Below are 115,343 nucleotides of genomic sequence, written 5' to 3' on the forward strand. Positions count from 1 at the left end.
TCCCATAGCTCCTATGATTGTTTTCACGGAAACTTGAATGTCCGCTTTGGCCAGCGATTCACCCCAATGATCTTCTACTTTCTTGAATTGGCTGTATTCATGCGCCTGAGCGTAGAACCCAAGCCCAATTGGATCAATTTTATCCGCCTGTATTTTCTTTATGAGGCTGTCGAACTGCTGTTGTACTTGATCTGTAATCTTATTTTCCAACTCTCTTCCACGACTTCGTACGTCGTAAGGGAACAATCGCTCTGTAAGTCCAACTCGCATGGTTATGTGTATATCGAACTGAAATTTGTCATGAAGAAAAGAAGTCTTGATTTTCGCCTTGATTTTATCGGCGTTTAAACTTAATTTGTCCGTATGGAACGGTCCGATCTTCATTTCACCAGGAATAGGAATGGTCAGGCTGATGGACTTCTTCGTATTGTTTTGCAATATTCGTAGTAGAATACTTTCCTGCATGTTCAGTGAATCAGCAAATTTTCCTTTATGATCCAGCAGTGTCGTGCCCGTCAACGCAACCTGTTCATCTATCACTCGAGCTTCAGAGATAACGGGAGTTACGCCCTTCTCACGTATTTGCTGATGCAGCCCTTGTAAAGTCGTCTTGACCGTTTCCGATCTAATGTTCTTCGTTTCGACCATATCCCGCAGTAATAAAGGCAGCATCGGCTGGTCTTTCGGATTTAAGTAGATAATGTCAGAGAGAGGTCCATCGAAAGCAATGATCCTTGGAGTTAACGGATTTTTCGGATCGCGAAACCAGACATCCGTTAGTCGGAACCAGTTTTCTTGCTGCAGGATTCGCTTAGAGACCAGTATGACTTGAATAGTTCTGCCTTGGAAAACGCCCGGTGTATAACTGTCCTGTTTTTCTCTTGATTGACGATTTGTCAGTGGTTTTACCCGAAGTTCACGCGTTTTCTTCTCGATATTTTTGATAAAATTAGGAGATGTACTATACACAATGAACTCGTTTTTTTTATCGAGATCAAAGCCTATTAATAAGGGAAATGTAGCATCTTCCATATCTAACCTATCACTGCAGCCCGGAATAATGACGAGAAACATGGCGATGAGCATACCGTGAAGCAGCCATTTTTTCATAAGCGCTTCCTCCACTGAAAACGATCATGCATCCATAAATAAAGAAGTAAGCAACACGGAAAAACGTATTCAATTCCAAAACCAACCTGACTAAGAAAATCATTCATGCGATCGCTCTGATTAAAAGTTGGCATGAAGAAAAATGCACCCACAGCAATGAATAACCATAATACCCGCAAATGATTGCGGTGATCCTGCTTTCCTAACAGCCAGCATGTGCAAAAAACACCCATGTACATAGCGGGTATCCAAGCTAATGAAAAAATAAGCAAAAAAAACGCAATAAACAGCATTTCCATCCGTTCTAAAAATTTAAACTCGATGGATTCTAACATATTAATCACGGGTTGGTTGTACTTCTGAATTTCATCCGGGCTGTAATAGACAAAACAGATAATCGTAATGAACAAATACCCAAGCATGGTTAGGGTATCGGAGATCACAATATCCCTAGAAGCCTTTAGTTTATTCTTCAAAAACGGATACAAAATAAACGTAGTTGCAAATCCAATATAAGAAAAGAACGTTGTAGGTACCGTTGAGAATACGGGCTTCCATCCTTCCTTTAATACGGGAAGCATATTGAGCCAGTGTACGTCCTTGAGCAGAAGTAAATATACCAATGGAATCCACGAGGAGATCATAAAAACAAGTTCCGCATATCTGCCTAAGATGCGAAGTCCATTACGTGCAATCACATATGTGGGTATGAGCAATAAAAACATGACAATAGATGCCGAAGTTAGCGGCAAGAGCCATGACTTCGTGATCAAAACCGCTTGAACGAGCCCCGTGTATGCGTAATAAAAGAGATAAAGGGAAAATAAGATGGCAGCCACTCTGCCTGTCCAATTACCCAAATATCTTGTTAGCAGGTCAAACAATGTTCCTTCGGGATGCTTTTTCATTACCTGAATAACAATCAAGCTTGCTGCTACCGTAACAGCCCATCCGATGATGAGTGCGATCCAGCCATCCGTGCCTGCCTTTTCGGCTAACTTTCGCGGCATTGACAAAAAGAACACACTCACCTGAATGCCGCTATTAAGAAAAATATATTGCATAGAGGTGATCTCATTGAATGCATATTTCTTCATTTCCCATCACCTTTTGGACGATTTGATCCTTGCCTCTGCGATTGAGTCGCTCTTGTGCCTAGAGGTCGCTTGTCCATTTTCCAAAGAGGCAAACGTACAAACGTATCTTTCCAGTCAGCCAACCGGACCGGCGCAAAAGGGGTGCCGTATGGTGTTCCAAGTGATTCGAGCGCAATCAGATGCCCGATCATCGTCATCAAACCAATAATGATGCCAACAATGCCGAACATAGAGGCAGCAATCATCATACCGAAGCGGATAAGCCGGACGGCTGCGACCATATCATAGTTGGGCAGGATGAACGAGCAAATGGCTGTAAAAGCAACGACAATCACCATGATATTACTGATGAGTCCCGCCTGTACGATCGCCTGCCCGATGACAATCCCCCCAACAATACCAATGGTTTGCCCAACTGGAGCAGGCAGGCGCACACCTGCTTCCCGCATCATTTCTAATGTGACCTCCATGAGGATCGCTTCTACAAATGGCGGAAATGGTACTCTTCCCCTGAACTCACCAATCGTCAGAAGTAATTTAACGGGGATGATCTCGAAATTATAGGAGATGACAGCAATATAGAATGCCGGCAAAAATACGGCGACAAAAAATGCCAAAATCCTCAGCAGCCGTATAAAAGTAGCAATCGACCAGCGTGTGCTGTAGTCGTCGATGTTCTGAAAAAATGACATAAAGGCCGCTGGCGCAATCAATACGCTTGGCGAACGATCAACGACAACAGCGAATCTTCCTTGCAATATTTGTGATGCGGCAGCATCCGGTCTTTCCGTCGTAATAAATTGCGGGAATGGGGAAAATGGATTGTCCTCGATCAGCTCTGCCAACTCACCGGTGTTGATGATAACATCAACATCTAGCTGCTCAATTCGGTCTTGCAGTTCTTTCAGCACCTCAGGATGCGCGACATCTGCCAAATATAGGATAGAAACTAAACTGTTCGCTCTTCGTCCAACCGTCAGCTCGATAATTTTCAATTCACGGTTTTGAATGTAGCGTCGGATTAAAGCAATATTCTGACTGCCCGTTTCAACAAAGCCTTGATGTGCTCCTTTTAAAGAAGCCTCCATCTGTGGATCTTCAATCGCCCGCTGCGGCCAACCTTGTGTTCCTAAGGCGGAGACTTCTGCTCGTCCGTTAACAAAAAGTATACTAAATCCTTGAAAGATGGCAGTCTCGACAAGCGGCCACGTGTACAAGGTTTGAACTCGGCCTACATTTACCGATATATCGTCAACTGCATCACCGCTTCCCGCTTCAAATTGCAACGGGCGAAGCACATTATTATTAATCGCATTCATATCTACAAGTCCACATAAATAGACTAGCGCTGCTTGCTGCCCAGACTGTTTGATGATAAAATGCCGCACTACCAGATCGGGAGTTTGATTGAACTGGCTATGTAAATAAGTCATGTTTTGTACTAATGACGTGCTTATGGTATCGTTTGGCTGCTGATTAATTTGCTCTGGAACCGAACGATACTTCTTCCTTCCGAACCAGTTTGAAAATAGCATCGATCTTCACCACGCTCATCCATATTCTTTCTTTTATTATCCAAGATTTTGGAAATTTTATTCATGACTACGACCATGCGAGCTGGATCTCGAGAAGTAACAGGTCGTTACCATTGCAAAATATATAGCAATAAAAAAAAGCAGCCACCGCTAATCGGTGTGCTGCTTCTGATTTACAAGATTGAGCCTATTCCATACTTCCACACTATACGCTAACTTTTACCCTTGCAGCTCAAACGCCTTGGCTAACAAACGATAAGAATGAATGCGCGCATCCACATTATGAATCGGAGAAACGACCATAATCTCGTCAGCTTTATAAGCTTCGTTCAGCTTGAGAATCTCCGCTTTTACTTGCTGAGGAGTACCCACAATACGCTTGTGTTGGCGACCTCGTATTAGGGCCAAATCAGCTTCTGTATACGGATAATTCATAGCCGTTTCAACGGAAGGGAATGAGGGCAACAGCGTGCCGCGGCCAAGGGAGAGGAAGAACAAATCCGTACTTGTCGCCAGTCGATGCGCCTCTTCTTCCGTATCGGCACAGACAACTAAAACCGCTGCAAGCGAATGTGGCTTATCGTTCAAAATAGACGGTTTGAATTCCTCGCGATAAATCTGCAGCGCTTGTTCACAATCGGCATTGCCAAAAAACTGTGCAAAACCAAATGCTGCTCCTTGTTTAGCAGCAATGCTGGCACTGTCATAGGAAGAACCGAGCAGCCAAATTTCCGGTGCTGTCGGAATAATTGGAGACGCGTGCAGCGCAGCAAAGCGATGGTTCGCAGGCAGCGAATCATATAAATACCCAGTCAAGTCAGCAACTTGCTGCGGGTATTGATCTACGCTCGTGTATTTCCCCTCTTGCAGCGCTCGCGTTGAGATTGGCATGCCGCCTGGCGCACGTCCAAGACCAACGTCAATCCTTCCCGGATGCAGCGCCTCCAACAAACGGAAATTTTCTGCTACTTTGTATGCACTGTAATGCGGCATCATGATACCGCCTGACCCTAAGCGGATCCGATTCGTTTTTGCAGCTAAATGAGCGATAAGTACTTCTGGGCTTGAGTGAGCAAGCGCCTCAGAAGCATGATGTTCCGACACCCAGTAACGCGTATAGCCAAGTTTATCTGCATCTTGCGCCAGCTCGGTCGTTTCAACCAGCGTTTGCGCGGCGTTGCGACCTTCTCCTATTTGTGATTGGTCCAAAATCCCCAATTTTAACATGCACGATCACCTCCTTTTAACTGTAACATATTTAAGCACAGAATAGCAAAAAACAGTCAGAATGACTCCCGACTGTCTTTAAGCATCTACTTATTGGGCAAGTTGAACTTGCTGAAATAAAGTCTTTTTCAGAAAAACCAGCGTATCCGTTTCTCCTAGCGGCCTTTCGTGAAAGGCTTGATAGCCTTTACGTTCATACATCGGAAGTAGCCAAGGATGATTCTTCGACGTTGCAAGGACAACACCGGATGACAACAAGGTGTCTCTAACGATGACCTCTTCCACATAAGTCAGAACCCGATTGCCGACACCTTGATTTTTGAATTCAGGTAAGACAGCAAACCAATACAAAAAAGGCAGCTCGGTCAGTTCCGGCAAATTTTTCAATAAAATGGTGGCTGCAATAGAGCCGTCAATTTCCAAGACATAGCTTGTAAGTTCTAAAAGGTTCTCCCGAATCAAGTCGATATCCCCATTCGCGGCTCTAAATGTAATACCTAATTCACGAATCGACTCATAGGCGCCATCAATGACTTTGAATTGTTCTTCTGCATCTTCGATCGTCGCCAACCGATAAATCTCACTCATATAGGTCACCTTCCTAGTTGATATGGGCTTCAAGGTTTGTTCTGGCAGAGAATCTGGATAAGGCAAAAGGAGAGATATCTTGCTCGGTTATGCCTTCCCTTGAAAGATCTGATAATATCTCACCAACTACGCTTGCGAACTTAAAGCCATGGCCTGAGAAACCGCCAGCCACTAGGACATGAGCATGTTCCGGATGGCGATCTATAATAAAATGTTCATCAGGAGTTAGTTCGTATTTACAAACGGCTCCCCAAAGGCGAATCGGATCTTCATAAAACCCCGCACAATCAACATGCAGATGCGTCACATTTCGCACAAATCCGATATCTAATTCTTTATTCAGCAGCTTCTCCAGAATCGTTTCGGTGGGAGCTGTCGTTAATTTAATTTGCAGGTTACGGTACTTCTTTTTGATGATGGGGAGAATGTCAGGAATGACATAATTGGAGACAGAAACCGTGCACCCTATTCTTAGTTCATTAGGAGTTGTGTTTAAATTCTGATGCTGTTGTTTTCCCTTCTTATAAGTTTGAAGGATTTGCTGAGCATAAGGTAGGAACTGCTTCCCTTTCTCTGTCAGCGTAAAATTCCTCCCTTCTCGATCAAACTGCAATGTATTCAGTTTTCGTTCTAACGATTGAATTCGGGCCGTCACGGATGGCTGAGATAAGAACAATGCATCCGCTGCCTTGTTGAAACTATTGAAATGTATGACATAGACGAAAGCTTCAATATTTTCAATATTCATGACAATAAACTTCCTCTCTAACTTGCAAGCGACTAGGAACTATGCGAAAAGGCCTTTTGTATACTGTGATCCGCGCTTTGTAAGTACACAGACACTTTTTCAAATGCTTCCTGAGCATCAACGCCATCTAATTGCAGCACAATAACTGACTGATTGCCCAGTGATAGACTGAGGGAAACAATGCCCAGTAAACCCTTTGTATTCAGCATTTTTCCGCTTACACCCACATAAATATTGCACGAATACCGATTAGCTATGGTCACAAAATCCAACACAAGATCAATCGTCCAAGGTTTGTTCCTCGCAAAAGTCCATTCAATTTTCATACCTATTCCTCCTAGATAGTGTTATAAAATAACTTGCATCGTAAGCTATAGATAGCATTTGGTGATTATGAATGAAAAAAGGAGACGCATTCATCCCTTAGGGACGAAGCATCTCCAGCTGTCTGGTCGATCCATATAATTCCGATAAAATTACTTGTATTAAATTATAGTGAATCGAACTAGATTCTGTCAACGTTTAAAATTGAAATACCTAACATACATGTAAATGGTATTTCCGGCTAAGCGGAAACCTGTGTAGAGAACATTTCACGCCGTATGGGCAACAGAAAAGAAGCAATTAACCATATTTACATGAAATTAGTCAGGAATAGACAATTTCTATCAATTTACACCTCTACCAAAATTACTCGTTTGATGATAGTTTAAGATATACATCAAAGCGAGGGAGAGATCAGAATGAGAACCATTTATGAGAATTACCGAGGCTTTAAAATTAGCAAACAAGAAAGCACCTATAATGCGATTTCTTCAGATCATATTATTTTTAGCCGTTGGCAGCTAAGCCAAGTTCTAGATACGGTCGATAATTATGTGGAAATTACGGATAACAACTCGAGTGAGGACGCGGAGTCCGGAATGCCGCAAAATTAATCGTATATATGTTGAATTAAGAAATGTTCGTTAACCTAATTTCTCCGATTTACCAGGCTACTTTCCGTTAAAATAGTGGAGTGTTGTTCCCTGAAGTAGGTGAAGGTCAATGCTTCCTTCATCTATGGACCTAGTTGTTGTAATTTGTACAACATTACACTAACGAATTCGCGTTTTCCTTGTTAATGTTGCAGAAAATACAACACTTCCTCCCAAAAACGGCTATATAGCATAATATCAGTCAGAATTGTTGTACTACCTACAACTTCGACGACTTGCTGATAAGAAATCAACGAAATTGTTGTACGCGGTACAACATAGCATGTTTATCAGGAGTGAAGAGACGAAGATCAAGTATCAAACTTGATGCTTGATTTAAAAAGTCCGCCAATGGCAGGCTTTTTAAGCTTTAACAGCTTCAACAACTTTAACAGCAATAACAGCTTTATAAAATCACATGGTTCATCTTCATCAGCTCTGCGACCTTCTGGAACATGGAAGCGTTATGACCAATGGACATCGCGCAGTGATGCGTCGGCGCCTCGGCGAACCAGCGCGTCATGTACGCGTCTGGATGATCGCGGAACTTCACCGGCGTCTGGGTGTTGCCGATCTTCATGATCGGCCCGCTCGTGGACTCGCCTTCGCTGGAGATCAGCTTCAGCCGTCCGTCGCCAGTCTGCGTCACGTTCAGCGTCGTGATCGCCCCCGTCTTCACCTTCGCCTCGACGGATACGCCTGTGCCCTGCTTCCCGTGATAAAGCCCCATGCCGCGCAGAATCGGCTTTCCTTCGGAAATCGCGATATGGAACGGTCCGTCATGGCCCAGCAAAATCGTCTCGTCGATATAATCCACGACGACGATTTCCGAGAAGCTGCCGCCGACGCCAAGGATGTCGCTGATTTTCATCGCGACGGCCGTCTTGAGGTCCCCTTCGCCTGAGCACGGAATACCACGTGCGGTTAGCAGCGAATGGCCAACGATGAAGCCGCCCTGCAGCTTCTCATAGTCGCCACCCGGCGCACCGTGGTAGTAGTAGGACAAGGCGTCCAGATCGTACGCCCTGACAAGCTTCTCTTGCGCTGCCGCCACTTTGCATGACCATTCCAGCTGCTCATCCGTAGGCTTCTTCGCGATCGGGTCAGACGGCGAGTCGCCACTGATCTGGAACATCTCGTGAACCTCAGCCAGCTTCGCTTTCACCTCCTGCGGTGTCACTTCCCGCAGCATGCGATCCAAATCACACATTTCGAGGACTTCCACGTGCAGCCCTGTCTGCGCCGAAATCATCGTAAAGTCGCTGTACATATCGAGCATGCCGCTGTACGTATTACCAAGAAAGCCGAACCGGCTATGCTGAAGCGTCCGAGGCACGCCGGCTGCCTTTACCCATTCCTCGATCTCCCTCCATGCTCGAACAGCTTCTGGGCGCTTATGTGTCACTTCATTCGTTAACGAAATCGCCGGTGTACAATCGAGTCCCAGCACCCCATTTACAACACGGAACGGGATTCCCGCTCTGTTAAACACATTGGCAAACTCAGGCACAGGACAAGCCCCGCAATGCGCCAACCACTCCCCTGTCGTTGATTGATCATAATCAAGCCGCAAGGTTGGCTGCAAGTTCAGAAACACAGCCGGCGCTTTGCAAATTTGGTGAACGGGAAGTACTGTCGAGCTAGTCGAATATGTCGCTGCGTGACAGAATACGAGATCCACATGGCGCTCATTCAACCATTCTCCGGCCTTCCGCCCTTCCTCTTCCGTATCTACCAACCCATAATAATAGACGTCAGCCCATTCCGAGATTCGCTTCTCAATAAATCGGCCGTAATCCTCAAGTCGTTCTTTCAAGCCAGGGAACTGTTCCCAATAGGCACGGAGCCCCACCGAGTAAAGTCCGATACGCGGTTTTTTGCTTGCTTTTATAGCTGGGTATATAGTCATCCCTACCACTCCATTCGTTTATAAGATAAAAATAATACCTTTATAAACTCATTGTAATGGCTTACAATGCAGATAACATCCAATAATCTTGTTTAATAATAATAGAATCTTGTGCAGGTGATGCGACATGACAACTCATAAAGAAAATTTTACAACAGCTTGGTCAGAAGACTCGATACGATTCATATCCAGCCCCTCTGTATTCGCCAAATCCACCCTCTATTATGTGCAAGAAATTGGCCATTTCCGTACGTTACCCGGTTATTTTACAGAACGCGAACAGCTGGACTCCTACCTTATCGTCTATACGATTAAAGGCAAAGGCCGTTTGAAATATCAAGGAAAGAGCTTTATCCTTCAGCCTCAACAGGTATTCTTCATTCATTGTGAAGATTATCATTTCTATGAAACAGATCCACTCGAGCCTTGGGAATTACTATGGGTGCATATCCATGGTAGCTCGACATCTGGTTACTATAAGCAGTTTGCTGCTAATAATGAGCCTTTCCTACAACTGAGCCCTGAATCCTCCATCCCCGCTGTACTGCGACAAATTTTACATTTCCAGCAGCAAAGAAGTGCCCGTACCGAACTCATTTCGTCCAAACTTCTTGTAGATCTCCTGACCGAGCTCATGCTGGCAGCGCAAAATCTGGCAGTGTCCGAAACAGACAAACCCAGCTATATCGAAGACATTTGCCAAACGTTGGAACATAGGTTCAATGAATCGATTTCTCTGGATCAGCTTGCCCATGAGCATGCCGTTAGCAAGTACCATTTGGCCAAACAGTTCAAACGTTATACAGGCTATGCGCCCCATGAATTTCTCATATCAATACGTATGACACACGCCAAAGAACGGTTAAAATATTCCAATATACCCATATCCGAAATAGCCACCAGTGTCGGTATTGACAATGTCAGTCATTTCATCAATTTGTTCAAAGACCGCGCTGGATATACGCCTCTAGCTTATCGTAAGAAATGGCAGCGCCCCAGATGATGGGGCTATTTCAATTCATTCTCGTCAAGTACAGCAGGGAGCTCGATCCAAGCTCGTACACCTTGATCTTCTCTAAGACTGTAATGTAAACCGTAGTTTTCGCCGAAATGCAGCTGAATCCGCTTCTGAACATTAATAATTCCGAAGCCTCGATTATTTTCCTTCCCCTGCAGGATACCATTCATCACCTCGATATCCACCTGGCGATAACCGTTATCTTCTACACTGATGATGACATTATCATCCGCGCTTTTTACCGAAATCCATAATTCCCCATCCTGGCTCATGTTCTTAATCCCGTGCAGAATCGCATTCTCAATAATCGGCTGAAGAACGACCTTCGGCATGACAAATCGCTTCGCTCCCTCTTCAATATCCCAATGGACTTGAAAGGCATATTCATAGCGGAATAGCTGCAAGCGAACATAAGCCTCCGCGTGATTGATTTCCTCCATAACCGGAATTAAAAGCTTCCCTTTGCTAAGCCCAATTCGCATAATTAGCGATAAATCCTTGATCATTTCAGCAGACTCTGCTGCCCCTTCCATTAGCGTATGCCAATATACAGATTCCAAGGTATTGTAGAGCAAGTGCGGATTAATTTGTGTATGAAGAATAGATAATTCAATCTCCTTATGCCTCAGTTCGAGTTCATATTGGTCATAAATCGTTTGATTCAAGCGATCAGTCATGCGTATAAAATGATTATTGAGTAAAACAATCTCATTTTTGCTATCCGAGTGTAAGGAAATAGCTAAGGGTCTACCTGGATGATAAGAATTCGTGATGCGGGCTAATCGAGAGATCGGTTTCAAGATCGACTGGATAAAGTATATACTCGCCAAAATCAAGATAAAGAAATAAATAACCATGATCCAATCAACCAATCGCTGCACACTAATATGATCGATAATAATCGACTGAACAGGAACTCGCATGAGCAATTTCGTTTTCGAATATTCACTTGTATGAATAACGCACATGAACTCAAGATCAGCCTCTTTCAGCTTATAAACACCTTCTACTTGATTAGCCGGAACATGTACCGAGGATCCGATCTCAAAATTGGTTGTATTCGTCGCGAGCACCGTATTGTCTTGGTTTAACAACATCAATTCCGCATCCGCATACTTGTCAAAAGGTGAAAAATCCAACTGAAGAGGTGTCTCAATGCCAGATACAACCAAATAACCAATCACACTTTCCCCGTTATAAATGCTATTTAATTGGCGCATATAGGCAACGGTTTGTAAATTATTAGGGTTGTATCCGAATTTATCAATAACACGAATAACCCCTTTCCCCTTGGCCTGACTTACTTCCTTATACCAAGAGAGCGCATTCAAGTCTGTTGAATAAAAAATACCATTGTTCAGAAGATCCGGATTGGGGACGAACGAATACTGCTTATCTGTATCCGAAAAAAACAGCGAATATCGCACCGCACTCGTCGAATAGTTGTTCAAATATTTATCAAGGGCTTTAAAGATTTCAAATCGTTCATACTCCGATGAGGACGGGATGCTTGCAAGCTGTTGGATTTCCTGAGATATCATGATTTTCTCTGTCTTTTCCTCGAAATCACTGCTCTCTCTGTCTAGTGTCAAATGACTTCCTCTCACTAACTGGAGCAGCGCGTTCCCTACTTGCTCTTCTGTAATGGACTCCAGCTTCTTGGCTACAAACAAATCCAATACCAATATCGGGATGACGACGAATAAGATGAGCAATACGATCAACTTTTTCATCAAATTCATATTACGCAGCATTTTTCGCATGCCGACATTCCTTCCTTTCAAGCCGTATCCTCGGAGATTATTACTCCTAGCCGTCTCATTGCACACTTAGCTTCGCTATAACGGCCGCAATCTCCTTTAAGCAAAAGAAAACGCCTTCAGAATAAGCATTCTGAGGGGCGTTCTTTGACCTAACCTTTGACACTGGAAACGGTTAACCCACGTATGATAAATTTTTGGAAAATGAGAAAAAAAACAACCGGCGGCAGCATCGCCATTGTCAAGATAGCAAACCGTACACTCCACGGAATAACCGATGTTGAGTACACCACATACCGATAAATCCCTGTGGCAAGCGGGTACATCTCCTTTTCTGTCATCACAATACTAGGCCAGTAGAACTCGTTCCATGTTGTCGAAAAGGACAGAATCAGCAGAGTCCCAATAATGGGAGTTGAAAGTGGAACAGCAATTTTAATGAATGAATTGAATTCACTCGCCCCATCGATTCTCGCTGCCTCCAGAATTTCTTTGTGAATGCCATCGAAGAAGTTTTTGAGCAGAAGCATGAAATAAGCATTCGCTGCAGCCGGCAGCCAGAAGGCCCAGTACGTATTGATCATGCCCAAGCTTTTCAGGTTCATAAAGTTAGGAACGATATAGGTGGCTGGCGGTATCAACAGAGTCGCTAAGAAAAAGAGCGTCACCCATCTCTTGAACGGTACCCTCAAATGTGACAACGCGTAGGCAGCTAAACCAATTAGGAGCAGCGAGCATACGACATTTCCCATGTAGATGAATATCGTATTCTTCAAGAAAGTCAGTAATGGCAAATCGAACCCGTTCCATGCATCATTGTAATTGGTCCAAATCCAGCTTTTCGGAAAAAAGGTTGGTGGAAAGGCAAAGAATTCCTCACGTGTTTTAAGTGAACCAAAAAAGGTATTGAAAAACGGGTATAACGTCGTAATGCCAATGATGATCATCAGCAGCACCATGAGGGTGTAACCGGCTTTCACAGCGCCTTTTTTCATATCAAATGGCGAAATAATGCCGCGTTCATCTCGTTTCATGCCTTCTCACCTCTACGCTGCAACAGATTGTATAGCACGGACAGTAGGATTAAAACGAAAAACATTAAGCTGCCCATTGCACTCGCTTTCCCAAAATCAAGATCACGGAACGCCGTATGATTCATCCACAGCAGGTACGTAAGCGTCGCATTATTCGGGCCACCGTCGGTCATCGATAATTGCGCTTGAAAGCCCTGTGAAGTTGTGATCAACTGCAAGAGAAGCAGAAGCAGCATCAATGTCTTGATACTTGGCAAGGTAATATGGCGGATACGCTGCCAGACACTGGCGCCATCGATCTCAGCCGCTTCGTATATGTCCCTCGGAATACCCACGACTGCAGCGATATAGATGAGAGTGGCTGCGCCAAAGCTTTGCCACGTTTCTAGCAGAACAATCGAACCCATGGCCATCTTCGGACTGAAGAACTCCACTTTTGGGATACCGAACGTTTGTAACAGGCTGTTAATTGGGCCCACGGCATCAAAAAACCACTGCCACATCCCATAGAGCACGATGGCTGGAACAGCGCTTGGCAAATAGCCAATTATACGGGCCCCCCCCTGAAACCATTTTAATTCAGAGACGACAATTGCGATAAGCGGCGGTACCCAGAAACCGAGTAAGACGCCTAAGCCCATATAGTACAGCGTATTTTTAATCGAGGTGAGCAGCAGTCCATCTTGAAAAATACTTACATAGTTAGCCAAGCTAATGAAATGATTGCCATCGACAAAATCAATATTGTAAAAGCTGTAGAAAATCCCTTTAAAAATCGGCACCCATAAAAATACAATAAATAACACGATTTCTGGAAGGACAAACAGCGTCCCCCATAAATACCAGTTGATTTTCTTCTTCACCGTACTACTCGCTACGACAGGTCGTACACTCAATTCTGCTTCCATGTTGAACACTCCTTAAAGTTTTCGTTAGAAAACTTACTTCGAAAGCATAAACTTATAAAATCGGACCTAAACCGCTAAACGGCTTAGATCCGATGTTCCGGTGCTATTCGACTTTCACTTTGTCAAATACTTCCGTTTGCACTTTATTCGATGCATCAGCCAACGTCTTTTTCAAATCAACATCTTTGGTTGTGAATACTTTTTGGATCACATTGGCCATCTCGGTATAATATTTCTGTGCTTCATACTGCGCTTCAGGCTTGCCGTCCCATAGGCTTAATAATTGTGGATCGTATTTAAATACGTTGTCATATTTGGCCAGTAAATCGGTATACTTTTTACCGAAATCTGAGGATTCCTTCCAGTAGTTAATCGGTTGTGGAATGTAGACACGGTTTTTCCCTTTACGGTCTTCGATTTCTTTTTTCGTGGAATTTAAGAAATCGTCTGTGAAGTACTCATCCGTAATCCATTTGAAAGCAACTTGCTGTTGATCCTTATCACTCTTCGGATTGATAACACGATAGTTACCGCCAAGAACGCCCGTATGCTTGCCGCCTTTCGTGATCGAAGGCATTGGATATACGACCATATCCTCTTTGCTGATACCGCCTTCATTGATCGCTGCATCAGCCGCGTTGCCGCTTCCGCACATCACCATCGCACCGCGTCCTTGGGAGAAAGCGCTCAATGCGTCGCCATACCCTAAGGCCCAGTTCTGAGGAATTAAGTTCTCGTCTTTTAGCTTTTTATAAAATTCAAGCGCCTTCACACCAGCATCAGAATTGAACACGCTTACCACTTTCCCGTTATCGAGCTTCTGCACATCGCCGCCAGCTGCATAAAGGAAATTCGTCCAGTTCCAGCCTGCTTCCGGTCCTTTACCCATTGGAATAAAGCCCGCGATGCCTTTGGCCGGATCATTAATCTTTCTCGCTGCCGTTAACAGATCGTCCCACGTCCAATCCATTGGAGGCAGCTCGACACCTTTATCTTTGAAAAGCTTCTTGTTCAGCGTAATGGTCATCACGTAACCGTCGATGGGCACTCCATACGTTTTACCATTCACCACAAACGGTTTGGAAAGAAGATCATTCATGTCCTTAGCATGTTCCCAGGCATTGATCGAATCGGTAATATCAGCGACCCATTTCTTGTCGACGAGCACTTTACCTTCTGTTGCATACGTCGTATATTCGGTTGGCGCGCTATTCGAAGCCATTTTGATCCCAATTTCCAACGGGTTGTACTGCCAGTCGTCTTTCTTGAAATCAACATTCGGGGTTTTCGCCTTAAAGCGGCTGATCCGCTGGTCAAGCTGGTCATTCTTTTCCTTCTGGTCAGGCTTGAAGCCTTGGGCTGTAATTGTCACTTTTTTGGCTGCAGGCGTTGCTGTTGCTGCTGCTGTTTCCTTTGCTGAGGCGGGACTGCTTGTTGTGCTAGTCGTGGTACTGTTCGTACCACATCCTGCGAGTAAAACGGTCAGTGCAATCGCACTGATGGCTGAAGCCTTTTTAGCTTTCATGTTTGGTTCCCCTTTCGAATCGTTTCATCAAATGTTAGTTTCTACACTTTCGATTATAAAGGGAACCGCCAGGAGCGACGATGTGTCCTGTTACGCTAATCATGTCGCATGTTACGGACCCGTATATTTTAACTCCGAAATATTCAACCCGAAATGTTTTTTAAAAATTTTACTAAAATGCTCTGGTGATTCGTAACCGATTTCCTCCGAAATTTCGTACCTGCGTTTGTCCGTGGTCAGAATCAATTGCTTCCCTTTTTCCATACGAAGCTTGGTCACATAGTCCCAAATGTTAACTCCCATCACTTTTTTAAACAAATAACTCAAATAATTAGGGCTTAAATGCACAGCATCGGCGATATCTTGAAGCTTCAGGCCTTTATCACAGAAGTGTCCTTCAATATAGGTTTTTGTCTCATAAACAATTCGGTTATTAGCCTCGTCAACCTGCGTGTTTGTTAAATTCTGCTCGTTCGTCGTTTTGCCGATATCCTCAATGTAGAACATGTGATGCCCTTTGTGTGTTTCGCTCCAAGCCAAGCTCTCCAGTGCTTCTTGATAGATAACAGGCAGCTGTGTGATACCCTCCCGAATGCGGCTGATCCCAATCTGACATTTGACATTGACGTATTTCTGCAAATTCGCGTGAATCATCTGGGCGACCATCAACAATTGATTAATGCTCTGAGAACCCCTAATCTCCTCTTCAGGAATTTTCAGCAGCAAGGAGAAAGTAGAATTATGCGTATTAAAAACAAGATGACACCACTGATTCGCGGTCTCCTCAATAATATTCAAAGCGGCGTACTTCAGAAGACTACGGTCCTTCAGCGTCGATATTTCCTGATCATGAATGCCGCCTCGATCTAGGGATAATTTGATCACTAACATGCTGTAATGCGTACCCCTCATTCGGGTTCCAAGCTTCTCCATAATGGCAGGTACCTCGGACTCATGGACCGTTCCGGTGACAAGCTCATTCAAGTAATAATTCATCTCGAGCGACGTATGCTCTGACAGGGTTCGGCTGCTCTCCCAATTCGAGAAATGCCGCTGCTTCTCTTCCTTCTCTCCCAGCAACTTAGCTGCTACCGAAATGAGATGAGGCGGCGTTATCGGCTTGACCAAATATTCCTTGGCTCCGAAACGAATCGCCTTCTGTGCGTACTCAAACTCGCCATGGGCGGATAAAATGACGATTGGAATCGTAGGATCTTCCATGAATATATTTTCAATTAATTCAATACCGTTCATCTTTTCCATCTGTATATCCGTAAAAACAAGATCGATTTTCTCCAAATGTATAAAATCCAACGCTTCAAAACCGTTATATGCGATAAACACCTCAGCGATGTCCAGATTCGACTGTTTCAATATGGTAGCCACGCCTTTACAAATCATCGGCTCATCATCTACAACCAAAATATTAACCATGCGGCCACCTCACTGTCCTTATGCATCAATACCATTTTATTGTACAACAAATGGCATTAACATGTGTTTTATTACGGTTATTGTGTCTTATGTTCCGAATTGTGAGGATAAACAATTTAAACAGCCTGAAACTGGATGTTATGAACTAAATCTTGCTAGGCACCAGAGGGTGTAGCTCCAAGGTTACAGACATTGTTGTATTTCGTACAATATTTGGTAAGCTAATCCGAGTTTTTCTTCATGATTGTTGCAGAAAATACAACATTTTCGCCCAAAAGTAGCTTTAGAAGGAAATAAGGCTGAATTGTTGTACAACATACAACAAAAACAACTTATTGAGAAGAAACTAACGAAATTGTTGTACCCTGTACAACTTTCGTTAATCAAACAAAAAAACCGCCCCCATCGATTGCGATGAGAACGGCCATACCTGATAATCCATTATTTCATTTGCTGTAATAAATTCACGCGGTAAGCTTCACTTTCTAAGCCTTGAATTTCTTTGTACTCTTCCTCAGTCAGCCTTCTCGGTTGACCTACGGACTTCGCAATGAGGTAAATCTTCGCGCTTTCTTCCATAACTTCCGTGCGGTAGTAGGCTTCACGCAAATTTTTACCCGTTGTGACGAGTCCATGATTGTTTAGCAAAATCGAGCTATAACGGTCAGCCTTCTCAGCCACTAGGTTGGCTAATTTATCCGTTGTTGGAACGACATAGGGAACGAAAGCTACGTCGCCGACAAGCGCGGCTTGGTCCGGAAACAGCATCGGAAGCTCATTATCTACGAGTGTTAATGCGATGCAATAAGCCGGATGCGTATGCACAATCGCCTTCATGATGGGATTCACGCGATAACAAAATAAATGCATAAGCACTTCGGAGGAAGGACGGTAGGTCGAGTCGAGAATGTTCCCCGTCGGGATATCGACCGGCACCCATTGCACAGGCTCAATATCTTCTAGTGCGAAACCGCTTGGAGAAAGGTACATCGTATCTTCAAATCTTGCACTAATATTCCCACCAGGACCTACAACAAGGCCTTTGGCTACACTTTTACGGGCATATTTCGTCAATTCTTCTCTTGTTTGCTGCTCGGACATCTAACCTTCAACTCCTTACTGATTTCTTAGCAATCACTTGCAAATAGGTTTGGTAAGCATCCTGCCATTTAGCTTCATCCTGGGATTCATACCGATCAGGCGGGAAGGAGTCCATGACGACTTGGCGGATCTGATCCAACGATTGGACCTCGCCGTGCGCTTTGACCTGCATCATAATATTGCCGATCGCCGTCGCTTCCACAGGACCAGCAATGACCGGTCTCCCTGTGGCGTTCGCCGTCAATTGGCAGAGCAGCCGATTTTGAATTCCTCCGCCTACCATATGAATGGTTGAAAGCTTTCTTGCAAGAAGCTGTTCAATTTCATCTAACGTTTGCTTGAATTTCATAGCCAGACTATCCACTACGCAGCGGATAAGCTCAGCTTTGGTTTGTGGTACGGTTTGGCCTGTTTCCACACAATAAAGGCGAATTCGTTCCGGCATATTTCCTGGAGCAAGAAACACAGGATCCTGCGGATCCACGTAACTTTGGAGCCCTGGCTCCAACTTCGCCATCTCTTGCATGTGAGCAAAGCTTATGGAATCTCCTTCGAGCTCCCATTGCCTTTTGCATGCTTGAAGGAGCCATAGTCCCATGATATTCTTCAGCATGCGAATCTTCTTTTCAGCGCCGCCCTCGTTTGTGAATCCCCAGCGAAGACTGTCTTCCGTCATGATGGGTTGATCGATTTCAACGCCCATTAAGGACCAGGTTCCACAAGAGATGAACGCATAGTCACCTTCGAGTGAAGGAATCGAAACGACCGCAGAAGCCGTATCATGTGAAGCTGCAGCCACAATTGGCATCGCGCCAACCTGCAGTTCCTCGGCTATTTCTTTGCGCAGAGTTCCTTCTTTCGTTCCGGGCATCACGATGTCTGTAAAGAGTCCAGACGGGATTCCAACTTTCTGCAAAAGTAAACGATCCCAGTCTCTCGCCACCGGATCCAGAAGCCCTGTTGTACTGGCGATCGTGTACTCCGTGGAACGAATCCCAGACAAATAGAAACGGAATAAGTCTGGCATGAGCAAGAGACGAACATCATCAGGCAGTGATAAACCTTGTTCTCTGCTCTCGGCATAAAGCTGAAAAATCGTATTAAAAGATAGCGGCTGAATACCTGAATGGCTGTATAATTCACGCTCCGTCGTTTGCTGCAGCAATTCGCTCATCGCTACTGCATTCCGCGCTTCCCTATAATGATAAGGATTGCCAAGCAGCTTGCCTTTGCCGTCAACAAAACCGTAGTCCACACCCCATGTATCAACTGCAATGGAAGCTGGACTACTAGGAGCATGCTGCTTATAAGCATGGATTCCTGCTTTTAACTCATGAAAAAGTCGCAAAAAGTCCCAGTACAAACTGCCGCCAAGCTCAACAGGATCATTTGAGAAGCGATGAATGTCCTCTACGGAAAGTGTTGAACCACTCCAACGCCCCAAAATGGTTCTGCCGCTGCTAGCTCCGAAATCTACGGCTAGCATATTCAAATGGTTAGTCCCCACCAGAGTCACCTCAATTCGTGCAATTGCTACTATTTATATAAGGGCCCGAAGCTGCTGCAAGCTCTGAAATCAGCGCCTCTGGATCCGATGTTCCGAAATTACTCCAAACCCGTGGACGGAAAATGTGCTCCTTCGCTACGTTGTGCATAGACACAGGAATTCTTAGAATAGCAGCAAGTGTGATTAAGTCAGCACCGATATGACCATAGCTGATCGATCCATGATTGGAGCCCCAGTTATCCATAACCGAATAAACATCGGTAAATGATCCTTCACCTGTTAAAATAGGAGCAAACCAAGTCGTCGGCCACGTTGAATCTGTGCGATCATCCAGCTGTTGATGCACATTCTCAGGCAGATCAACAGAGTAGCCTTCTGCTAACTGAAGCACGGGACCTAAGCCTCTTACTAAGTTGATGCGAGACATCGTTACCGGCATACCGCCTTTTGTAAGGAAATCGGTGGAATAGCCGCCTCCGCGGAAATATTCAACGGATGCAGGACGCCAAGAAGTTGCCTCTAGACACTTAGTCACTTCTTCATCCGTGATTTCCCAGTAAGGCTTCAAAACAGGTTTGCCATTGCGGCTTTGTTCCCCTGTGCCATCTAGTGCTGCTGGTCCAGAGTTAATCAAGTGAAGAATTCCGTCTTTGGCTGCACCGCTTAAAGTGTGTCCTGTTACGCGTTTCACCGCATCTGGGCTCCAGTACGTTCTTACATCGGCGAAAATTTGCGCTGTATTCGTCAACAGATTACCGAATAACATGGCAACACCATTCAGACTATCGTTCTCTGTGGCAACCAAATAAGGTGCGCGTTTGCCATTCCAGTCAAAGGAAGTGTTCAGGATGGCTTCCATGAAATCACCGTTCGGGAAGTGATCTGTCCAATGACGCTGTCCTTGGAAACCAGAGAGAATCGCATTGTGGCCAAGCGCTTCTTCCCCGAACTCGATGTCAGCCAGACGCGGGTTGCCTACCATTAAGTCCCTGACAATCAAGGACATTTTCACAACGGTTTCCCAATCTTGATCTTTCTTTTCACGGCTCGTTTGAATCTCAGAAGGATTCTTATCTGGGCCTTCTGTACAGTTCTCTTTTACCCAGTTCAGTGCCAATTGGTATTCTTCAGGATCGAAAATCTCTTCGTCAATACGACGCACTAATTCGGACATATCGACATATTCGTTACGCATGCCCAGGTAATTCTGGAACAGCTCCTCATTTACGATTGATCCAGCAATCCCCATAGATACAGAGCCGATAGAGAGGTATGATTTCCCTTTCATGTAAGCGGCAGCAAGCCCTGCCTTAGCAAAACGAATTAGCTTCTCATGAACGTCTTGCGGTATGTCTGTTGTACCTGCATCTTGTACATCTTTGCCGTAAATACCAAAGGCCGGAATGCCTTTCTGTGCATGACCCGATAAAACAGCGGCCAAGTAAACCGCGCCCGGACGCTCTGTACCATTAAAGCCCCAAATGGCTTTCGGTGTGGACGGGTCCATATCCATCGTTTCCGTTCCGTAGCACCAACAAGGGGTAACGGTAATGGATACACCTACTCCAGATTTCGTGAATTTATCCGCTGCTGCAGCAGCCTCGGCTACGCCTCCGATGCAGGTGTCAGCAATCACACACTCTACAGGCTCGCCGTTTGGATATTTCAGAGTTTCACTTAGTAAAGCTGCAACAGCCTTAGCCATGTTCATCGTTTGATCTTCAAGTGATTCACGAACACCTTTTCTTCTGCCATCAATCGTTGGTCGTATCCCAATCTTCGGGAATTCCTGGTTCCACCTGTAATCACTGTTTGCCATTTTAAATTCATCCTCCTCATGTGTATGGGGTGATACGAATTGTGCATTCAAACGGAATCAATTCATGAGTTATCGATAATTCAAATCACTCACTAATGACACCTTTTTTCAAAATAATATTGGCATATAAAGCTTTCTCACTCGTTGCCACGATCGCGTAGGCTTTCTTCGCTCGCTCATAAAACGGGAATCGATCTACATACTCAATTCGTGGCGGCGTGTGCTTACGAATGATTCCTTCGTATGTAGTCCATATCGGTGTTTCAACCGCATCTCCTGGAACTACCGCCATAAGAGCAATAGGATGTTCACTGTAAGAATCCAGTGGAAATAACGATAAAACCGCTTCCAATAATTCCGTTACACCATGGCCATCGCTGCGCAGCAAACGATTCGTATGACTGGCGGCAGGGAAATTGCCATCTGCTAGAATAATTTCATCCCCATGCCCCATTTCCATCAGCACCTTCAAAAGCTCCGGCGACAAGATGGAAGGAATACCTTTAAGCATATTCAAAACCTCCTCAAAAAATGAGTGTTACCGATAACTCAAAATTATCAATTTTAAGCCTTGCTGTCAATCCTTAATTTCTATACAATAGACGAATAGGATGAGATGAAAAGGTGACTCAACGTGATTACAATTTATGATATCGCTGAAAAAGCCGGTGTTTCGGCAATGACCGTTTCACGGGTTATCAATAATACAGGTCGTATCAGCGAAGCAACGCGCAAACGGGTAAAGAAAGTAATGGAAGATCTCCACTATATTCCGAACTCGATGGCACGCAGTCTGGTACTTCAGAAGACCAAAATTCTTTCCCTGCTCATTACGGATATTACGAATCCGTTCTATACTACGCTTGCACGCGGCGCAGAGGATGCAGCTAAACGGGCTGGATATCGACTGCTTTTTGCGAATAGCGATGAGGATTATGCGAAAGAGAAAGACTACGTTGATATGATTCTATCAACCCGTGTGGATGGCGTTCTATTCGCCCCAACGGGAGATCATTCTGTCGAGAATCTTGGTCAACTGCAAAAGCATAATATTCCCTTCGTTGTTTTAGACCGTGAAATTCCGGGAATTGAGGCGGATGTGGTACTCGGGGACAGCAAGGAAGGCGCGAGAAAGCTTGTTGAGCATTTAATTGGTCTTGGGCATCGCCGAATCGCTTTGATTAACGGTTCACAGGATGTCTCTACAGCCCGTTTGCGTTATACCGGGTATTGCGAGGCGCATTTGCTTAGCGGATTACCCATAGATGACTCGCTCGTCGCACATCTAAACTATCGTGATTTCCATGATGAATCCGCGTTAGATGAACTACTCAATCTTGCAGATCCACCGACAGCTATCTTCGCGGCTAACAACATGCTCGCCGTCGGCGTCATTCAATCATTGAGACAGCGCGGCTTGCAGGTGCCAGATGATCTATCGGTCGTCTGTTTTGACGATTTCGGCCCAGCAGGTGCGATTAACCCATTTCTAACCCTGGCTTCACAGCCTGCCTATCAATTCGGCTTATTAGGCATGCAGCTGTTAATCGAACGCATTGAAGGTGAAGCCGTTCATGAGAATCGGAAGATCATTCTGCCTTCGGAGATGATTATCCGAGCTTCCACACAGGCGTTGAAATGATGGCTGAGATGGCGGTTAACAGGAGAGCCTAAGTAGTTTCTACAACATTCGTTAGACAGATAAGCCCGCCCCCATTAAGCCCATTCTATTAAAAAGATGAGAAAGCACCCTATGAACCTTTAGGAGATTATAATGAACCCAACCGTAGAACTAGCCTTACAAACAACGCTAAAAAACTGGAATGCCATGTCGGCATCACGTGGTGATGAGCAGGAAGTTGTCGCCGATCAATTCCAATCATCTTTTTATTTATTTATCGATGCAGTCCGCGAATGGGTTTATCAGTTAGAACCGCGACCTCAAACCATCGATGAGTTATTAGACTTGGATATGATGCAGGAAATCCTAGATGTACTTCCAGCTCCGCTTCATTTAAACTTCGAGACGGAAGTTGAGCTTATCATGGATAATGTGGTTAGAATCGACGATGATAAATATGATTAAGATTTCCCACAATTACGAATCATCACTGCTCTAACAAGTCTAATCTCAAGTTGGCACATTACGCCCAAGTAGCAAAAAAAAGCCCAATGTCGAATTGGGCTTTTTCATCATTTATAAGCTTCACGTCGTGCTATCCGCACTTAAACCGTTTTATCCACAAAGGTAATCTGGTTCTGCTCAGCAAATTTTTTCAATCTAGCAGCCATGGCAGCTACGTCGAATCGATTCAGAGATTTGTTGTACACCCAACGAGGTGACTTCCCATTTAGGTCAATGACCACCTGACCAGGGGAGTATACGATTTCTTTAATTTTATCGGCATTAAGTACAAGCTCTCTGGCAAACCCTCTCTTCGAGATGCTCGTCTTACTAACCTTTAAATACGGACGGCGAATAAAATAAACGAACAGTCCAACCGCCATGTAACTGAGTGTCGTATACCAGTACATCTTGTCCCCGTCTGTTTTGGTCAAAGTAACCAATAATAAGATGGAAATTAGAACAAAAAATAAAGCTAACATAATGCTTCTACCCTTGAATACTTCCGATCGATCCGGATCTGAAGAAATCGGAGCAATCCCCTGTTTGGAGCGATTCTTATTTACTGTTTTTGTATTTTTACTTACCATTCTTTCCCACTTACGTGACATTCATTTCACTCCTTGGTTTATTCGTACTTACACAAGTACATCCTTCTTCATTTCAATAATCGATTCAAAACACCTTCATACCATCTCCATGGCAAAAGACTTTTCGCCCAGAGCCCCGCCCTCACACCGCGTCCCATTGGATAACGGAGCTTTGACCGCGGGTTGTCTACAATTCGTGCAATTTGGTCTGCTACTTCCTGCGGATCGGGTGCTGTCGCTGATACCTTCCTCGAGTAGTCAAGCATTTTGCTAAGCCGTTTCCAATAAGGAGACGCTTCCGTGGTATGGATCGCCTCGAAGCCTTTACGCCAAATCTCTGTCTTATAGGCACCTGGTTCTACAAGCACGACACGCACACCCAGGGGCATCATCTCTAAACGAAGCGATTCGCTGAAGCCCTCTAGGGCAAACTTCGAAGTGCTATATGGGGCATAGCCAGGAAAGGCGGATAACCCGCTCACACTGCTTACATTAACAATACAACCAGATTGCTGTGCGCGCATGTGCGGCAGGATGGCCCTCGTTGTTGCAATGACTCCGAATACATTCGTTTCCAGCTGAGATCTCCACGCTTCCAACGGTACATCTTCCACATACCCCCCGACAGCAAAGCCGGCATTGTTAATGAGAACATCGATTCTGCCATACTTGTCCATAATATCAGAAACGACTTGCTCAATCGAGTCATGAATCGTTACGTCAAGAGCCATGGTTTCGATGGCATTTGTTACACCAGCTTTTTCGGCATGCGCGAGCAAGGCTTCGCTTTTACCAAGGTCGCGCATAGTTGTGATAACGTGATACCCCTCTTGGGCCAGAGCTATTGAAGTCAATAAGCCAAATCCGCTAGAAGCGCCAGTCACCAATGCTGTCGGCTTTGTGAAACTCATTCAGGCTGCCCCCTATATCCAACTCACATTCCTTCATAATCCCATACAAAAGGCATAATGTCGATATGTAAAAGAGGACAATTGATTCGAGCAGGAGCTAACTTCCTAGTGAATGCCCATTTATGGCTGATTTTATCCAATCACATGAAAAAAAATGAGGCTTTGCCTCAGGTCGATCTTATCGATTAGTCTTCGTGCGCGGAGGTGGAATGAACTGTTGGTTTCCTTCCAACTATCCAAAATCACATAGGGCATAACGTCTATGCACCATCTTATTTAATTACGGCAATTCCAAAATGGCAAATTAACGCATCCACGTTCCCCTCAACGCTCAAATAGTCCGCTTTATCGATAAATAACGCATCGTAGTTCCTCTTCCTTCTTTCGAAACCGTCAGACGTTGCCTAGATAAGAGACTCTCGCCCCTCCCACCACTACTTTTGTACAAAAGCGCAAAAAAACCTGTATCCGGATGCTCTCCTCCAAGAGAACAATCACAGATACAGGCTGTCTGAGCTTCATTTATACTTTTGCCTTCTCGAGCAGCTTATCGGCTGGCTCTACATGTTCGGGAACCTCTTTACCCTCGGAGACGAGTTCCCGCGCAGAGTTTTTGAACTCGTGCAGCGTGCGTCCCACCGCGCGACCAAGCTCTGGAAGCTTGGATGGACCAAACAAAACTAAGACAACAACTAAGATTAACATGAGACCAGGAAAGCCAATATTTTGCAGCATAGGATCATCAACTCCGTTTCATTAGTTTTGATTATGATGTTTCGGATATACCGCTACTGCTTCGATCTCTATAAGCCAATCAGAGCTAACGAGTCCTGCCACACCGACCGTGGAGCGAGCTGGTTTAACCGGATTCGCTTCATTGCCAAAAAATTGCGCGTAGGCATCAAACCAGCCTTGATAGTCGAATTTGCCCTCTTTGGCCGCATCTGCTGTAAGATATACACGGAGATAAGTGACGTCAGCAAGGGTTAATCCCTTTTCCTTCAATTGCTTCTCGATTTCCTTCAAAATGCCGATGCCTTGCGTTTTGGTATCGCCATAGCGCTCATAAACCGTCTTACCCTCTTTATTAAGAACAGGCGGTACCGTTCCGCTTGTGAATAAGTAGGAAGAGCCTGCAGGTACGGACACTCCGGCAGAGATCGAGGACGCCGGATTGCCATAAAACTCCACTTCATTAATTGGCTCTGATGGGTATTTACTAGATTTTTCCGTTCCTGCTGCATAAGCGCTGACACATATGAGGCATGAACCTAATGTGACGGCTGCAATGGTTTTCACTTTCTTCGTTATCATCATCGTTCATCGCTCCTCATCATCTACTCTTTCATTACACGCTCATGAATTTCTGTAACCACTTTCCTCGCAGATTCAATCGCCCCTGCCTGCCAAGCGGTAATATAGCTGATATGCTCCCCTGCCAAATAAATGCGACCATCCGGTTTACACAATGTAGGGTAATATGTTTTGCGGTCGTCCGCCGTATACGAAGCCCATCCGCCTTGATTATATTTAATCTTCTTCCAATCTACGGAGAAAGAGGCTTCGAACTCTTTATAATATTGCGGATGAATCTTCGCCCCTTGGCTTAACGCGTAGTCCTCCCTTTGGGCAGGTGTCATTTTACCAATCTTATCAGCGTTACCCCCGAAGGCATAATAGCCTAAGAGGAGTCCCTTTTTGGCAAAATAATCAGTCGGTGGGTAATAAATACTGGAAATGTCCATATTCGTCAGCGAGCTTCCGCCAAAAATAAACTCATCTTCCTCCCAGAATCGACGTTTAAACTGAAGGCCAATTTTACCAGCGGATGCGTAGTTAATTTTAGAAATAGCTGTCGACATGTCGGCAGAGAAGTCTGCCTTAATATCCTTGAGGACAGAGAGTGGAATCGTACAAATACAAAAGTCTCCGGTAGCTTCCTTGCTTGCTCCGCTATTCAAGTCCTTATACAGGATACGAACACCATCGGATGATTGCTTAATTTCCTGTACCTCTGCATGGAATTCGATTCGGTCCCCCACTCGCTTCTCAAATGCTTTAGCAATTTGGTCCATCCCGCCTACCGGATGAAACATCATCATTTGTTGATCATAGCTGTATTCACTGCTAAAAAATTGCCCAAAACCGGAATTTATGATTGCTTTTAAACTGAATGGATCTCTGCGTACGCCCGCGTCGAATTTACCGCCTGGTTCCTCGTTATACCCTGCTCTCTCCGAACCTTTATAGAACAGATCTGCGTTTAAATCCCCTTCGGTCTTCAGATAAGTGACAAGATTAGCTTTTTCTTCTGTTGTTAAAGGGAGATCCAATGCCTTCTGATTTACCGCTTTTGCTAGCATTTCGGCGACATAGCCCCTAACATCAGCTTTCGCTTGGCGCTTTGGAATTTTCACACCTGATAACTCGCCTACATTTTCGTTATAATAGTAGCCGCTCTCGTTCACATTGTTGAAGGGTTCAATCGCGACGCCAAATTTGCGTGCATATTCCAACGTCACATGAAACTGGGGAATCCGCATCGGCCCCGCGTTGAAATACATCCCATTATCAAAGCGCGCAACCTGCTTGCTGCCTCCTAATTCCGTAACAGCTGTACCTCTGCGAACCGTCCAAGCTCTACCGCCGGAACGAGCTCTCGCTTCTAAAATTGTGCACTGATATCCTGCCATTCCCAGCTCATAGGCAGCCGTCATACCGGCTATCCCTGCGCCTAGAATGATCACTTTTTTCCCGTTACGGTTCGTTGAAGTGAGATCTCTACCTGAAGGAGGCGTGTAATCTGCCGCTTTCATCGTTTCTGGGGATAAGAGTCCCAGAGTCCCCATAACACTAAAAAGTGCGGCTGACCCTCCTATTTTGCCGACTGTAGTCAAAAATTGTCTACGTGTAATTTGATCTTCTTTGATCGGTGTCTTCTCCATGCTCCCATCTCCTCGTTCAAGTTTGGATAAACCGCACCTTAAACGTACCAGTAGGATATGTATTCGTCACTATTATGTGTAAGATTACATTACATAAATATTACTTATACCGGGATAAAAATAGATTATTTGATCAGGAATACGCATAATGATAGAGTTAACTTGTAATTAATGTCATGTAAACGTTAATTTATATAACATTAATAGGAGGTTGGATGATGTCGATGACGAAGAAGAAAGTGATTCAAATTGGTGTGGTAAGCGAATTAACCGGGTTATCGGAAAGGCAGATCCGTTATTACGAAGATCGCAAGCTTATTTTCCCAGAAAGAAGTAAAGGAGGCGTTCGTAAATATTCATTTGAGGATATTCAGACCATCATGGAGATCCACACGAAGCTGATGGACGGCTTCCACACCGTTGAACTTAAGCGTATGCTAGCTGGATCTTAAGACAATGACAACCATACATAGCTTTGGAGGTGCCTTCCATGCCAATAAAAGAAATGATGTCTCTCGTTGAACATCTGTCTGAACTGCGAACACGTATTATTCGCGTTCTAATCGTAATTGTCCTTACGATGATTGCTGGCTTTCTCGCTGCCCCAAAACTCCTGCTCTACTTGAAGCAAACACCCCCGGCCTCCAACATGACATGGCATGTATTTTCCCCCATGGATAGTATTCGCCTCTATATGATGATTGCGTTCGTGATATCCCTTACGGTTTCTTTGCCTTTTATCCTTTATCAGATCTGGGGATTCGTTAAACAAGGTCTGACGAAGGAGGAGCAGTCAGCCTCACTACGTTATATCCCTTATACGGTCCTGTGTTTCATCATCGGTTTAACTTTCGCTTACTTCGTTGTTTTCCCCATGTGTATGGCGTTCACTACCCAAATTTCCGATAACCTCGGATTAACGCCGACGTACGGCGTTGCCCAATATTTTAGTTTTATGCTGAACATTGTGCTGCCTTTGTCGATTGCCTTTGAACTTCCCATCGTCGTCATGTTTCTAACTAGACTAAAACTGCTGAATCCAAAGCTCCTGAACAAAATTCGCAGATATGCCTACATCGTGCTAGTCATCGTAGCTAGCCTTATTTCACCTCCAGATCTCATCTCACATCTGATGGTGGCCATCCCCTTATTCGCCTTATATGAAATCAGCGTCGTGCTATCACGTTTCGTCTTTAACGGACAAATGAAAGAGCTAAGCAAACTGAATGTTGAGTACGGAGCCTCTTAAAATAGGGCTTCCCTATCATTGCCTATGGTCCGCTTTTGGGATATATTTACGACATAAATCGCTTCCCAAAAAAGGAGAACTATGCGGATTGAACAACTTCTCTACATCATTGAAATCAATCAAACCGGTTCGATTTCCCTAGCTGCCGAAAAGCTTCATGTCTCTCAACCGAATATCAGCCAGGCCATTGTGAGTCTGGAAGAAGAGCTTGGGATTAAGCTTTTTAAGCGTTCGCGTTTCGGAGCCGTTCCTACGGAAGATGGGAAATTAATTATAAGTAAAGCGGAAGAAATTATTAACAAAGTAGAGGAACTTCGGGAGACGGCAGATTTTCAGTCCAATCAGCTCTCAGGGTTCCTTTCCATCGCTTCTGTGCCTAGCCTATGCTTAAGTGTATTACCCTCAACCTTGGCGATTTTCAAAGCAAAGCATGCTGGCGTAGAGCTTGAAATGTTGGAACTTGATTATCCACAAATTAAACAAGAAGTCCAAAGCGGTAAAGTAGATATTGGTCTAATCGCCGTATCTCGGAATTATGAAGAGCCGAACAAACAATTGATCACAGAGACGTTAATGGACAGCAGAGTGATGGCATGTGTGGGGAGAAACTCCCCACTGTCTCATCGCAAAAGCATCTCCTTAGAAGAACTTGTCCATCAGCCGATCCTCCTGAATTCTGAGTATCTGATTAGTAAATTAAAAAAGTATGGAGAGCCGAATATTTTATTTAAGTTAGGGAATTCAGAGGCTGCAAAACGAGTAATTGCGGAAGGCATTGCCATTGGATTTTATACGGAAATCGGTCTGAAATACGACCCCTATGTCCAAACAGGCAGCATTGTTGCGCTAGAAATCACCGGAGAGGATATGGATATTTCCTTCTGCTCCTTACGTCTAAAGAATCGTCATCAGTCCCTGCCCTGCAAAGAGTTTACAAAAGAACTGAAAATGATTATTGCAACAATTTGATATCGTGACTACTGCTCGAAACCGCGTTAGTAGCATGTTTATTTATTCGGCGTTTGCCGACAATCATTACATAAACGATGCTAGCTGCGACAAGCACTATGTTACCTATAATTAATAGAGCTGACAATCGGCTGAGAAGTAAATAACCTTGAAAGGCCAGTAAACCAACGGCTATGATGACAATGGTGTAAAGCAGGCTTGGCTTCATAGTGAAAGGTGCTTTGCGATAAAGCTCAGGGTACTTGCGTGGAAGCTGTACGGCAGAAAGTACGGGGAAAATACTCGAAAGAAGTAAGATGCCAACCCCTAACTGGGAAATCGTGGTCAACGATACTCCAGTTACAATGGGTATGACCCCAAGCAGATAGTAAAACGTGAGAAGCCAATGCGGTGTACCATACCTTCGATTAACGGCGCCGAACGATGCTGGGAGCCAACCATCGCGACATGCCGCCAGCATCCCCCTCGTCACCCAGGAAAACGTCACATTGAGTGTAGAAGCCAGAGCAAACATGGCCCCTCCTATGATAAAAAATAGGAACAATGGATTAGGCAATATCGTCCTTGCCACATCCGAAAGCGACTCGCCTGCAACTTCGGAAATCGGCAGAACTCCGGTTGCCACGATGCCAATGCCTATATAAAGCAAGGCAACTATACCACTGCTGATGAAAATTGTAAGCGGAATATCCCTTTGCGGCCGCTTCATTTCGCCTCCGAGCTCAACTACGGCATAAGCGCCTCCTGATGCAAAGGAAGTGATTCCAACCGCCGTAAGAAAACTCCCCGTTCCCTGAGGAAAAATCTCTGATGGATGAAACATCGAAAAGTCAACCTTCGAAATTCCCCATACGATGAAAACAAGAAGAGACAGCAGCTTAATCGCTACGAGCACCTTACCTAATGATGACATGAACTTGATGCCAAATAAATTAATCAAATAGAAGAAAGTCAGCACAATGAAAGCAACAAGCATAATCGGCGTACCAGGCATGATTCCCTGTAAATATTGAGCGAATGAAATGGCATACACAGCAATGGTCAAATGACCGAATGTAAACAGGATTAAATAGACAAACCCTGTATTCGGAGAGAGTAAACGACTCGTGTATGTATACATACCTCCAGTTGTAGGAAGAACTGAACCTAATACAGCAAGAGGAATCGTCATGATAAGCATAAAAATTGAGGAAAGCACGAAAGCAAGCGGTACGCCAGCCCCAGTTAAGGCAATAGCGATGCCAGTGATTGACATGATACCTGCTCCAATAATTTGTCCGAGGGCGATACCAATAGAATCTCGTAAGCCTAACACCTTCTTCAATTCCCCTTCTTCATTCACCATAATCAGCAGCGCCTCCCTCTCAACTCCACTCATACATATATACAATCATCTTCTGCATAAACCAAGTATTACCTTCTTCCTAATGAAAATAGAGCTAATTATTATTTATTAAAAACAGTCATAATCGATCTTTATCCCGCATAGAGTATATAGTTGCTTATTACTGAAAGCTATATGAAAGTTTACTGAAATCCAATTTTCACACTTGAAGGGATGCTGATTTCGTATTATTACATTAGAACAAGTTCATTTTATCGAAACTCGCTGTATTAATCCGCAAGATGCCATTATCGTTCGTTTACTCACAGAGGGTATTGCCTCTCACGAAATTGTTTATTTGAAAAAGAACTCATTAGATGCCAAAAATCAATTACTTACAGTCACTGACTCTTTGGGAGCAAAGAGGCAGGTACAAATTTCGCGAACATGTGCTGAACTGTATCAAAGTGCTCTTGGGCAAACGAAATACATAGTCAACTACGGAGACCTTCCCAATAAACAACTGATAACCGATCTTCGAGATAGCGAGTATCTCATCAAGGTGGGCATGCGAGATTTTATTGCAAATCGCAGTATGATCACAGAGATGGATTCCGTTATTTTGCGAACGATATATATGAGACTTCGGCGATTAGCTGACTTTTTCTCAACTCCTGAACTCACGTATTTAACGACAGGAAAACTTGAACTTAAGCTATTAGCACACGCGTAATAGTTAGATGCGGAGGCCTTTAAGGCCTCTTTTTTACGACATTTTCGGAAACTAAAGTTGAATTGAATAGAGGCTGTCCCTCCGGTAATCATCCTACCGTTGGTGACAGCCTCTTTTTATGTATTATTCCAGCAGCTCGTCAAATATCCCCCTGAACTGATCCGCTACAGAAGAAGAACCTTCCTCCAGCTCTTCCCTGTTGAAAAAGTAGCGATGACGGGACTCATCCGTATCCAACATATCCGATAGAAATCCGCTGAAACCACGCGTTTTGCGATCGAATTCTAGGATGATCTCAACACCGTCTTCATTCGGATAGAAAATGAGTTCAAGTTCATCCACCGTGCTGCGGTACTCGCCATTATGATAGGGAACAAATTCAAACTTTTGAATAAACGGTAAATGATAATCTCGTTGTAAATAATACTCATTCTCCGCTTGATGCAAATGAAATCCCAGTTCTTCCAGCGCTTCAAAAACAACCGCAGTATGCGGGTGTGCCCGAACTTCAATATCATCACGATCCGAGGGATCAACTGCATTATCAATGTCTAAGCATGTACGCACCCAGATCGGGCTGACACCGATTGAGATTGGCGTTTCATGCGGCAGAACGAATTGAAAAGGAATTTCAATCGTCTCATCCGGAGCAATCACGAGGTTTTCACCAAGTAACATATTTGCAACTACGACGGTTTCTTTCTGCATACGAGTTTCAGTTCGCCCATCGCGATTAGCATCTGTCTCCACAGGCTTCTTATATTCCGTCATGATTTGAAAGTAGATCTTGTCCACCTTCTGCTCCACTTTTCCGCCTTTAGCAATAACAACGCCCTCAACCAACTCTCCAGGAATAAAATCCTCCGTCTGAAACTGTGTGTCGATATCGATGTTCCCAATCCCTACGCGTGCTAAGATTTTCTTGAAAAATGCCATTTCTAGTTCCTCCAATTACATAATTGTTAATTGTCTTCCTCAAAATGCTCAGTATCTTCATACGCGGTAGGTCGATCGTCGTTTCAGAAAATTGCAGAATCTGCGCGTTTGGTTTTTTCATGCTTCTTGTCCTTCACGACTTTTCCTCATTGATAGTAAAAACCCGAGCATCCCCGAAAGGGCAATCCCAAAAACAAAGCTGTTTACATTGAAAAAAATGGTGTTCGTATACTGATTGAACCATCCCCACCTATAAATAATTGAATTCGGGTTGTCGGGACCTCCATTCAGTGTATCAAGATGCCATTTTACTTCGTTGATCTCGCCTACAACACAAAAGTTAGAAGAAAGCTTATAAAAAAGATGATCAAACCTTTTTTTATCTTTGATGATAATCGCGGGATTACCATCATGAAATTGCCGCCATCTGGCTTTGGTTTAAATGTCATTAGATCTATCAAATAAAAACCTGAAGCACTAATGATCAAAAAAGTAAGTAACCAAAAATAAAAAGAACTATGTCTCATCTTTTCTCTTGTAGATATCTCAGAATCTCTTGATTATCTTTAATAATAATCCTTTTTGCTGCATGTTCGGTGGTCAATTTCATAATTTGAGAAAACGCTTCCTATCAGTCCATTGGATGGCCGCACCGTTGTCAATAATTTGCCAGTGCTGACTCGTCCAGCCGCCGTCTGACCATTGCTCGATGACGACCCCATTTGCCATTGACCCGTTCTCAACTCCAACCAATTTAGAACTTTTCCAACTATTTCAAGTCAGCTTTCCACAAAAATAAGGTGAACCCCTAATCTCACGATTAGGAATCCACCTTATGAAAACAATCTTTACACTAAAGATCGAATCAAAATATCTCTGACTGTTTCCCGCGTCATCATTTTGTATTGCCCTACTTTGTCCTTCATGAATGATTTATGGACTAATTCCTCTATCCTAGAATCATCGATTCCATAATCCCCTAATCGATTCGGCGCACCAAGGGAATTCCAGAAACTTCGCAGTGCGTCAATCCCTTCGAGTGCAATTTCATGATCTGTTTTATCCGATGGATCGATGCCGAAAACAGCAATCGCCAATTTCTTCATCCGTGAAGGATCTTCCTCCGCACAATGCTTCATCCAGTTCGGGAATACAATCCCAAGCCCTCCGCCATGCGGAATGTCATAAACGGCGGATAGGCCATGTTCGATCTGATGCGATGCCCAATCTCCACCATCTGTGCCGCTGGACAGCAGCCCGTTAAAGGCAGTCGTCCCCGCATACATGACCGTTGCTCTATGCTCATAGCTGTTAAGATCGGCAAGCAGCTTCGGTGCAGCTTCAATGACTGTCAATAGGACTGACTCCATGAAACGATCAATCATAGGTGTGTTTTCCGTCCGATGGAAGTACTGCTCCAGCACATGCGACATCATATCCACGATGCCATACACCGTCTGATCCATAGGTACAGAATACGTGTATGCAGGGTCTAAAATTGAGAATGCCGGATACGCAAAAGGACTGCTCCAACCACGCTTTTCGTTTTTCTCCCAATGCGTGATGACGGAAATATTATTCATTTCAGAACCTGTAGCCGCAATAGTTAATACCGTACCAAAAGGAAGCGCTTTGTAAGGCACAGCTTTCCGAGTAATGATGTCCCAAACATCTCCGTCATAATAAACTCCCACGGAAATTGCTTTGACACAATCAATCACACTGCCTCCGCCAACAGCCAAAATGAGCTCGATTTGCTTATCGCGGCAAATATTTATGCCTTTCCGTACAGTGGTGAGCCGTGGATTAGGCTCTACACCAGACATTTCAAACACTTCTGCTTGCATATGTATAAGCTGTTCCATAACAGCATCGTATACGCCATTTTTCTTAATGCTTCCACCGCCATACACGAGCAATACTCGCTTGCCAATCGTACCAAGTTCCTGTTGCAGCTGCTCGATTTGACCATGGCCTAACCATAATCTTGTTGGATTAAACTGTAGAAATGATTGCATGTCTGTTTCTCCTTCGGTGACTGATATCTACAGCAGTATATCACATGTAAGTTTCAATATCGAAAACGTTCCTATTTACATAGAATAGCTTGAGGTGACAATCCATGCCCAATTACCGAATTATTGTTGATCTTTCTGACTTTCAATTATATCTGCTGGATGTAAATCGCGTTGTACGTGGGTTCCCAGTTGGTATTGGTAAAATGTTAACGAACACACCGACGGGTGAATTTTTCATTATCAATAAGCAACCACATCCCGGCGGCCCTTTCGGTGTCTTCTGGATGGGTTTAAGCAAACCTCATTATGGCATACACGGCACGAATAATCCTTCTTCAATAGGCAAGCGAACATCTCACGGCTGTATCCGCATGTACAACGAAGATGTGCTTGAGTTGGCCGAACTGGTACCCATTCACACCAGAGTTACCATTCGACCTTAGCCCTTAGCCCAAAAAACCGTACATCGCACACAGAATCATGTGAGGTATACGGTTCTTGCGGCTTAAATCCGATGTACAGGTAACGAGAACGAGATGCTGCAGCCTTTTCCAAGGCGGCTTTCCGCCCAAATCTGCCCGCCATGATACTGCACGATCTCCTTAGCAATCGCGAGTCCCAGGCCACTCCCGCCAGACGTGCTGCGTGATTTGGAGACTTTGTAGAACCTTTCAAAAATGTGCGGAAGATCCTCTTCGCTAATCCCTACGCCTGTATCGGTAACCCGAATCACTAACTCGCTCGGTTCATCCTTGATTGCCACGTGAACATCAATGAATCCGCCTCTAGTGGAAAATTTAATTGCATTGTACAAAATATTCGCATACACCTGTTCAATACGATCTGTATCTACCGTTAAAAGCAGTTCTTCGCCTTCCGAATGTGCCATGTTTAACGTATAGGAAATTCCAGCATTCGCCGCATCCAGCTCATACTTCGCAAAAAGCTGGCGAACCATCGTTCCGCATGAGGTTGGGGCTAGTTGAAAATGGAACTGCTTCGTCTCAAGTCGACTTAACTGATAGAGATCCGTAATGAGCCGCTGAATGCCGACAATCCGCATGTGAACGACCGTAAGGTATTTTCTCTGTTCCTCAGGCTCTTGAATAACCCCATCCAGAATAGCCTCTACATAACCCTGAATGGACGTGAGTGGCGTGCCCAAATCATGGGAAATATTAGACAGCAGGTCTCGACGCGACGTCTCCATCAAGATCAATTCGTTCGTCCGTTCTTTGACTTTGGACTCCAAATCATTATAGAGTCTCGCATTCTCAATCGAAATTGCCGCCTGAGCAGACAACAGCTTGATAATATCAAGACGGTCTGATGTAAAGGCATTGCGAATCAAATTATTTTCAAGATAAAAGACGCCGACTAGATTGCCCTGATGCAGGATAGGCTCGCAGAAAATCGATTTACTCTCCGTTGCCCGGATATACGGATCATGTGTAAAGAATCCCTTATTCTCGGCATCATCGAGAACTACACCTTCCTTGGTCCGTGCAACGAATTGAATCACCGCCGTTGGGAGATCTTCTCTTGTTTCTAATAGTACTGAGCTTACGGTACAAGAATCCTTGCCGTCGATGGCAAGCATCTCAGCTTCCACGAATAAGCTGTCGCGTTCTTTCAAGACAAGGATGCTTCTCTCCGCGCCAGACGAATAAGTTACAATTTCCATTAACCGTTTGATCAATTGCTCCAAGTTAACTTCACTCGACAACGACCTAGACGTGTTCATAATCGTCATAAAATCAAGCGCCTGCAGGGAATAGTCACTTATTTTGGTTGTGTTCCAATCCATCGACTCTTTAAGTGATGTTAAATAGCCCGGATAACGCAGCATTAACTCCTCGGCCTTAGCCTTCGCACCCCAGCTTAGATAACCGTAATACGCATCGACGAAATAGGTTTTGGCAATCTTTTCACGTCCAGCTTCTTTATACATCCTCCCTGCTAGCTCACAGGCAATCGCCTCATGCTGGATGAACCCCTGCTCCCTTGCTTGCCGGATTGACGTTTCATATTCTTGCTCTGCTTTCTGAAAATGGCCTGTTACACGGTTCCACTCCGCATGCATTAATAGGCTAATATGCGAAAAGTTTTCCGGACAATGGGTAGCCCATTTATCCATCTTGCGCAGCATCTTTCTCATCTGTTTGGCCAGCATCTTCTGCTCTAACATTGCAGCCTCTTTATATTTAGCAGCTATAGATAAGGCATAGTAGAAATAGTTCTCAGGAATATGAAACAGCCCGAAAGAAACAGACTGCATAGGTTCTGCATTTTTACCAACCTTTAAAGCTTCCTCATATTGACCAAACAAATAATACAGCATCATTTTTTTGACTGTATACTCATGAATGATGACTTGGTTCGGGTGGACCTCCAGCTTACGGACAAATTGTTCTTCCTCTTCTTCATCCTTGCCGAGAATCAGAGGATTCTCAGACTTTCCTTCCAAATTATGAATGACCTTACGGAGCATTTCTAACATGAGAAGGGTGTCATGATGATTGGTCTGTTCCAATATCCGATAGTTTTTAGCTAAATCTTCTTGCACTTCCGAAAGTACAACACCTTGAAAATCCTTCACTAAAATCTGATAAGTAAGGGCATAACCTGCGAAAACCAAGTCCCCATCTTCGATCCCGCTTCGGAACGACTCCTTCAAGTGCTCCAAACACACATGCAAAGGCTTAACCCAAGGAGTGACGAACAAACCAAATGAGAAATGGCTTTTACTGCGAAATTGATGGGATTGAAATCTGGCATTCATGCGGTCGCCAAGCTGCCCATACTGGTAGCCTAGCTGATAATCCCCGAAGCCCGAGCCCAGAATCAAGCCATAGGATCCATATACATAGGCCATCATGGGGGTATTGCCATACTTCAAGGCATGCTTCGTCATGATGAACATGAACAAAACGAATAAATTCGTATTCACGAAATAGGCGGAGATGGCAATACTCATCATTAAATTCATTAATTTGGTTCTGTATTCATCTTCCATAATCGGTAAATCGTACAGCTGCAGCGTATTCTTCCGTCCAATCATTGCTTTCAGCTTCATATATTCGAAAAAAATGTTCACGCCCGTAGGCTCTTTAGACACACGGATACCTTGTTCAGCTAGGGCTTTCAACCCGACTTCCAAACTTTTATGCTGCTTTCCGACGTTCGTGTACAGAATCACTTGTAAGTTATACACTTCCAACTTGAGTTCGTTCGTACGGGCATCTATAAGCAGTTCTTCATACGAAATCTCGGCTTCATCCGCTTGACCATTCAGATAAAGCACTTCTGACTTCTCCAGTCGAATGGAAAAGCTAAGGTCATTTAACTCCACGCCCTCGACCAACTTCAGCAAAGCTAGTGCTTTATTGTAATATTGCAGTGCTGAACGATAAGCATTCGAGGATTTAGCCTTGCGACCTGCAGCAAAATTAAATTCTAGAAGCTGGATAAGCTCCTTACTCTCCGTTAGTAAATTAGAGCCGATATTCATATGGTTGACGATATCGAACAACCGGGGCTCTGCCTGATCTTCAGTTAAATGCTCCAGCAGCTGATGTGCGATGTTCAAGTGCATTTCTGGCAGCATGGATTCCTCAATGGAACCATAGACGGCTTCTTGAATGGAATCATGCACAAACATAAACCGTATGTCCCGTGCAGTTGAGTTCCCTTGGATCTCCATAAAAAACTTATAATCCATACCAACTGGTATCATCAATCCGTTTTGGATAGCAATTTCCAACTCATGCAGAACATCAGTAAAGGACATCTTAGCAATAATACCAAGCGCTTCCAGGTCAAAGGAGGCCCCCAAACAAGCAGCTAACCGCAGTAAGTATTGCGTTCTTGGCGGCATGCGCTGCAGCTTCTCAGCTAGGAGGAACATAAGATTATCAGTAATTCTAAGCTTCTGAATTTCACCAATATCCCAAATCCAACGATTAACTTCATAATTAAAGGTGAGTAAATTTTGCTCGTGTAAGGCTGTTAAAAATTGTTTGACGAAAAAAGGATTTCCGCCGGTTTTTTGCAGAACGAGCTGAGCCAGCTCAACTACCTGCTGCTGCTCGGTTTTCAACGACTCCGCAATCAACTGCTCGACATCCGTAATTTCCAGTGGCTGCAAAATAATCCGTTCCGTAACAAGGCGCTCTGGGAGCTTGTCCAGCAATTGAACACGAGTAGACGATAACCAATTGATGTCATTCTCGCTTCGATAAGAACCTATGAAAAGGAAATACTTCATTTGTGAATCGTTCAATAGCAGGTCAAGAAATTGTAAGGAGGCGGCGTCTGCCCACTGCAAATCATCTAGAAACAACACGATGGGCCGGTCTTTCACACAGAAGATTAGCAGAAATTGCTGCAATAAGAAATGTAATCGATTCTGTGTTTCTTGCGGAGGAAGCTGCTTCGCAATGGGCTGCTCACCGATTAGGAGCTCAAGGTCTGGAACGAGATCCGTCAATACTTTCCCACTCGTTCCCAGCACTTTCAGCAAACGTCCGCGATACTCTTCCATTTGATGATCTTTCTCCGTCAGAAGCTGACGGACTAACTGACGCAGCGCCTTAGATAACGCATGATACGAGACATGCTGTTTGTTGGGCTCGAATCTGCCCGATAAGTACCAGCCATTATCCTTCATGATCGTCTTCATCGTCTCGGCGATGAGAAACGATTTGCCATAACCAGATTCCCCGGTTACCCAAACGGCCTCCAGCGAGCCATGCACCGCACGTCCATAAACATGCAGCAGATTTTCGATTTCCTGCGCTCGTCCGTACAACCCTTGAGGTATCTGAAACATGTCCGTCATGTCATAGAGCCCTACTGCAAAATCCGTCATTTCTTCCCCGGAATTGCTTAGCATCAAGATGTGCTCGAGATCCTGAATAATGCCGTAGGCGCTCTGATATCGATCTTCCGCATTTTTAGCAAGAAGCTTCATAACAATATCGGATAGCGGCTTCGGTATACCCATCCGTAAGCTTTCGGGAGGAGTCGGCGTCACGGCAAAATGGCAATGAATCAGCTCCACCGGATCTTCCGTTTGAAACGGAAGACGTCCCGTGAGCATTTCATAGAACGTGACCCCTAAGGAATAGTAGTCCGTTCGATAATCGATAATACGATTCATGCGACCTGTCTGCTCAGGCGACATATAGCTTAGTGTTCCTTCTAGCATCAAAGGGTCTAGCATTTCTTGACGTTCTCTCGTAAACGAGGAAATGCTGAAATCAGCTAGCTTCATGATCTGCTTTTCAGGATTAATAATAATGTTGCTAGGTTTAATATCTTTATGTATGACGTACCGCTGATGAATATCCCCAACAATCTTGATCAATTGAATAGCAGCTACAAGAAAGGCTTGTATGGACTGACGAAACATAGGGAAATAAGCCGATAAGGTCTCACCGTCAAAGTCTTCCAAGATGAGAGCTAAGCTGTTTTGATGCTTGGGCAGCGCCAATGGTTTAACAATGCCGGGAAAATCCAGCATTTTGCCTATCTCATACTCACGTTTCAATCTTGCGATATCTGCTGAAACTGGAAAGTCAGAACGTAGGGTTTTGATAATTACTTTTTCCATAGTTGGCTTATGAATAGCACGATAGAGCACAGTCCGTTCGCCTTGATAGATTTGTCTGATCAACTCATATTCCGGCAAAATTAGCATATAATCCTCCTAGTAAAACTAGCTGCTAGGCATTCCTAAAAAAGCTTTCCATCCCAAGGAAGCCCCTTCTCGAACCGTCGCTTGTCATGATGATGATAAGGTTTCAATAAATCAATATGCCAAAGCTCAAATGTGTACATTTCCCATATTTCACAAGGCTTCTCCATCGAACCATCTTGTTTCAGTATGGCATTAACTGCACGTCGCGCTGCTTCATTAGCGCCTTCCATCGTCGCAAGGTTCGTATTCGTACGTACGTAATCAGCAGCCAGGAATAGATTCGGAATTGCGGTATAAGCTTCTGGACGGTCATCCCAAGTACCCACGCGATTAATGAGCAGCGGCTCCATATTCGTACACGCCTGATCAGGATTCTCAAATTGAATATCCGTATCCAAGAACCAAGAGTGCAGAACATCGTCTTCTAGGATAACGGCGCCATCCACGTTCAAACTTAACTTCATCTGTGCCCATACTTCGGCTTTAATCTCTTCAGCCGTACAAAGTGTAGCCGATTTACCAAATAATACCCCTGGTGTATCCCAATCCGAAATATCGACGGATAAAACACCCTTCACTGTGCCATCACCATATTCGCTAAGGTCAACGTCTGGCCAAAATTGCTTCTGGGATACCGAAGTCAGCGACCAAGGTGCATCTAAGTATATAACATGTCCATGTGTGATAGGCAGTTCTTCCTTCAAATAATACTGAATGCCATTCATCCATGCAACGGAATCAACAAGCTTCTGCACACCTACTAGTGTAGGGTCGGCTTGCACCATAGCGTCCGTAATGAATTTACCCATCACTTCAACCGGGAATGCAGCTATGTAATAGTCGGCTTCTATATCGAAGGTTTTACCGTTCTCTGTCACCTTCGCACTCCGAATAACGCCATCCACGCATTCGATACTTTCAACTTTTGCCGCTAAATGGTAATCAACGCCCTGGTCTCGTAAAAATGTTAGCCACGGGTTCACCCATTTGTCATTCGTGGGACCGTTCAAAAGACGGACGAAGCTCGTGCCTGGTGTTGTGATATCTAGTGTCATTTGAACAGCTACAGGGCCGACAGTTTGTGTGTTTGCAATTTTGGATTGACAAGCAACGAGGGTTTTAGTGAATCCAGCGAATATTTTTTGAAATGCAGGGGATTGTTGATCCGCCTCAATGAAATTCCACCAATCGATGAGGTTATATTCCTCGCGAATGCGTTCATCACAGCTCGTCATGACTTGCCATAGCTTACGTCCGTATTGCTCCAGATCATCCATACTTAGACCTAAGCCATTATCGAATAAATCTCTGATGACAACCATAAAATTGTCTAAACTAAATTCAATTTTGGCTAGCAGCGGCAATAGCGGTGCTGTATAGGTGGCAATATCTAACCGGGTCACTTCTGTTAAGTTATCATATACGGTTCCATTCTCATAGGGAATTCGTTTCAATGTATCTATGACATGTCTGTAAAAGCGAGGGAATAACCGGAAACCATGCTCACCTGGAAGGTCCTTCCTCCCGCCAGTTCCGCTGCCTATGAAAGGCATACTTCTCGCTTTCCCGCCTGGAATACTTTTAAATTCGTAGACTGACACCTCGTAGCCTCTTACAACCAATTCATGCGCGGCACTCATTCCGGCAACACCGCCGCCCAAAATAACGACTTTTTTCAACACAGTCCCCCCTCATATTGGATCAAATTGTAAAAAAATCTGTAAAACTATCATATCATCTAGGACATTTGAATCATAGACTTTAGTTCCCCGAAGATAGAAAAAAGCCTAGATCAGCTGAATCTTGTCAGCTAGATATGGCTTCATAGAAAATTCAGTTCTTTTATATTTATTTGAGCCGAATTTGAGCTAGGGATTGAAGGAGCTCCTCCGAGATATGATTTAACTTTTTCGATGAAACTTCGACTTCTTTCGTAGAAGTGACTTGCTTTTGCAGATGGCGCGCAGCAACTTCTATATCTTTCAACTCAATTTTCTCAAGCTTGTTCCAAAACGGAGGAAAAAGGTGTACAGTGAAATTAATGAAATAACTGCTATCTGCCTCAGGATCCAAACTCAACTTTGAGATTTCCTCGACTTCTTCGATAAGCTTTACAATAAGCTGTTCCAACTGCTCATGTTGAAGCTCATAATACGCTTGACTCAAATCTTTTCCACTCGATGAAATTGATTTCCACTGTTCCTTGAGTTCTGTAAAAACTTGATCATCAATCAATTTTGGCGTTGAGCGAGCACTCTCGCCCTTTATAGACGCTAAAGTCCGAACTATCTGATCTTGAATTTGCTTGATGTCCGCTCATCACTATTCCCCCTCGATTTTTCATAACATAATACCTAAATTCCTATATCCCGCCGAATCATATATAATAAAGGCAACTCCTAATGATGCCATCAAGAGAGAGGATGGATATTCCATGCATAAAAAGATTGGTACACGCTATGTACCAGATACACAGATCGTCGCTTTACCCCATGGCACTCTGCATTATGGTGATGATTTATTTCTAACTCGAAAGGTTCTCCTTTATCAAATAGAGCTTCTACCTGGGCAGATCGGCGAAGATTACATTCGAACCCTTCATCATAAAGCAGCTTTCATACATGACGGGTTTCAACATATCCTGGATACATCTGTAGAGGAAGATTCGGTTATGATCATTCTGCAAGCCAAGCCAGGCTCACTATTCTCGAACCATGTTAACAAGAAAGAAATGTCTTTCCATACTATCATTGCAATGATTGCTGATCTAGGGGTTTCCTTGCTTGACGCGATGGAGGAACGTATTACAGGATTTACAGTAGGCGCTGAAAATCTATGGTTTGATGATCACGGCAAGCTTTCCGTTATTAACTATTGGGATAAAGGCGATCCTCAGGCACAAGGGGCCATCGGGCTTTGTCGGTTGATGATTCAGCTCTTTACCGGCGCGGAGACGATTACGGGTGCCTTTGAAGTGATGCATACACATCTGGAGCGAACGCCTATCCCATCTGCGACATATGAGCAGAAATTGGCTTTAATTAAGTTGATTAAGCTCGTCTGCCAAGGTCACGCATCACTTTCTTCGTTGATTTTTGGATTGCGGAGTTTACCATCTTCCGGTCAAAAGCAAGACGTGGGGTCTATCCACAAACAAATTCAATATCAAAACCCAAGTAAAATTCAAAACAGAGTGGTGGATGAGGTTGAGGATGAGATTGATGAGGTAGCACCCGCAGCTGATAAGCGATCACAATCACTTAGCGCTTTAAGTAAGGCAGGGATAGGAGCAATTGCTATTTTGGTCGTCGTCTTGGTCACGGTCTGGGCTCTTTGGCCATCTTCCAAATCGGAGTCGGTAGTTGTGGTACCTATACCCACCGCCACACCTCTTGCGCCGACAAATACGCCTGCTTCATCTACAACGAAGCCTCTCGGAGATTCGAACAAACAAGCCGAGGAAGTCGCAATACCGAACCTGGTAGGTCTATCGCAAGCTGATGCGGAGGCGCAAGCTTTGGCTGCCGGTCTGCATTACAATTTTTTGATTGAAGCAAATGATCAGCCTAAGGGAACCGTCATTAAACAAGACCCCCAGTCTGGTGCCAAAGGCTTGCAGGGCGACAATGTTACGTTTTGGGTAAGTAAAGGAAGTCAGTAATCACAATTAAGAGCCTTGAACCACCGGTGCATTAGTGGTTCAAGGCTCTTTTCCATATCTCAACTTCAATCATGGCGCAGTCATCATAAGTATTGCATTCTGGCCCACCTTTTTAACCTTTTACAGCGCCATCCATAAGTCCTGCAAAGACATATCGCTGAAAGAACAAATAAATGAGCACGGTTGGCAGCATGATAATTAAGATCGCAGCGGAAAGTTCATTCCAATACGAAGCCCGCTCTCCAACAAAGGACATCAGCGCCGTAGACAGGGTATGCAGCTTCTTAGCCGGCATATATAGAAATGGAATATACATATCATTCATGATCTCAACGGTTTTGATAATGGCCAATGTTGCAGTAGCCGGAATCATGAGAGGGAAAATGATGGAGCGGAAAATGCGGAAATAAGAAGCTCCGTCCATCATTGCGCTCTCATCTAACTGAACCGAGATTTTCTCCATAAACTGCAAGTAGATGAAGATTTGCAGCAAGTCCGTCCCCGCATAAATAATCGTTGGAGCATACAAGGTGTTATACAAGCCTAGAACTTTAATGATCTGAAATCTTGCGACTTCCGTTGTATAAAAGGGAACAACCATCGCTACGGTAAATAGCGCGAAAATGACCTTTTTCAAACGAAAATCAAACCGATTCAAGATGTAAGCCGTCATCGTACCCAAAATTGTATTCAGTACGACACTTACAATAATTAGAATGAATGTATTCTTAAATCCGGTTAAAATATCCCCTTTAACAAATGCAGTCTTTAAATTCCCCAAAAAAAAGCTTTGTGGAATGGCAAGCGGAGATGACGCTGCCAGTTCTGCAGCAGGTTTTAGAGCTGCGAAGAGTACAATAAACAAAGGGATTAACACAATTACTGTGATGCAAGCAAAAAGAATATAATATAGCGGCCTCATTTTCCAACTGATTGTCATGTCTCACCGCCCCCTGTCGCTTGGAAAAGCTTCTTCTGGATGTAGCTAAAGCCGATAATCATCAGCATGAGCAGAATGGCCATCGTTGAGGCCAACCCATAGTTATTAAATTTGAAGGCTGTATCAACCGTATAGAGGGTAAACGTACTGCTTGCATTGCCCGGACCGCCTTGCGTCATAAGGAACGGGATATCAAATACCTGTAACGCCCCCCGCACATTCAAAAAGAGAACAATTTCGATAACCCGACTCATCCCTGGTATGGTAATATGCCAAAGCTGCCTTAACGGACTTGCTCCGTCCATCCTAGCTGCTTCGTATAGATCTTCAGGTATGGATTGTAGTCCCGCTAAGAATAAAATGACGTGAAGTCCGCAGTACCGCCACAAAGATACAAAAATCAATGAATAGTTAACAACACTAGGATCACTCAGCCAGCGCTGTATCCACGACTCTAAACCCAACGTTTGGAAAAACAGATTAATCGGACCATTAATCGGATTATATAAATAGCTGAACACATACGCCACCGCCACCCCATTTATCACATACGGGAGGAAAACGATGGAGCGGAAGAACGCATTCGCCCGAATTTTTGCGTTCAAAAAAACAGCTACGATAATTTCGAAAGGAATAATCAAGGCGTGTAAAAGGAAGTACTGCCAATTATGATAAAGAGATTTCCATATTTCCGGCATATGAAACGCTTGGACATAATTATCAAAGCCCACATAATGAAATTGCCTGCTAATTCCGTTCCAATCTGTCAAACTGAGCTGGACAAGCTTCACAGTCGGATACATGAGCAGCAGCAGCAAAAGGAATACAGGAAGCGCTAGAAATGCGATGATGATCAATTTTTTTTGCATTGAGTAACTCATGTCGTTTTCTCCTCCAAGGAACTTGAGAGGAAACGCCGCAGCTTATGGCTTTCAGCGTTTCCTACTGTCATTCCATCCATAATCCTTTTTATTTCTTAGCTTCGCGGGCTTTTCCCCATTTATCTTCCAATTGCTTGGAAATGTCGCTAAGCTTTTTGCCTGACATCATATCCTGACCGATGTTTTTCCAATCCAATTGTGTCGCATTGATCAGATCCGTGTACTTTTGGTTGCCTGGCACATATAAGAAAGGAGTGATTTTGTTGTTCTTGTAGAAATCATTCAAGAATGGCACATTTGCCGTAACACCATCAATAACTGCTCCAAGTTTCACTTTATCTACATATTCCTGGTGAACTGCTGGGCTATAGAACCATTCCATGAACTTTTTCACTGCGTCTGTATGCTTGCTGTTCTTGTTGATTGCATAGAAGTGATCCGTAAATGTCATCACGGTCAGTGGATCTGTTTCACTGTCGCGAACCGGCATTGGGAACGCAGCCAAGTCATCTGTATTTCCTACTTTCGAAAGGTAGGTATCCAGATACCATAAACCTGCCGCTACGACGACTGCTTTTTTGCTTTCGAACAATCCAGTAGCCTGATCCCAGCTTACGCCAAGCGGATCGGGTCCCATAACCTTAGCATTATAGAGCGTTTCGATTTTGCTATAAGCTTTGTAGAACGGAGTGCCCTCTGAGAATGGATGTTCCTGCGTGGCTAGATTGCTCAAATAGCTTTCGTCACCGGATGTGAGGTGGTGCATGAATTCATTGAATGGATAATCAGGCCAGCTGTCTTTCCCTCCCATTGCATAAGGAATGTACTTTTTGTTCTCTTTAATTTTGTTCAAAACGTCCAAAAATTGTGACCATGTCGTTGGAACTGTCAATCCTAGCTCCTTGAAAATACTCGGATGGTAGTACACCATCTCAGGGAATTGTACAGTCGGCATAGCCAACACTTTGCCATCTACAGCGTACTTTTTCGCATATTTGTTCTTCGCAGTTGTGCTCAGATCATCTAGTGGAAGCAGCTCCGATTTAAAGTCGTTAATAAAGTTTGGCTTTAATTCGAAGAAATCGGGCATTTCGTTAGCAGAAAGACGAACTTTCATGGCTTTCAAGTAATCTCCATCACTTTTGAATGCTTCGACTTCTACGTTTACATTCGGCTCAACTTTGGAATACTCTTTCACTTTGGCCGTAAGGAAATCGATGAATGAAGCGTTAACGTCCCACATCGCCATCTTTATGGTCACTTTGTCGCTCTTAGCTTCTTGCTTTGGCTTGTCGCTTTCCTTTGGCGCTGACGTGTTGGCACTGTCGTTAGCTGCTCCGCAGCCGCTCAAAATGACCGACATGGTCAGCATGGTCGCTAATATTGGACTTACCCAACGCTTTGTCATACTTGTTACCCCTCCATAAATGTACTTTTCTTGTTTGCGCTTACATCTCTTATTGTAAAAGGGGGCAACCATTAAGAAAATGACGATTCTTGTGCTTACTTACGCATTTCTTGTGCTTTAACCATCTACAATCTACAATCTTCGCGATATTGCTGCGGGGTACGCCCTGTTACCTTTTTGAACATGCGGCTGAAATGTCCTTGATTGGGATAACCTACTTTCTCAGCAATTTCAAACAGCTTCATGCCTCCCCACATCATATGGATCGCTTTCTGAATTCTTATGTTCGTGACATAAGCAATAAAATTCTCACCTATTTCCTTGGTGAATTGCTTACTTAAATGACTCTCGCTTACGCCTACCCACCTACTTACGCTGGATAGAGAGATAGGCTGGTTATAATGTAAGTCAATATAGGTCTTGGCTTTGTCTACTAGACGCGGCGTTAATTGAACAGCAAGACGTCGCGGATCCAGCTGGAAAGCTAGGCTGTTAACCAAGCCGTTAAGCCATTCATGCACATCTGCCATTCTGTGCATACGAGGGAGCCGCTCATAAGGAGTTCCCTCCTGCCCCAGGACGTCCTGCCAATCCAAATTTCTCGCGTGAAGGAGCGCACCCAGCTCCCATAGAAAAGCTTGATACATTTTCTGAATATCCATAACCGACTTGGTCTTCAGCGTGTTCCAGTAACGAAAACCTTTGCTCAACTCTTCCTGCCACGGCTCCCCCGCTTCCAGTCTTCGCAACAATTCTTTGCGATCCCATTGTTCTACTGAGGATACCTCTAATTGATAGGTGCTCGTCGCATGTTCAGGATAAAAGACTCTACCTTCTTTTGCAAAATACCGCATACTCGCTAATTGATAAGCTTGCCGATATGCGTCATACCAACCTTCCCAGCTATGCGTGAGATCGGAAACTCCGATCGATACCGAGAGGTTTACATACTGCTTGAGGTGGCTCACAATACGATCCATTCCTTCTGACACCTGATGTCTAACACTTAGCTGCCCTTGACTCGTATAACGCTGAATGAACAGAAGAAGTGCAACCTCCCCTTCTCTCATAGAGAGTACAGCCATGTCTGCAAAACTTCCTTCCATTGCTTGCCGTATCATGTGCAGCGTATATCTGGCCGTTTGATCATCCGGTAATTCAATAGCTTGGCTCTCATTGGTATCGTCAACTAGGATGCAAGCCAATACTTGCTCGCCCATATCCGACCCTGTCCATTCCTGCTTTTCACTCATCGCATCGATGAGAGAAGAAGCATCCATCCCTTTTAATAAGGATATGAGCCCGGTTTCTCGAAGCTTTTGCCGCTGCGCAAGTTGTTCCCGCTGAACCATTTCAACCTGCTGCATTCTCTCTACTAGTTGAGCTACCGCTCCCCGAATGACAGCATTCATAGGCTCAGAATCCATGTGTGTCTTAACGATATAATCAACCGCACCGAGTAAAAACGCCTTACGCACATAGTCATATTCCGAGTATGCGCTAAGGACAATGATCAGCGGTTTCTGTTGAAGGGCCAGTTTCTGAAGCTCCTCTAGACAGGTGATGCCATCCATCGTTGGCATGTGAATATCCATGACAATCAGGTCAACACCATCCCCCTGTTGAACCAGTCGCAGTGCTTCTTCACCATCCGCTGCTTCTGCAATCACTTTGCAATTGTGCTCTTCCCACGCAATTAGTTCGCGTAAAGCAATCCGTACTAAAGGCTCATCGTCCACGATGATAACTCGGAACAAGGCTACCCCTCCTTTTCTATGATGGCCACTTGAGATACCGGTTTACTAACAAGCAGCGGCAATAACAGCTCGATATAAGTACCTTCTCCCGGTTGGCTCTTTACCCGAAGTCCAAACTCCCTGCCGTATTGAAGATCGATCCGCTGCTGAACGTTCTGGAGACCAATCCCGTTAAAGGTCTCTTGCCTTTGCTTTTTACGAGTTAGATCGCTATCTTCCTCAAAGCCTTTTCCATTATCTTTAATTATGATTTGAATGTGGCGTTCTCCGACTTTATGCCCCTGAATTTGAATGACTCCTTTTCGGTCCAATCCATGAAAGCCATGAACAATAGAGTTCTCTACCAGTGGCTGCAGTAATAGCCGAAGCATGTAAAGACCCTTAATCTCTTCATCCAAGTCCGTTTGGATCTCAAACCTGTCACCGTAACGGATCCGCATGATCGTAAAATAATCATTCAGCAGCAGCAATTCTTCTCCAACTGTCGTGTAAATGCCGCCTCGATTAAAGGCTGAGGATACCAAATGCATAAGAGCCTCTGTCATCTTCTGAATTTGGGGGGCTTTGACCATCAACGCCATAATCTTGATCGCATTCAGCGTATTGACCAGAAAATGAGGACCAATCTGTGATTGTAAGGCCGTCATTTCGGCATTCAATCGTTCGGCTTCTTTCTTTTCCCTCTCCTGAATCAGCTCTTGTATGCGCAGGGTCATCTCGTTAAAGCTATTGCCGAGAACGTAGATCTCTGTAGGTCCTGATGCCTCTATCTGAACTTGGAAATTCCCCATCTTGACTCTGTTCATTTGTTTAACTAGCGTTAGAATCGGCTTAGCCATACTTCTTACCCATATCCATGAGGCAATTAGAAACACGAGCAGCCCTAGCGTTGAAACAAGCATTGTCCGATTGTATACGTGCCTTACTTGAGAAAGCATTTGATCATAGGGCATTACGTGGATATATTTCCAACCTGTCTGTACCGACGTCATAAAGATGACAAAGGACTGTTTACCTTTCTCATTGGCAACATAGTTTCCTGTCGGTTGATTCATAGCTTGCTGTAGGAGTGTGTTTCTGGATAGGTTATTTTGTATCATTTCATCATCGCTGCCCGTAACAACCGCACCGTTCTGAGCAACGACAAGAAAGTACCCAGGTTCGGATACTTGGGTACGAAGTAATTGTTGAAGGACGCTTCCACGGAAAACAAAATAAACACTTTCCACCATATTAAATGAAGTCGGAAACTTAGGCGCAATCGATGCGGTAATTTCCATATGACCGCTTGTTCCCGGCAATCTGTTGTCCTCAGCTCCGAAAATTTGCACTTTATTGACATTCGCCAGTGTTTGTTGATACCAATTCGCATGACGGAGCTCCGCTTCTTGCAGACCTAATCCTTGTTTATAGGCATACGTTCCCTCATCGCGATAAAAAAACAAAGCAGATACGATGTCCGATGTCGAGTGGAAATAGTTGCTGAGTTGATGATCCAGGTCATTACTGGCCTCATGACTAGCTTGTTGATCTCGTACAGCTTGCGTATGGATGCTAGTTGCTGTTGCGAATACTTTCTCATCATTAGCAATCGTCGCGACCGTATTAATAATTCGACTTGTTTCCTTATCGACGTTATAGGAGACTTGCTCTAGTGTTTGCATAGCACGTGTAGTTACATTGTCGAACAACACCGTATTGAATGACCTCACGGAGAACCATGTCACAATGAAAATTGGCAATAAAATAATAAGTACAAAAGAGACATATAAGACAGTTGCCATATGCCAACGCTTAGACAATGATGCACGATTCATCATATAGTTCGGGTAACCGGGTCCCTCCAATTGCCTTAGGCAGTTTAACAGCTTCGGCCTTCGAAGTTGTATTGATTCATAATACTATAATAATAGGTTCCGTTCTGTCCAGTAATAACTGAACTATCCTTTCACAGCAGACCCTACGGTCAACGCTTTCTCCACTTGCTCACTAAAGAGTACATACACAAGCACGGTCGGCAAGCTCGCGATCGTCATCGCCGCGCCCATAGCCCCCCAATTGGTTGTAAATTGACCTTGGAAGAAGAGCAGTCCGAGCGGCAAAGTTTTCAAGGATTCCTTGGTAATCAAAATTAACGCCATTGTAAATTCATTCCATGCCGACAAGAAGACGAAGATCACCATCGTTGCAATCGCAGGTTTAATAATCGGCAATATGATCGTATAGAAAGTACGGTAAATGCTGGCACCATCCATACAAGCTGATTCTTCCAGCTCAACCGGAATACTGCGAAAAAAACCATAGAATACCATGCTGGAGAAAGATATATTGAAGGCAATATAAGGCACGATCAGCGCCCAATACGTGTTGGCCAGATGGAACTCACGTACGAGAATCGCCAGTGGAATCATGATAACTTGCACGGGGATGAACATCCCAATTACGACATAAATACGAGCGGCTTCCTTCCAGCGCCATTGCATTCTGGCAACGGCATAGGAGAACGTAACCGAAAGTGCAATTGTGCCCACAACGGTCGCCGCTGCTACCAGCAAGCTGTTGCTGAAGTAGACCGGAACATTGAACCTTGACCAAGCATCCACATAGTTCTCGAATCGTAGATGCGTCGGGAAACCGAATGGATTCGTTACGAAGATTTCATTGTTATTTTTAAGCGAATAAAAGACCATCCACAGTAGTGGATACACCGATAACCCCGCATATACCCACAAGAAGATGCCCAGGAGCGGATTCTTTTTACGCAATTTGAATATTCCGTTCATCTGTCATCCCCCTTAAAATGTAATCCGTTCTCTTGCGATCAGTTTGTTAATAGCCAAAGTCACAATTAAGCATTCGATGACCAGGAAAGCAGCCGCGGCGCTTCCATAGCCAAATTCACCAACGCGGAAAGCAGAGCGGTACATTAGATAGGTCAATGTGTACGTAGAATTCCCTGGGCCCCCGCCGGTCATAATAAACATGTTGGCGAACGCATTCAAACCACCTGTAATCGCCAGCACGAGGCAAAACTTATACGTCTCAGCCAGCATGGGGATTGTAATCGCCATATGGGCTTTGAATTTGGAAGCTCCATCAATACGTGCAGCCTCTAGGTACTGCTCTGGAACAGACTTCACAGCCGCCAACAGCAAGGCAAACTGGTAACCCATGTACTGCCAAGCATTCACGAACGCAATGGCGAAAATCGCTGTTTTGTTGTTCGTCAGCCAATCCTGACGATACGTGATGCCGAGCGCTTCAAAGACTTTATTAATCAAGCCATACTCACTGTTATACATCGCTAACCACAGCTGACATACTACTGTAATGGAAAGAACCACAGGAATGAAGTAGCTAATTCTTAGAAACTTGCTTCCTCTGAACCCTTCTGCGACGGCAAAAGCAAGTACGGAGCCGATCCCGATTTGCACGACAGCCAAAATACAGGCAAAAACGAAACCGTTGTAAAGCGATGTGTAGAAAATACTATCTTGAAACAATCGAATGTAGTTATCCAGAAAAATAAAAGTGCCTTCGCTTAATCCATCCCATTCGAATGTGCTGCGATAGAAGGTTTGCAAAATCGGATAAAACACAATAACTGTATACAAAAGGAGTGCCGGCAGTGTGAAAAGCATAATAGCCGCCTTATTTCCCATGAATTTGCGCATGTCATCACTTCCCTTTTTTAGTAGAAAACTCACACCGGCTCAGAGCGATCCAGTGTGAGTCTCCTTTTCCATAGAAACTTCGGTTATTTCGCTGTTACTGCCGCTTTATTCAAATCTTTCACGAATTGATCCGCTGTATAATTACCTGTCATCAGGTTTTGCGTGGCATCTTCAAGCGCTGCTTTGAACTTAGGATTCGACAATCCCCATGAGAAAGCTGTTGTGCTCGTCATTTTCGGAATATCTTTGGATAACTGCTCCATCATAGGAGGGAACTGTTTCACAATCGGCTTATCTACTTTGGTAGCTACGATTGGATTGCTGCGGTTTGTGAACTTGTACTCCGCATACTTCAAGGAAATAAAGGATGCCACTTTTGCTGCAAGCTCTTTATCCTTGGTGTTTGCAGATACCGCATATCCACCAGGACCGCCGCTGCCGCTGAATGCTGTTTTACCTTTTTCATAGGCTGCTGCATCTGCAGCTGGAAGGTACATGTAGCCCGCTTTGTCACCAAGCGCTTTCGTAGCCGCTTCGATTTCCCACTGACCGTTAATGAACATCGCTGCTTTACCTTCATGGTAAAGCGCCGCTGCTTGATCGTAGTTCAAGTTCGTAGCGCCTTTTGGCAGCATGCCTGCTTTAACCAGCTCGATGATTTTCTCTGCAGCTGTTTTGTAAGCAGCATCATCTGCTTTAGCAAGACCTTTATCAAGCTTCGTCACACCAGCTGGTTCAGCGCGTGAAACGAACATGTCATAAAGGGCTACGCAAGGCCATTTTTCTTTAGCGAAGATGGAAAGTGGCGTAATGCCTTTCCCATTGAAAGTTTTAACCGCCGTCATCATTTCATCATAGGTAGTTGGCACTTTCACACCATTTTGTTGGAACAAATCTTTGTTGTAATAAAGAAGAGCTACCTCGTTACCAGCGTAAGGGAAAGCGTAAGTATGACCATCATCTGTAAGCAGCGTATTCATTGCGCTTGGCTGCATTTTGTCTTTGTAGCCAAATTTAGTTACGTACTCATCCAAAACTAGAATATTATTGGATTTCTTAAACGTATCGATAATGTCTAATCCTGCTCCGAAAATGTCTGGCAGATTGCCTGTAGCTGCATAAGTCTTAAGCTTCTGGCCATCATCCTGCGCTTGAATATCGAGCTCTAGCTCAACATTCGGCATTTCCTTTTTCAATTCCGCAACCGCATAGTCATAAGGTGTTTTCGTATCTTCATCTGCGTACTGGGCATAAATTCTAAGTTTGACCGGCTTTGCATCCGTCTTCACGGCTGCTGCTGTTGCTGCCGCCGTTGGCGCGCTAGTTGCACCAGCATCTTTTGTTGTGTTTGTGGTTCCGCAAGCTGCAAGGCTAATAGCCGCGAGCAAGCTTACGAGAGTGACTCCCATTTTTTTCATTTGTTGGACCTCCCAGGCATCATGTGCTTTCTCTTCTTTACAACCTGAGTATAAAAGGAAAAACCCCTTATGATAATGGAATAATCGAGGGGTTCTTGTAAAATCCGCACATTTAGGTAATTTCGTTATAAGCGGTTATTCTCATACACACTAGGCGAATAACCAAAAAATTTCTTGAAACTTTTACTAAAGTAACTAGGATCGTTAAAGCCGATTTGTTCGGCAATATCCGAAAGGCGTATGTTCCCTTTACCGAGTAAATCCTTCGCTTTATGCATACGAACATGCGTAACATAGTCTGTCACCGTCATGCCGATTTCTTTCTTGAAAACAGCCCGGAGATAGCTAGGATTGATAAACACCTGCTGGGCAATTTGATCCAATTGCAGCTCGGGATCCCCGTAATGAAGCTCGATATATTCTTTGGCGGATTGGGCAATTTTCGACGACCGGGTCTTCCGGTGCTTACCTGTATAAAGGATCGCTTTATTGAACAATTCCTTGATCCACATGGATGTAGCATCAATGGATTCCAAACGTTTGATTTCACTATAGGGAAAAAAGGCTTCCCCGAAGCAGTCCTCAATCGGATGCCCCGTTTCTGTTACATAAGACAGACAAATAGAAATAAGTCCCATGCTTATGACATAGGTGTAATCTAAGGATAACCGCTGCTCTCGAATCGATTGGAAAATCTCCTCCAATTTAGCATCTACCTTTTCCCCATTTTGCATACGCAATTGAACGAGCAGCTCTTCATTCACTTCTGTGGGATAGAAGGCTTGAGTCCCTGATTCCAAAGCTCCTGATCCGTAAGCGATAACACGATCATTCCCCAGCACAAACTTATTTTGCAAGGCTTCAAGCGCCTCCAAATAGGAAGTACGGATCCCCTGATAGCCGGTTTGACTTCGACCAACACCGACCGTGATCGTAAATTTCAAATATTTCTTGATCAGGAAACATAATTTCTCATAACCGCCTAACGCAGGTGTTTCCAGCTCACCATCCCCTTGGTGCTCTACCAAGCAAATAATGCGCCCCTCAGGCCCATTGAAAATCAAGTGATTTTCCGTTTCCTCCAGCGCCTCGTTCAGAATGTTCGTCACCGCATATTTCCAAAGTAAACGTTCACTCACTTTGTTCCATTTGAGATCCATGTTATCAATCTCAATGCACGCCACCACAAAGCACAGGGAATCGAAGGACTCCCCAAATTGCTGAAGTCTTGTACTGGTGTCCTCATTGGCATGGTTGAAATCACCACTTAGCAAATGATTAAGAAAGCTCTCCTTCATCAAAAGCTGATTTTCTTTCAATGTCGACTTCTCTTCTTGTGCCTTCTGATGCTCTTTCTGAAGCTTAAGCAGCGTCAGCACCAATTCATCCTTCGAAAACGGCTTCAGAATGTAATCTTCAACGCCAAGCTTAAGCGCCTTTCGAGCATAATCAAATTCGTTATGGCCCGTAATCAGCACCACGCTTGTAGCTGGATATCGCTGCTTCAATTGCTCCGTCAGCGCGAGTCCATCCATAAACGGCATGGTAATATCCACAAGGGCAATATCAGGACGATGCACGTCTATTTGTTCCAACGCTTCGACCCCATTTTTGGCTTCTGCGCATATTTCAAATCCATAAGCTTCCCAATTTAATGCCGTACGCAAGTATTCTCGGAAAATGGATTCATCATCAACAATTAATATTTTCTGCATATCTTAACCTTCCTCACTTTGAAAAGGGAGCCATAGTGTTACTTCTGTGCCCTGTCCCAGTTGACTTTCAATTTGTAACCCATACTCATCGCCAAAATAAAGCTGTATACGGTCATTCACGTTCCTTAACCCATAGCCAACAGCTTGCTCCGGAGATTCCGGCTTCTTCACAAGAGCCTCAAGCCGCTGCGGCAGCATGCCAACACCGTCATCGCTGACGATAATCTTGATTTTACCCTCCACAATTTCACCTGTTACTTTCAAAAGACCTAGGCTCCCTTTCGTTTTAAGACCATGGTAGATCGCATTTTCAACGAGAGGTTGAATGGTTAATTTCGGAATAAGACCGCCGAGCACCTCACTCCGGATATCAAATTCAAAGGTAAACACATCGGAATAACGGATTCGCTGAATGGATAAATAATCCTTCACATTGCGGACTTCTTCTTCAATCGTTATCGTCTCTCTTCCTTTACTCAGAGCTGCGCGATAGAAATCGGCCAACGCTTTGGTTGTTCGCTGTACATCCCGTGTTCGTCCCATTTCTGACAAGGTGTAAATAACATCTAAGGTGTTATACAGAAAATGCGGTTTAATTTGCGCCTGAATAAGCGCTAGCTCGTATTCACGCTTCTTCTTTTGCTCGAAATTAATATTCGTCAGCAGCTCTTGAACTCGCCTTATCATGGCATTGAAGCCAGAGGCCAATAAACCAATCTCATCCTCTGAATTCACCTGGAATTCAATGTCCAGATTGCCTTCTTTGACCTTCTTCATATGTTTGGTTAGCCCCATAATTGGTTTGGCAATGAACTGCGAAAGCATACCCGCTCCAAGCAAAGCAAAAAATAAACAGATCAAACCAATAAGCACAATAAGGATAGTGATTTTACGCGTATCCGCGGTTAAAGATTCTAGGGGAGCCATCGAGATAAGCTTCCACCCAAAGCTTGGAACATCGGAGCTTACTACAAGCGTTTTCTCATGTTGAAAAGAGGTTAAATCCGACGTATCCTTACTGGAAGTAATCCAGTTTTTCATCGTTGGATCGGCAACTTCCTGAAGTAAATCCTCAGGATGCTGCGATGAAATAACCACACCTCCCTCATTCACAATAAAATAGCTGCCATCCTGGATGGAGCCGATTTTCTGATAAATCGCAGATAAGGAGCTTTCTTTGATATTCAGTACGAGCATACCGAGCTGTTGTCCCGTATAAATATTTACAATCCGCTTACCCAGCGTCATGACAATTTCTTGCGAATCAGGGGTCAAGTAATTACGCTGCTGCATGGGAAACCAAATATTTTTATTGCCTATGGAGGCGTCAACCTGTTTAAGCATTTCACTGCTCGCGATCAACTCCCGGTTGCGTTCCATAAGGAGATTAGATCCAAAAACCCGACCATTCGCATCTATAAACGCAGCCGATTGGACATCGGGAAATACAAGCAGGGCAAAGCTCAACTGATTCGTAATCTGCGTGTACATCTGTAAGCTCGTTTCCGCTGCCCCCTGGGATTGCGGGTCTTCCACGATCAATTTGTTGAGATTGATCGTCAGCATATTGGCGCAGCTTTCTACATTCGTTAACATGCCCGTGATGCGCGTAATAATCAGGGACGAGTTATCCGAAACATTTTTAATCGTCTTTTTGACAATTGCATTCGTGTACACCTGATTCGAGACAAAACCTAGTACAAATAAAGGCACGAAGATAAGCGGAAAATAAATCATGATAATTTTATAGCGAATTCGTTGATTACGAAACCAAGGCATGGTTATATATTTTTGTAAAAACTGCATCGTTTGCCCCCTACTTATCAAAAACTGAAAAAACCCTATACAATCTACCGTCAGGCAATACCTGTCGGTTATATTGTATAGGATTCGTCTAATCTTTGAAACTAGCCAAATCTAATTTAATGGGTGTCTTATGTACTCTGCCTAACAATGAGCTTAGGCTCCAGAACCGTCAGCTTCTTCACCTTTTCCTTCTGAATCAGTTTCGATAAAATGGCTATCGCATGGCTGCCAAGCTGTTCACTATGCTGCGAAACGGTTGTGAGCTCGGGATTCATAGCGTAGGACAATTGCGAGTCATCAAATCCTGCAATCGCGATATCTTCAGGAATCCGCAGCCCGCGTGAAATAACCGCTTTCATAGCACCAATGGCCACATAATCGTTAATACAAAGAAAGGCCGTTGGACAATTTGGCATGGTAAGGAACTGATCCATCAGTTTGCGGCCACATTCCATAGAGAAGTCTCCCAAGCGTACGATTTGTTTGCGAAAAGAGAGATCATTCGCTCCTAGCGTGCTTTTGTAGGCTTGCAGCTTTTCCATCGTTGTTGTCGTGTCAGCGCTTCCCCCCAAGAAGCCGATGCTTCGATGCCCGCGATCAATAAGGTGCTGCATAATGAGCTGGGTACCCACATATTCGTCCGTTTTCACCCGATGACAAGGATGACCCGGAAGGCTGCCATTAATCAAGACAATTGGAATTCTCTTCTGGATATCCATGACTTCCTGGACGAGCAACTCGGGGCAATGACGCGAATTTATACGTCCACCCATGAAAATGAGTCCTTCCACCTGCCTTTCGCAAAGCAGATTTAAATATTCTGATTCTCTGCTAAAGTTGCTGAATGTATTACATAGAAAGAGTGTAAATCCCAGCTTCATCGCAGCTCTCTCTGCCCCTCCGAACACCTCAGGGAAAAACATGTTGCTGCTATCTGGGAATAACACGCCAATCATACCCGTTTTCTTATTCACCAGACTGCGTGCCAACGCATTAGGCTGAAACTTATGCTTTTCGATAATCGCCATTATCTTCTGCCTTGTTGACGTTCGAACGGGTGCGGTATCATTGAGAACACGGGAAACCGTCGCGACGGAGACGTTCGCTTCTCGGGCAATATCATAGACGGTTATAGATTCCAAGAATACACTCCCCGTTTCGTAAAATGTAAAAGATCGAAGGCCTGTTCAGAAACAGACCTTCGATATCTTAATCCTTATTTGCTGCTCTCTACAGTTACTTTGAAGGCATCCAATTGTTTTTGGACTTCAGCCATCAGTTTATCAAAACCTGCTGTTTTCAGCTTCGCACGGAAATCATCAACCGCTTTGACAGGGTCACCCGCTTTGCCATAAAGAATCGCAGGTCCCATTTGTCCCACAACTTGGGTAACCGCTGTCAGCTCATTGGACACAGGTCCCTTATCGAAAACGAATCGGCCATACGGAAATGGCTTCTTGATTTTGTCATAGGACGCATAAAGTGCGCCTTTTCCTGACCAATCATTACCGTCTGGAATTTCATTCTTATCGATGCGTCCACCCCAGAAATTGGAGTAGAAATCGTCTCTTTGCACATCATAGCCATCTGGACGGAAACGTTTGCCATCCTTGACGACGTACTGTACGCCTTCCAAGCCGTAATTCATCAATCGATACACTTCCGGGTCTTGACGAATCAGCTCGTAGACCATCAGAGCGCGTTCCGGATGCTTGCTTTTCGCACCAATGGAAGTTCCGCCGTGTGTAATCGACATGGATACGAGATTGTTGCGTGTAGCCGAGAATGGGAAGAACTGGAGATCCGAGCCCGGCTGCAATTTATCCATTTTGATACGTTCACCAAGGAAGGTTTGTGTGTGATGCTGATCAACGCTTGACTTACCAGCCTCAAGCTCAGAACGGTTATCGCCCTTATAGTTCAGCACATCCTCGCGCCAGAAGCCTTTGTCGCCCCAATCTTTCATGAGTTTGGCAAAATTCACGAAGGTATCATCGAGAACAGGGCTGTAGGCTTTATACTTCTCATCATATGATTTACCGTAGACTAGACCGAAGAGGCCTGTACTGATCGGAAGTTCAATCGCATCTGTGTAGGAATTGATGTAGCCGCCAATATTACCTGCAGCCGTACCATTCGCATCCCAAGGAACAACGCCTGGTTTCTTATCCTTGACACCTTGGAAATAGGTCTCCATCGACTTCCAATCTGTAATTGGCGCTGTGATCCCAAACTCTTTGGCCCAATCGCCACGATATAAGAAACCGTGATTAACCCACTGCGTGTAATGATCTTCAGGAATGAGCATGATCTGATTCTTGTACTTCGTCTCAGCCCAGTTCTCTGGCGGTACTTCCTTCCAAGTTAACGGCGCATACACAGGAAGCAGCTTATCCAGCGGCTGAAAAGCACCTTTTTGTGCATTCTGCCACGTATCCAACCAATCTGTTGCAACCGTGATCAAGTCAACGGGTTCTCCAGAGGCTAGCAATAGATTATATTTGGTTTGCCAATCGGCCCATTCAACCCATTTAATTTCGAGTTTCGCATTTGCTTTTTGCTTCAAAATGGCGTTGACCTTTTCCATCACCTTTTCAAATTGACCATTCTTCGGTTTATCCCCCAACATCACGTACGAAATCGTTTGGAACTCGGAGGTGTCAATTTTCCCAGATGGTGCTGCTGTCCCCGTTGCCGCAGCAGTCGCTGCCGCTTTATCCGTGGAGCTAGTTCCTGTACTGCTAGGTGTGGTGCACGCCGTCAAGCTTACAGCAAGCGTCGCTACCAGAGCTACACTAAGTGCTTTCTTTTTTCTCTTGAACATACGGATTTGCCTCCCCATAATCATTTTGGTATATGGTTTACGTCAGCCTTTTACAGCACCAACGGTAATACCTTTGATGAAATATTTCTGCACCATCGGATAAAATAGAATGACCGGTCCCGTTGCAACTACAGCGGTAGCCATCTTCATGGACTCCAGCGGCATATCCCTAGGCTGTACATTGGAGGAGACCGATGAGTTTTTAATAAAGTCGGCACTTGTTACAACGTTATAAAGGAACAATTGAAGCGGCCTATACTTTAAATCGGGTGATAGGAACAGCATTGCATTGTACCATTCATTCCAGTAGCCAAGTGCGATGAATAAACCGATGGTTGCTAGTGCCGGCGTCGTCATTGGCAGGATAAGCTGAGTGAAAATCTTGAAATCACCCGCCCCATCCATTTTGGCCGATTCCGTAATCGCATGCGGGATGGACCTTACGAAGCTTTTCATCATAATAATGAGAAAAGGGCTCATCAGTCCGGGCAGCAGGACAGCCAAATAGTTATCCTTCAGATGCAGCCATTGCGTCATGATTAAGTAAAAGGGGACAACCCCGCCTTGAAACAAGGTTGTAAAGTAAATGAAGAAGGAAATCCGATTGCGATAAGGAAAATCAGGACGCTGTAAGGAATAACCCGTCATGGCTACGATAAACAGCCCAATGGTTGTTCCAATCATCGTAATGCCAAGCGTAACCCCATAGGAGCCAATAATGACTCCCGGATTCTCGAATACAATTTTATAAGCAAAAGTACTAAACTCTCTGGGCCATAAATTGTAGCCGTGTAAAGTGATCGATTTCTCTGCTGTGAACGAAGTTCCAAGGACAAGAAGAAAAGGCGCTAAACAGAAGATTGCAAATAGACCAATAAAGAAGTAGCCGAATAGCCGAATGGCAACCGAGGAGAAATCAGTTCCCCTTTGACGTGCGATGACTTGTTCCACGTATGTCCCTCCTAACCGATCTTAAGTGACGAACACTTGCATGTTGAAATTAGAACAGCGTGTTTTCAGGCGAAACTTTCTTAACCAGCCAATTGGCTGTGATGACAATAAAGAAGCCAAACACCGACTGATAAAGACTGACAGCGCTTCCTAGAGAAAAGTTAAAGTTGTTCATCAAAGAGCGGAACACGAACGTTTCAATAATATCTGTCGCATCAAAAAGGGCTGTATTGTTGGCTCCGACCAAGTTATAGAACAATCCAAAGTTCCCTCGGAGAATGCCGCCGAGTGAGAACAGCAGCAAAATAATGAAAGTTGGCTTCAGCCAAGGAAGCACGATGTAGCGAATTCGCTGCAGGGCATTCGCGCCATCAATTTCAGCGGCTTCTACAATCTCCGAGTCCAATCCCATTATCGCAGCGAAATAGACGATGGAGCCGTACCCTGTCGACTGCCAAAGAAACGTAATAACGATGATAAAAGGCCAGATCGTTGGATTCGAGTACGTTTTAAGCGGCTCCCAACCGATCGATTTGAGAATCCCATTGAGCAGTCCAAAGTCGTAACTGAGAATGTTATAGGCAATAAGGCCAACAAGCACGAAAGAGATGAAAAATGGCAAGAACATCAGTGATTGTGAAAGCTTCTTAAACCACTTTTTACGAAGCTCGTTCAGCAAAATAGCAATACCAATCTGCAAGGTATTTCCAAATATAATAAAAGCTAAGTTGTAAGCAATCGTATTAAATGTTAATTTCCAAAGTGCCCCAGAGGTCACTAGAAATTTGAAGTTGTCAAACCCAACGAACTGACTGCCGAAGATCCCCGCTGAATAGTTATAATTAATGAATGCGAGATAAAGCCCTGGCATTGGAAGGTAAGACATGACTAAGAAAAATAAAATCGCAGGAACACACATGAGGATTAACGTTCGATACGACCAAAATCTGCGCAGTGGGGTTACACGCTTTTTGACAGCAATAGGCGCCCCTTCTAATGAGCTTGCTGAGATAGCAGTTTTCATGCGCGCGCTCCTTCCAAATTAATTTTCGAATACAGGTACAAAGCGCAGAGGCTCCAGCAAGGCATCTTCAGAGGCCGATACCGCCTCCAGTAAGATGGCTATTTCATTGCCCGATTCGCCACCCTGAAACCACGGTCCCGGTAAATAAAAGGATTCATCGCTGCCGCCACGGAATGTCGGTCTGTTGGCACCGCCTTGCGTCCACAGGCGGCCAACTAGGTGTCCGTTGAAGAACACGGTCAGCTTCATATTGCTGCCTTTGACATAGACCCTCCAGCCTAATCCTTGGTTATCATCACGAAGGTCACCATACAGCCATGACAGGGTACCCGGTTTCAAGGAGATTTCTCCTTCTATCGAGAGAGCCTCAACGTTTGATTCTTTGGCATGCTGCAGTAAGCCATTCTCCTGACAAGAGGATAATGTCCACTGTTTAGCGGCGGTTCCTTCATATAGACGTATATTTCCGCTAAGGGAACCATACGTTTTATCCAGAAATAGCGTTAACGTTGCCGTATCTCCCGCCTTTACATAAGGCGTAAGATCAAGATAAGGATTGAGCGGATTCACTTGACCGAGTGCGTGCCCGTTCACGTAAGCATAGGCGTGAGAGAAATTACCAGGCGTATACAGAATCCACGTATCCGCTTCTTTCGTCAGCTCTACTTGTTTGCGGTAGCATTGATGGGCGGGCTGCTCTGCGGAGAGCCATCCTCCAACACTCACAATCGGCCATTGTCGATCGTCATAATCTGATGCTGCGTAATCGTCCTTGTCTTCTCCGCATTGCATAAGTTTGAATCGCCAGTTTTGGTTTATTTCCCTAACCGACGTTACCCCAACAATGCCCGTTAGCCCTTTCAGGGCATTTAAGTGCAGACCCGGCAAATTCGTATCATGGAAATTGGTATGTCCCCAAATCTCGACACGAGCAACCAGATTTGGCTCTACACGTGCGCCGGAAGGAATCGGAAGGAAGTGACTTCCTCCACCCGGTGTTGCTGTACCAAGGTACGTTTCACCGGTATAGATGGAAACGACATCACTTGCCTGCTGAACGATAATACCTAGACAGGTGCTCTCCAGCGGTAGTGATAATTGCGAGGTGTACCAGGCGAAACCTCGGTAAACACCATGCTTCTCCAGATAATCGGCGGTATCTCCGATCGATAAGCATTCATCCCCAAGTGTATCCAAGGGATTCACTAAGCTTTGTGACCAGCTGAGTTCAACTTCGCGGCTTTCCGAGATTCGTTCTACCCATTCGCCAACATGCAGCCCGCCTTCATCATCCATATTTTCTAGCAGCAAAGCACGTGAACGACTCATCCCGATCAATTCGATAACGTGACCGTTTAACAAGTGAATCCGAGCTGTTCTCTCTTGCTCGCTCGATTGAAAAGATACCGTTACCTGATCTTCTGCTTCGGCATCGTGTAACCTCATCGTGCCAGCCTCCGTCTGCACCTCCGTGTTAAAGCAGAGACGAATTTCGCCTTCACCATCCGTATGAAACACGAACATTGTGTGCTGTTCAAGCTGCTTCACCAGCAGCAGTTCTGCAGTTGCATAGGCAAGTGTCCCTTCAGCGATGCCCCAAGTCTGCAAGGGCACTTGCACGGGAAGAATGGGGCAGCGGTTTGCTTTGGCGACAAGTGTCGTATAACGGGGTATGACCTCTTCTGCCCCGTGAAAGTAAGCGCCTTCATCTTGCTCGTTTACTTGGCATAGGAAGAGCAGCTCGCCACCTTGCTTTAACGTTAACCGATAAGGGGATGAGGCACTTCTCGTGAGCTCAGGCTTCGCCTCCGCCAAGGAAGCGCCATATGTTTGAATCACACGATGCAGCATTCTTCCTTCATAAGCTTCCTCTCGAATGTGTCCTTCAGGAGTTATCATCCCATGGAAATCATAATCTGAGGTAAGAAAAGAAAGAGGATTTCCCCAATTGTTAGCCGCATTAGTAAAGCCAAAATTCGTTCCTGAAGCCTGCAAGTAGGGACCGAGCAGCTTCGCACCTGCCGATAACAATCTGCGAAGCAGGAAGTGTGAGCGATTCGTCTCCGTGACGAGTAAGGGCAGCCCCCGACGAGCCAATTCCTCTCTGTAGAAGAGCACCTTTTCTTCGAAAGCAGGGTCTTGGTCATTTGGATAGAAGTTACATGTTGGTACCACGCCTTCAGCAAAACCAGAAGCCTCATACAAGCCGCCTTGTCCAGCGCAAGCAATGAGCGGGACAGTTATTCCATGCTGCAAAGCTAAATCTCTTAGCGCCGAGATATACCCTTTGGGATCAGAGCAAGGATAGAAATCAAGCTCGTTGTCTAATTGGACAGCAATGATGGTGCCACCCTGACCCGCTTCATATTTCTTCAAGATGGGAAGAATCTGTTCATACCACCTGGCCACATGCCGCAAGAAGGCAGGATCGTTATCCCTTATGCGAAGATTTTCTTTCACGAAAAGATAAGCAGGGAGTGCTCCCCCATCCCATTCCGAGCAAATATACGGACCTGGCCGTGCAATCACCCATAGACCTGCATCTGCGACATCCTGTAAAAACTGAGCCACATCCTTCTCTCCGGCAAAATCCCAAGTTCCCTCCTCGGTCTCATGATGATTCCAAGGAAAGTACACATCAATAGCGTTATATCCAAAGGCTTTAACTTTATTTAGTCTCTCTTTCCATAAACCGCGTGGTAATCGAAAATAAAATAAGGAGGCACAAAGTATAATTTCTGATTTTCCATCTAACCGCAGTGCTTCCGACGATAATTGAATCACAGCTTCTTCACTTTTTGATAAATACAATGACTGACCTCCTTGATCTACCCTCATTCATTTATGAAACCCGTTTCATCCGCTAGGAATGTCTAGCAGCGTTCTTCATGAAGTTAGTATAAGTTGTTTTAAAAGCGCTTACATTGAAAGAAACATCAAGTTATATAACAAAACTACGAAGATGCAGCCTCACGCAAAACAAAAAAAAGCTACGAATTTTATCCAAATTCGCAGCCCCTTGCATTCGATATAACACTGATTTCTTATATAATTCACAGAATTTACGATCATTCATCTTGAACAATTAGCCATTGCGCCTAAACTCCTTGACTGTTTTCCCTTCCAGCTCTTTAAATACTTTGCAAAAGTAGGAAGTTTCTTGAAATCCTGTTTTCTCAGCGACTTCATATACTTTCCATGCAGGGTCTTGAAGCAGCTGTTTCGCTTTCTGAATCCGGCATCGATTCATAAATTCGACAATCCGCATCCCCGTCTCGCTTTTAAATAGATTAGATAGGTAATTCGCGCTCAAATGGAGAACATCTGCCAGCCTTGCCACCGTGATGTCTTCGGCATAGTGCTCTTCCATATAGGAGATTGCTCCTTGGATTTCCTTCCGCATCATCGTATGCTCTGCCTTATTCCCAGCGATTTGCTTATTCAAATTTAGAAATAACGGCTTCACTTGCTGCAGAGGCTGAAGGGCTTCTATCGCCTGACTAACCTGTTTATAATCATGTTCAAACTGTTCAGAGAACCTGTTCCTCTCCTTAGCCAATGTTTTCAGCTGCATCATTAACTCTGCCAGCAGATTGCGTAGCTCTGATATAGGCGGCTTCCTTTGAATGAGGCTTTGAACCAAAAGCTCAGTTTGCATTTCAACATCCGTCAATAGACCACTTTTCATCGCTGCAACCAGAGGCTGAATCGTGATTCCGGCCAGCGTGCCAACCTTGTCATTAATCTGAAGGGACGTATAAGCATAGAGTTGACCCGTTCCTTCATAAATATATTGATCTAAGGCTGTTTCAGCTTGCTTATATAGCACTGCCCAATCCTTCAATCCGTAGCCGATCGAGCTAATTCCCATTGTTACAGTGTCTACCTTTTTCATCCGAGTGTACAGCTGCGACGCTTGCCGGAGTGTCTCCTCCATACATTTGTGTTCACTCTTCTCATGCGGAAAATAGATAATAACCGCAATTCTCCGCTCCGAAATCGGGATAACCATGTTTGAGTACGCTGTCTGTTCTTCCTTGGAACCATCCGTAAGGACTTTAAAGCTAGCATCGATCACAACGACTGCCGTGGGACCTCCATGAATGGGAAAATGAACGGCGCTCGCTTGATCTTCGATGTCCTCCGCTCGTTTCAACTCGCCTAAGAGAAGTTTACGCCCCAATAGGCAGCGCACCTCTTCAAAGCTGGCATCACGAATACTAGCTTGTTTTTTTCGCCTATGATCCTCCATAATCTTGCCACTCATTTGTTGTAATAGCTGTTGTAACGCATTAGGTTCGAGGTCATGCTTTAACAAATAATCCTCTGCCCCAAGCTTGAGGGCTTCCTTCACGAATCGGAAATCATCGAAAGAACTGAGTGCCACAATTTTGATGGATTCATCCTTTTGTTTTACCTGTTGGATAAGATCAATGCCGTTCATTTCGGGCATCGAAATGTCCGTCACAATGAGATCAACCTGCTGATGCTGCAGAAGATCAAGTGCATGCACGCCATTGAGAGCTTCGCATACAATTTGGAAACCATAATCTTCCCACCGAATGATCGTTTTAATTGCATACCGATATATCGCATTATCTTCAACGATCATGGCGTTCAACATGCTCATTCCTCCTTTGACGATGCGTTCTATGCGGAATTCGAACAATAGCTTTCGTACCTAATCCGGGTGCACTTTCGTAGCTAAGGCCATATTTCTCCCCATAATACAGCTGAATGCGTTCATTCACATTGTGAATCCCAATACTCGTCACTCCGGGAACCGATTCTTTACGTGTTGCTGTGTTCAATAGATTAAGCGCTTGTTTAGCTTCCATCCCTATTCCGTTATCTTCGACAATGAGTAGGAGCTGCTTCTCTTCTATGCGTGCATAAAGTACAATACGTCCACTCCCCTTGGACATTTCGATGCCGTGAAGAATCGCATTCTCGACAAGCGGCTGAAGAATGAAATAAGGCACCTCGCTTTCCATCAACCATTCATCCACTTCATAGTCCATGTGAAAGGCATCGCCATAACCAATTTTTTGAATATAAATATAGTTTTTTAATTGGTTAATCTCTTGCTCCAAGCTGTGAAATTCGCCAACACGTCGTACCGAGGATTTCAATAATTCAATAACTGAGGTGACCATTCGCTCAATCTCGGCTTGATGGTTCATGCGAGCGTACCATTTCACAGTGCCTAACGTGTTATAAAGGAAATGAGGATTAATCTGACTCATGAGGACGGTAAATTCAGCCTGTTGTTTGGCAATTTGCTCTTTATACACCGTGTTTATTAAATCATTAATCCGAGACAGCATAAAATTGAACCGTATCGATAAGCTCCCGATCTCATCTCGCCCAAGCGGAATAATTCGAACATCGAAATTGCCATCTTCGACTCGGCGCATCGTTTGCTCCAAGATTTTGATATTTCGTGTCGTAGAGTTCGAAAGTAATACAGCAATTCCGGTAGATATCAGAACGGCAAACAGCGAAACGAGAGCAATCACAAAAACTAACACGCGTGTATTGGACAGAAGCTCAGACATCGGAATAAAACAAAGCACCCGCCAGCCCAGCGTTGAGGTTCGTTCTTGGACGAATAAATGACTCCCTCCCCCAGCATTATCGACAATGGCCATAGAGGAATCATTCTCCATAAGCGTATAACTTAAGCTCCTTGAGATGAGATTATCCATGCCAGGAGTTCCGCCACCAGCTAGCAGTTCGTTCAAAGGATTGAGAATCGCAACATTATTTTGCTTAATGATTGAGCTATTGCTCCCCAGGGATAAGAAATAATCCGAATCGATACTGATTACAATCGTGCCAAGACTACGATCTATTTGACTCAGATCAACGAAATCTCTGATAAGGAACACTTCTTTTTGCTTTCTCAGAGAAGGCGACCAGCTGATGCTTAGTTCATGATTTTTCAAATAATCAGAAGATTTGCTTGTCATCACGGTTACTTCTTCATGATTTAGTGTATGATCCAAGCCTTTTTTATTTTCCCACCAGTACACCTGTCCCTTATGTGTTTGAATCATGATGGCATTCATATAGGGATTTCCATTTCCGTACTGAGCCAGCAGGAACTCCATACGGCTGCGGAAAGCTGGATAATTGTCACCAGTAACTTGTTCACCTTGTTCAGCAGCAATTTGCCGAATATTACTGTCACTAAGGACGTAAACGGAGGAAGTGAATGCTTCCTTCGCTCTAATTTCAATATTGTCGGAAACTTGATGAATGACCTGCATCGAGAGGTCTCTTGTATTTGATTCAATGAATTTCGTAGAGGCATAGATGGCAGCTCCACCAATCGCCGATGAAATGAACAAAATAAGAATCATATTAGATAGAAATATTTTCGTACGGATGCGAAAGTCCTTGACCCGATTTAAGTTCCACGGGGTGGCTGTCATACGCAGATCTCCTTGCTGTCATTTGGATGGTTTGCGAATCCGATCGAATGCTTGATCCAGCTCTTGAATACAGTTATCCACATTGTGGTTACGATCAATAACGAATTTCGTGAGTGCATTTACAAACACTTTTTGCAGATCCTGATTCACAAAATCTGTCGGCAGACTCGACCAGTCATACGTTTTGCCTGTTTGGATATAAGTTTCATCCAGCTCTACATAAGTGGGATCAAAGTCATTTGGCAAGCCTTTAATCACAGACAAAGCCTTCTTTTTCGTCTGAAAAATGGTCCCCATTTCCTTCGAGGCAAACAGTTCTAGCATTTGAAGCGCCGCTTCCTTATGAGGTGATTGGGGATTGACCACAATCCCTCCTGTTGATTTTAGTCCAAACTTGGCATCTTGGGGATTATTTGAATAAGGGAAAGCGAATAGTCCTAGATTACTCGCAGGATTCTTGGATTTAACACCGTCAACCGTCCACGTGCCATTAATAATCATGCCGGCTTTCCCCTCAGCTAGGAGCCCTTGGGCTTGGTTCCAATCGGTTTCGAACGGCTTGATGTTCACATAACGCAAGCGTTCTCCATATCGTTTCAAGATGTCTTTGAAGTGAATTTGATCCTCAGCGAACGAAGTTCGACCTGCTTCTATATCAGCAAACCAGTTGCGTCCAGCGGCATACTGATTAGCCAGAAGGTCCGCTGCAATGTCCCAAGTCAGAGTCCAACTATCCTTGTAGCCTGCTGCAATAGGAATAATTCCTGCCTGCTGCAGCGCCTCACAGGCAACCAAGAATTGCGGCCATGTTGTTGGCGGACTTTGGATGCCTGCGTGGGCGAAAGCTTCTTTATTGTAAATGACACCCGCTCCATTTACATCTATCGGAAGCGCCCATATTTTCCCATCGGCTGTCTTCACACCATTCAGGAACCTCTCGTCGATTTGCGATAAAAAGGGTTGACCCGTTAAGTCCATCGCATATCCTTTATGAATAAGATCCTGAGCAGCCTCCATATTATCCAGCATATAGATATCAGGCATGTTATTCGAAATCACGCGAGTGCGAAGCAAGCTCATATAATTGCCTCCATCCACGCCCGTTAACGTAAACGCATAAGAAGGATGTTGTTTAGTAAATAACTGTGTCCCCGCCTCCAGCCATTTCCGTGCACCCTCCTCATCGAAGTGATGTATCCACGAAAGCGTCTGCTCCTGGACCTGCTGTTTAGGAACGACCGTTACTGTCTTGGGTTGACAAGCAGTAAGCATCAGAGATACAGTCATGCCTAGGACTAACAAACGAATCTTCATTCATCCCCCTCATTCCTTGATAGCGTTTACAATAGTATAACGGACCTGGCCAATTAAAAAAACAGCCTATTTCCTCTTCAGAGAAAATTGACTGTTGTAGTTGTATATACAAGCGAATCATCGCTAATCGAATTCTAGTTATTCCTATCTTTCATTCGTTGAATTCCAACCGTCATTGGCTTCGATGATATCCATCATTTTCTTCATCGAAAGCTGGATTTGTTCAGCGGAGGGCAAGGTTAAGTTGCCATACGTTTGCTTCACAACATCCGTTAACACAGAATCAAACATGCAATCAAATTGCTCGTTTTTCAATATGAATTCCCTCCTTATTTACTTAATTTTGGAAGATTACCTATACTTATCATATATAGAAACGACTCCGATAACAGCGCAATATTTTCTTTCGCAAATCCACATTTTTTTCCATAAGTACGCAATTTTTTTTGCGTATAACGAAAAAAGGCGCAAAAATCAGATAAATAAAATCTAATTTGCAATCTTTTTGTGAAATTTGGTAAAATTAAGGAAAGAGATGAACAGCGGCGTGAATTCACCATTCGGATCCCCTTACCAAATCAGGAAGGAAGTATCAGATGATTAAGAAATCGAAGATTCTGATCGTAGATGATCATCCCTTAATGGCGGAAGCGACATCGAATACACTGAAGCAAATCGAGGGCATACAGATTGTAGGGATAGCTGGTACTGGCAAACGATGCTTGGAACTCGTAGATTTGCATGTACCGAATATTGTTTTTTTGGATTATAATCTTCCGGATCAATACGGCGATGAGATTGCCAAAATCATTAAGGGGAAATATCCCGCCATCCACCTTGTTATTTTTTCGGGCATAGAATTATCCCATCTTTACAATTATTTGATCGGACTTGAGGTTAGTGCTGTTATATCTAAGGAATCTAGCGGTACGCTTATTAAAAGCTTAGTTACTCTTTTGTTAGAGAATTTCACAATAATACCCGTTCCTGTTTTTCACAAAATGAGAGTGGACAGCGGTAATTTGCATCAGACTGATTCATTGGACGACGATGAAGTACATATGATGACCATGATTGTCCAAGGCCTAACCAATGAGCAAATGGCCGAGGAAGTGCATATGAGTAAGCGTACCGTAGATAATTATATACGCAAGATTTATGAGAAATTAGGCGTGAAATCAAGGGCGCAAGCCGTAGATAAGTTTAATCAATTCAAGCATATTTATGAAGTTAACCGGCGACCATGAATGGTTGATGCGATTATGATGAAAAAAAGACTGGCCTCTTCGTGAAGAGACCAGTCTTTTTCATGGCAATTCTCTTATGATTGGGATTCTTCTCGGTGATGTTGATGATGTTCCACAATATTCGCCGCTTCCATTAATTCTCGCATGACATCGGACTGCAGCTGTGGATTGATATATAGACCTTTCACAAATAACTGCCCCTTTTCACTAGAGGTATATCGCGGAGGGATTTTATTTAAAACCAAAGCAAGCACGTCTTCTTTGCAAGTATTGCAATCGCATTTCATTTCATAGTTTTTTTGAAACTCTTCAAACAAATTCATCACTATCGTTTCCATTGCATTGAAGACTGCCATTATGGGTACCCCTTCTTCATTCAACTATATCTCTATTATAACTCATTTCCTCCTAAATCAAAAAGTTATCAAAAAGAAGAGGCCACACGGATGCGTGCAGCCTCTTATATCCTCTTTCTTAACAAGTAATGGCGTATGTGCCTGATCCAAGTTTTAACCGCAGCTCTCCATCACTTTCCACTGCTGATAAGACTCCTGATGCGGACTGGGCTGCTTGACCATTAACGGATGCCAATGCTAATGTCGCCCCTCTCAATGTTGCATGGCCTGTCGTATTCGAAGGTAGTTGGAACTCATAAACGACTCTGCCATCGGCCTCTTTCTTCCATTCACTGCGTATCTTACCGTAGCTGGAATAGAGCGATGCTTTCGCGTATTCAAGGCCGGAATCGGGTCGCGGACGGAAATGAATCCGTTTGTATCCGGGCTGCTGATCATCGGAATCGAGACCCGCCACTACGCGGTACAGCCAATCCCCAATGGACCCATACGCATAATGGTTATAGGAGTTCATATCATCACTCCAAAATGATCCATCCGGCTTGATGCCATCCCAGTGCTCCCAGATGGTGGTTGCTCCCTTGTGAATGGCGTACAGCCATGATGGATAATCTTCTTGTTGAACTAACTTAACGGCCAGATCATGGTAGCCATTTTCGGATAATACATGACACAGATACGGCGTACCTACGAAACCGGTCGTCAGGTGATTCTTCTGCTCCACGACATATTCCGCTAACGTCTTTGCTAATCGATCACGCGTACTTCCTTTCACGAGTCCGAACATCAGTGGGAGTATGTGTGCTGTCTGTGTATGCGCGGCCAAACGTCCGCTTGGTGTAAGAAATTCTTGTGTGAAAGCTTCAACAATACGCTCATAAAGCTCACTGTACGTAGCCACATCCTCGATGCGTCCCAGCACTTCCGCAGCTTTCACGAAGAGCGAAGTCGAATAGGCATAGTAGCATGTCGCGATTAAATCCCTAGGGGTCGCTCCTACATAGCTGCCTTCTTTGGCATCAAGCCCCAGCCAATCACCAAAGTGAAATCCTGTATTCCACAGATACTCATTCTCTCCTTGGCTTCGCATGTACGTAATCCACGCTTTCATGCTGTCATACTGCTGCTCCAGAACACGCTTATCGCCATAAACTTGGTATATCGTCCATGGGCATATGACTGCTGCATCCCCCCATGCAGAGGAAGAGTGGTCATTCGAATCAAGTACGTCCGGGATTACGAATGGAACACCACCATTCTCATGCTGATCTGCTTTTAAGTCACGCAGCCATTTTGTGAAAAATAAAGCCACATCATAATTAAATGCTGCCGTGCGAATAAATACTTGCGCATCTCCGGTCCAACCCAGCCGCTCATCCCGCTGCGGGCAATCCGTCGGTACATCCAGGAAGTTGCCTCTTTGTCCCCATACAATATTTTGCTGAAGTTTATTCAGTAAGGGATGGGAACACTCAAAAGTGCCGCTAGCTGCCATGTCCGTATGAATAACATGTCCCGTGAATCGCTCTGCATCGAATGCTACATCCTTGGGCCAGCCTACCACTTTGACATATCGAAAGCCTTGAAACGAGAAATGGGGTTCATATTGTTCTTCCCCGCCACCTTTGCATATATAAGTAACCGTCTGCTTCGCATGACGCAAGTTCCCAATATAGAAGTTCCCTTCTTGATCCAACACCTCTGCATGCAGCAGCTGAAGACGAGTTCCAACGGGCAGCTCCAATCGCATGCGCACTTTTCCGACCATATTTTGCCCAAAATCAAGAACGGTTTCACCAGAAGGAGTTTCAATAACCGTTATCGGCTTCAAATGTTGGGTAATGCGTGATGGCTCATTCTCTTGCATGACTAGGATGTCTTTGGAATGATCAAGAACCGTTACCGGGGACCAATTATCGTCCTGATACGTCGACATGCTCCACCCACTAAGCTCCAAGTTAGCATCATAGGTTTCTCCATGGTACAGCTCAGACATCCGAATCGGTCCTAATGAAGCGCGCCAAGAATCATCACTAACGATAATTTCTGAGGTTCCATCTATGTATTCAATATATAATTGAAGGAAAAGAGCTCTAACGTCACCAAAAATATTTCGTTGATTCTTCCAAGCCAAATTACCTTTGTACCAACCGTTTGCCAGCACGGCGCCAATGGTATGGTTTTCACCTTGCTGCAGCAGGCTAGTTACCTCATACGTCTGAACCTGCAGTCGGTGGCGGTAGCTGGTCCAGCCGGGTGTAAACTCCCAATCCCCCACACGAGTTCCGTTGACTTCAAGCTCATAAATGCCTAGACTCGTTGCATAAATAGTCGCTTTACGAATTCCCTTACGTGCTGAGAATGTCTTCCTCAAATAGAATGCTTCATCTGCGTTCGGATCAATGGAAGCTGCATCAGGTGTAATCCACTTTGCAGTCCAATCAGCTGAGCTTAGCTGCCCCATTTCCCAGAAAGCGATTTCACTCCAAGGCGATTGCAAACCAGACTGATCCCACACTTTGACACGATAAAAGTAACGGTTTCGCGGCAGCAGCTGTTGACCCTCAAAAACAACAAGCACAGATTGTTCCGATTGTATGTGACCGGAATCCCAAACCAAACGACTCGGTTCGAAAGAATTTTCATCCCTACTAACCTGGATGTGATAAGCTGATTGGATCGTATGATTGAAGTCCGAATCTAGTTGCCAAGTAAAGCGAGGCTGGGTCGTATCCAATCCAATCGGGTTGACGCGGTATTCGCATGTTAAGTTAGAAATATTGAGTGTCGTCATTCAAAACTCCTCCTACTTTTATCAAAATGTCTTTGTGTCCAATTCATAAAGTAAGCATCAATAAGTCCTATTGTAGAGTATCATATGACGCAATATGAAGGTGGATTCAGACAATCTTATAGGTAGAATACGACATGGAACATTTATTTTTTCGGCTTCCCCTCAATTTAGGAATCGCATGCGAATAGTATACAGTTATCGTCAATTCATGTAAGGGCAGGAGCTTAAGATGTTACAAAAAACACATAGTATTGCCGGATTCATTTCCGCGGAAATCGTTCTCACGTATCAAGATATTAGTTTCTTCACATGGGATGCAGCTGGGGCTCTTTTACTTGGATGTTTGGCAGGCACGTTAGCGGATGTCGATAAGCCAGGTTCTACCATGGCGAAGGTTCTTTTTCCTTTATCTGCTCTGCTGAGTCTGCTGAAGGTAAAGCATAGAACTGTCACCCATTCCATGCTTTTTCTACTACTCTTAGTCGTAATTGCAATGCCCTTATCTCCTTTATATTTCTGGGTATTCATCCTCTCTTACGCGTCGCACTCGTTTATCGATTTATTCAATGATAGAGGGGTTCAGCTCTTCTGGCCTATTCCATTTAAGATTCGTCTACTCCCAAAATGGATAGCCATTGACACGGGTTCAGTGAGCGAGACCGTTTTCCGTTGGTTACTTCTGGCTTTGAGTCTAATCATCCCTTTTTGGACTTATGTACTACCGCAAATCTTGCGTCATAGCGCTTTGTTTTAATGTGTTGCAACAATATAATCCCCATTGGCATTGAGCAGAAATTGCGCATGATAAGCTCCTTGAGCGTCGGGCTCAGCTAAACTCTGAACGATCTCGCCAACTGCAGGAACACCTAAGAAGTCGTTCAAATCCTTCTTCATCGTCGATTGGAAAAGGATCTCGACTTCTTTTCCCCGATTTCTCGGAGAAATAACAGGATGGCTCAAAGGAATTGGATTATTCTCATCCAATAATTCAGAGTGGTGCAGCAGATGACTCGGAACTTCCAAATTGTCAGGAACGGAGACCAATAAAATCGTTTCTGTATCATTGGTTTTTACTTGCATAACCATTCCTGCCACATAAGCTGGACCTGGTTGAATTTCTTCCATCGACATCATACTTTTCTCAGGAGAAATGAATGCAAACAGCACAAACAGAGGAAATAAATGAATGAGACTCTTCTTGAACTCTTCCTTGTAGCGGCACTTTGACATATTCATTGTATGCTCCCTCTTTCGATTAAATTAAAATATCACGATTCATTACATTCGTTAGTTATCCTTACCCCGTTTATAAGTTTTTGAAAACTAAATGTAACGATTTTATGGAAAAAGAAAATAGATTGTCCAAAAGTCATTTTGGGATGTTATTCCTCTCTCCCCTTCCTGCAAAATACTATGCTATGGTGGTAACCAGAATTTACTGAGGGAACGTCAATGCGCTATTTGGACGAAAAACACCCAAAATCAGTTCCTCTCATTCGATTTCAAGCGCCGATTTCCCAAAATAACGAATCGACGTTCTGCTTACTAGTGGCTGGGTGGTTTTTATCGGCAGAAAAAACAAAAAAATGAGAAGGCAATTAACCTTGCCACCTCATTTTTTTGTTTTTCTGTGCCCCTAAAAGACAGCCCCTTTGTTTGTTACCCCTGAGAGGTAATCTCAAAAATAGTATCAACGACAAGAGGCAGATTATCTCGTAATGAATTTGCTCCTAGAACCGATCGAGCATGAGCCCCCTTCTCGCCGAATACCTCCTGCATAAGATCAGAGAGCTGCCTCGAAACTAATTGGACAATCCGCACGAGTCGCTTTTGAAAAGAATGCCATTGCTCAGGTCGATGATATATTTACACAGAACGGGTATACGGTTGTCCCATTTCCGCTAAGTGAAAATGATCCGTCTATTGCTGAGATCATTCCCACAAATATAGACGCGGTATACGTTACTCCTTCCCACCGGCCCTCAGGAAACCCTTTATCCTATGCGATTAGGCAGGAACTGATTCACTGGGCATATCACAATCAAAGCCATATTATTGAAGATGATTATGATGGGGAATTCCGTCATGCTGGCAAAACTATTCCTTCCCTTCAAGGCCTTGATCAGCATGGTGTGGTCATTTATATCGGAACATTCTCCAAAGCTTTCACGCCTGCATTACGAATGAATTATATGGTGCTGCCTCATCAACTATTGCCTAATCTTCAATCTATGGAACGCACGCTCTCAAGCCCATCACGTATAGATCAACTCGCCATGGCTCTGTTCATGGAACGTGGACATTGGTACCGTCATATCAGGCGTATGCGCAATACGTATCGGAAAAAAAATGAGAAAATGCTCAAGCTAATACACGCTCATCTAGGCTCTCTTGTTCAAATAGAAGGCGAGGGAGCTGGACTGCACATTGAATTGACGGTCAATCGTTCATGTTCAGCAGAAAAGTTAAAAGACCTTGCCCTTGCTAAAGGGGTTCGTGTTTACAGCTCTCAACAAGATGAGATACCCAATAACAAAAAGCCCAAGATTTACTTGGGCTTTGGTAGTATAACCATAACGAATATGGAGATCGGGATTCAATTACTAAAAGCAGCTTGGATACGATGATTATTGCATCGGAACCGATATTTGGAAACAGATGCAGCCGTCTGCTACAGACACTTCGATGGTCCCTTTGTAATACTCGATTCGTTCTTTCACAACTGATAGACCAAGCCCCTGGTGCTCACCGTCACCTTTAGTGCTGTAGCCAATCGTGAACATTTTGTTATAATCATCAAGTTGGAACTCGGGATGAACCGGGTTGGTGACGGATATGGTTAAATGGTTTGACTCCGACCATCCGTTAACCATGACTTCACGTTCGTCTGGTGGGAATTTATTGACCTCATCAAATGCATTATCAATCAAGTTCCCAATAATTTTCACGATATCAACGGATTTCACACCTAATGACAAGCCTTCTAAGCCGGTAAAATGGTAATCGAAATCGATTTTGGTTCTCATGGCAAGCGCAATCTTTGCTTGGATAAGAGCCGCGATAGCTGGATGCCCGATTCGAATGATATCGTTCACTTCGTTGATTTCTTCAATTAATTCCTTCATGTATTTCATTTGGTCTTCTTTTTTCCCTTTAGACAGCAGAGCATACATGGTTTGTACATGGTTTAGAAAGTCATGCCGTTGACTGCGTATCGTAGCAAACATGAGATCCACGTTTTGAATGTACATTTCTTGTGTGGACTGGACAGCTGTTTCTCGGCTTTTCGAAATAAATCGGAAAACCAAATATATTAATACACAGCTAAAAATCGTAAATAGAACAATGAGAACTGTAAGCTGAACGAGCTGCTTGTTTAAAGTGCGTTGAATCGTTTGATAATCCGAGACGATGGTAATCACATAAGGAACTTCCCTTTGAACTTCGGTCATTTTTTTCTTAACAGGTACATACATGAACGTTTTCAGAATGGGCTTCCCATTCCAACTCTCCACAACGCTAACTGGTTTATTTTCCAGTATGGACTCCTTGTAATTATCCAAATCTTTCGAACTCGTTATGTTATATGTACCAAATAAAACCGGGCGGTCATAGACGGAAATGAATGGAACCCCACTACTGTCTTTATACTCAATCGGCTTTGTACCAAAAGTTACTCCGTTTAGTCCCGATATTTCCAAAATATCTGGATTCGAAGCGAGCGTTTTCTTCACGATCGTATCCGCGCCTACGATTTGCTTGAATTTCTGAATTTTATCCGCATTGACGAACACACATATTAAATAATTAGTGCTTCCATCATAAAAGTACCCAAACTTACTAACATTGCTTGAACCTGAAGCTGGAACATCATAGATACCCGACCAGAAATTAGGCAGCTTTTGCCCCTCAGCAATCGTAACTTGATGGTTATCCAGAAGCTGGTTAAAAGCCGTAAACCAATAACCGAATGATTTGGTACTTGTAATCTGAAGCTCTTTGGGCTCGGATGACTTACTTATCATAATATCATCACCATTTCGCTTCATCAGCGAGAAACCATCGACACCTGCTTGCCTGGCAAGCTGAACTAATTGTTCATTCGTAACTTTATCAATATCCGGATCTAGCTGACTCTTGGCGAAAAGCGCGACAGAACGAAGATTCTCACCGATTAAATCTTCTACAAAAAATGAACCTTCCTCTGATTGCTCAATGGATGTGCGGATTTGACTCGCAGTCGATTCCATGCGTTCAGATAACGCTTGCGTTAAGAGCGATTTCGTGAACCAATAATAAGAGGTGTTATTCGTTACAAGCAATAAAATAACAATAGCAAAGGTGACATAAATGACTTTGGTGTTGATTCTCATGAAGTTTCACACTTTCTTTTTAATGTAAACTCAATATTACAGCTTAGACGTGAAATAAAGTTCGTTTTTTTTCGACACAAACCGAGGGAATATCCCTCTTTCAGTAGTATAGTTGGATACGAAAGCGTTGTCTATCTATTAATATACACACACTAAAACGTTTGGTAATATAGGGAAGAAATTTATAGAATTAAGATCATGCAGTCCATTCTCCTTTCGGAAATAGGCTGCATTTTTTTCTTGATTAGAATGCTTGTTTTTCCTGAGAACGAATGTTTGGTATAATGAATTCAACAAATAACAATTCCGGAACATATCTATTTTTCAAAAGGAAGGATCAAGGTAATGAGCTTTCAGTTGACAGATGGGGTCATTAAGTTGTTGTGTGGCCGGTTTTCTTATGAAAAAGGAGAAGCCTACTACCATGAAGGACAAGTGACTTTCCTAAATGAAAATCCTAAAATGCCATTCTATGAAGCAACAGTCGAAGGATATAACGGCACCTGCCTAGTGACCGTTGAAAATAATATAAACGGGGATGTTATTGCCCATTGTACCTGTCCTGCGTATGATCCGGACGATAAATACTGCGAACATATCGCTGCCGTACTGCTGAATATTCATGCAATTCAGCAAGTATCTCGAGTTGGCGGTACAACAACCCGACCTTCTGGAAATTCAGAGGGAGATCGTAGATTGACGAGCAATATCCTGGATTTGTTCGGGAACAAACCGCTGCGTCCAAGCCGTTCACAACCTCTTTTCGATACAAGAGAAGTTCTAGAACTGGAGTTTACCTGCAAACCATTCCAATACGGCTATCGGAAGCTCATGTTCGGGATTGAGATGAAGGTCGGCCCTAAACGACTGTATATCGTCCAAAGGTTAAGAGAATTTCTTGATCATATTGAGCGGAGAGAAGCCTATGTATTCTCAAAGCATTTTACCTACGACCCTAAGCTCCATAGTTTTCAAAAAGAAGATGATGCAGTCATTCGGCAGCTTATCGAAATCTATCACAATGAGCAGATGTACCATGAGACTTCAACTATATACTCCGTTCATGTCAATCATTTGAGTGGCGATCGGATGCTTCTGGTTCCTCCTTTCTCATGGAGAACCTTTCTTCCTGCGCTTAACCAGGCTAAGTCCGTTAAACTTGAGCAGAATGACCGTACATTCGATGGAATCCGTGTATCCGATGAACCCATCCCGCTCCTCTTTGAGTTCGACCAAACAGAGGCCGAAGGCTTCCAATTGGATGTCCAAGGTCTGGATAAGATTACAGTTATGGAATCGTATGGGGTTGTCCTTTCCGAAGGAAAGCTGATGCACATGCAAGCTGAACCGTGCAAGCGTCTTTCGGAGCTAAAGCAAATGCTCGAATACTCCAGCAAGCACCAAATTCAAATTCCGTCCGAGCAAATGGAACCTTTTATGGAAAAAGTGATTCCTGGCCTGATGAAGTTAGGCAGTGTCCATATCGCTGGGGCCATTTCCGACCGCATTATGCGAACGCCGTTAAAGGCTAAGTTGTATTTGGACCGAGTGAAAGATCGACTGCTTGCCGGTCTGGAGTTTCAATACGGCGATATTGTCATTAACCCGCTAGAAGGCAATGAGCAGAGGCGCGGAACCGACCGCATTCTAATGCGAGACGGAGATCAGGAGCGACGAATTCTGGAACTTATGGAGCAAAGTCCCTTCGCTAAGACGGAGGAGGGATATTTCATGGATAGTGAAGACGAGGAATACGAATTTCTGTACCACGTCGTTCCGCAGTTGGAGAAGCTGGTGACTGTTTATGCCACCTCTGCCGTGAAAACAAGACTTCTAACCGGACATGGCCCGCCGAAGGTCAAGGTTGATGTGGATGAACGAACGGATTGGCTGGAATTCAAATTCGATATGGAAGGTATTCCTGAATCGGAAATCCGCAATCTGTTGAAATCCCTTGGGGAGAAACGCAAATACCACCGGCTGCCGGATGGGGCGTTACTACCGCTCGAAAGCGTGGAGTTTCAGGAAATTGTTCGCATCATGAACGAAATGGGCATTACCAAGGAGGACGTGAAAGCAGCAGAGATCCGCCTCCCCTTAGTCCGCGGGCTCTATTTGATGGATTCCGAGAGGCAAGGAAATACCGTTAAGCTGGGCAGAACATTCCGCCAGTTGCTGGAAAACATGCGGAATCCGGATAATCTGGATTTCACGGTGCCGGCCAGTCTGGAACCTGTACTTCGGGATTACCAGAAGTATGGCTTCCAATGGTTGAAGACGCTGGCCCAGTACAATTTCGGCGGCATCTTGGCAGACGATATGGGCCTTGGAAAAACCATACAAAGCATCGCTTTTATTGTCTCTGTACTGCCCGAGATTAGAAAGCAGGCGCTGCCGGCGATAATCGTTGCTCCCGCTTCTCTCGTCTACAATTGGCTCAATGAGCTGAAGAAATTCGCGCCAGAGATTCGGGCCGTCATCGCAGATGGGAGCAGAGAAGAGCGCAGCAAGATTCTGAAACATGCGTCACAAGTGGATGTCCTCATAACCTCATACCCGCTTTTGCGTAGGGATATCGACCTGTATATGAAGCCATCGTTCCATACGCTTATTTTGGATGAGGCCCAGGTGTTCAAGAACCACACCACACAGACGGCCCAGGCGGTGAAGGAGATTCAAGCCCAATACCGTTTTGCCCTTACTGGAACTCCAGTCGAGAACAGGCTTGAAGAACTATGGTCCATCTTTGACGCGGTGTTCCCTCAATTGTTCCGCGGGAGAAAAGCTTTCAATGACTTATCCCGTGAAAGTGTGGCCAAGCGGGTCCGGCCGTTTCTGCTGCGCAGGCTGAAGACCGACGTTCTGAAGGAACTGCCGGCGAAGATCGAGTCGTTACAAGCTTCCGAGCTGCTGCCGGAGCAGAAGAAGCTGTATGTCGCCTATTTGGCCGAACTACAACAAGAAACACTGAAGCATCTGAACAAAGACAGCTTTAATAAACATCGGATCAAAATTCTGGCCGGCTTGACCCGACTTCGCCAGTTGTGCTGCCACCCATCTCTGTTCGTCGAAGATTATGCCGGAAGCTCGGCCAAGTTCGAGCAGCTCATGCAGATTATCGAAGAATGCAGAAGTGCCGGCAAGCGGGTGCTGATATTCTCGCAATTTACAGCGATGCTGGGAATGATTGGACGAGACCTAGGTTATCAAGGAGTGCCGTATTTCTACTTAGACGGTAAAACCCCAACTGCAGAGCGTGTAGGGCTGTGCAACAAATTTAATGAAGGCGAGCGAGACCTGTTCCTCATCTCATTAAAAGCCGGCGGTACTGGACTAAACCTTACCGGTGCCGACACCGTTATCCTCTACGACTTATGGTGGAACCCTGCTGTGGAACAGCAAGCAGCCGACCGTGCACATCGTATCGGACAGAAGAAGGTCGTGCAGGTGATCCGTCTTGTTGCGCAAGGCACCGTTGAAGATAAAATGTACGAGCTCCAACAGAAAAAGAAGAACCTGATTGATGAAGTGATCCAGCCGGGCCAGGAGGCATTGTCCGTCTTGACGGAGCAAGAGATTCGGGAGATTTTGATGATAGGATGATTGAATGGCAAAAAGAAGGGCTATCCTCCAGATCATTGTAAGGCGAAGCCAGTCATAGCTATAAAGTTGCTTACATCAAGCCCAGCTTATGAAAAAAAGATCAAGTTAGACAGTTCTCCTTGTCTTACTTACTTTACTTGCCTCAGTTACTTTAGTAGTATATCTAGTATCGAATGAATGAGGAGCTGCAAAAAATATGTCCAATGATGAAATTATTCTAACTCCAGAAGGATTACGTAGTTTAGAATTAGAGCTTGAAGATCTCAAAACCGTCAAACGCAAAGAACTAGCCAGCCGTATTAAAACAGCAATTAGCTATGGTGATCTCAAGGAAAACAGTGAGTACCATTCCGCCAAAAATGACCAATCTTTCATGGAAACCAGAATATTGACGATTGAAAGAATGCTGAAGAAAGCTAAAGTTGTTAAGAATATCGGCACATCCAAAGTTCAAGTTGGCTCTACCGTTATTCTCAATGATGTGGAATTTGCTGAGAAAATTGAGTATAAAATCGTCGGTACTCAGGAAGCCGATGTGAATGAAAATAAAATTTCCTATGAAAGTCCACTTGGCGTTTCCCTCATGGGCAAATCAGTTGGTGATGTGATTAGTGTGAATGCACCAATGGGTGTCATTAGCTATGAGCTGCTTGAAATCAGAGCGTAACCTAACGCAATCCTTCTACTAAACATAATAAAAGGCATTGTCATGCAGCGGCGGCTGCACGGCAATGCCTTTTTGACTTGTTCTCAAACCTTACTATCCAATAGCTTGAATGATTTCCAAGGCCTTTTCCATCTTCTGAATATAGGCTGTCTCATTGCTGGAACACATGAATTTGATGTTGGATTGTCCCTCGCCAAGTAATTGGTTCCGGTCCCTGAGCAGCTGTATCAACCGATTCACAGTACCCGCGCTTCCATCAACAATTTGGATGTGACTTGGCAGCATCTTTCTTAGAACGCCCCTATAAAAAGGGTAATGCGTGCATCCTAAAACGACTGTCCCATACATCCTAAGGTCAAAGGGCTCCAGCTTGGCATGAAAATAATCAGTGATTTGTTGACCCTCCACATTTAATTGTTCACAGAATTCAACCAATTCCGGCAGCGGCACCGAATCCACCATACCCATATCATCCATACGAGAAACTAGCTCTCTATATTTCGATTGCTTGAGCGTTAAAGGCGTAGCGAAAACGAGCACTCTTTTACCTGATGAACGATTCATTTCGAGGGCTGGCTTTACCGCGGGTTCCATGCCGATAATCGGCATCTCATAGGTTTTTCTTAATTCTGCAATGGCTATACTAGTTGCTGTGTTGCAAGCAATGACGAGGGCTTTGACCTCTTCTTTGATAATCATGTCTACGGATTTTTTGACAAAAGCAAGAACCTCCTCCTTCGATTTCGTCCCGTATGGAACATGAAGGGTATCCGCAAAATACAGAAAATCTTCATGAGGCAGTTGCTTCATGGCTTCGTGTAAGACAGTAATACCGCCTATCCCTGAATCAAAAAAAGCTATTCTCATTATCTTCACCCTGTATGTATTGTTTCTTTTCTATAGCAATCCTGCCGTAATAAGTCCGTTTCGAATGCCATCTTCATCTACATGTGTCGTTACATGATCGGCATATGGTAGTAAGTCTTTGTGAGAGTTCCCCATCGCGATACCGAATCCGACATACGAAAGCATCTCCATATCATTTAAGCCGTCCCCAAAAGCTACAGCATCTTCCGGCTTCAATCCAACAAGCTCCAAAAGCGCGGCGATCCCTTGGGCTTTCGAACCACCTGCAGGTAATACGTCTATCGCATGCTGATGCCAGCGAATCAACTTAAATTCCGATTGCAGTTCCTCGTACAAATGCTCATCCGTGTCTTCAATATGCAAGAAGATTTGATAAATATCGTTGGTTTTCCAGAAATCCGGGTCATACGCCGGCAAATCAACCTTCAATGAGGAAATAGATCCTACAACAAAAGGATGGTCGTTATCAGTATCCGTGAAGTAGTTGTGTTCCCCTTCGAATACGAGGGAATGCTTATGCTTTGCCGCCAATTTAACCAGCGCTTCTATGCTGCTCTTGGCGATAATCCGTCTGTAGAGCGGTTCACCTCGATAAACGGCATAGCCGCCGTTCAAGCATACATAGGAATCGATCCCAAGCTGCTCAGCCAAGGGCTTGATGAAGTAGGGAGCTCGTCCTGTTGCGATAACCGGTTCGATCCCCTGCCGCTTTAATTGTTGAATTGCAATTATCGTACTTGCAGGAACTTGTTTTTCTTCGTTAACTAATGTGCCGTCAATATCAAAAAATACAATTTTATACACGGTATGGATCTCCTTTTCATTAGGGGGCAGCACGGCTGCTCCTCTTCTCTCTATCTCTCAATTAAACACCAAAAGCAAAGAAAAAACAAAGAAAAAGAGAATCCCTCAGGCTTCTCTCCGCCATACCTATACAATTTCATCAATAATCCCAAATGATAAGGCCTCATCTGGACTCAGATACCAATTACGTTGATGCTCCTGAACACGATGCAGCTCGTCTGTATGCAGCTTCGTTTTCGATAAGATGTACTCATCATAAATGTTTTGCAGCCTCTGCGTTTCATCCACACGATTTTTCAAGTGTTCCAAATGACCGTCGATATGTGTAGATACAGAATGATACATGAATGTACTAAGTCGGCCGGCGTACCTCTTATGACCACTAACAGCGATTAGTAAACTCATGCTAGCAGCAAGTCCATACACGTATGTATGTACCGGCGTCTTACTGTTATCAATTACATTGATCAATCCTAGACCATCATAGACACTCCCACCATTACTGTTAATAATTAAGTCGATAGGCAGTCGCTTGAAGTCTTTTTCTTTCTTATCTTTGTCATCATCATATTGATTAATTCTCATGATTTGCTCGACTATGGTTTTCACAGAGCTTTTATTAATGCCATCGAATAGATATAAGGTCCTGTCATTCATAGCATGCCTCCTGTCCGTATGGCCTACTTATACGTTAGTCTATTCTCGTTTTATAGACTTTGTAACTCTTTTCCCTTTCTTTTCTGGATTTTTGGGCAAAACAAAAAGGCCAACCAGTTTCTGGTTGACCTCTCTATACCCTTTGCCAAGCTTGTATAAACGTTTGAAATATTAACGAGTTTTAAATCTAGCAAGCGATTCTTGCAGTTCTTGCGCCATATTGCTTAAATCTTCTGCTGAGGCAGATATTTCCTCCATGGTCGCATGCTGCTTCTTCGACCCTTCAGAAATGCCTTGTCCGTGGTCATAAGAGGCTTTGGTCATGTGCACAATTTCGCTCATAGACGCCGTTACTTCCTGAGTTCCAGCCGACATTTCCTGAGATGCGGCCGAGACTTCCTGGATTTGGTCGGAAATTTCTTGGAATGTCGAGGTAACACGGTTAAAGACCTGACCTGCCGCATCAATAAGCTCAGAACCTTTCTCTACGTCCAGTACACCTTTATTCATTGCTTGTACGGCTCTTGACGTCGAAGACTGCACTTCCCGAATCAAACTCGAAATATCGGCTGCAGAGGATGATGACTGTTCCGCCAGCTTCTTGACTTCGTTCGCTACCACCGCAAACCCGCGTCCTTGTTCGCCAGCGCGTGCGGCCTCAATAGAAGCATTGAGGGATAGCAGTTGGGTTTGGTTTGTAATTTCAGTAATGACCGACACAATTTCACCGATTTTTTGTGAGTACGATTCAAGTGCTCTTATATCATCTGCCGATTTCCCGACGGAATCATTAATGAACTTCATCTGTTCGACAGCCTGATTGATCGCAACGCGTCCTTGCTGAACTTCCTGCAGCGAAGCATGCGATGCTTCTGTCACGACCGATGAAGACTCTGCAATCCGTTGTACCCCAATAGTCATTTCCCCCATCGCGGTAGATGTCTGCTCCGCACCTTGCAGTTGGCCTTTACTCGCATTGAACACTTCTTGAATCGATTGGGCGATTGTAGTTGAAATGTCGACCGATTCCGCAGCGCAAGCCGTAAGCTCTTCCGATGAAGCGCCTAGCTGTTCCGCGGTGTATCTAGCCTTTCCGACAATGTCTGAGAAAGAATCGAGCATATGATTCATGTTATCGGCAAGTTGTCCGAGCTCGTCACTTCGCTTGATAGCAAGACGTGGAGTTAGGTCGCCCTCAGCCATCTTCTTCACTGCTTCCGTAATCGCAATAACTGGTTTTGTTGTTTTCGTCGAGACAATCAGTGCGAAAGCCGCTACTACGATAGTCGTAATCACAGTCAGCCATATCGATACTTGATTTGCTGTTTTTACCGAGCTATATACTTCCGCATTGACTAAATTCGTAACCAAGCGCCAGCCTGTTGATGGGATTGTATCAAAGCTAATTTCTGTAGCTACCCCATCCTCGCCAGTAAATTGAAACGTTCCTTTCGCTTCTTTCAAAACAGTCTCTTTAAACTTAGCTGCTTCCGACGGCGTAAATACATCCTCCATTTTTTTGCCTACTTTAGCTGCATCAGGATGGGTTAAGAGCATTCCGGAAGGAGACATTAAGTAACCGTAGCCTGTCTCTCCTATTTTTATCGTCTTTGTGTAGACGGTAAGATTATCCGTTGTTAATGGACAGAATAATCCACCAATATAGTTTTGCTTATCATCAAGCAGCGGGACAAATACAATGATGACATTTTTACCCGAAGCTTTGCTGACGAGCAAATCACTGCTGACAGGCAGCTTCGTCTGCTTGGCTTGCTTAACGTAATCGCGTTCACCTATAGGAATCTTTTGACCAGCTGAAGTAAGCGCAGTATCGTCTTTATTTGCATAAACATACTGTTCAACTTCTTTGTTGGCTTGTTCAAATTTCTTAAGCGTCTTCATAATTTCCTGTTCATTGCCACTCTTGAATTCGTCGAACTTTTGCATTTCTTTCAAAATCGCTATGTGCCGCTGAATGGAATAGTCAATTGCTGATACATTCGCTTTAACGATACTCTCTTCCTTGGAGTGAACCTCACCTGTCACTACATTCTTCAAATAGTAAGAAGAAAAAATAATACTAAACAGCATCGGTACTAACGCAATAACAAGAAACATGGCCGTCATTCTTGCTTTAAACGACTTAAATGAAAACTTTCTTACCCATCCTTTTACATTTGCTGTTCTCTGTGGCTTCATTCCTTATGACTCCTCCATTTGATCATTAATCTTTCAAGGGAATTCGATGTGCTTTGACAAATTCCTCTATATTTCGACATTAACGAAATGAGAGCACCTCTTGCCTTAAGGTATTAAAATAGATGGGTAGAAGCAACATTCAGGTACTACTAGAATGAAAAAAACATGCCAATCCGCGAGGTTTTCACGGTTTGAACATGCTCTTTTTTTACCCGACTATTCGGCATCTATTTCAACTAACTGCACTATAAAGATTGAGCCTTTGCCCAACTCCGTATCAACTACCACTTTCCCATGATGTGCTTCAATGATCTCCTTGACAATTGATAACCCTAGACCCGTTCCTCCGATTTTCCTGCGATCCGAATTATCGACACGATAAAATCTCGTAAACAGTTTATCCAAGGAATCCGCCGGAATGCCAAGACCATAATCTTGTATCTTGATTAACACTTTTCCGTTATCGGTTTCAACATAAATATCAATTTTCGTCGCACCCGGCGAATACTTAATCGCATTGGAGATCAAATTATGGAACACTTGCTTTAAACGGTCTTCGTCCCCTTGGACAAATATTCGCTCGGTTGCTGCATGCAGCTCAGCTTCATGATTGTCTTTCCCCTGCCACTGCTCAACGATTTCGCGGAGTAATAGAACCGCATCCAGAGATTGGAAGTGAAACTCTTGCCGGCCCGAATCCAGGCGCTGCAAATCAAGAAAATCGTTAATCAAATTCGATAACCGTAAAGATTCCTTATGAATCGTCTCGATATATTTGGCGCGCTTCTCTTCCGTCACTGCACGTGTTGCCAGGATTTCAATAAAACCCACAATCGAGGATAGTGGCGTCCGAATTTCATGAGAAATAATGCTAACGAACTCATTTTTCAGCTCATCAATTCGCTCTTCTTCAGTACGATCTCTGAATCCGACTAGATGTCCCCTGAGTGACCCTTCCATTTCACCTGAAATAGGATTGACATAGCATTCATAGTGCCTTGTTTCGCCTTTCAACGTCAATCTAGATACACGCTTACGAAAAGGCGGGATGGTTTGTCCGAAATAAGCGTCGATGAACTCATCAAAAGCAGCTTCTGAGGTTTTCATTCCTAGACAATAACTAGATATCCGTTCTCCGCTTTCGAGTTGACGTTCAAAGAAATGTTCCACTCGGCGATTCGTAAAGATAACCCGTCCTTCTGTATCACACATGATAATGGCTTCATGGCTGGATTCAAGCATCCGTTCAATAATATCGCTTTGTTCTGAAATCTTTCTCTCAGCCAGCTGGCTTTCACCAAGCAGCACCTTATATTTATCTTTACTATCCTTCACCTGCTGGAAGAGCTCTGTCATACTCAGATACATTTTGGTAAACTCATAAATCATTCCCGCAAGCACAATATTTGCACATACAAAGCTGTTCCACCTAGCCACATACCATCCCACACTGAAGCGCCCGCCGCCACAAAGAATAATCGCCACATCAAGCATTGAAGCCAGTATGGCTACACATAGCCAGGTCGAAGTAACCGTACTCGCTTTGGATCTTTTGTAATAGACAATTAATGTAAGTAAAGTAATGAAGACAATGGGCAGCCCAAGACCATATAGAAACAAGGGTGTTAGCTTACCTTGAGACAACACAATTGGCAGTTCATTTTTGAAATGCGTCGTGATATAAGTCAATCCTGTGATTAGTATAACGACACCAAGCAAGGTGTACAGACCTAATCTCTTAGCCTTACCAGCACTATAATTAACATTCGCATATTTCGATTCAATCATCATATAGAGGGCAATCGCTAGGGGAAATCCTGCGTGCAAGAACACGTATAGCCAAGCCGAAGTTTGCGTTCCTGCATGGAACAAGCCATTTTCAGCGAAAACACGAGGGAACGTGAGGATATAGACCAAACTCATACCACCGGAAAACAGATACAATGCAAACAGGACCAGTACCACCGGTGAGCGATTGATTTTGAATTGACTATAAATCACGTAAGCCGTAATTAATTCAAAACAAATAACCGTGGAAAAAATGGCCGGCTGATAGGCCTGCAGCTCAACCAACTGTATCCTTACAAACGGCACAGAAAGCAGTGAAATCAAAGCCACTATAGCCCCAATAATAAAAGCAAACCGCCGCTGTGAAGGATTTGAATGCATCGTTATTAAATTATATATCTTTGCTGATGAAGCTTGCTCTTGACTCATAACAACCTCCGTGAATTGATCTTCCTTTTTCACAAGATTCGACAAAGCTTAACTCCCTTCCTTCTTACAAAAAGCCTCACTTCTTCCAGTTGCAAGAAGTGAGGCTGCCTATGTAAACTCATGCTTCTTCTTTCATTTGAACCTGATAGTGCTCAAGGGAAATATACCGCTGATCCGTAATTATGACACCTTCAGCTTGCAGCAAAAAACTTTGCATATGGGATCCTTCATCATCCATGATGGCAATCTCTCCCTTTGCGTTAATGACTCTGTGCCAAGGAAGGCGATGCTTCTTGCTCATTGCATGCAAAATTCGTACGACTTGTCGAGCCGCCCTTGGGCTTCCAGCGAGCCTTGCAATCTGACCATAGGTCATGACTTTGCCCTCGGGGATACTCCGAATGATGTGAATAACTCGCTCCGTGAAAGGTGTCATTCTACACTAGCAAACTTGATACATACCGGTTTAGACACATTTAGTACACTTCCGGTTGGAACGAGCTTCCCGGATTGAGAGTCCCGTGAGAACGATACAATGTTATCCGAATCTTTGTTAGCTACGAGTAGAAATTGTCCATCCGGCGATATCGCAAAATTACGTGGATGCTTCCCTAACGTAGGCGCGTACTCCACCACTGTAAGCTTACCGGTTACTGGATCGATGGCGTACACGACAATGCTCTCGTGACCACGGTTAGATCCATATAAGAACTTTCCATCTGGAGAAACATGAATATCCGCGCAGGCATTTTCCCCTTCATAAGACTCCGGGAGTGTGGAAATCGTCTGGATTTCAGTCAGCTCTCCTCGTTCTTCCTCATAGCTGAATGCCGTAACTGTGGAGCCAAGTTCATTAATAACATAGCCAAAGGCATAGGACGGGTGGAAAGCAAAATGCCGCGGACCTGAACCAGGGGCTACCTGCACTTCATTATGAGGAATAAGCCGTTTGGCAGGGATATCGAGCTTGTAAAGCAGGATTTTATCCAAACCTAAATCACATACTCCGGCAAAACGATTCGTTCGATCTATGAAAACAGAATGAGCACGTGGTCTATCCTGCACCGATAGGACGCTTGCCCCCTGGTGCTGCTGGATATCAGCCGTTGTACCTAAACGGCCATCCGCTAACACAGGAGACAAACCTACCATACCCCCGTGATAACTGGCCACCATCACCACTTGGTTCGTATGATCCAATGTAATGTGGCACGTAGTTGAAGGTAGTGTGATCTCATTGTTCAGAAACGTTAATTCTCCTGTAGCTGAATTAATTTCATAAGAAGTTGCCGCTCCGCAGCGCTGCTGATTCACGTCAACACTCTCCGTTAACGCATATAATTTCCAATTGCTCGCATCCACAGTCAAGAAAGTCGGATTTTGCAAACCATTTACTTGATGAGTGACTTCCAAGCTTCCATTCTCTTCATCGTATTGGCAGGTGTATACCCCAGGATTATTCGAATCCGCATATGAACCTATAAAAGCTAACGTTTTTTTCTTCTTTTCCAAAAATGCCACTCCCATTCTTCTGTTATTGATATCAGCATTATCTCAAATCCTCTTCTAAGGAGCAACAAAACTTAAACTTACGTATGATATATCGGTTGAGGCGTGCTGCCGATCCCATAGAAAAACAAATGCACCATTTCCTCGATCAGCGTGTCTATATTCCCATGTATTTCGGCATAATCCAGCATAGTGTCAGCCTGGCTCGTCAACATTTGCATATACATCATGGGTGGATGTAGAAAGCGCCCCGGTGATTTCCCCATTTTTCTTGCCGTCTTCAATAAGTTGGATCACAAGCGGAACACCCTTGGTCATATATTCCTCTTTGAGAAAGTGCGCCATTTCCGGATCGTCGTGCCAGATTTGCTTCATGACCTGAAGACTGAACGTTCTGCGACCGATCTTAAAGGCACATCGTACTACCCTGTGTTTGCGCACCTCAGCTGTCGATCCTATAAAAAAAAGAAGGCCAGACTCATCGTCCGCCCTCTTCTTCTATTCATTATATTTTACGTGAAGTCAGCTTCGCTTGTGTGAGAAGCATGAGGTAGTCGTAACCGCCTGCTTTGGAATCCGTTCCTGACATATTGAAACCGCCGAAAGGATGTACACCCACCAATGCGCCTGTGCATTTGCGATTAATGTACAAGTTGCCGCAGTGAACAGTGTCTAATGCCTCAGAAATCCGCTCCTCATTCGTGGAGAAGTATGAGCCCGTTAAACCAAATTCCGTATCGTTGTACATCGCGATGGCTTCTTTCCAATCTTTCGCTTTAGCAATGGCCAAGACAGGTCCGAAAATCTCTTCCTGCATAACGCGCGCTTTGCCGCTTACATCACCGAACACAGTTGGCTGAATGTAGTAGCCATTCCCTTCAGCCTTATCGCCACCTGCAAGAAGCGTTCCTTCTGTTTTCCCAATTTCAATGTAATCTAAAATTTTATCATAGGAACCTTTATCAATGACAGGACCCGCTGCGAAATTGTGTTCAGGCAAGCCGCTTTGCAGCTGGTTCGTTAGAGTAACTACTTTATCTACAACTATGTCGTAAACTGATTCAACAATGATAGCACGTGAACCAGCCGAGCATTTCTGCCCTTGAAAACCGAAGGCTGAAGCCACTATCGCAGCTGCAGCCGCGTCAAGATCCGCTGTTTCGTCCACGACAATACCGTCTTTGCCGCCCATTTCCGCAATCACACGCTTGATCCAAATTTGACCAGGCGCCACGTCCGCGGCCAGCTTATTGATGCGCAAACCAATCTCCTTGGAGCCGGTAAAGCTAATGAAACGAGTCTTCGGATGTGTCGTTAAATAGTCTCCAACTTCCGCACCGCTTCCTGGAATGAAATTAATTACTCCAGCAGGAAGTCCAACTTCCTCCATAAGAGCCACGAATTTGTGAGCAATAACAGGCGTGGTTGAAGCTGGCTTCAGCAAAACGGTATTCCCAGAAACAACCGCCGCAATGGTCATACCTACACAAATCGCTAGTGGAAAATTCCATGGCGGGATAATAACGCCGACGCCTAAGGGGATATAACTAATTTGGTTGTTTTCACCGGGAATTTTAACTAATGGCTGCGTCTCGTTGATTTGGCTCAAACGAATCATTTCGCGCGCGTAGAACTCGATGAAGTCAATCGCTTCTGCGGTATCTACATCCGCTTCTACGTAGTTTTTACCTGACTCCAGAATCATCAACGCTGAGAATTCATGCTTACGATCACGCATTAGCGCAGCAGCTTTAAATAAATACTCCGCGCGCTCTCTTGCAGGAACCTTTTTCCAAGTTTCGAATGTTTCGAGGGCAACGTTCATCGCTTTTTCAGCAAGCTTCTGATCCGCTTTACTAACGTATCCAATGATTTCATCTACATTCCCTGGGTTAATCGATGTGATTTTAGCCTCTGTTACTACTTTCTCATTACCGATATATAGCGGGTATTCGCGCCCCAGCTCATTTTTCACTTTGGCAATAGCAGCTTGCATCGCCTTCACATTTTCCTCTAGACCAAAATTAGTAAATGGCTCATTAGCATACGCACTAACCTTCGTAAATGTATTCATCTTATTGCTCCTCTCCGAATGGAAAACTTGGGTGTTATTTAAACATATTTTTCAGAACAAACCAGACATTCGCTGGGCGCTCTGCTAACCTTCTCATGAAATATCCGAACCAATCTACACCGTAAGGGACATAGACACGAACCCGATATCCTTCTTTTACTAATTGCTTTTGCAAATCTTCACAAATCCCGTAAAGCATTTGGAATTCAAATTGTTCTATGGAGATACGATTTGAGCTTACAAATTCTTTCGTAAAATGAATAATCGCCTCATCATGACTTGCAATAGCTGTATAATGACCGTTCAGAAGATGTTTTTGAATGATTTTTTTGTAATTTTCATCTACCGCGCTTTTTTCTGGAAAAGCAACTTGCGGAGATTCCTTATAAGCACCTTTCACCAGGCGCAAATTGGCTCCGAATGCATGTAAATCATCGATATCCTGCATGGTCCGGAACAAATAAGCTTGAATGACGATTCCTACGTTGTCATATTCTTGTCGAAGCTCTCGATAAATATCGAGTGAGATTTGACAATGCGCATAATCCTCCATATCAATTCGCACGAAATTTCCATGCTGACGAGCGCGATCAAGAATTCGTTTCATGTTATTTACACAAAGCTCTCTGCTGATATCTAGCCCAAGTGAAGTCATTTTAAGCGAAAGATTGGATTTGACGCCTGAACTAGCAATCGCATCTAGCGTTTGAATACACATGGCTGCTGATTCCAACGCTTCTTCTTCACTAAAGACGAACTCACCCAAATGATCCAGAGTCGCTACACGGCCATCTTGATTAAGCCCGCGCACAGCTTCGATGGATTGCTGGGTGGTCTCTCCTGCTACAAAACGCGCTGCACCAAAGCGTAAACCATACTTTTTGGCTAATCGATTAGCAGTTCGGCTTTTGCCTAATGATTGAAACATATTTTTCATGATGTGTTCCATCTGTTGTTCCTCCAAAGGAATTATACAATAGTGTAAAATTAATAATCTTATTATACACTTTAATTTAAAATTTGAACACTATTTGTTTATTTTCATATTTTTCTTATTGTTGAACAGTTTTTATTTCTATACCTTTATCATACTCACCAACTCGGCTTCCTGTGTTGAATGTCCCTCGCTTTCATGGTAAATTTAAACCAAATAAATGGTACAAATGAGGTCAATTATGTTCATTAATGAACACTTTCCATTGAACAGCTCTATTATCACACTCCATGTTGAAACAACGCTTGAAGAGCTTTCTTCCTATTTAAACAATGGAACGGCTGTTATCTCCCATTGTTATGATGAAATTTGTTTATTTACACCGGAAGATTTAGGCCTTATGACGGCCTTTTCCGCTAAAAACATCCAGGAATTAGTAGAGAGCAGCAAGCACTTTGTATCCGCGATTATCACTGTGGACGAAAACATCCCTTTGCCGCTTGTGCCTCAACGAACAAATCGACCGTTACTTTTTAAAGATAAGGATGGGACCATCGGGGGATATTCCGTTTTATCCACGTATCTCAATTTCGCCCTTTCCGAGCTGCAAAAGTGGTCTGCCTATTTCAATACACTCGCGGATACCGTCACCGATGCTGTCACGGTCGTTGATCGAGCCGGCGCTGTGATTTGCTGGAATTCCGTCGCTGAGGAGCTCTATCATCTTCCGGCAGCAGATATTTTGGGCAAACGCATTGGCGAGCATTTTGATATCGAAACACTGATGGTCCTGAAAATTTTGGACGAAGGCCGGATGATTCGTAATACCTACCACCGTCCTCGGCTTGACACCCACGTCCTTATTAATGCGTCACCGATCAGAGATGCTCATGGGCATATTATTGGAGGCATTGCGACCGAGCAGGATATCACTCAATTGGTACGATTGAACGAACAATTAACAACAGTTGATTCCTTCGGATTACCACAAAAAGATCAAGCTGAAGACCTCTTTACCTTAATCAAAGGAAAAGGACCTGCTATCGGTAAAGTCATCCAGTGGGCCAAGAAGGTGGCAGCAACAGAAACACCCGTCCTCCTGATTGGAGAATCGGGTGTTGGCAAAGAGCAGCTTGCTCATATTATCCATCAGTCGAGTTCAAGATCCGAGCAGCCTTACTTGACAATCAATTGCGGCATCGTTCCTGCAGGTTTATTAGAAGCCGAATTATTTGGCTATCAAGGGGGGGCCTTCTCTGGAAGTGATAGTGGACAAGCTGGTAAGTTGGAGCTAGCCAAAGACGGCACCTTGTTTATTAATGAAATCGAGAAGCTTCCATTAGAGCTTCAAGCTAAGCTTTATCATTACATTACACAGCAAACGATCGTTCGCTCTGGAGGAAGTCAACCTATTAGCGTGCGTACCCGAATCATTATCGCAACTACACAAGATTTAGCCAGTAAGCTAGTCAATCAAGAATTCCGCTCGGATCTTTACTATGCACTTAATGTGATTTCCATTCGGATTCCGCCTTTACGGGATAGAACCGAAGACATTCCTGCGATGGTCCAAATGTATCTCAAGCAATTTTCACTGCAATACCAGAAGCCCGTTCCAACACTTTCGCCAGAGGTCATCTTGGCTTTGACCAATTATTCATGGCCAGGGAACATCCAAGAATTGAAAAATGTCATCGAGCGATGCATCATTCTTAATGATGAAGACCTGATCACCTTGGAGCATTTGCCAATCACTTTACAGGAGCAGCAACCTAGTCTGACTTCTTCAGAAGCAGATTCTACAGCGATTTCATTAAAAGCGAAGGTGTCTGATGTGGAAGAAATCCATCTGATTGAAGAAGCTCTGTCCAAAACAGCAGGCAATAAAAGCGCAGCAGCTAAACTACTTGGCATCTCCCGCGGTACACTTTACAACAAGATGAAGGAATATCAGCTGGAGTGACATGATTTGAAGAACGTCCCTTCCGAGTATTTAGAGGACACCGAAAAAGGATCATGAATTCTACCCAAGTAGAATTCATGATCCTTTTATATGTGTAAGGAGTAATCGGATGGTCCTCATTACTGTATTATTTGTGTTAAACGGTAGAATCGCGTTGCAATTTCCGATACACTTAAATGACTTAGATGTTCATCAAGCGTTATTGAGGAGGAAATGGGTTTGGACACCGCTGCAAAACCACAGCAAAGTAAACGAAAAGCATTGCTTGAAGTATTTCTTGTATCAACAAAATTAGGATTGACATCCTTCGGTGGACCCATTGCCCATCTGGGCTATTTTCACAATGAGTATATCCAGAAACGTAAATGGATGGATGAGAAAAGTTACGCCGATCTCGTTGCTCTATGCCAGTTTCTCCCTGGCCCCGCCAGCAGTCAAGTAGGTGTTGGTATCGGTACAATCCGTGCCGGATTGTTGGGAGGCACAGCTGCTTGGCTAGGATTTACATTACCTTCTATTATCCTCTTACTACTCTTTTCCCTGCTAATGAGAGCCATGGATGTTAGCAGCACCGGCTGGATTCACGGTCTCAAAATCGTCGCTGTTGCCATCGTCGCACAAGCTGTTCTCAGTATGGGAAAAAAATTGGCATCAGATAAAAGCACGGCCTCCATAGCTATTGCGGCAGCTTCGGTAACGTTGCTATGGCAAACGGTATATAGCCAAGTTGTTATTATTGTACTCGCCGGACTCATCGGCCTATTTGCCTTCAAAACCGTTCCCAACCAAGATAACAGCGCCATTCAAGTACGTGTTCATCGCTCTATTGCGATCTTTTGCTTGCTCCTGTATGCGCTGTTGCTCCTGCTTCTTCCAATTTTCAGCGGTCTATGGCACTCGCAGCTTTTATCCCTTTTCGATTCGTTTTATCGGGTGGGTTCATTGGTCTTCGGCGGCGGCCATGTCATTCTTCCCCTTTTGGAACGCGAAGTTGTCCCGCAAGGTTGGGTAAGTAAAGAAGTCTTCCTAGCTGGATATGGGGCTACGCAGGCAGTTCCGGGTCCGCTTTTTACATTTGGCACGTATTTGGGCGCTATGTTTGACGGATTCAGAGGGGCAATCGTTGGAACCTTGGCTATTTTCCTGCCTGCTTATCTTCTGATTATTGGTGCTTTGCCTTTTTGGAATTCATTACGAACAAACGTCAAAATTCAAAGTGCTTTCGTAGGCATTAATGCGGCCGTTGTCGGTATCCTACTCGCGGCACTTTATAACCCGCTTTGGACAACAGCCATTATTCGTCCTTATGATTTTGCATTTGTTATCGTGTTATTTGGCCTGCTAGTGTTCTGGAAATTACCGCCTTGGTGCATTGTCCTCTTAGGGGCTGTTGCGGGTGAAGCTTTGTATTATTTATAAAAAAGGAAGAAGTTCGGCCTTGAGCCTCTGAAAATATCTGCTGAGACGATGATTTTCATCGTTAAAGTGTGAGGAGTGCGTGATTGTGACTCCGTAACGATGTAGATCATGCTTAAAGTCCATAACTTCCCCCTATGAACAGTACCTCCACTACTTCATATATACCAGTGTCTCACCCGGCTGGAAAATATGAAATTTCTGTCCTGGATGCTTCTGATACAAACGGTCAACGAAGGGAGCGATCCCTTCACTATTGTTTGCATACATATCGAAGTGTACAGGCACAACGATGTCGAACTTCAGGTGAGCCGTTAGGTCTGCCGCCTCCAAAGCGTTCATGTTGCCGACGACACCTAGGCGATTGCGGAAAATATCCCTTCCGTTAATCGGCAGAAAACCTATATCGATGATGAAGCCAGACAACGCCTCGACTAATTCCTCCGTCAGAAGAGTATCCCCTGCATGATAAATGCATAAGCCTTCCCACTGTAATATGTAGCCTAAGTAGTGATCCCATCCTTCAACATCTCGCACTCGCTCTTCGTGCCAAGCGGGAATAGGGTGAATAATCAGATCTGCGCCGTATTGAAATGCCTCCTGCGTCCCAAGCGCATGCAGCCGCTCTGCTGAAATGCCGATCGCCTCCAACGCAGGCAAACACGGTTTAGGAGCACCAAATTGACATTTGGGAGATGCCAAGGCGATAGATAGCAGTGTGTCTGGATCCATGTGGTCCATGTGCTCATGTGTACAAAGCACGAGATCCAAATTCGTTAGTGTCTCTGGTTTCACAGGAGGCTCATACCGCCGTTGCCAAAAACCCTCCGGAAACCCAGGAAGATGATCAACAGAATCAGTCAAATAAGGGTCGATTGCTATAGCGGTATCGTTTTTACGCAGAATAACACCGACCTGACCGATATACTGAATCTTTAAATGACTATTCTCATTTGACATAGAACCTACCCTTTCCGTTCCTCCTGCTGTACTCCGAATGAATGCGTCTTGGTGCCTTTTACATCTGACTTTACCGCAAAAACCCCTCCAGCATGTGGCTGATCCCCCATTTGATCCTCCTGAAGACCCTTGCGGGCGGTCGTAACATACAAGGTATCAAGTTCGTCTCCACCAAAAACACAGGAGGTCACTTTAGCTGCTGGTATGGAAATACTGTCTATCTTTTGACCTGTATGGGGATTCCAACGGGATACCTGCCAGCCATCCCAATGGGCGATCCACAACATCCCTTCTTCATCGATCGTCATCCCGTCAGGGAACCCTTGTTCATTCTGAAAATCGATCAGCGTTCTCGGGTTTTTAATTTCCCCTTTATCCGCCTCATACTCAAATGCGAGCACTAGCTTTTTCATAGAATCGATATAGTACATTTCTTTCCCATCTAGACTCCATGCGATCCCGTTGGAAACGCCCACTCCCTCGTAAACCTTGCGATAACTGTGATCCGTTTCTAGCACATAGAGTGCGCCTGTTGCCTCTTTTTCAATAATTTCCATGGTTCCCGCCCAAAATCGCCCGTTAGCATCACATTTCCCATCGTTAAACCGATTTCCCTGTAAATGAGATTCTGGATCAACAATAGGCGTGAGCTTACGCTCCTGCATCTGGTACGTTTGGAATCCAGATTGTGTCGCTAACACAACCTCATTTTCACCGGCACAGACAACTGCACCAACATATTCCCCAATGGAAAAATCCTCGTTAAGCCCTGTTTCAGGATCAAACCTCCCAAATTTCTTTCCTATAATATCAACCCAATACAGCAAACGCTGTTCCGCATTCCAGCTCGGACCTTCAGCCAATGTGGCTTTGGCATCTAGTACCAGTCGCACGATTTGTGATCCCATTATGCATCAACTCCTCTCTCTAATTGTAAACCGTCCTCACAGAGATTGGAAGATGTAGGAATTTGCTACCGAGTTCACATCTTCTTTATTAGTCAGAAAATGTATTGACCATATGCTAGTAGAATTAACACTCGGCCCCGCTCATTTCATTGGTGAAGAAACGTTTATACTCTTTTGGCGTTAGTTTAGAAACGGACATACCAACATAATGAAACTGCAGCGCGTGACGTTTCTTCGAAGAAAGATTATAAGGTGTCCCATGTTTAAGTAAACCGTGGAACATTAGGATTCCGCCTGGCAAAAAGGGCACTGCTACATCCTTCTCAACAGCAACCTGCGAATCGCAAATTTGCCAATCTCGAATTGCGTAATGCGGCGTTGCGCCATCCATGTGTGAACCAGGAATAACATGCATGCAGCCATTATCCAGCGCAGCTTCATCCAAAGCAATCCATACGCCTACCACTGCTTTCTCATAAGCAAGGTTTCCATAAGCCATGTCTTGATGCCATGGTTTTTCACCCCCTCCGTGTGGAGGCTTTAGTAAGGCCATATCCTGGATAAGCTGTGGCTCCTCACCAAGTATATCTCGCAACGCGGCAAGTATAGCAGGATGGTAGGCAATCTGTTTAAGCCCTTGGACCGATTCGTTCATGTTCGGCTGACAGGCGCTTATGGACATGACGAAGAAGCCTTGATGCTGCTTCGTTTGTTATTACTTATGTTTGAACGCCAAACCCCAGGTAACCAAGCACAAGGTGATCCTGCTCGCCGGTCTATGAATCGGGTGATGATGGACATCGCGGCCCATATCATTCAAGATCCGGGGCGCCAACATAGCATCCATGACTTAGCCAAACAAGCGCACCTTTCGCCACGCTACTTTTCACTTAAATTCAAAGAAATCATGGGGCAAACGATTGAGTCCTATATCATTCAAAAAAGAATCGAACGTGCTGCTTATCTTCTTAGACTTGGAATGAATGTTGGGGAAGTTTCGGAAGCCCTAGGCTATCGGAGCATTTATTTCTTTAGTCGGCAGTTCAAAAAAGTAACGGGTACGAACCCCTCAGAGGTACGTCTCTGAAAGAATCGCTTTCATCTACTTTGGATTCTTTACCGTCACATGTTAGAATGTAGTTTTACAACAGCATTGTGCTAATTTATCTGGGAAGGTTAAGGTCATCATGAATTCTTCAAATTTATTGCGTTCGTTTAACTTTTTGTATTTTGCACTTCTGGCAATGTTTGTTTCATTTCTTCCCGTCTATTTAGATGCGCAAGGGCTTTCAGCAACGAAGATTGGTCTCATTATAGGAACGGGAGGCTTCATTGCAATCTTCTCGCAGCCTTTATGGGGGATGATCAGTGATCGAACGAAGACAATTAAGAAGGTTATGTTACTCCTCTTAGGATGTTCAACCATTGTGGGGTACTTGTTATACGCCTCATCCAGCTTTATTGTGCTGCTTCTTTTTACGATGCTTATGTACTTTTTCTTAATGCCTCTCGATCCCCTGACAGAAAGTCTAAATTTCCAAACAGCGGAGGCTAACGGAGTAAGCTACGGTTCCATCCGAACCTTCGGAGCTGTCGGTTATGCGGTCATGTCTTTGGCCGTTGGTTATACCACACAATATTTCGGAATCAATAGTTTGGCGTTCTTGTTCGCTGGAATAGGCATCATAAGCATTCTAATTTGCTTGCCATTGCCTGATGCGCCTGTAACTGGGAAACCGATCTCTCTAAAAAGTCTACGCATTTTCTTAAGCAATAAAGAAACCATTTGGTTTATGTTACTTATCTTTATTGTTGCGGTGCCACAGCGGATCAACGATACTTTTCTTGGCGTCTATATCCGAAAATTAGGCGGCACCCCCGACATGGTCGGTTTGGCCTGGTTTCTTGCAGCAGGAAGCGAAATTCTTGTATTCGCTCTAAGCTTTTGGTGGCTTCGCAAAGGAAAAGAATTAGCGATCATTTCTTTCGCTGCTGTGTTTTACTTCATTCGCTTTTTTCTATCTGCCTGGGTGACTGATCCTCATATTCTCGTGTATCTTCAGCTGCTGCAAACCTTCACATTCCCGATATTTTATTCAGCTGCTATCCAATATTTATACCGTATTGTTCCTGAGGAATGGCGTGCAACGGGACAGACTGTGCTTGCGATCCTTTTTTTTGGCGTTTCGGGTATCGTCGCTTCCTATTTGGGTGGTTGGTTCTACGAAAGCTTTGGCGGGAAACAATTATATCTATGGATTTCAGGGATGTCCTTTGCAGGACTACTGTTTAGTTTTGTTCTAAATGCGGTCTATGGAAAACGGAAGCTGGTATCCTAGGCATTTTCTGATAGAATGGAAGCACAGAGACAGAACGGGGGCCACATCATGGACTACATTATTTTGGACATTGAATTCAACGGTCGCAAGTTTGCGAGCGATTTACCTATGGAAGTTATTGAAATTGGAGCAGTCCGTTTAGATTCCTCCCTGAAGGCTATTGATGAGTTTTCATCTCTAGTCAAACCTGTTTATTTTTCCAAATTAAATGGGTTTATCAAGAAAAAAAACGGGCATTCCCCAAGAAGATATCGATCAAGCCGACGGCTTTCGTAAAGTCATTACGGATTTCATGGACTGGCTAAATAAAAGTGAAGCTTTCCTGCTAGTCACCTGGGGTGGCGAGGATTTGAAACGCATCGTGTTTGATACGCGGATGCATAAGTTGGATGATGCTTACTGGATGGCTGCCAGCTATTTTGATCTATTGAAAGGGTTTATCCGTTATAAAAATGTGACGAATGATGTCAGTGTCGAGGCTGCTTTGCTCGATCTTAACATTGCTGCTGAAGGCTCCGCTCACAGAGCATTGGACGACGCGCGTATGACAGCCGAGGTATTTCGAGCTATTTTTACGGAGTTAGATTTCAAACGCAAACAGCAGTACGTTGACGTGTACGCTAACGCCAAGGAACGAAGACTGGTTAAGACCGCTATTCGAGCCATGACGGCTCAAAAGGTAACTCCTACATGGGAGCTGCTGGTTGAACATTATTTCGCTGACAAAGTGACACTTACCGATCCCAGAAAAGTCACAGAACTACAGACTCTTTTTGCCGCGGAAGTCACGAAAGAAAAACAAGTCTCAAACAAGGCACCTATTCAATAAGCGGGAAAATATAACTAAAAAACCAACCCATTAGACAACATGCACAACATGTTTTCTTGGATTGGCTTTTTCTTTTATTCGACCCATTAAAACTGATCAACACCTAAGCGGTTATGATAGTAGGATGGAAATACATCGCGCTCGCCGCGTTTCGTACCATTTTGTTGAATAGCGAATAATTTCGCTGACAATTCATTGAACCATTGCTCATCTCTCGTTGTTAGCGCCACATCAATTAAGCTCTTTACTTGATCTTCTATATCAAACTCGCTTACCGGTAATTTCTTTACGTCTTGACTGCTTACTTCCATTATTCTTCCGATGGCAGTTTCACGATCAGATGCAATAACGTGCACCCGTACAATACCTTGCAGCACATTTATAGACTCAATATAACCATGCAGCAATTCATCTTCATTTGTAGTTGCCACAACCCAATCACTGATTACAAAGTTCATGATTATCACCGCCATTAGATTTATTTTTTGTAAGGACTTTATACTGTAATTATAAATATTACAGTATGGTTTGTCAAGACCTACAAATTCCTCTCTCGAAGGCCAATGGCAGTGGTTTCCTAAAACGAATATGGACGTATCCATTTATAATGCCAACGAATAAATCCCTTATAAAAGAAGCATATTAGCCTATACAATTGAAAGGGTGAGAAAAATAGATAACTTAACTAATAACAAAGACACAAAATTTGAATCTACGGTTACTGCTGAAGGTAAATCGGATGATTCTAATGAAGACGGGCTAGATAATACGCTTATCAGAAGCTCCGAACACACTAGTCCTGAAACATGTCGAGCAGGCTTTGACGATTAATAATAGAGAAATTAAATAAGCGCATGTTGGTTACGGGAGAATCCCCTAAGTCAACATACGCTTTTTAACTTTTTATAAGCGGCTAATCATCATTTTTCTTGTTATCTTTCTCTACATCTTCGATTGTATATTTCATGCCCCCACTACGAGCATGATCCAAGACGACATTGACCTCCTTGGATTGTCCGCTTTTCGGATCGTATGAAGTGACTGTTTCTTTTTGCTCATCCATGGTTTCTTTCACCTCCGAATATAGACTGCTCATTTCCTTGGATAATCATGCGTATCCCTCAACCACCAGCAAGTAGGTTTACAAGCTATCGTTAAAGCAGCGATTCTGCGCCGTCAATGAAAAGCTCCGTGCCGGTAATATGGCTCGAAGCTTCGGAGGCTAGGAAAGCTACCAGATTAGCAACCTGCTCCGGTTGTCCTGGTGCGTGTTCCAACGGCTGGCTGCCTTGCGGATATTTGACTGGGATTTTGATTTTCTCGAGCTCAGGCGTCGGCTGCGTATTTTCTCCAATGTTGGTCTTGATTGACCCTGGACAGATGGCGTTGACGCGTATTTTATAACGAGCCAATTCCAATGCGGCCATCTTGGCGAATGCCACTTGTCCCGCCTTAGAAGTGCTATAGGCTGTCATCCCAAATCCCGAGAAGGAGCGGCTGCCGTTAATGGAGCTAGTGATAACTATGCTGCCGCCGTTCTCTTTCATATGCGGAATCGCATGTTTGACACAAAGGAATGTACCCTTCAGATTAACGAACAGCGTACGATCCCAGTCCTCAGGCTTCATATCTTCGATCGGCGCCAAAACCCCGTTAATGCCTGCATTAGCAAAGACGACGTCTAGTCGTCCCCAGGTTTTTACGGTTTGCTCGAACGCCTGAGCAACACGGTCCGGATCTGAGACGTCGAAATCAACTGTGATCGCTTGACCGCCTGCAGCTACAATATCCTGTTTCGTCTGCTCTAGCCGGTCGTCCTTCAAATCCACAAGGCATACCTTCATCCCTTGTTGTGCAAGCATCTCGGCGGCAGACTGACCAATTCCTGATCCCGCTCCCGTGATCAACGCGACCTTATCCTTCAAATCCGGCAGTCCCATGCGCGGTTTTTGTATCGTTTGCACGCTAATGAGCTATCACCCCTAACCCAAATAAGTAGTGGATTGAATAATAATCCATGCTTGGTTTTCCCGATAGGGGTCGAAAATATGTGGTTAGTTGGACAATAAATCTGAAATGAACCTTAGCCAATTTGAACAAACTCCAGCTAGTCTGAAAGTGTTCACCTCCGTGAAAGGGACTAAAACAATGTTGTACATTGTACAACAATCAGAGAGCATATCCGCGATATTTCAGCAATTGTTGTACAACATACAACTTATTCTCCCAAAAGGAGCCCAATTGGTGGAAATAAGGCAAAATTGTTGTACAACATACAACATCTTTAGCATAGTGAGAAGAAACAGCCGGTTATTGTTGCACGATGTACAACATTCACTCATATAACCGAAAAGATAGACACTAAGTAACAATTCACTAATCCACAATCTCAATTAGCAAAATCTATAGCTAACCATGCTAAATAAGGGGTAAGCTTCGCTTATCCCCAAACCCGAAAAGAATCCCCACCTTGGAAAGATGGGGACTCATTCTGACTGTATTTTGCTTTTTACAGTTTTAAAAGTATTACTACGGAAGCTGCTTTACCGTCAAAACAAATGCTTTTGTTTCGGCATATCCGCCGCTCGTAATAACAGCCGTCATGATAACCGCGGTTTCTCCGCTGGCAGCAGTCGGTCGAGTGACGATACCGCTATTAGAGATAACTGCCGTATTGCTCGAAACCCAAATGACATTGGAACCATTCGGCCCACTTACAGGCAGGCCAATATTGTTCTTTACACTGGAGGCAGAATCGGAAGTTCCAAAAGTGATGGCCACCGCTGCCTTATCTGCTGTTACACGCTGCGCGTCCGTCAATTGCTGTTTTACCGTTACTGTAAAGACCTTAGTGTCGGAATAACCTCCGGCTGAGATAATTGCACTAAGAACTACCGTTATATCCCCTTGTCCGGCAGCTGGACGATTTATCGTTTTGCCGTCGTTCGAAATAATGGATGGATTGCCCGAAACCCAGATGACGGATGATCCGTTAACGCCTACAGCCGGAAGTGTAAATGCTTGAGTAATACTGGATACCGTATCCGTCCCTCCATAAACGATGGCCAAGGCCGCTTTATCTGCAGCAACTCGCTGCACGTCCGTCAATTGCTGTTTTACCGTCAAAGTAAAGGTTTTGACATCCGATGAGCTGCCCTTCGTTAAGATCGCCGTTAGTACAACCGATGCGTCGCCACTGCCAGCGAAAGGTCGCTGCACGGTTTTACCATCATTCGAAATGACGGATGCATTGCTAGACACCCAAGTGATCGTGGAACCGTTTGTCCCGCTAAGCGGCAATGTCAACGGTTGTGTTACACTGCTTGTTGTATCTGTTCCACCGAATGTGATAGTAAGCAGCGCTTTATCTGCAGCTACTTTCTGAGCATCGGTCAACACCGATTTAACTGTCAACGAGAAAGATTTGGTATCCGAAACAGCGCCATAGGTTATTGTAGCTGTGAAAGTAACTACGGCATCCCCTTGCGCTGCTGTTGGACGGTTTACCGTTTTGCCGTCATTCGAAATTATCGCAGCATTGCTGGATACCCAAGTAATCGTGGAACCGTTTGTTCCGCTAAGCGGCAAGGCTAACGGTTGAGTAACAGCGCTAGCCGTATCCGTCCCACCGAATGTAATCGCCAACGCCGCTTTATCTGCAGCAACTCTTTGGGTTTCCGAGTTCTGCTGCTTAACTGTTAGGGTAAACGTTTTGGTTTTTGATACGTCACCGTAACTGACAGTGGCTGTAAGCGTTGCCTCAACATCCCCTTGCCCTGCGGAAGGTCGAATTACGGTTTGTCCGTCATTGGAAATAACCGAAGGCGTACTCGATTCCCAACTGATAGTGGAACCATGAGTTCCTGCAAGCGGCAGCGCCATAGCCTGAGTGACTTGATTTTTCGAGTCAGTACCACCGAATGTAATCTCCAATTCTTTCAAGTCCGCGGCAACTCGCTGCTCTATCGTCCACTTATTCTGATCTTGCTTTCCTTGTTTCCGCTCCATTGCTCTGCGTATAGCTTCACGGGCTGTTTCATTCTTGTTCCCTCGTTCAAGAGCATTTTCTAAGCCAGTTTTCTTCTCCGCATGTTTGTTCGGGTGCTCATCATTAGCGAATGCGGCTCCCGTTACCATCAGGCTTAGGATCGCTGTGCAAAATAAGACTTTTGACTTCATTCAGTTGCTCCTCCTCACATTCTTTCTTCCCCATAAATATACTTTCGTGCAATTTACAATTTTTAGGGGGTGCTGCCTATTTTAGAAAAAAGAATAGTTAAGGTATATAGATGGCCCTGCCCAGCTGTTATAGCAGCTTGTTTGTCACGCAAATATGTTATCCCTTGATTAAGAACGAACATTTCCACAAATCCAGAGGTGGATTATTGACATGGCGGAACCATTCAGCCAGGTAAATTGAACAAATATTCTTGCTTAATGATTCTAATATTTTCTTCGTGGCATTCTTCTGTAAAAGAAGATTTATAAGCATGCTCATCGCCAAGCGCCGCGATAGCACTCTCATCTTTTGCAATGACCGCCTTAACAAGCCGTTCCAAATGATCAGAAGACATATCCAAACGCCTTTTCATCTCCACAGTATCGGTGGTAACTTGTCCATGTCCAGGAACTAGCAGTTCAATTCTGTGTTGATTTAAAATCTGACTTGCCGTTTTCAACGTTTCCTTATATGCTTTGGCACTATGATAAATAAACGGTAATTCGAAATCTGATAAATAATCGCCCGTAATCCAAATACCCAACGGCTCAATGATAGTAAATAATCCGTCCGGCGTGTGTCCTGGGGATTTATAAAAAGTCAATAAAGTATCACCTATCCTTAATTCCTCGGCATCTTCCGAGATGATAATATCAAGGATTGGAAATTCGACGGGATAATTTCGATTAATATAATGTTTACTATCGAATTCATGAATCAATGAAATCTTATATTCTTTCTTCGGATGACAGCTTAGTGCGTAACTCCCAATTGTTTTTGCGCCCGGAAATGCTTTGTACCCAATAATGTGATCAAAATCGCCATGCGTAAATAACAGGTATAGCTCGCGATCACCTTTTACCGAATCAACATAGTTCCGAATGTCATCAACTTCATTTGGAAGCCAGTTCGGATCAACAATTAATACCAGATCCTTCGTTAGCACAACGGTTGATGTCGTTTGATACAATGCGCTTTGAAAAACGGTTATATGTTCATTTTGATATATAATCATGAGATTTTGGCTCCTTATATAAAACCTTTTCTTGCTAATTAACCTAACAATGATCTCTCCTATACTACCACGAGTATTTCGCCTATTTTTATTGATTTAATAAATCCTCTTCTAATATCCATATTATAACATTTTACATGATGCAGTTTATATTTTTCTTCCACAAAATGGTATAATGATTTATACCAAAAGCTTTACACATGTTCATCCTAATCATTGAGGAGGAAATGTTAATGAGAAAGATCCTTGTTATTCTATTAGCTTTAACACTTGGGATAACCGCTGGGTGTACGCCGGATAAGGAAGTTAATGAACTATCACCAGGTCAGACTTCAACTACACAATTGGATATTCCCTATAAAATGGAAACCGTCGCCGATGGACTTAATGTCCCTTGGGAGATGGATATTGCGAAGGATGGCCGGATTTTTTTCACTGAAAGACCTGGTACTCTGCGTGTTATTGAGAAAGGTCTTCTGAACCCTGAGCCGCTTATCTCTTTCGAAGCCCCCTTCATCAGCGAAGGTGAGGGAGGATTGTTAGGACTTGCGCTTGATCCCTCTTTTATGGAAAACCATTATATCTATGTTTATCACACCTATCGGGAGAAGGATCAAATCAACAATCGTGTGTTGAGGCTTATCGAAAAAAATAACAAAGCACAGCTGGATAAAGTGTTAATTTCCAGATTACCAGGAGCGGAAAACCATAACGGCGGAAGGATTAAAATTGGTGCAGATAAGCTGCTATATATCACCTCCGGCGATCGGTATGATCCCCCTTTAGCACAGGACCCAAATAGTACAGGAGGCAAAATATTACGAATTGCCCTAGACGGGTCTATTCCTGCCTCTAATCCTTTTAAGAATTCACCCATCTACAGCATGGGACACCGTAACCCTCAAGGGCTCGCTTGGCATCCAGATACAGGGCAATTGTACAGCTCCGAACATGGTCAATCCGCACATGATGAGATTAACCTTATTGAACCTGGGGGCAATTATGGTTGGCCATTAATTGAAGGTGAAACATCCTCAAGTCCAGAAAAAGCTAATCTAAAAACACCAATCCTCCAAAGCGGAAAAGAAACGTGGGCACCATCAGGCGCAGCGTTCGTAAGCAAAGGACCTTGGAAAGGCAGCCTTCTGGTGGCAGGATTACGGGGAGAACGGCTTTTAAAAGTAAACCTAAAAGGTCCAAAGTACGATACAGTCGCCAACGTGGAGCATTTATTTCAAGGGAAATTCGGCAGGCTTCGCAATGTTTATGAAGGACCTGACGGATCTCTATATCTCATGACGAACAACCGTGACGGTCGCGGCAAGCCAAATAAAGGCGATGATAAGATTATTCGTTTGAAGCCGAACTTTTGACTCTATGAGAATAACTGAATTAACTTTTCTCGCTTTGACGGTTCTTGATAGCCCCAATCGTCGCTTTCATGCCTTCCTCGAATGAGGTGGCCGGAACAGGTCCGACTAATCGTTCATATTTCTTGCCGCTGAGAACCAGTGGATCCTTCGTTAAATACAACATCTCAACCACCTCTTTGATAACTGGACTAAATAACGCAATAAGAGACAAGCTTGCTTTGCCAAGAGGAAATATAGCTTTGTTCGTCCCGCTTGCTTCTTGGGCCAATTTGACTAAAGCCCGCCCCGAAATCAGGCCCGAACCAGGAATATTCCAATTCTGCCCGTACGCCTCTTTTCGACTTGCTAGTTCCACAATCATTTTAGCTGCATCCGGTAAGTACACGAATTCACAGGAAACCTTCATATTTCCAATGAAAATGGTCGGCTTGCCAGCCGCGATATCTTGTAAGGTTGAACACAGATATGAAGAATCAGTTGCGGAAGGACCATAATAATCAGGCAATCTGACGATGAGGCCCTGAACCTGATTCCAGCGGCGGCTGAAAAACATTTTTTCAAATTCAAGCTTCGTTTTTCCTTTCACCGTGTGAGGATTTTTGGGATACTCTTCGTCGATGGGCTCCAATGTCGTTCTTCTTCCATAAGGATAAATGCCGTCCACAGCCACAACCTTGACTCCAAGCCTGTTAGCAGCCATCATAACCGACTCCCCCATCGGCAGCAGTTTGGACTTCATTTCGTTATAAGGGATGGAAGCACTGTGGAAAATAACATCGGCTCCCTTGGAAGCTTCGTAGACATCGTCCGAATTAAACACGTCTCCAGTTATTAATGTTAAGTTAACAGGTCCGTTTAAATCCTTCTTTAATCGTTCGAGCTTTGAAAGCGTACGTCCGAAGGCAACCGTTTCTATCCCCCTCTTAACCAATTCGGCGACAATCGCCACTCCTGTTTCTCCTGTTGCACCTAACACAATAGCCTTTCACAAGGGGCGTGTATATATGGGTACAGATCAAATTTTCCCGCGACAATTCATGATTATCGTCATCCTATACGCCATTGGAACGGCAATCTTGGTTATTCCGGCATCAGTAGCAGCAGAAGTAAAGCAGGATGCATGGATGCCACAAATGGTAAGCATTGCAATGGGGGTTGTTCTCATTTGGCTATATATATTTATTTCTAAGAAGTTCCCACAGTGTTCTATTTTTGAAATTAATGAGAAAGTTTTTGGCAAGTGGTTGGGAAAGTTCATCACGCTCGGTCTTGCACTATTACACTCATTTTTTGCTCACAAGTTCTTTTTTATGTGGGCCATTTTATGATCACTCAAATCATGCCGACTACGCCAATTCAAGCTATTCACATCTTATTCATGCTAGTTGTCGTAATGGGAGCAAAGCTAGGGATGGTTGTCATGTTAAGAACTGCAGAGATCTTCTTCCCATGGATTATGCTATTATTTATCTTATTCATGGTCATTAGTATTCCTAATATGGAAATTAACAATATTTTACCGGTTGGGGAAATAACAACCCTTCCAGTCGTTCGATCTGCAATAAGAATCACTAGTTATACTTATATCTCTTTGTTTATTACGATTGGTCCCATCATTCATCAAGTTACTAGTATGCAAAAGGCTAAGAAAGCTTATTTAATCGGCGTAATCGTAAGTGGCATGATGATGCTTCTACTTATCGTAACAATGTTCTGGTATTAGGGGCAGATAATATATCTAAGCAAGTTTATCCTAGTTACGCCCTGGCGCAAAGAATTAATATTGCGAATTTTTTACAACGAATTGAAGTGATTGCGGCATTTTTGTGGCTTGTTTCGATTTATTTCAAACTATCTATGTTTTTTTACACAACGATAAAAGGCATTGCGCATGTTTTCCATTTTCGTGATTACAAAATACTTTGTTTTCCATTAGGACTGATTATTACGGTCTTATCTCTTGTTGTCTATCCAAATACAGCCTATGAAGATAAATGGGATAACTTAACGTTTATTCCCCTTGCTCTCCTTATAGGTATTGTTTATCCTCTCTTGATTGTATGGATAAGTTGGATGCGAAAATCGTCCATCCGTGGGTAAATGGCATGACTAAATGCGCTTATCGCGCTGCAGCCATAACTTGTCTATCCAAAAAGCAATTGTAATCCCTATGACATATCTAAATAAATCAACCGTTACATATCCTCTTCCAAGTATGAGCGATCCAATGACCGTATTTCTTATATCGATTATCCATTCTGCTTTATATAACTGACTGATTTCAATAGCAAAGCTAAATATGACGCTGATCCTTACCGACCATGTTAAACTTCTCAGTATAAAAATAAATCGAAAACCAAAATAGACCATACTTGCCCAAAGCACGTCCCCAGCATGTTTAGCAATAAATAATGGGATTACACCGGAGAACGTTCTTGAGCTTAAGCCTAAAACGACGGTAGTTATGATGGCTGCAAAATACTTTATTCGAGTATTCAAATAGTAACCTACTTCCTATTAAATAGACTCACTAACTGGTGTATCCTTCTCATTTGTTAAGGATTAAATTTACATTATCAGCTACACTATTTATACTAAAAGATGATTTTGATTATTGAAAGTGGAAAAAAGGAGTTATTCTATGAGTTCTCCCATTTTAAACGATGACCAATGGTTGACGCTGCTGGAGTACGTAGCCGAAACTTATAATGACGTTACCCTTAGTCGAGGGTTTACTTACTTTAAACAACAGCGGGTAGCTTCCCTGATCATTTCAGAGACTCGAGTCGTTCAGGCAAGGGTATCAGAGGAAGAATCAGGCGACTACCGAGTCACTCTGAACTTAGACAAGCCCCGCTCCAGTCAATGTAGTTGTCCAGTACCAGCCTCTTGCAAGCATATGGCCGCAGTTTGGATGGAGCTCGGGGATCGTCTGGGTTACCCCGCTTCCCAAATTATGAATGCCAAACTGCATCTAAAGCGGGCTACTTCCATGACCTCCTTGGAGTCTACGCTCATACAATTGCCCAAAATGGATGTATCCGGCTGGCAGAAGTTTCTGAATCAATACACGTCGCTCATTAAGGCGACATATGATTTAGGAAATTATGTTGACATGCTGCGGCAACAGTTGCAAAACATGAAGAAGATCTCTATTCCTTTTTCTGATACCGATCAGATTTTTTTTGACATGCATCAGGAATTATTTATCCTAAGAAAAACAAAAGAGCAGAACGCACAAGGTGGCGTAAATTATTACACCTCTTCCACCCTTTACCGGGTTTACGATGAGATTCATACTTGGCTGAAGCACAAATCGCCCCTTGTCAACTTCTCGCTCTCCGGAGAACGCCTTGAACAAACGTTAAGTTATATCAGACTGCAGATGGCTGCAGAATTGGGTCATAATTATCATGATTATGGCGTCTACACCGTGCTTTGGAAATATTGGGTTACCCCAGATCCCGAGGCAAGCCAATATGTAACTAAGGAAATAGAAGCTCTTGAGACGATGACAATGGACAGTCCCTCACCTTCTCTCTCAGCCGCAAAGGCTTTCTTATATTTGCAGCAATCTAGGAGCAAAGAAGCCTGGAAGGCTTTAGAAGCGAATGATATTTTCAAAGAAGCCCCTGCCAAACTATTTATTCCTTTCCTAGACTATCTATATGACACCCAGAACTGGGAAGAGTTAGTGAGTTGGTTGAGAAGATCAGCATCTTTTTTCAATAGGAAAAGGACCAAAGAACTTGATGTTTATGCCGATTTTTGGACAAAAGCCATCGTGCATCTCCCCCAAGCAGAAGAATACATGTGGAGCGTTCTAGAAGAGCTATTGCCTTATTCTTTTCGGATTATTGAGGAAATGCTGTACGAACAAAGAAAATGGAAGCCTTGGTTGGAAATGCAGATCCTTCAGGGGCATGACCCTCTTTACCATCGCGTCAATGTTCTGCAGCCGATTGAGAAGGATACACCAAAACTCCTTCTACCTTATTACCATCAAGCGGTAGATCACTATGTCAGTTTGAAAAATCGGCATGATTACAAATTAGCGGTAAGACTCCTCAAGAGGCTCGATAAAGTGTACAAGAAAATGAAACAAACCGAGCGATGGGAACATTTCTTTTCCGGTTTCGTGGAACGGCACAGCAGGCTGAGGGCGCTGCAAGAGGAACTTAGGAAAGGAAAGCTACTCGGATGAGCACAAAATTGCATGATATGACATTGAACGTGACCTTAACGGACAGTGGAGATGCCTTACTCTGGGGGCTGCAGGACGGACGTGATGTGCCCGGAGATAAATTTCGAAAACTGCTGTTCACGTGGCACGAGCCCTCTTACTATGGGACCCTTCTGGACCAACAGCTATTGGGAGAGTTGACACTAACAGTCCTGCCTGTGGAGATGGTCCTCCCTTTCTTCGCAGAACCCTATTTCATGGATGTTCTCCGGTGGGATGGGGGAAACGAAACCACGAAGGGACTGCTAGAAGTGGCGCCGGTTCTATACCGAGAAGCTAAAGCAGGTCACTATGTACCCAGTTACAGCGCATTCCGGAATGGGAATCTGGCTTGGACTTGGGATGTCGAGACGGAGTCACTGAAAGAACTTGATTGGCATTCAATACAAAGCTTAGATGGCTTAGGTGACGGAATGTCTGGCTTGCGTGCTGCCTTCTCCGCCGTGGTTTCGGCTGAGCACTATCCTAATGAAGCTGCCCTATCCGATCTTCGGCGGGATTATCCAGCCCTTTTCCGAGCACAGAAATCTGCCCCAATCTCGGCTGATGCGTTCACGGACGAAGAATGGCTTGCCTCTTTGGGCTGGAGACCGGACACCGCTCCCTTCCGCCCTGCCCTGCAACTGCTGGAACCGGACGAGAACGATGACACTTGGCGTCTCCGCTTGGTCCTGCAAGATAAAAGTGAAGGATCTGTGTTGACGCCAATTCGTCTTTATGCAGACGGACGTGCTTCAGGCACGTGGGCAAGTGATTGGAGCCCGTATATCCTAGAGCGTTCTCTTGGCTGGGCTACTAGACTAACAGAAGCATTGCCTGGGCGCATTAGCGGCGGCGAGCTATTTGCAGAGCCTTTAAGCGACGAAGCGGCTTGGTCTTTTCTAACAACGGACAGCCGCCTTTTGTTGGATGATGGCTGGAATGTCATGCTCCCCGGTTGGTGGGAGGCCGCCTCGAAACGCAAGCCTCGGCTGCGCGCAAAGGTTTCCTCAGAAGCTGGCGGCAGAGGCGAGTCGCTGTTCGGGCTGAACTCGCTGGTAAACTTCGATTGGCGAATTGCCATTGGCAATTCTGACCTGAGCGAAGCAGAATTCGCTGGTCTTCTTAGCCGTAATGAACGTCTTATCCGCTTCCGTGGACAATGGGTGTACTTGGACCCTGCTTTATTG

97 protein-coding genes and 3 pseudogenes (2 of these 100 cut by a window edge) are annotated in these 115,343 nt (G+C 44.2%); 26 read left to right on the plus strand and 74 right to left on the minus strand.

All coding sequences use genetic code 11. The features are described from left to right. The 7 genes from QFZ77_RS28280 to QFZ77_RS28310 all read right to left on the minus strand — a co-directional run. On the minus strand, positions 1 to 1,110 hold the 5' portion of the coding sequence (locus QFZ77_RS28280; protein ID WP_307444648.1) for a Ger(x)C family spore germination protein. The gene continues 12 nt to the left of window position 1, outside the view; 1,110 of the gene's 1,122 nt are visible here — the first part of the coding sequence; its start codon is at positions 1,108 to 1,110; the stop codon falls past the left edge of the window. Further along, on the minus strand, positions 1,107 to 2,207 hold the full coding sequence (locus QFZ77_RS28285) for a GerAB/ArcD/ProY family transporter (protein ID WP_307444650.1): 1,101 nt from the start codon (positions 2,205 to 2,207) through the stop codon (positions 1,107 to 1,109). Before QFZ77_RS28285 ends, QFZ77_RS28280 begins: the two co-directional genes overlap by 4 nt. Beyond that, the gene (locus QFZ77_RS28290) at positions 2,204 to 3,742 is read right to left on the minus strand and encodes a spore germination protein (protein WP_373462663.1); all 1,539 of its coding nucleotides are present in this window, start codon (positions 3,740 to 3,742) and stop codon (positions 2,204 to 2,206) included. Before QFZ77_RS28290 ends, QFZ77_RS28285 begins: the two co-directional genes overlap by 4 nt. A 219-nt stretch (positions 3,743 to 3,961) precedes the next feature. Next, positions 3,962 to 4,969 (minus strand): LLM class flavin-dependent oxidoreductase, encoded by a 1,008-nt coding sequence (locus QFZ77_RS28295; RefSeq protein WP_307444652.1) that lies wholly within the window; start codon positions 4,967 to 4,969, stop codon positions 3,962 to 3,964. 90 nt (positions 4,970 to 5,059) lie between these two features. Further along, positions 5,060 to 5,557, minus strand: coding sequence for a GNAT family N-acetyltransferase (locus QFZ77_RS28300; RefSeq protein ID WP_307444654.1), 498 nt, complete (start codon positions 5,555 to 5,557; stop codon positions 5,060 to 5,062). Between the two features lie 13 nt (positions 5,558 to 5,570). Continuing rightward, positions 5,571 to 6,305 (minus strand): LysR family transcriptional regulator, encoded by a 735-nt coding sequence (locus QFZ77_RS28305; RefSeq protein ID WP_307444656.1) that lies wholly within the window; start codon positions 6,303 to 6,305, stop codon positions 5,571 to 5,573. Positions 6,306 to 6,337: 32 nt separating this feature from the next. Beyond that, positions 6,338 to 6,631 carry an HPr family phosphocarrier protein gene (locus QFZ77_RS28310; protein WP_307444657.1) on the minus strand — a complete coding sequence of 98 codons (294 nt, stop codon included), beginning with the start codon at positions 6,629 to 6,631 and terminating at the stop codon, positions 6,338 to 6,340. Between the two features lie 417 nt (positions 6,632 to 7,048). On the opposite strand from QFZ77_RS28310, the gene QFZ77_RS28315 reads away from it, so the two are divergent. Further along, the gene (locus QFZ77_RS28315; RefSeq protein WP_307444659.1) at positions 7,049 to 7,243 is read left to right on the plus strand and encodes a hypothetical protein; all 195 of its coding nucleotides are present in this window, start codon (positions 7,049 to 7,051) and stop codon (positions 7,241 to 7,243) included. 445 nt (positions 7,244 to 7,688) lie between these two features. Here the strand turns inward: QFZ77_RS28315 and QFZ77_RS28320 are convergent, their stop codons facing one another. Continuing rightward, positions 7,689 to 9,191, minus strand: coding sequence for an L-fucose/L-arabinose isomerase family protein (locus tag QFZ77_RS28320; RefSeq protein WP_307444661.1), 1,503 nt, complete (start codon positions 9,189 to 9,191; stop codon positions 7,689 to 7,691). A gap of 127 nt (positions 9,192 to 9,318) precedes the next feature. On the opposite strand from QFZ77_RS28320, the gene QFZ77_RS28325 reads away from it, so the two are divergent. Continuing rightward, on the plus strand, positions 9,319 to 10,194 hold the full coding sequence (locus QFZ77_RS28325; RefSeq protein WP_307444663.1) for an AraC family transcriptional regulator: 876 nt from the start codon (positions 9,319 to 9,321) through the stop codon (positions 10,192 to 10,194). Positions 10,195 to 10,199: 5 nt separating this feature from the next. On the opposite strand, the gene QFZ77_RS28330 is transcribed toward QFZ77_RS28325, so the two are convergent. The 9 genes and pseudogenes from QFZ77_RS28330 to fucU all read right to left on the minus strand — a co-directional run bounded on the left by QFZ77_RS28330 (position 10,200) and on the right by fucU (position 21,808). Continuing rightward, positions 10,200 to 11,972: a sensor histidine kinase gene (locus QFZ77_RS28330; RefSeq protein ID WP_307444665.1), complete on the minus strand. Its 1,773-nt coding sequence runs from the start codon at positions 11,970 to 11,972 to the stop codon at positions 10,200 to 10,202. A gap of 149 nt (positions 11,973 to 12,121) precedes the next feature. After that, complete coding sequence (locus QFZ77_RS28335) at positions 12,122 to 13,003, minus strand: carbohydrate ABC transporter permease (protein WP_307444666.1); 882 nt, start codon at positions 13,001 to 13,003, stop codon at positions 12,122 to 12,124. After that, complete coding sequence (locus tag QFZ77_RS28340; RefSeq protein WP_307444668.1) at positions 13,000 to 13,911, minus strand: carbohydrate ABC transporter permease; 912 nt, start codon at positions 13,909 to 13,911, stop codon at positions 13,000 to 13,002. Before QFZ77_RS28340 ends, QFZ77_RS28335 begins: the two co-directional genes overlap by 4 nt. A 103-nt stretch (positions 13,912 to 14,014) precedes the next feature. Continuing rightward, the gene (locus tag QFZ77_RS28345) at positions 14,015 to 15,436 is read right to left on the minus strand and encodes an ABC transporter substrate-binding protein (RefSeq protein WP_307444670.1); all 1,422 of its coding nucleotides are present in this window, start codon (positions 15,434 to 15,436) and stop codon (positions 14,015 to 14,017) included. Positions 15,437 to 15,547: 111 nt separating this feature from the next. After that, a complete protein-coding gene (locus tag QFZ77_RS28350) occupies positions 15,548 to 16,870 on the minus strand; it encodes a response regulator (protein ID WP_307444673.1) in 1,323 nt (440 codons plus the stop codon). Positions 16,871 to 17,311: 441 nt separating this feature from the next. Beyond that, entirely contained in the window at positions 17,312 to 17,971 is a 660-nt protein-coding gene (locus QFZ77_RS28355; RefSeq protein ID WP_307444675.1) for a class II aldolase/adducin family protein, read from the minus strand. 7 nt (positions 17,972 to 17,978) lie between these two features. Continuing rightward, complete coding sequence (locus QFZ77_RS28360; RefSeq protein WP_307449909.1) at positions 17,979 to 19,457, minus strand: rhamnulokinase; 1,479 nt, start codon at positions 19,455 to 19,457, stop codon at positions 17,979 to 17,981. 50 nt (positions 19,458 to 19,507) lie between these two features. Then, a pseudogene (locus tag QFZ77_RS28365) lies at positions 19,508 to 21,297 on the minus strand (L-fucose isomerase). Positions 21,298 to 21,382: 85 nt separating this feature from the next. Further along, a complete protein-coding gene (gene fucU / locus QFZ77_RS28370) occupies positions 21,383 to 21,808 on the minus strand; it encodes an L-fucose mutarotase (RefSeq protein ID WP_307444677.1) in 426 nt (141 codons plus the stop codon). 123 nt (positions 21,809 to 21,931) lie between these two features. On the opposite strand from fucU, the gene QFZ77_RS28375 reads away from it, so the two are divergent. Beyond that, positions 21,932 to 22,939 (plus strand): LacI family DNA-binding transcriptional regulator, encoded by a 1,008-nt coding sequence (locus QFZ77_RS28375; RefSeq protein WP_307444679.1) that lies wholly within the window; start codon positions 21,932 to 21,934, stop codon positions 22,937 to 22,939. 132 nt (positions 22,940 to 23,071) lie between these two features. Continuing rightward, a complete protein-coding gene (locus QFZ77_RS28380) occupies positions 23,072 to 23,383 on the plus strand; it encodes a hypothetical protein (protein WP_307444680.1) in 312 nt (103 codons plus the stop codon). Positions 23,384 to 23,523: 140 nt separating this feature from the next. Here QFZ77_RS28380 and QFZ77_RS28385 read toward each other — a convergent pair whose 3' ends face one another. From QFZ77_RS28385 to QFZ77_RS28405, 5 genes are all read right to left on the minus strand, one after another. Next, positions 23,524 to 24,033, minus strand: coding sequence for a hypothetical protein (locus tag QFZ77_RS28385; protein ID WP_307444682.1), 510 nt, complete (start codon positions 24,031 to 24,033; stop codon positions 23,524 to 23,526). Between the two features lie 47 nt (positions 24,034 to 24,080). Then, the gene (locus QFZ77_RS28390; protein WP_307444684.1) at positions 24,081 to 24,923 is read right to left on the minus strand and encodes an SDR family oxidoreductase; all 843 of its coding nucleotides are present in this window, start codon (positions 24,921 to 24,923) and stop codon (positions 24,081 to 24,083) included. A gap of 522 nt (positions 24,924 to 25,445) precedes the next feature. After that, positions 25,446 to 25,658: a twin-arginine translocase TatA/TatE family subunit gene (gene tatA / locus QFZ77_RS28395; protein ID WP_029193639.1), complete on the minus strand. Its 213-nt coding sequence runs from the start codon at positions 25,656 to 25,658 to the stop codon at positions 25,446 to 25,448. A gap of 21 nt (positions 25,659 to 25,679) precedes the next feature. Further along, positions 25,680 to 26,240, minus strand: a complete 561-nt coding sequence (locus tag QFZ77_RS28400; protein ID WP_307444685.1) for a RidA family protein — start codon at positions 26,238 to 26,240, stop codon at positions 25,680 to 25,682. Between the two features lie 20 nt (positions 26,241 to 26,260). Further along, positions 26,261 to 27,868 carry a flavin monoamine oxidase family protein gene (locus tag QFZ77_RS28405; RefSeq protein ID WP_307444686.1) on the minus strand — a complete coding sequence of 536 codons (1,608 nt, stop codon included), beginning with the start codon at positions 27,866 to 27,868 and terminating at the stop codon, positions 26,261 to 26,263. A 218-nt stretch (positions 27,869 to 28,086) separates the two neighbouring features. Between QFZ77_RS28405 and QFZ77_RS28410 the strand changes: the two genes are divergently transcribed. The 3 genes from QFZ77_RS28410 (at position 28,087) to QFZ77_RS28420 (ending at position 30,086) form a co-directional block, all read left to right on the plus strand. Then, positions 28,087 to 28,320, plus strand: a complete 234-nt coding sequence (locus tag QFZ77_RS28410) for a MerR family transcriptional regulator (RefSeq protein ID WP_029193642.1) — start codon at positions 28,087 to 28,089, stop codon at positions 28,318 to 28,320. A 38-nt stretch (positions 28,321 to 28,358) separates the two neighbouring features. Continuing rightward, positions 28,359 to 29,117: a twin-arginine translocase subunit TatC gene (gene tatC / locus QFZ77_RS28415; protein ID WP_307444689.1), complete on the plus strand. Its 759-nt coding sequence runs from the start codon at positions 28,359 to 28,361 to the stop codon at positions 29,115 to 29,117. Between the two features lie 81 nt (positions 29,118 to 29,198). Next, complete coding sequence (locus tag QFZ77_RS28420; RefSeq protein WP_307444691.1) at positions 29,199 to 30,086, plus strand: LysR family transcriptional regulator; 888 nt, start codon at positions 29,199 to 29,201, stop codon at positions 30,084 to 30,086. Here the strand turns inward: QFZ77_RS28420 and QFZ77_RS28425 are convergent. Next, positions 30,070 to 31,431, minus strand: coding sequence for an APC family permease (locus tag QFZ77_RS28425; protein ID WP_307444693.1), 1,362 nt, complete (start codon positions 31,429 to 31,431; stop codon positions 30,070 to 30,072). The genes QFZ77_RS28420 and QFZ77_RS28425 overlap by 17 nt on opposite strands. 337 nt (positions 31,432 to 31,768) lie before the next feature. On the opposite strand from QFZ77_RS28425, the gene QFZ77_RS28430 reads away from it, so the two are divergent. Beyond that, positions 31,769 to 32,143 (plus strand): hypothetical protein, encoded by a 375-nt coding sequence (locus tag QFZ77_RS28430; protein WP_307444695.1) that lies wholly within the window; start codon positions 31,769 to 31,771, stop codon positions 32,141 to 32,143. Between the two features lie 123 nt (positions 32,144 to 32,266). On the opposite strand, the gene QFZ77_RS28435 is transcribed toward QFZ77_RS28430, so the two are convergent. The 3 genes from QFZ77_RS28435 to QFZ77_RS28445 form a co-directional block, all read right to left on the minus strand. Next, positions 32,267 to 33,079, minus strand: a complete 813-nt coding sequence (locus QFZ77_RS28435) for a sporulation protein (RefSeq protein WP_307444696.1) — start codon at positions 33,077 to 33,079, stop codon at positions 32,267 to 32,269. 606 nt (positions 33,080 to 33,685) lie between these two features. After that, entirely contained in the window at positions 33,686 to 33,832 is a 147-nt protein-coding gene (locus QFZ77_RS28440) for an RICIN domain-containing protein (protein WP_307444697.1), read from the minus strand. A gap of 95 nt (positions 33,833 to 33,927) precedes the next feature. Then, entirely contained in the window at positions 33,928 to 35,097 is a 1,170-nt protein-coding gene (locus QFZ77_RS28445; RefSeq protein WP_307444698.1) for an iron-containing alcohol dehydrogenase, read from the minus strand. 104 nt (positions 35,098 to 35,201) lie between these two features. Here QFZ77_RS28445 and QFZ77_RS28450 point away from each other — a divergent pair, with 104 nt between their 5' ends. Next, positions 35,202 to 35,540 (plus strand): L,D-transpeptidase, encoded by a 339-nt coding sequence (locus QFZ77_RS28450; protein WP_307444700.1) that lies wholly within the window; start codon positions 35,202 to 35,204, stop codon positions 35,538 to 35,540. A 62-nt stretch (positions 35,541 to 35,602) separates the two neighbouring features. On the opposite strand, the gene QFZ77_RS37995 is transcribed toward QFZ77_RS28450, so the two are convergent. The 4 genes and pseudogenes from QFZ77_RS37995 to QFZ77_RS28465 form a co-directional block, all read right to left on the minus strand. Further along, the gene (locus tag QFZ77_RS37995; protein WP_373462774.1) at positions 35,603 to 36,055 is read right to left on the minus strand and encodes a sensor histidine kinase; all 453 of its coding nucleotides are present in this window, start codon (positions 36,053 to 36,055) and stop codon (positions 35,603 to 35,605) included. 54 nt (positions 36,056 to 36,109) lie between these two features. Further along, positions 36,110 to 40,798: pseudogene (locus QFZ77_RS28455) on the minus strand (ATP-binding protein); the annotation flags it as partial. A 35-nt stretch (positions 40,799 to 40,833) separates the two neighbouring features. Next, positions 40,834 to 42,480: a hydroxysqualene dehydroxylase gene (locus QFZ77_RS28460; protein ID WP_307444703.1), complete on the minus strand. Its 1,647-nt coding sequence runs from the start codon at positions 42,478 to 42,480 to the stop codon at positions 40,834 to 40,836. Between the two features lie 166 nt (positions 42,481 to 42,646). Further along, positions 42,647 to 42,964 (minus strand): hypothetical protein, encoded by a 318-nt coding sequence (locus QFZ77_RS28465; RefSeq protein ID WP_307444705.1) that lies wholly within the window; start codon positions 42,962 to 42,964, stop codon positions 42,647 to 42,649. A gap of 268 nt (positions 42,965 to 43,232) precedes the next feature. Between QFZ77_RS28465 and QFZ77_RS28470 the strand changes: the two genes are divergently transcribed. Then, complete coding sequence (locus QFZ77_RS28470; protein ID WP_307444707.1) at positions 43,233 to 44,459, plus strand: PASTA domain-containing protein; 1,227 nt, start codon at positions 43,233 to 43,235, stop codon at positions 44,457 to 44,459. Between the two features lie 112 nt (positions 44,460 to 44,571). Here QFZ77_RS28470 and QFZ77_RS28475 read toward each other — a convergent pair whose 3' ends face one another. The 19 genes from QFZ77_RS28475 to QFZ77_RS28565 form a co-directional block, all read right to left on the minus strand. Next, positions 44,572 to 45,399: a carbohydrate ABC transporter permease gene (locus tag QFZ77_RS28475; RefSeq protein ID WP_307444708.1), complete on the minus strand. Its 828-nt coding sequence runs from the start codon at positions 45,397 to 45,399 to the stop codon at positions 44,572 to 44,574. Continuing rightward, positions 45,396 to 46,280, minus strand: a complete 885-nt coding sequence (locus QFZ77_RS28480) for a carbohydrate ABC transporter permease (protein WP_307444711.1) — start codon at positions 46,278 to 46,280, stop codon at positions 45,396 to 45,398. Before QFZ77_RS28480 ends, QFZ77_RS28475 begins: the two co-directional genes overlap by 4 nt. A gap of 88 nt (positions 46,281 to 46,368) precedes the next feature. Next, positions 46,369 to 47,688 (minus strand): ABC transporter substrate-binding protein, encoded by a 1,320-nt coding sequence (locus tag QFZ77_RS28485; protein WP_307444713.1) that lies wholly within the window; start codon positions 47,686 to 47,688, stop codon positions 46,369 to 46,371. Between the two features lie 125 nt (positions 47,689 to 47,813). Then, entirely contained in the window at positions 47,814 to 49,445 is a 1,632-nt protein-coding gene (locus QFZ77_RS28490) for a response regulator (protein WP_307444714.1), read from the minus strand. A gap of 2 nt (positions 49,446 to 49,447) precedes the next feature. After that, the gene (locus QFZ77_RS28495; RefSeq protein ID WP_307444716.1) at positions 49,448 to 51,265 is read right to left on the minus strand and encodes a sensor histidine kinase; all 1,818 of its coding nucleotides are present in this window, start codon (positions 51,263 to 51,265) and stop codon (positions 49,448 to 49,450) included. Between the two features lie 120 nt (positions 51,266 to 51,385). Continuing rightward, the gene (locus QFZ77_RS28500) at positions 51,386 to 52,228 is read right to left on the minus strand and encodes a carbohydrate ABC transporter permease (protein WP_307444718.1); all 843 of its coding nucleotides are present in this window, start codon (positions 52,226 to 52,228) and stop codon (positions 51,386 to 51,388) included. Between the two features lie 12 nt (positions 52,229 to 52,240). Then, positions 52,241 to 53,119 carry a carbohydrate ABC transporter permease gene (locus tag QFZ77_RS28505; protein ID WP_307444720.1) on the minus strand — a complete coding sequence of 293 codons (879 nt, stop codon included), beginning with the start codon at positions 53,117 to 53,119 and terminating at the stop codon, positions 52,241 to 52,243. An 83-nt stretch (positions 53,120 to 53,202) separates the two neighbouring features. Beyond that, positions 53,203 to 54,537: an ABC transporter substrate-binding protein gene (locus tag QFZ77_RS28510; protein ID WP_307444722.1), complete on the minus strand. Its 1,335-nt coding sequence runs from the start codon at positions 54,535 to 54,537 to the stop codon at positions 53,203 to 53,205. Between the two features lie 125 nt (positions 54,538 to 54,662). Beyond that, positions 54,663 to 56,252 (minus strand): response regulator, encoded by a 1,590-nt coding sequence (locus tag QFZ77_RS28515; protein WP_307444724.1) that lies wholly within the window; start codon positions 56,250 to 56,252, stop codon positions 54,663 to 54,665. Positions 56,253 to 56,255: 3 nt separating this feature from the next. Continuing rightward, the gene (locus tag QFZ77_RS28520; RefSeq protein ID WP_307444726.1) at positions 56,256 to 58,058 is read right to left on the minus strand and encodes a sensor histidine kinase; all 1,803 of its coding nucleotides are present in this window, start codon (positions 58,056 to 58,058) and stop codon (positions 56,256 to 56,258) included. Between the two features lie 128 nt (positions 58,059 to 58,186). Beyond that, entirely contained in the window at positions 58,187 to 59,200 is a 1,014-nt protein-coding gene (locus QFZ77_RS28525) for a LacI family DNA-binding transcriptional regulator (protein WP_307444727.1), read from the minus strand. A 74-nt stretch (positions 59,201 to 59,274) separates the two neighbouring features. Continuing rightward, on the minus strand, positions 59,275 to 60,882 hold the full coding sequence (locus QFZ77_RS28530) for a DUF3502 domain-containing protein (RefSeq protein WP_307444728.1): 1,608 nt from the start codon (positions 60,880 to 60,882) through the stop codon (positions 59,275 to 59,277). A 42-nt stretch (positions 60,883 to 60,924) separates the two neighbouring features. Continuing rightward, positions 60,925 to 61,833: a carbohydrate ABC transporter permease gene (locus QFZ77_RS28535; protein WP_307444730.1), complete on the minus strand. Its 909-nt coding sequence runs from the start codon at positions 61,831 to 61,833 to the stop codon at positions 60,925 to 60,927. A 49-nt stretch (positions 61,834 to 61,882) separates the two neighbouring features. Continuing rightward, positions 61,883 to 62,752, minus strand: coding sequence for an ABC transporter permease (locus QFZ77_RS28540; protein WP_307449912.1), 870 nt, complete (start codon positions 62,750 to 62,752; stop codon positions 61,883 to 61,885). A gap of 123 nt (positions 62,753 to 62,875) precedes the next feature. After that, complete coding sequence (locus tag QFZ77_RS28545; protein WP_307444732.1) at positions 62,876 to 65,668, minus strand: beta-galactosidase; 2,793 nt, start codon at positions 65,666 to 65,668, stop codon at positions 62,876 to 62,878. A gap of 274 nt (positions 65,669 to 65,942) precedes the next feature. After that, a complete protein-coding gene (locus tag QFZ77_RS28550; RefSeq protein ID WP_307444733.1) occupies positions 65,943 to 67,481 on the minus strand; it encodes a response regulator in 1,539 nt (512 codons plus the stop codon). After that, positions 67,459 to 69,294: a sensor histidine kinase gene (locus tag QFZ77_RS28555; protein ID WP_307444734.1), complete on the minus strand. Its 1,836-nt coding sequence runs from the start codon at positions 69,292 to 69,294 to the stop codon at positions 67,459 to 67,461. The genes QFZ77_RS28550 and QFZ77_RS28555 overlap by 23 nt, the downstream gene beginning before the upstream one ends. A gap of 18 nt (positions 69,295 to 69,312) precedes the next feature. Continuing rightward, on the minus strand, positions 69,313 to 70,608 hold the full coding sequence (locus QFZ77_RS28560; protein ID WP_307444736.1) for an ABC transporter substrate-binding protein: 1,296 nt from the start codon (positions 70,606 to 70,608) through the stop codon (positions 69,313 to 69,315). Positions 70,609 to 70,752: 144 nt separating this feature from the next. Next, on the minus strand, positions 70,753 to 70,923 hold the full coding sequence (locus QFZ77_RS28565) for a hypothetical protein (protein WP_307444737.1): 171 nt from the start codon (positions 70,921 to 70,923) through the stop codon (positions 70,753 to 70,755). Between the two features lie 281 nt (positions 70,924 to 71,204). Here QFZ77_RS28565 and QFZ77_RS28570 point away from each other — a divergent pair, with 281 nt between their 5' ends. Then, entirely contained in the window at positions 71,205 to 71,855 is a 651-nt protein-coding gene (locus tag QFZ77_RS28570) for a response regulator transcription factor (RefSeq protein WP_307444739.1), read from the plus strand. Positions 71,856 to 71,929: 74 nt separating this feature from the next. Here the strand turns inward: QFZ77_RS28570 and QFZ77_RS28575 are convergent, their stop codons facing one another. Further along, a complete protein-coding gene (locus QFZ77_RS28575; protein ID WP_307444740.1) occupies positions 71,930 to 72,211 on the minus strand; it encodes a late competence development ComFB family protein in 282 nt (93 codons plus the stop codon). Between the two features lie 118 nt (positions 72,212 to 72,329). Further along, positions 72,330 to 75,005: a family 78 glycoside hydrolase catalytic domain gene (locus QFZ77_RS28580; RefSeq protein ID WP_307444741.1), complete on the minus strand. Its 2,676-nt coding sequence runs from the start codon at positions 75,003 to 75,005 to the stop codon at positions 72,330 to 72,332. A gap of 229 nt (positions 75,006 to 75,234) precedes the next feature. On the opposite strand from QFZ77_RS28580, the gene QFZ77_RS28585 reads away from it, so the two are divergent. Beyond that, entirely contained in the window at positions 75,235 to 75,759 is a 525-nt protein-coding gene (locus QFZ77_RS28585) for a metal-dependent hydrolase (protein WP_307444743.1), read from the plus strand. On the opposite strand, the gene QFZ77_RS28590 is transcribed toward QFZ77_RS28585, so the two are convergent. Beyond that, on the minus strand, positions 75,756 to 76,241 hold the full coding sequence (locus QFZ77_RS28590; RefSeq protein ID WP_307444744.1) for a hypothetical protein: 486 nt from the start codon (positions 76,239 to 76,241) through the stop codon (positions 75,756 to 75,758). The genes QFZ77_RS28585 and QFZ77_RS28590 overlap by 4 nt on opposite strands. An 896-nt stretch (positions 76,242 to 77,137) precedes the next feature. Between QFZ77_RS28590 and QFZ77_RS28595 the strand changes: the two genes are divergently transcribed. Then, complete coding sequence (locus QFZ77_RS28595) at positions 77,138 to 77,632, plus strand: aminotransferase-like domain-containing protein (protein WP_307444746.1); 495 nt, start codon at positions 77,138 to 77,140, stop codon at positions 77,630 to 77,632. On the opposite strand, the gene QFZ77_RS28600 is transcribed toward QFZ77_RS28595, so the two are convergent. Then, complete coding sequence (locus tag QFZ77_RS28600) at positions 77,633 to 79,378, minus strand: sensor histidine kinase (protein WP_307444748.1); 1,746 nt, start codon at positions 79,376 to 79,378, stop codon at positions 77,633 to 77,635. Positions 79,379 to 79,723: 345 nt separating this feature from the next. Here QFZ77_RS28600 and QFZ77_RS28605 point away from each other — a divergent pair, with 345 nt between their 5' ends. Continuing rightward, positions 79,724 to 82,981 carry a DEAD/DEAH box helicase gene (locus QFZ77_RS28605; protein WP_307444750.1) on the plus strand — a complete coding sequence of 1,086 codons (3,258 nt, stop codon included), beginning with the start codon at positions 79,724 to 79,726 and terminating at the stop codon, positions 82,979 to 82,981. Between the two features lie 196 nt (positions 82,982 to 83,177). Further along, positions 83,178 to 83,648, plus strand: coding sequence for a transcription elongation factor GreA (gene greA / locus QFZ77_RS28610; RefSeq protein ID WP_171647486.1), 471 nt, complete (start codon positions 83,178 to 83,180; stop codon positions 83,646 to 83,648). 93 nt (positions 83,649 to 83,741) lie between these two features. On the opposite strand, the gene murI is transcribed toward greA, so the two are convergent. From murI to QFZ77_RS28665, 11 genes are all read right to left on the minus strand, one after another. Continuing rightward, positions 83,742 to 84,515, minus strand: coding sequence for a glutamate racemase (murI, locus tag QFZ77_RS28615; protein ID WP_307444752.1), 774 nt, complete (start codon positions 84,513 to 84,515; stop codon positions 83,742 to 83,744). Between the two features lie 30 nt (positions 84,516 to 84,545). Continuing rightward, positions 84,546 to 85,328 (minus strand): Cof-type HAD-IIB family hydrolase, encoded by a 783-nt coding sequence (locus QFZ77_RS28620; protein ID WP_307449915.1) that lies wholly within the window; start codon positions 85,326 to 85,328, stop codon positions 84,546 to 84,548. A 117-nt stretch (positions 85,329 to 85,445) separates the two neighbouring features. Next, complete coding sequence (locus QFZ77_RS28625; protein WP_307444754.1) at positions 85,446 to 85,976, minus strand: ATP-dependent Clp protease proteolytic subunit; 531 nt, start codon at positions 85,974 to 85,976, stop codon at positions 85,446 to 85,448. 171 nt (positions 85,977 to 86,147) lie between these two features. Beyond that, positions 86,148 to 88,175 carry a methyl-accepting chemotaxis protein gene (locus QFZ77_RS28630; RefSeq protein WP_307444756.1) on the minus strand — a complete coding sequence of 676 codons (2,028 nt, stop codon included), beginning with the start codon at positions 88,173 to 88,175 and terminating at the stop codon, positions 86,148 to 86,150. A gap of 216 nt (positions 88,176 to 88,391) precedes the next feature. Beyond that, a complete protein-coding gene (locus QFZ77_RS28635; protein ID WP_307444758.1) occupies positions 88,392 to 90,437 on the minus strand; it encodes an MASE4 domain-containing protein in 2,046 nt (681 codons plus the stop codon). Between the two features lie 73 nt (positions 90,438 to 90,510). Then, positions 90,511 to 90,828, minus strand: coding sequence for an MGMT family protein (locus QFZ77_RS28640; RefSeq protein ID WP_307444759.1), 318 nt, complete (start codon positions 90,826 to 90,828; stop codon positions 90,511 to 90,513). Continuing rightward, on the minus strand, positions 90,825 to 91,904 hold the full coding sequence (locus QFZ77_RS28645; protein ID WP_307444762.1) for a lactonase family protein: 1,080 nt from the start codon (positions 91,902 to 91,904) through the stop codon (positions 90,825 to 90,827). The genes QFZ77_RS28640 and QFZ77_RS28645 overlap by 4 nt, the downstream gene beginning before the upstream one ends. Positions 91,905 to 91,981: 77 nt before the next feature. Further along, on the minus strand, positions 91,982 to 92,116 hold the full coding sequence (locus tag QFZ77_RS28650) for a hypothetical protein (protein ID WP_307444764.1): 135 nt from the start codon (positions 92,114 to 92,116) through the stop codon (positions 91,982 to 91,984). Further along, on the minus strand, positions 92,097 to 92,342 hold the full coding sequence (locus QFZ77_RS28655) for a hypothetical protein (RefSeq protein ID WP_307444766.1): 246 nt from the start codon (positions 92,340 to 92,342) through the stop codon (positions 92,097 to 92,099). The genes QFZ77_RS28650 and QFZ77_RS28655 overlap by 20 nt, the downstream gene beginning before the upstream one ends. Before the next feature lie 64 nt (positions 92,343 to 92,406). Beyond that, entirely contained in the window at positions 92,407 to 93,975 is a 1,569-nt protein-coding gene (gene pruA / locus QFZ77_RS28660; protein ID WP_307444768.1) for an L-glutamate gamma-semialdehyde dehydrogenase, read from the minus strand. A 34-nt stretch (positions 93,976 to 94,009) separates the two neighbouring features. Beyond that, positions 94,010 to 94,924 carry a proline dehydrogenase family protein gene (locus QFZ77_RS28665; protein ID WP_307444770.1) on the minus strand — a complete coding sequence of 305 codons (915 nt, stop codon included), beginning with the start codon at positions 94,922 to 94,924 and terminating at the stop codon, positions 94,010 to 94,012. 226 nt (positions 94,925 to 95,150) lie between these two features. On the opposite strand from QFZ77_RS28665, the gene QFZ77_RS28670 reads away from it, so the two are divergent. Then, complete coding sequence (locus QFZ77_RS28670; protein ID WP_307444772.1) at positions 95,151 to 96,872, plus strand: sigma-54 interaction domain-containing protein; 1,722 nt, start codon at positions 95,151 to 95,153, stop codon at positions 96,870 to 96,872. A gap of 219 nt (positions 96,873 to 97,091) precedes the next feature. Further along, positions 97,092 to 98,291, plus strand: a complete 1,200-nt coding sequence (chrA, locus tag QFZ77_RS28675) for a chromate efflux transporter (RefSeq protein ID WP_307444774.1) — start codon at positions 97,092 to 97,094, stop codon at positions 98,289 to 98,291. Positions 98,292 to 98,441: 150 nt separating this feature from the next. Here chrA and QFZ77_RS28680 read toward each other — a convergent pair whose 3' ends face one another. The 3 genes from QFZ77_RS28680 to QFZ77_RS28690 form a co-directional block, all read right to left on the minus strand. Continuing rightward, positions 98,442 to 99,248 (minus strand): MBL fold metallo-hydrolase, encoded by an 807-nt coding sequence (locus QFZ77_RS28680; RefSeq protein ID WP_307444776.1) that lies wholly within the window; start codon positions 99,246 to 99,248, stop codon positions 98,442 to 98,444. A gap of 5 nt (positions 99,249 to 99,253) precedes the next feature. After that, on the minus strand, positions 99,254 to 100,156 hold the full coding sequence (locus tag QFZ77_RS28685; RefSeq protein ID WP_307444778.1) for an SMP-30/gluconolactonase/LRE family protein: 903 nt from the start codon (positions 100,154 to 100,156) through the stop codon (positions 99,254 to 99,256). Positions 100,157 to 100,280: 124 nt separating this feature from the next. Further along, positions 100,281 to 100,811, minus strand: coding sequence for a phytanoyl-CoA dioxygenase family protein (locus tag QFZ77_RS28690; protein WP_307444780.1), 531 nt, complete (start codon positions 100,809 to 100,811; stop codon positions 100,281 to 100,283). Here QFZ77_RS28690 and QFZ77_RS28695 point away from each other — a divergent pair. The 4 genes from QFZ77_RS28695 to QFZ77_RS28710 all read left to right on the plus strand — a co-directional run bounded on the left by QFZ77_RS28695 (position 100,794) and on the right by QFZ77_RS28710 (position 103,324). Continuing rightward, the gene (locus QFZ77_RS28695; RefSeq protein WP_307444783.1) at positions 100,794 to 101,243 is read left to right on the plus strand and encodes a helix-turn-helix transcriptional regulator; all 450 of its coding nucleotides are present in this window, start codon (positions 100,794 to 100,796) and stop codon (positions 101,241 to 101,243) included. The genes QFZ77_RS28690 and QFZ77_RS28695 overlap by 18 nt on opposite strands. A gap of 100 nt (positions 101,244 to 101,343) precedes the next feature. Further along, positions 101,344 to 102,495, plus strand: a complete 1,152-nt coding sequence (locus QFZ77_RS28700) for an MFS transporter (protein ID WP_307444784.1) — start codon at positions 101,344 to 101,346, stop codon at positions 102,493 to 102,495. A gap of 48 nt (positions 102,496 to 102,543) precedes the next feature. Further along, entirely contained in the window at positions 102,544 to 102,771 is a 228-nt protein-coding gene (locus QFZ77_RS28705) for an exonuclease domain-containing protein (RefSeq protein WP_307444785.1), read from the plus strand. Next, complete coding sequence (locus tag QFZ77_RS28710; RefSeq protein WP_307444787.1) at positions 102,704 to 103,324, plus strand: 3'-5' exonuclease; 621 nt, start codon at positions 102,704 to 102,706, stop codon at positions 103,322 to 103,324. Before QFZ77_RS28705 ends, QFZ77_RS28710 begins: the two co-directional genes overlap by 68 nt. Before the next feature lie 86 nt (positions 103,325 to 103,410). Here QFZ77_RS28710 and QFZ77_RS28715 read toward each other — a convergent pair whose 3' ends face one another. From QFZ77_RS28715 to QFZ77_RS28735, 5 genes are all read right to left on the minus strand, one after another. After that, positions 103,411 to 103,782 (minus strand): IDEAL domain-containing protein, encoded by a 372-nt coding sequence (locus QFZ77_RS28715; protein WP_307444789.1) that lies wholly within the window; start codon positions 103,780 to 103,782, stop codon positions 103,411 to 103,413. Positions 103,783 to 104,237: 455 nt separating this feature from the next. Next, positions 104,238 to 104,387: a hypothetical protein gene (locus tag QFZ77_RS28720; RefSeq protein ID WP_307444790.1), complete on the minus strand. Its 150-nt coding sequence runs from the start codon at positions 104,385 to 104,387 to the stop codon at positions 104,238 to 104,240. Between the two features lie 91 nt (positions 104,388 to 104,478). Continuing rightward, positions 104,479 to 105,264, minus strand: coding sequence for an SDR family oxidoreductase (locus tag QFZ77_RS28725; RefSeq protein ID WP_307449918.1), 786 nt, complete (start codon positions 105,262 to 105,264; stop codon positions 104,479 to 104,481). A gap of 589 nt (positions 105,265 to 105,853) precedes the next feature. Further along, positions 105,854 to 107,503 carry an immunoglobulin-like domain-containing protein gene (locus tag QFZ77_RS28730; protein ID WP_307444792.1) on the minus strand — a complete coding sequence of 550 codons (1,650 nt, stop codon included), beginning with the start codon at positions 107,501 to 107,503 and terminating at the stop codon, positions 105,854 to 105,856. A gap of 224 nt (positions 107,504 to 107,727) precedes the next feature. Further along, positions 107,728 to 108,558, minus strand: coding sequence for an MBL fold metallo-hydrolase (locus QFZ77_RS28735; protein ID WP_307444794.1), 831 nt, complete (start codon positions 108,556 to 108,558; stop codon positions 107,728 to 107,730). Between the two features lie 233 nt (positions 108,559 to 108,791). Here QFZ77_RS28735 and QFZ77_RS28740 point away from each other — a divergent pair, with 233 nt between their 5' ends. Continuing rightward, positions 108,792 to 109,931 (plus strand): PQQ-dependent sugar dehydrogenase, encoded by a 1,140-nt coding sequence (locus QFZ77_RS28740; protein ID WP_307444796.1) that lies wholly within the window; start codon positions 108,792 to 108,794, stop codon positions 109,929 to 109,931. Positions 109,932 to 109,950: 19 nt separating this feature from the next. Here QFZ77_RS28740 and QFZ77_RS28745 read toward each other — a convergent pair whose 3' ends face one another. Further along, entirely contained in the window at positions 109,951 to 110,910 is a 960-nt protein-coding gene (locus QFZ77_RS28745) for an NAD-dependent epimerase/dehydratase family protein (RefSeq protein WP_307449920.1), read from the minus strand. A 25-nt stretch (positions 110,911 to 110,935) separates the two neighbouring features. Between QFZ77_RS28745 and QFZ77_RS28750 the strand changes: the two genes are divergently transcribed. Beyond that, positions 110,936 to 111,259, plus strand: a complete 324-nt coding sequence (locus QFZ77_RS28750) for a GerAB/ArcD/ProY family transporter (RefSeq protein ID WP_307444798.1) — start codon at positions 110,936 to 110,938, stop codon at positions 111,257 to 111,259. Positions 111,260 to 111,270: 11 nt separating this feature from the next. Next, a pseudogene (locus QFZ77_RS38000) lies at positions 111,271 to 112,031 on the plus strand (GerAB/ArcD/ProY family transporter). A 9-nt stretch (positions 112,032 to 112,040) separates the two neighbouring features. Here QFZ77_RS38000 and QFZ77_RS28760 read toward each other — a convergent pair. After that, positions 112,041 to 112,430: a ribosomal maturation YjgA family protein gene (locus QFZ77_RS28760; protein ID WP_307444802.1), complete on the minus strand. Its 390-nt coding sequence runs from the start codon at positions 112,428 to 112,430 to the stop codon at positions 112,041 to 112,043. 142 nt (positions 112,431 to 112,572) lie between these two features. On the opposite strand from QFZ77_RS28760, the gene QFZ77_RS28765 reads away from it, so the two are divergent. Both QFZ77_RS28765 and QFZ77_RS28770 read left to right on the plus strand, forming a co-directional pair. Continuing rightward, entirely contained in the window at positions 112,573 to 114,135 is a 1,563-nt protein-coding gene (locus tag QFZ77_RS28765) for an SWIM zinc finger family protein (protein ID WP_307444804.1), read from the plus strand. Next, positions 114,132 to 115,343, plus strand: partial view of a DEAD/DEAH box helicase gene (locus tag QFZ77_RS28770; RefSeq protein ID WP_307444806.1) — the 5' end (the start) only. Its footprint extends 1,719 nt past the window's final position; 1,212 of the gene's 2,931 nt are visible here — the first part of the coding sequence; the start codon lies at positions 114,132 to 114,134; its stop codon lies beyond the right edge, outside the window. The genes QFZ77_RS28765 and QFZ77_RS28770 overlap by 4 nt, the downstream gene beginning before the upstream one ends.

The organism is Paenibacillus sp. V4I3 (genome assembly GCF_030817215.1).
In the GTDB taxonomy this organism is placed as follows: Bacteria; Bacillota; Bacilli; order Paenibacillales; family NBRC-103111; genus Paenibacillus_E.

What these genes read in the sequence shown, in the direction of transcription:
- QFZ77_RS28285 (WP_307444650.1), bottom strand. Translation starts at nt 2,207, where the DNA reads ATGAAGAAATATGCATTCAATGAGATCACCTCTATGCAATATATTTTT.
- QFZ77_RS28290 (WP_373462663.1), bottom strand. Translation starts at nt 3,742, where the DNA reads ATGCTATTTTCAAACTGGTTCGGAAGGAAGAAGTATCGTTCGGTTCCA.
- QFZ77_RS28295 (WP_307444652.1), bottom strand. Translation starts at nt 4,969, where the DNA reads ATGTTAAAATTGGGGATTTTGGACCAATCACAAATAGGAGAAGGTCGC.
- QFZ77_RS28300 (WP_307444654.1), bottom strand. Translation starts at nt 5,557, where the DNA reads ATGAGTGAGATTTATCGGTTGGCGACGATCGAAGATGCAGAAGAACAA.
- QFZ77_RS28305 (WP_307444656.1), bottom strand. Translation starts at nt 6,305, where the DNA reads ATGAATATTGAAAATATTGAAGCTTTCGTCTATGTCATACATTTCAAT.
- QFZ77_RS28310 (WP_307444657.1), bottom strand. Translation starts at nt 6,631, where the DNA reads ATGAAAATTGAATGGACTTTTGCGAGGAACAAACCTTGGACGATTGAT.
- QFZ77_RS28315 (WP_307444659.1), top strand. Translation starts at nt 7,049, where the DNA reads ATGAGAACCATTTATGAGAATTACCGAGGCTTTAAAATTAGCAAACAA.
- QFZ77_RS28320 (WP_307444661.1), bottom strand. Translation starts at nt 9,191, where the DNA reads ATGACTATATACCCAGCTATAAAAGCAAGCAAAAAACCGCGTATCGGA.
- QFZ77_RS28325 (WP_307444663.1), top strand. Translation starts at nt 9,319, where the DNA reads ATGACAACTCATAAAGAAAATTTTACAACAGCTTGGTCAGAAGACTCG.
- QFZ77_RS28330 (WP_307444665.1), bottom strand. Translation starts at nt 11,972, where the DNA reads ATGCGAAAAATGCTGCGTAATATGAATTTGATGAAAAAGTTGATCGTA.
- QFZ77_RS28335 (WP_307444666.1), bottom strand. Translation starts at nt 13,003, where the DNA reads ATGAAACGAGATGAACGCGGCATTATTTCGCCATTTGATATGAAAAAA.
- QFZ77_RS28340 (WP_307444668.1), bottom strand. Translation starts at nt 13,911, where the DNA reads ATGGAAGCAGAATTGAGTGTACGACCTGTCGTAGCGAGTAGTACGGTG.
- QFZ77_RS28345 (WP_307444670.1), bottom strand. Translation starts at nt 15,436, where the DNA reads ATGAAAGCTAAAAAGGCTTCAGCCATCAGTGCGATTGCACTGACCGTT.
- QFZ77_RS28350 (WP_307444673.1), bottom strand. Translation starts at nt 16,870, where the DNA reads ATGGTTAATATTTTGGTTGTAGATGATGAGCCGATGATTTGTAAAGGC.
- QFZ77_RS28355 (WP_307444675.1), bottom strand. Translation starts at nt 17,971, where the DNA reads ATGTCCGAGCAGCAAACAAGAGAAGAATTGACGAAATATGCCCGTAAA.
- QFZ77_RS28360 (WP_307449909.1), bottom strand. Translation starts at nt 19,457, where the DNA reads ATGCTAGCCGTAGATTTCGGAGCTAGCAGCGGCAGAACCATTTTGGGG.
- fucU (WP_307444677.1), bottom strand. Translation starts at nt 21,808, where the DNA reads ATGCTTAAAGGTATTCCTTCCATCTTGTCGCCGGAGCTTTTGAAGGTG.
- QFZ77_RS28380 (WP_307444680.1), top strand. Translation starts at nt 23,072, where the DNA reads ATGAACCCAACCGTAGAACTAGCCTTACAAACAACGCTAAAAAACTGG.
- QFZ77_RS28385 (WP_307444682.1), bottom strand. Translation starts at nt 24,033, where the DNA reads ATGTCACGTAAGTGGGAAAGAATGGTAAGTAAAAATACAAAAACAGTA.
- QFZ77_RS28390 (WP_307444684.1), bottom strand. Translation starts at nt 24,923, where the DNA reads ATGAGTTTCACAAAGCCGACAGCATTGGTGACTGGCGCTTCTAGCGGA.
- tatA (WP_029193639.1), bottom strand. Translation starts at nt 25,658, where the DNA reads ATGCTGCAAAATATTGGCTTTCCTGGTCTCATGTTAATCTTAGTTGTT.
- QFZ77_RS28400 (WP_307444685.1), bottom strand. Translation starts at nt 26,240, where the DNA reads ATGATGATAACGAAGAAAGTGAAAACCATTGCAGCCGTCACATTAGGT.
- QFZ77_RS28405 (WP_307444686.1), bottom strand. Translation starts at nt 27,868, where the DNA reads ATGGAGAAGACACCGATCAAAGAAGATCAAATTACACGTAGACAATTT.
- QFZ77_RS28410 (WP_029193642.1), top strand. Translation starts at nt 28,087, where the DNA reads ATGTCGATGACGAAGAAGAAAGTGATTCAAATTGGTGTGGTAAGCGAA.
- tatC (WP_307444689.1), top strand. Translation starts at nt 28,359, where the DNA reads ATGCCAATAAAAGAAATGATGTCTCTCGTTGAACATCTGTCTGAACTG.
- QFZ77_RS28420 (WP_307444691.1), top strand. Translation starts at nt 29,199, where the DNA reads ATGCGGATTGAACAACTTCTCTACATCATTGAAATCAATCAAACCGGT.
- QFZ77_RS28425 (WP_307444693.1), bottom strand. Translation starts at nt 31,431, where the DNA reads ATGGTGAATGAAGAAGGGGAATTGAAGAAGGTGTTAGGCTTACGAGAT.
- QFZ77_RS28435 (WP_307444696.1), bottom strand. Translation starts at nt 33,079, where the DNA reads ATGGCATTTTTCAAGAAAATCTTAGCACGCGTAGGGATTGGGAACATC.
- QFZ77_RS28445 (WP_307444698.1), bottom strand. Translation starts at nt 35,097, where the DNA reads ATGCAATCATTTCTACAGTTTAATCCAACAAGATTATGGTTAGGCCAT.
- QFZ77_RS28450 (WP_307444700.1), top strand. Translation starts at nt 35,202, where the DNA reads ATGCCCAATTACCGAATTATTGTTGATCTTTCTGACTTTCAATTATAT.
- QFZ77_RS37995 (WP_373462774.1), bottom strand. Translation starts at nt 36,055, where the DNA reads ATGGTTCGCCAGCTTTTTGCGAAGTATGAGCTGGATGCGGCGAATGCT.
- QFZ77_RS28470 (WP_307444707.1), top strand. Translation starts at nt 43,233, where the DNA reads ATGCATAAAAAGATTGGTACACGCTATGTACCAGATACACAGATCGTC.
- QFZ77_RS28475 (WP_307444708.1), bottom strand. Translation starts at nt 45,399, where the DNA reads ATGACAATCAGTTGGAAAATGAGGCCGCTATATTATATTCTTTTTGCT.
- QFZ77_RS28480 (WP_307444711.1), bottom strand. Translation starts at nt 46,280, where the DNA reads ATGAGTTACTCAATGCAAAAAAAATTGATCATCATCGCATTTCTAGCG.
- QFZ77_RS28485 (WP_307444713.1), bottom strand. Translation starts at nt 47,688, where the DNA reads ATGACAAAGCGTTGGGTAAGTCCAATATTAGCGACCATGCTGACCATG.
- QFZ77_RS28495 (WP_307444716.1), bottom strand. Translation starts at nt 51,265, where the DNA reads ATGATGAATCGTGCATCATTGTCTAAGCGTTGGCATATGGCAACTGTC.
- QFZ77_RS28500 (WP_307444718.1), bottom strand. Translation starts at nt 52,228, where the DNA reads ATGAACGGAATATTCAAATTGCGTAAAAAGAATCCGCTCCTGGGCATC.
- QFZ77_RS28505 (WP_307444720.1), bottom strand. Translation starts at nt 53,119, where the DNA reads ATGCGCAAATTCATGGGAAATAAGGCGGCTATTATGCTTTTCACACTG.
- QFZ77_RS28510 (WP_307444722.1), bottom strand. Translation starts at nt 54,537, where the DNA reads ATGAAAAAAATGGGAGTCACTCTCGTAAGCTTGCTCGCGGCTATTAGC.
- QFZ77_RS28515 (WP_307444724.1), bottom strand. Translation starts at nt 56,252, where the DNA reads ATGCAGAAAATATTAATTGTTGATGATGAATCCATTTTCCGAGAATAC.
- QFZ77_RS28520 (WP_307444726.1), bottom strand. Translation starts at nt 58,058, where the DNA reads ATGCAGTTTTTACAAAAATATATAACCATGCCTTGGTTTCGTAATCAA.
- QFZ77_RS28530 (WP_307444728.1), bottom strand. Translation starts at nt 60,882, where the DNA reads ATGTTCAAGAGAAAAAAGAAAGCACTTAGTGTAGCTCTGGTAGCGACG.
- QFZ77_RS28540 (WP_307449912.1), bottom strand. Translation starts at nt 62,752, where the DNA reads ATGTGTGTTCCTGCGATTTTATTTTTCTTAGTCATGTCTTACCTTCCA.
- QFZ77_RS28550 (WP_307444733.1), bottom strand. Translation starts at nt 67,481, where the DNA reads ATGTTGAACGCCATGATCGTTGAAGATAATGCGATATATCGGTATGCA.
- QFZ77_RS28555 (WP_307444734.1), bottom strand. Translation starts at nt 69,294, where the DNA reads ATGACAGCCACCCCGTGGAACTTAAATCGGGTCAAGGACTTTCGCATC.
- QFZ77_RS28560 (WP_307444736.1), bottom strand. Translation starts at nt 70,608, where the DNA reads ATGAAGATTCGTTTGTTAGTCCTAGGCATGACTGTATCTCTGATGCTT.
- QFZ77_RS28570 (WP_307444739.1), top strand. Translation starts at nt 71,205, where the DNA reads ATGATTAAGAAATCGAAGATTCTGATCGTAGATGATCATCCCTTAATG.
- QFZ77_RS28575 (WP_307444740.1), bottom strand. Translation starts at nt 72,211, where the DNA reads ATGGCAGTCTTCAATGCAATGGAAACGATAGTGATGAATTTGTTTGAA.
- QFZ77_RS28580 (WP_307444741.1), bottom strand. Translation starts at nt 75,005, where the DNA reads ATGACGACACTCAATATTTCTAACTTAACATGCGAATACCGCGTCAAC.
- QFZ77_RS28585 (WP_307444743.1), top strand. Translation starts at nt 75,235, where the DNA reads ATGTTACAAAAAACACATAGTATTGCCGGATTCATTTCCGCGGAAATC.
- QFZ77_RS28590 (WP_307444744.1), bottom strand. Translation starts at nt 76,241, where the DNA reads ATGAATATGTCAAAGTGCCGCTACAAGGAAGAGTTCAAGAAGAGTCTC.
- QFZ77_RS28600 (WP_307444748.1), bottom strand. Translation starts at nt 79,378, where the DNA reads ATGAGAATCAACACCAAAGTCATTTATGTCACCTTTGCTATTGTTATT.
- QFZ77_RS28605 (WP_307444750.1), top strand. Translation starts at nt 79,724, where the DNA reads ATGAGCTTTCAGTTGACAGATGGGGTCATTAAGTTGTTGTGTGGCCGG.
- greA (WP_171647486.1), top strand. Translation starts at nt 83,178, where the DNA reads ATGTCCAATGATGAAATTATTCTAACTCCAGAAGGATTACGTAGTTTA.
- murI (WP_307444752.1), bottom strand. Translation starts at nt 84,515, where the DNA reads ATGAGAATAGCTTTTTTTGATTCAGGGATAGGCGGTATTACTGTCTTA.
- QFZ77_RS28625 (WP_307444754.1), bottom strand. Translation starts at nt 85,976, where the DNA reads ATGAATGACAGGACCTTATATCTATTCGATGGCATTAATAAAAGCTCT.
- QFZ77_RS28630 (WP_307444756.1), bottom strand. Translation starts at nt 88,175, where the DNA reads ATGAAGCCACAGAGAACAGCAAATGTAAAAGGATGGGTAAGAAAGTTT.
- QFZ77_RS28640 (WP_307444759.1), bottom strand. Translation starts at nt 90,828, where the DNA reads ATGACACCTTTCACGGAGCGAGTTATTCACATCATTCGGAGTATCCCC.
- QFZ77_RS28650 (WP_307444764.1), bottom strand. Translation starts at nt 92,116, where the DNA reads ATGTTGACGAGCCAGGCTGACACTATGCTGGATTATGCCGAAATACAT.
- pruA (WP_307444768.1), bottom strand. Translation starts at nt 93,975, where the DNA reads ATGAATACATTTACGAAGGTTAGTGCGTATGCTAATGAGCCATTTACT.
- QFZ77_RS28665 (WP_307444770.1), bottom strand. Translation starts at nt 94,924, where the DNA reads ATGGAACACATCATGAAAAATATGTTTCAATCATTAGGCAAAAGCCGA.
- QFZ77_RS28670 (WP_307444772.1), top strand. Translation starts at nt 95,151, where the DNA reads ATGTTCATTAATGAACACTTTCCATTGAACAGCTCTATTATCACACTC.
- QFZ77_RS28680 (WP_307444776.1), bottom strand. Translation starts at nt 99,248, where the DNA reads ATGTCAAATGAGAATAGTCATTTAAAGATTCAGTATATCGGTCAGGTC.
- QFZ77_RS28685 (WP_307444778.1), bottom strand. Translation starts at nt 100,156, where the DNA reads ATGGGATCACAAATCGTGCGACTGGTACTAGATGCCAAAGCCACATTG.
- QFZ77_RS28690 (WP_307444780.1), bottom strand. Translation starts at nt 100,811, where the DNA reads ATGAACGAATCGGTCCAAGGGCTTAAACAGATTGCCTACCATCCTGCT.
- QFZ77_RS28700 (WP_307444784.1), top strand. Translation starts at nt 101,344, where the DNA reads ATGAATTCTTCAAATTTATTGCGTTCGTTTAACTTTTTGTATTTTGCA.
- QFZ77_RS28705 (WP_307444785.1), top strand. Translation starts at nt 102,544, where the DNA reads ATGGACTACATTATTTTGGACATTGAATTCAACGGTCGCAAGTTTGCG.
- QFZ77_RS28710 (WP_307444787.1), top strand. Translation starts at nt 102,704, where the DNA reads ATGGGTTTATCAAGAAAAAAAACGGGCATTCCCCAAGAAGATATCGAT.
- QFZ77_RS28715 (WP_307444789.1), bottom strand. Translation starts at nt 103,782, where the DNA reads ATGAACTTTGTAATCAGTGATTGGGTTGTGGCAACTACAAATGAAGAT.
- QFZ77_RS28720 (WP_307444790.1), bottom strand. Translation starts at nt 104,387, where the DNA reads ATGGATGAGCAAAAAGAAACAGTCACTTCATACGATCCGAAAAGCGGA.
- QFZ77_RS28725 (WP_307449918.1), bottom strand. Translation starts at nt 105,264, where the DNA reads ATGGGACTGCCGGATTTGAAGGATAAGGTCGCGTTGATCACGGGAGCG.
- QFZ77_RS28730 (WP_307444792.1), bottom strand. Translation starts at nt 107,503, where the DNA reads ATGAAGTCAAAAGTCTTATTTTGCACAGCGATCCTAAGCCTGATGGTA.
- QFZ77_RS28735 (WP_307444794.1), bottom strand. Translation starts at nt 108,558, where the DNA reads ATGATTATATATCAAAATGAACATATAACCGTTTTTCAAAGCGCATTG.
- QFZ77_RS28740 (WP_307444796.1), top strand. Translation starts at nt 108,792, where the DNA reads ATGAGAAAGATCCTTGTTATTCTATTAGCTTTAACACTTGGGATAACC.
- QFZ77_RS28750 (WP_307444798.1), top strand. Translation starts at nt 110,936, where the DNA reads ATGGGTACAGATCAAATTTTCCCGCGACAATTCATGATTATCGTCATC.
- QFZ77_RS28765 (WP_307444804.1), top strand. Translation starts at nt 112,573, where the DNA reads ATGAGTTCTCCCATTTTAAACGATGACCAATGGTTGACGCTGCTGGAG.